Below are 115,343 nucleotides of genomic sequence, written 5' to 3'. Positions count from 1 at the left end.
TCATACCGATAAAGGTATCCATTACCCCAGGTAGTGCGCCTTGCTCCTCGGTGACAGTCATTAAGTTCGCGCTATTTTGAGTGCTAAAATCTATGCCTGCGCCAGGTTGAAATAAATTACCCAATATCAGTGCTAAGGCCACGGCCGCTGCAGAGGTAAGAATGAAAAAGGCAAAGGTACCTATGCCAATTTTCCCCGCTTTAGGGCTGTCTCCTAAGCTGGCTGCTCCGGCGATAATTGAGACAAGTACCAGCGGGATCACCAACATCTTAATCAGGTGAATAAAGATGGTGCCCAAGGGAGCAAAAATACTGGCGTCTTCTCCCATCATAAAGCCTACGGCAGCACCGATAAGCATGGCGATAACGACTTGAACGCCAATATTGCGCATCAATTTGTTGGATTTGTTTGTCACTGGGACCTCGTCTTATTATTTGTTTAGTGGAGACCTGAGCCAATGCGGTCGAACTCGGGCAGTTGTCAGTATAGCGACATATTTAAGGGCTAATGCTAGCATCCGTCGCGAGCAGAGACTGTGATAGGTTCAAGCTTAGCCATCAATCACTTAAACCTGAATTGTCTAGATAAAAAAAGCAAACATTTCTGCTAACAAAGTTTTTTGGGAAAGTCATTTAGAGGAGAGTTATACCAATCAAAGTAAATGAGTGATCAGCCCGTTTGTCACAGAAAAGGGCACAGGAAAAATTGTCGAGAACAAGGCGTAAATTGCATATTTTAATTACAAAATCCACAACACGGTTGCGATTTTAACTAGCAAGAATGATCAGATAATGACTGCGATTGGTATTGTTTCATCTACAGTGAAATGCTGTGGAGAATAATCAGCTCGACAGCGATAACACTGCCGAGCTGGAGACTAGGGTTGTTAATCTAAAGTGATTAAGCCGATAGCGATTAAGATTGAGATGATTAACTTAGGCTTTGGGACCCGCCTGTTTAATCGCCTCTGACACATCATACTTTTCAAAGTTAGCGGCAAACTCTAGCGCCAATTGCTGGGCATATTTGTCGTACTCTGCCTTATCGGCCCATGTATTGACCGGATTTAACAGCTTGCTATCGACACCGGTGACAGCCACTGGCACATTAAGGTTAAGTTTGTCGATATGCAGGGTTTCAACCTCTTTTAGCTCGCCACTAACAATCGCGTCGATGATGGCGCGGGTCGTTGGAATATCAAAACGCTTACCGACACCATGAGGCCCCCCCGTCCAGCCAGTATTGACTAGATATACCTGACTGCCAAACGACTCGATACGCTTGATCAGCAATTCGGCATAGACTCCGGCTGGACGTGGAAAGAAAGGTGCGCCGAAACAGGTCGAGAAAGTCGATTGAATCGCCGAAGTAGAACCCATTTCAGTAGAACCTACCTTAGCGGTATAACCCGACAAGAAATGGTACGCGGCTTGTTCTTTGCTGAGTTTAGATACTGGTGGTAGTACGCCAGATACGTCACAGGTTAAGAACACCACGGCTTGGGGTTCAGCGCCGCAGTTTTCCGCTTTACGCTGGGCGATATGCTCCAATGGATAAGCGGCGCGGCTGTTTTCTGTTAGCTGAGTATTGCTGTAATCTGGCACTCGATGTTCATCTAAGGTGACGTTTTCCAGCACAGTACCAAAACGGATGGCATCCCAAATCACCGGCTCATTTTTCTGGCTGAGATCGATACATTTAGCGTAGCAACCGCCTTCGATATTAAACACTCCGCCAGCAGCCCAACCATGTTCATCATCACCGATAAGAAAACGTTTAGGATCGGCAGATAAGGTGGTTTTTCCTGTGCCAGATAGGCCGAAGAATAAAGTGGTGTCTCCCTCTGCGCCGACGTTTGCAGAGCAGTGCATCGGTAATACGTCTTTGGCTGGTAATAAGAAGTTTTGTACCGAGAACATCGACTTCTTCATTTCGCCTGCGTATTTTAGGCCAGCAAGCAGCACTTTACGGTCGGCAAAGTTGATGATCACTGCGGCATCTGAGTGAGTTCCATCACGGCTAGGTTCACAGACAAAACCGGGGGCATTGATGATCTGCCACACGGGTTTATCGGCGGCATTAAATTGCTCTGGTACGATAAACAAGTTTCGGGCAAACAACTGATGCCAGGCCGTTTCTGTAGTGACTTGCAGTGGTTGATAGTGGTCAGTATCGGCACCGACTTCTAATTCAGATACAAAGGTTTCTTTATCGGCGAGATAATTAGTAACTCGTTGCCAAAGTGCGTCAAAGGCATTCATTTCGAAAGGCTTGTTGATGGCACCCCAATCGATCTCATTTTCACTGCTGGCTTCTTTAACGATAAAACGGTCGTTAGGTGAACGTCCGGTTCTTTCGCCGGTTTTGGCAACTAAAGCACCATTTGCCGTAAGCTCTCCTTCGCCACGGGCTAGTGCAAGTTCTATCAGCTGGGCTGTCGAGGGGTTTCTGTGCACACGTTTAGTTCCATCTTGCATCTATTAAGGTCTCCATCATTAGGTCATTTTAATTTGCTGGTCTATGCCAGTTTGATTTATATGCTCTGCGTATTGGCTCGCAGTTTTTCGATTGTAACTTAAGCCATAACTAAAGTGTGAACTGGATCGATGAATGTTGAAATAAAAAAGGGTGCCTGGAGGCACCCTTATTGTAGTGAATCTTAGCGGCGGAAGTGCCGCATGCCGATCACTGTGGTGTATCGGTCGAGCTGGCGTTTTTAAACAGCGCAGCAATGTCGATAGAGTCGAAGCTGTAATTGCTATTACAGTATTCGCAGCCCATATCAATCTTGCCTTGCTCGGCTAAGATAGCTTCCAGTTCTTCCTGAGGAATGGTGCGCAAGGCCTGTAAACTGCGCTCGCGAGAACAAGTGCAGTTAAAGGTGACTTCGATAGGATCGAATAGACGCACAGCTTCTTGGTGGTATAAACGGTGTAATACTTCGGTCGCCTCAAGTTTAAACAGTTCTTCAGCCTTGATGGTGACAGTAAGCTGCTCGAGATGCTCGTAAGCGTCATTTTGTTCATTTTCACCCGGTAGTACTTGTAGCAAGATGCCGGCAGCTTGTTGGCCATTAGCGAATAGACGAATAGTTGTCGGCAGCTGTTCTGACTGAATGAAATACTGCTCTAAACACTCGGCGAGTGTAGGCTTGTCTAATTCAACAACACCTTGATAACGTTCACCATTTGTTGGTGTTAGCGTGATTACCATGTAACCTTTACCCATTAGGCTTGCAAGGTCAGCATCGGCAGCAATGTCACCTTCCCAACGAGAAACGCCGCGAAGCTGTTGCAGGTTATTTCCATTAATGACGGCGAGGGAAACCGGACCGTTACCTTGTACCTGAACGCTGATGTCACCGTCGAATTTGAGGGTTGCAGTGAGTAGTGACGTTGCCGCCATCAACTCTCCTAGAAGGCGTTGGATAGCCACAGGGTAAGAGTGGGCAGATAGCACATCTTGGTAGCTTTTCTCCAGTTGCACGACTTGACCACGCACATCGGCGTTATCAAACAGGTAGCGGTTTAATATATCTTTACTCATTTCAATCTCACGGTTAGCTTTCTTTAAAGCGCATTAATTGGCGGCGCTGCTTTTTGTCTGGTTTAGTGTCGGGAGCCGGATTATTGAGCACATTTAAGCGTCTCGCTTCGGCATAAGTTTCCCTTTTAGCAATACTTTCAGGGGTTTCTTGGTACAAGGTTTGTGCGACCAAGGCTTTCTGACGTTGCTCAGATAATTTTGTAATGACGACCTCTTTCTCGTCATATCCCTGTCTTATTCTTAATAACGCACCAATTTCCGCATTTTTACTCGATTTTGTGCGTTGTCCATTGTAGTGTACTTTGCCACCGTTGATCATCTCTTTGGCGATGGCGCGAGTCTTATAAAATCTCGCTGCCCATAGCCATTTGTCGAGCCGGACTGAAATAAGTTGTTCAGATACCATGATAAATGCTTCTCCAGTTGCGGCGATAAAGCGGGGTAAGTTCACAAGCTTGACAATAAGTGGCAACTTGAACGGTGTGATGAGGTCATAATAGAGACTGAGTTCACACCCTTTTTAGGCGCGTAAAGTTAGCATATTTCGCGATTATAGGCCAACTCGTAACTGTTATGGGCTTGTTGCAAATAGCTGTCTAGGTTAGCATGAGCTATATCTTGCTAGTATTAAGAAAATTAAATTAGAGACCTATTCGAGGGTCCATATCATATGGATATATTAGATAAAGTTATTTCTGCGGCGAAAGGGGTGCCTCATAAGCCTCTAAGTAATGCGACCTTCTGGGTGGGTCTGCTGGTTGCGCTTTATTTATCTGCGCAAATTTCGTGGAAATTAGTCCCTTTAAATCAGCCGGTTGCCAATTGGACCCCGACACCAGTCTCTGGTAGCGGTGGCTCTTCTGTGGTCAATCTCTCTAGCTTGGAAGGCTTGTCTTTGTTTGGTAAGCCTGATCCCAATGCCGATAAGCCTAAAGCGGCTCCTGTCGAAGACATCATTACTGATGCGCCTAAAACATCTCTCTCAATTCAATTAACGGGTGTGGTCGCTTCGACTGCGCAGCAGAAAGGTTTGGCGGTTATTGAGTCTGGTGGTAGCCAAAATACCTATAGTTTGGGTGATAAAATTAAAGGCACCTCTGCTTCATTAAAAGAGGTGTATGCCGATCGTATTATTATTTCCAATAGTGGTCGCTATGAGACCTTGATGCTCGATGGTTTGAAATATGAAACTCAAGGTCAGGCTAATGAGCAGTTACAACAAGCGAAACGCGATAATGTACGTAAGGTCGATCGCCGTAATCAGGAAATCTCCGAAGAGCTAGAGCAGTCTCGTGAAGAGCTGTTAAGTGACCCCAGCAAAATCACAGATTATCTTGCAATCTCACCAGTGAACCGAGATGGGGAAGTACAGGGTTATCGTTTAAATCCTGGAAAAGACAGAGAATTATTTGAACAAGCCGGTTTAAAGGCCAACGATTTAGCAAAATCAATCAACGGCTATGATCTAACTGATATGAGCCAGGCATTGGAAGTGATGGCGCAGTTGCCAGAGATGACCGAAATCTCTTTGATGGTTGAAAGAGAAGGTCAGCTGGTTGAGATCATGTTTAGTTTGCCGCAATAAAAAGGGTTTAGGGGAAGTTATTAAATGAACAAACAGAAAGTTCGCCGCAATCTTATCGCGGGAGTTGTTATCGGCGCATCATTGCTAGCGCCATCGCTCGCGTGGGCAGAGCAGTATGCGGCTAATTTTAGAGGCACAGATATTCAAGAATTTATCAATATCGTTGGTAAAAACTTGAACCGTACTATCATCGTCGATCCTACCGTGCGCGGCAAAATCAACGTGCGCAGTTACGATCTGCTAACCGATGAACAATATTATCAATTTTTCCTAAACGTATTGCAGGTGTATGGTTATGCCGTCGTTGAGATGGATAACAATATTATCAAGGTGATTAAGGATAAGGATGCCAAAACCTCGGCCATCCGTGTTGCCGATGATAATAGTCCTGGCCTTGGCGATGAGATGGTCACCCGTATTGTTGCGCTATATAACACAGAGGCTAAACAGCTTGCGCCACTTCTTCGTCAGCTAAACGATAATGCCGGCGGCGGTAACGTGGTCAACTACGACCCTTCAAATGTATTGATGATTTCAGGCCGCGCGGCAGTGGTTAACAAGTTGGTTGAAATTGTTCGCCGCGTCGATAAGCAAGGTGATACCGAAGTTCAAGTGGTGCCTTTGCAGTATGCTTCTGCTGGTGAAATTGTCCGTATTATCGAAACTCTTTATCGTGCATCGGCAAACCAAGCACAAATGCCCGGTCAGGCACCTAAAGTGGTGGCTGATGAGCGTACCAACGCCGTGGTGGTGAGTGGTGATGAGAAGAGCCGTCAACGTGTTGTCGCCTTGATTAAAACGTTAGATGCCGAGCAGGCGTCGACGGGCAATACCAAAGTACGTTACTTACGTTATGCCAAAGCTGAAGAGCTGGTTGAGGTGTTAACCGGCTTTGCTGAAAAACTCGATAGTGATCAACAAGCTGCATCTGGAGGTCAATCTCAAGGCGGCCGTAGTCAACGTCGAAGCGGCATCAACATCATGGCTCATGCGGATACCAATGCCTTGGTGATCAGCGCTGAACCGGATCAAATGCGTACCATAGAAAGTGTGATTAATCAGCTCGATGTGCGTCGTGCACAAGTATTAGTGGAAGCCATTATTGTTGAAGTGGCCGAAGGTGATGATGTTGGTTTTGGTGTGCAGTGGGCAACCAAAGCTGGCGGTGGTACTCAGTTTAATAACTTAGGCCCAACCATTGGTGAAGTGGGAGCCGGTATTTGGCAGGCTCAATCTGAGGACGCGAATACCGTAACCACTATCGACAGTAATGGTAATCCTGTGACCACCACTAACCCTGAAGTGCGTGGCGATATTACTTTGCTGGCTCAAGCCTTAGGTAAAGTGAATGGCATGGCATGGGGCGTCGCAATGGGCGATTTCGGTGCGCTGATCCAAGCGGTGTCGAGTGATACTAAATCCAACGTGCTGGCAACGCCTTCAATTACTACCCTAGATAACCAAGAAGCTTCGTTTATTGTTGGTGATGAAGTGCCAATCTTAACCGGCAGCCAAAACTCCAGTAATGGCAACAGCAATCCATTCCAGACCGTTGAGCGTAAAGAGGTTGGGGTTAAGCTGAAAGTGGTACCACAGATAAACGAAGGCTCTTCAGTTAAACTGACTATCGAGCAAGAAGTTTCCGGTATTAATGGTAAAACCGGTGTCGATGTGACCTTTGCGACTCGTCGTTTAACCACGACTGTGATGGCAGATTCAGGTCAGATTGTAGTGTTAGGTGGTTTGATTAATGAAGAAGTTCAGGAAAGTGTGCAAAAGGTACCTTTCTTAGGTGATATTCCTATTATCGGTCATCTATTTAAGTCTTCTTCGAGCGGTAAGAAAAAGAAAAACCTGATGGTATTTATTAAGCCGACCATTATTCGTGACGGTATCACCATGGAAGGCATTGCGGGTCGCAAGTATAACTATTTCCGAGCGCTGCAACTTGAACAGCAAGAGCGTGGGGTTAACTTGATGCCAAACACTGATGTTCCCGTGTTGGAAGAGTGGAATCAAGCTGAGCAGTTACCGCCTGAGGTCAATGAAGTATTACAGCGTTATAAAGATCGCCAAGGGCTAGCTACACCGATGCGCGAGTCTGACTCGACGCTGAAAACGATTTCTGACAACAAAACCCAAGATGAAAAAACCGATGAGTGAGCAACAAGCCGCGCAAAGCGATGAGTTAGCCCAAGTATCGAGTGAGCTGGGGTTAGCACAAGAAACCGAATCGGACGAAGTATTTCACTCAAGCAGTCGTGAGCGTTTGCCTTTTGCCTTCGCCCATCGCTTTCAACTGGTGTTAGAGAAAAGTGAGCAGGGTCAATTGACCCTGTTTCATACAGAGACTACGCCGATTGAAGCCATGCTTGAGGTCAGACGTTACACAGGGCAACAACTGGCCTTAGCCGTGCTTGCGCCTACGGTGTTTGAAGCTAAATTGACGCAGGTTTATCAGGCAAACTCTTCAGAAGCGCAGCAGCTGATGCAAGACATTGGTAATGAAATGGACTTGTTTACCCTTGCCGAAGAACTGCCGCAAACGGAAGATCTGCTTGAAGGTGACGATGATGCGCCAATCATTAAGTTGATTAACGCGCTATTGTCTGAAGCTATCAAAGAAGAAGCCTCTGATATTCATATCGAAACTTACGAGAAGCAGCTGGTAGTGCGTTTTCGCGTCGACGGCGTGCTGAAAGAGGTATTAAAGCCTAACCGTAAGTTATCGTCTTTGTTGGTATCGCGTATCAAGGTCATGGCACGTCTGGATATCGCCGAAAAGCGTGTGCCTCAAGATGGTCGTATCTCGCTTCGGATCGCCGGTCGCGCTGTGGATGTGCGTGTATCAACCATGCCATCGAGCCATGGCGAGCGCGTGGTATTGCGTCTGTTAGATAAAAATGCCGGTAATTTGGATCTACAACAACTGGGTATGACGGAAATGATCCGTCACCAGTTTGATGAGCTGATCCGCAAACCGCACGGTATTATTTTGGTGACCGGTCCAACAGGCTCGGGTAAGAGTACCACGCTATATGCGGGCTTAACCGAGATTAACTCGGTCGATACTAATATTCTGACCGTCGAAGATCCAATCGAGTATGAACTGGCTGGAATCGGTCAGACGCAAGTTAACACAAAAGTGGATATGACCTTTGCCCGTGGTTTAAGAGCTATTTTGCGTCAAGATCCAGATGTGGTGATGATTGGTGAGATCCGCGACTTGGAAACCGCGCAAATTGCGGTGCAGGCATCGTTAACGGGTCACTTGGTTATTTCGACTTTGCATACCAATACGGCGTCTGGCGCGATTACTCGTTTGCAAGATATGGGGGTAGAACCTTTCCTTGTGTCTTCGAGTTTGTTGGGTGTGTTAGCCCAGCGTCTTATCCGTACCTTGTGTAAAGAGTGTAAGACTGAGCATGTGCCGGATCAGCGTGAGCGAGAACTGCTGGGCATTAGTGCCGATGATCCTCGCAGTATTTATCGTGCCAACGGTTGTCCTGCCTGTGGGCATAATGGCTATCGTGGTCGTACCGGTATTCATGAACTCTTGCTGGTGGACGATAATATCCGCGAACTGATCCATACCGGACGCGGTGAACTGGCCATCGAGAAACATATTCGTAAGTCTGTGCCGAGTATCCGTCATGACGGGATGAGTAAAGTGCTTGCTGGGGTCACTACCCTTGAAGAAGTGCTGCGCGTCACTCGCGAGGAGTAAACGATGCCAGCATATGAGTACAAGGCGCTAGATGCCAAGGGCAAACAGCAGAAAGGGGTTGTGGAAGCAGATACTGCACGCCATGCCCGTGGTCAGCTACGTGAACAGCGTTTGATGCCGCTTGAGATCACTGCGGTCGTTGAGAAAGAGTCAAAAGCTAGCCGTGGTGGTTTGAGCTTTAAGCGCGGTATCTCGGTTGCCGAATTGGCGATGATCACTCGTCAAATTGCGACCTTGGTGGCGTCGGGTCTCCCCATCGAAGAATCACTAAAAGCCGTGGGTCAGCAGTGTGAAAAAGATCGTCTTGCCAGTATGGTCATGGCGGTTCGCTCTCGGGTAGTCGAAGGTTACAGCTTGGCCGATTCCATGGCTGAATTCCCGCATATTTTTGACGATCTCTATCGTGCCATGGTGGCATCGGGGGAGAAATCGGGTCACCTCGAAGTGGTACTGAATCGACTCGCCGATTACACCGAGCGTCGTCAACAGCTTAAGAGCAAGATGACTCAGGCAATGATCTACCCCATAGTGCTAACTGTGGTGGCGATCAGTGTGATTGCTATTTTACTAGCGGCGGTGGTACCGCAAGTGGTGGGTCAGTTCGAACATATGGGGCAACAATTGCCTTGGACCACACAACTGCTTATCGCATCATCAGACTTTATTCGTGATTATGGTGTGATCGTATTGCTGGTATTGGTTGGGGCGTTTGTCGGCTTCAAGCAATTTCTTAAAAAAAGTGCCAATCGGATGTGGTTCGACACTTTACTGTTAAAAATGCCGGTGATTGGTCGCGTTAGTAAAGGGCTTAATACGGCGCGATTTGCGCGAACATTAAGTATTTTGACTGCCAGTTCAGTACCGCTTCTCGATGCGATGCGGATTGCCAGTGAAGTATTAATGAATGCGCGGGTAAGGGTTGCGGTTGAAGATGCTACTGCTCGTGTGCGAGAGGGCACAAGTTTAGGGGCTGCTTTGGCCAATACTAAACTTTTTCCACCTATGATGCTCTATATGATCACCTCAGGTGAAAAAAGTGGTCAACTTGAGCAAATGCTTGAACGGGCAGCGGATAACCAAGATCGTGAGTTTGAATCAAACGTCAATATCGCCCTTGGGGTATTCGAGCCGTTACTGGTGGTCAGTATGGCTGCCGTGGTGTTGTTTATCGTTCTAGCGATTTTGCAACCCATCTTAGAACTGAATAACATGATTAGTGGTTGATGCCATTAGGCATCACCATGGTATTAGCGTACTAACGATTAAGCGTTAGGCACTTAAAAGAGGATGTAGTAATGCAAGCAAGAAACAAGCAAAAAGGTTTTACCCTATTAGAAGTGATGGTGGTTATCGTAATTTTAGGGATCCTTGCTTCTTTGGTTGTACCTAACTTGATGGGTAATAAAGACAAGGCTGATATGCAAAAAGCGGTATCTGATATCGTGGCATTAGAAAATGCTTTGGATATGTACCGCCTAGATAACAGTATTTATCCAACTACGGATCAGGGCCTTGAAGCGTTAGTGCAAAAACCAACGGTTTCACCAGAGCCACGTAACTATCGTAGCGATGGTTATGTGAAACGTCTGCCACAAGATCCTTGGAGAAATAACTACCTGCTATTGAGCCCAGGCGAACAAGGTAAGATCGATATTTTCAGTGCCGGTCCAGATGGTCAACCAGGTACCGAAGATGATATCGGTAACTGGAATTTACAAGACTTTCAGTAAGCCGAGATTGACTTAATGCGAGTGTCGCGCCAATCAGGTTTTACCCTGATGGAAGTGTTGTTAGTGGTGTTGATCATGGGATTAACGGCTGCGGCAGTGACATACACGACAGGTGGTGCTGACAAACAACAGACGCTGGAACGTGTGGCACGACAGTTTATGGTTTCAACTGAGTTAGTACTTGATGAAACCGTACTCAGTGGCCAGTTTATTGGTATCGTAATCGATAAAACTAAATATAAGTTTGTCTATTACGACCAAGGTAAATGGCAGCCATTAGAACACGATAGGTTACTGGCTGAGCGCGAAATGGAGTATGGGGTTGAGATGCACTTAGTGCTAGATGGTTTACCCCTAGTTCAGGAAGATGAAGAGGACAATGAGTCGTGGTTCGATGAACCTCTTATTGAGCAGAGTGAAGAAGATAAAAAGAAGTTTCCTGTGCCGCAAGTCTTGTTATTCCCTAGCGGTGAAATGAGCTCATTTGAGCTGACTTTTGTCAGTAAAGATGAGATGGGCAACGACATAGAAGCATTGGTTGTAGGTGATGCTTTAGGCCGTTTAACTCTGGGGAGAGACGATGGATTTAATGATTAATCGATTGTATGTAAATGGCTTAAGTCTCTCTATTGCTATCTCTCGCTGGGAGTCTTGTGGTGCATCGTAAGCAGTACGGCATGACTTTACTTGAAGTGATTGTTGCCTTAGCCGTGTTTTCTATTGCGGCGGTATCAATCACTAAGAGCTTGGGCGATCAGATAGCCAACCTACCCATTTTAGAAGAGCGTACTTTTGCTCAATGGGTGGCTAGTAATCAGATGGTTGATGCTCGACTGGAGAAAGCATTTCCGGAATTAGGAAAGAAAGAAGGACGAGTCGAACTGGCGGGAAAAGAGTGGTATTGGCGTAAAGAAGTGGTGAAAACCACAGATGACACCTTCCGCATGATCCGAATCAGTGTCAGTGACGATTCTCGTTATGAGCGAATTATTGCTCAGGTAAGTAGTTATGTGTTCAAGGAAAGTTAAATCCTTACAGGGTTTTACCCTGTTAGAAATGCTGATAGCTATCGCCATTTTCGCCATGTTGGGTTTAGCGGCCAATGCCGTACTGCATACCGTGATGAAAAATGATATCGCTACCGAAGAGTTTGCTAATAAACTGAAATCATTACAGCAAGGCTTCGGCGCATTAGAGCGAGATTTTGGCCAAATGGTGGCGCGTACACCAAGGTTACTCGAAGGTGGTCGCGGCAGTACGGTATTACAAACTGGTTCAGATCTGTTTGATTCAGAGTCTGAAGCCATAGTGTTTTACCGTATAGGTTGGTTAAATCCCGATGGGGTTTTACCCCGAGGCAGTTTGCAGTCGGTGGCCTATGTTGTACAAAACCATAATTTAGAGCGTTGGCATTTTCCTTATCCCGAGCCTGAATTTGGTGCTGAGCCGATTAAGACCATAGTGATTAAAGATGTGTTGTCGGTGGAATATTCGTTTTTTGTCAACGATAGTTGGCAACGTAAGATAGATGCAACTGAACTACCCAAGGCGATAGCGATGGAGATTGAAGTCGAAGATCTGGGTAGGGTTCAGCGTAAGTTTTTATTACCTTTAGGTGCGCAGCTCGTTCCAAGTGATGATGAAGAGCAGCAAGGTGATGACACTGAGTCGGAAGACGATACCGACACTAATGGCGATGGCACCGAGACTGAAGAAGAGGAAACGGGAGAGAACAATGGTTAATCTCCCGAGAAAACAGCGTGGAGTCGCGCTAATTGTCGTACTGTTGATTGTGGCGATGATTGCCATTATTGCCACTAATATCAATGGCCGTAATCAGATTTCGGTGCGTCGTACTATTAATATGGCGCAGTATGATCAGGCTTATTGGTATGCGCTGTCTGCCGAAGAGCTGGCGAAGAAAGTATTAGAGCAAGATTTAAAAGATGCTGACGATGGCAAGATCCATCTACAACAATATTGGGCTCAGGCCAATGTGGTGTTTCCTACAGAATTGGGTGAAATTGCAGGTAAGATCAGCGATATGCAGTCTTGTTTTAATATCAATGCGCTGTCGATGAAAACCACAGAAGTGGAAAATGGTCAGCCAAAGCTGCCTTTGCCTGCCACACAATTTAAAGGCCTGTTAGTGGCCTTGGGGATGGATGACTTTTCCGCCGAGCGGCTGACCCATACCCTAAAAGATTATATTGATGAAGATAGCGTGGCGAGTACGTATGGCGCCGAAGATGCGGATTATGAGTCTCGAAGTGTGCCATACCGAGCGGCAAATACCCTGATGAATCACCGTAGTGAGTTACGTGCGGTGTTAGGGTTTAGTCAGGATATTTATCAAAAGATAGCGCCTTATGTGTGTGCGATACCGGGTTATGACCGACAGGTATTGAATGTTAATACGCTAGAGGTTGAACATGCCGCACTGCTGGCCGGAATGTTTGATAATAAGATCAGCGTTGGTGAAGCCGAGAACATTATTAATCAGAGGCCTGCAGATGGTTATGACTCAATTGATGATTTTTGGGCTAATAACTCGATCACGGGGCTTAAAAGTGAAAAAAACTTAGCCTCAAGTTTTAGCCTTAAGAGTAGTTATTTTTTACTCGAGGCGGGCGCCAAAGTGGATAGCGCAACGTTTCGTTTAGAAAGCGTGTTGCGTGTAGCGGGTAAAACCAAATTAGAAGTCTTGACGCGCCAATATGGCGGGCAGAAATAATCAGCCTAGTCAGAGAGAATGACAGGCTAAGTAGAATAAACAAGTTGCTCGAGCCAGACTTGATAAGACTTGTGGAGAAAGACATTGAGTGAACGATTATTTATCCGTTTAGGAAGAAGCATAGATCAAAGCTGTTCGTGGCTGGTTTGGTCTGAGCAAGAGCAAGAGATCATCGCCTCGGGTGAACTCGCGGATGCTAACGCTTTGTCGACACTGACTGAGCGTGCGGGTAACCGTCCGGTTGATATCTTAGTGCCGGCATCGGCGATTACGCTGACCTCGGTTGCGTTACCTGAAAAGGGTCAACGTCAGGCGGTTAAAGCGCTGCCTTTTATGCTTGAAGAGAATCTTGCCGAAAATGTAGATGAACTGCATTTCGTTACCGGTCCGCGTGATGGTGAATCATTGAGTGTTGCTGTGGTAGCACATGAGCAGATGCAGAGCTGGTTAGAATGGTTAACCGAGGCTGGTATTCGCGCTCGTCAAATTGTACCTGATTGCTTGGCGCTGCCACTACAAGATTGTCAGTGGGCGGCGATGAAGTTTGGCCAGGACTATTTATTGCGTACCAGTAATGGTGCAGGTGTCAGTTTAGATGCGACTTGGTTTGCAGCGGCTTTACCTAAGTTAGCTAATGCCGAGCAATCTGAGCCTACAACGTTAGCAAGCTACAGCGAGTTGGATATCGATGGCGTTGAAGTGAAGCAGCAGCCATTAGATCTGCCTATGCTGGTGCTGGCCAAAGGCATTTTGAATGCGCCGCTGAATCTATTATCGGGTATCTATACGCCGAAGCGCGAGTATGGCAAACACCTGATGTTGTGGCGCAACAGCGCGATAGTGCTCTTAGTGGCATTGGTATTAGCCTTGGTGAATAAAGGACTTAACATTCATCAAATGAACAGTCAGAGCGAACAACTACAGCAGCAGAGTGCGGCGATTTTTAAACAGGTTGTTGGTAGCTCAAGGGTCGTTAATGTTCGCTCGCAAATGGACAGTACCTTACGTAGCCTTCAAGGCTCAGGTGGTGGTGCGGCTTTCTTCACTATGTTGGATGATTTGAAAGATGCCTTTATTAAGGTACCGGATTTAAAACCCACTAGCTTACGTTTTGAAGGTACCCGCAACGAATTACGGATGCAGATCACGGCGAAGAGTTATGCGCAAATCGAGCAGTTTACTCAGCTAATTTCAGATCGATTCGACGTGGATGCAGGTGCGATGAATAGCGGTGAAGATCAGGTTACTAGTACCTTAACCCTGAGGAGCAAGTAAGATGGACAACATTAAAACTTGGTGGAATGGGTTAATTCTGCGTGAACAACAGTTAGTTGCAGCCTGTGGTGTTATGCTGGTGGTTGGTATCTTCTATTGGGGGATCTGGACGCCGATCAGTAACACCGAGGCGGATGCAGAGCGTTCATTGCAGTCACAACAAAATACCCTCAACTACGTTAAGCAAACGGCAAATAAAATTGTTGGACTGAAACAAAGTGGCGGCGCGAAGGCATTTTCGGGGAGTTTGAGCACGGCAGCGACTCAAGGTGCAAAAAGCTTTGGTCTTGAGATCACGCGTATGCAGCCACAAGGCAATAAACTGCAAGTGTGGATGGATGAAGTTCCCTTCGACTCGTTACTAGGGTATTTAAGTGATCTGGTACAGCAAAAAGGGCTGTCGTTAGACAGTATCGACTTAGCACAATCGGACACCCCAGGTTTTGTTAAAGTACGTCGAATTCAATTATCACAGTAATTAATGGCTTAAGGTGTAGTTGTGAGTTTAGTGAAAAAAATCATTATTGGTGTCGCCGTTTATTTACTGTTTCTAATCGTATTATTTCCGGCTAGCGTGGCGGTGAGCCTAGCGCCGTTACCTAATAATATTAAGGTTTCGGGTGTTTCAGGAACACTGTGGTCGGGTAATGCCGAACTGATTGCTATCGGGCCGCGTCAGTTAGAGCGAGTGCATTGGCAGCTGAGTCCTTGGGGATTATTTCTAGGCAAAGCCAATTTGGATCTAGTGATCGGTAATCGTGCCAATGTGGTGAATGGCAAAGGCTCGGTATCCTTGTCACTTTCCAGCATCAATGTTGAGCAATTACGTTTTGATGCGCCAAGCGAGTTTATTCTTGGCTCCGCACGTTTACCCTTTAGAACTAATGTTGAAGGTCACTTTAGTTTGATTGTGCAGCAGTTCGATCAAGGTCAGCCTTGGTGTGAGCAACTCAACGGCAAGTTATTCGCGCAGCAGCTACAAGTCAACAACCAGTTTGGCCAATATCCGCTGGGCAACATCGAAGTGGGATTAAGCTGTGAAGATGGCAACATTAAAGTGGCGACCAATGAGAATATGAATGCACTTGGTTTAGACGGTAATGCATTACTGAAAGCCGATAAGCTGTTTCAAGTCAGCGCAAAAATTAAAGAGACCGATGCACAGCCGAAAGATCTTAAACAAGCATTGGGCTTCTTAGGTAAAAAAGACAGCCAAGGCTATTACCCTATTACTTACCAAGGTCAGGTGCCGGGTCTCTAGTTTGATACTCTTAACCTATTTGATTCATTGATAATAAAAAGCACCTTTAAAGGTGCTTTTTTACTGCTGGCTTATCTATCACTGCAGGCTTATCTATGCTGATTTACCGTTAGCGAGGATCTGCTGCCGATAGGCTAACAGGCTAAAAACACCAAACAGTAGCACAGATAGGTAGTCGGTTTTACGGATCGTCATTAATGATTTAAACAAGGTGTGAAATATTAATACCTGCACGCAATGCATCAATAGCGTCACCGCAAAAAGCATATTTAGCAGGATGCCAATATTGCCTTCAATTGGCATAAAGAGGTTATAAATCATCACAATCCAAGCGAATAAGGTGACGACTTTGCCGCCGAGAATAAAGATTTTCATGGTGAACCTATGGCCTTACTGCTGAGGTTGATATTGGTATAGACGGTAGATCACCTGACCGGCCTTTTTCTCTTTTAGCTGTACCCAATCGCTTGGTACCTCTATTTGAGCTAATTCGCTTTCGGTCTCTACGTAGATTTGTGCATTATCGTTGAGCCAATGTTGCTGGCTTAATAATCTGATGCTTTGCTCGGCCAGCCCTTTGCGAAATGGAGGATCGATAAAGACCACATCGAATCCTTGCTCAGGTGCCTGTGCCAATAAGGTTAAGCTATCGCCTTGTATCACATCGGCACAATCACATTTAAGAGTGACAAGATTCTGTTGCAGTTGTTTCGCGGCGCTGGTTTGCAGTTCGAAGACTTTAGCGTAACGGGCATAACGAGATAAGGCTTCTAACGCTAGAGCACCACTACCACCAAAACAGTCGAGCACTCTTGCTCCTGCCAAGTCGCCCGCCAGCCAATTAAATAGGGTTTCTCTTACTCTATCTGTCGTGGGGCGCAGACCTTCAAGATCGTGAATCGGTAAGCGTCTGGAGCGCCATTGCCCGGCAATAATTCTTACTTGCCCGCTTGCTGGACGATTTTTAGCCATCTTATACCTGTATATTGCTGGATAAATTTAGCACTAATTTGGTCTGACTTGAGAAAGTGATAGACTGTTGCGCTAAATTGAAGTGACTATTTTAACCCAAAGCATCAAAAAAGGGTGCTTCGATGTTTGATTTCGCGAAAAAATGGCTGTTTTACCTGCATATTTGAGCAGGCTATCTGGTTATAATGACGAGAACAAATTGACTTCAAGCGAACTTTAAATCAGTTAGTCGAGTACTGGTATTTCACATGGCAAAAAAAGGTTTTTTTTCTTGGTTCCGTAAAGAGGCTCCTAAACAGGATGTCGAGCAACCAGAAGTAGAAGATGCATCTCTAACTGAGCAGCCTCAGGCGGAGCAAGCCGAGCAGGCAGAACAAGAACGTCTGGCAGCGGAGCAAGCTGAGCAGGAGCGTTTGGCAGCGGAGCAAGCCGAACAAGAGCGTCTGGCTGCAGAGCAAGTAGAGCAGGAACGTTTGGCTGCAGAGCAAGCCGAGCAGGAACGTCTGGCTGCAGAGCAAGCTGAGCAAGAGCGTTTGGCAGCGGAGCAAGCTGAGCAGGAGCGTTTGGCAGCAGAGCAAGCCGAGCAAGAGCGTCTGGCAGCAGAGCAAGCCGAGCAGAAACGTCTGGCAGCAAAGCAAGCCGAACAAGAGCGTTTGGCAGCGGAGCAAGCCGAGCAGGAACGTTTGGCAGCAGAGCAAGCCGAGCAAGAGCGTTTGGCAGCAGAGCAAGCCGAGCAAGAGCGTTTGGCTGCGGAGCAAGCCGAGCAGGAACGTCTGGCTGCGGAGCAAGCCGAGCAGGAACGTCTGGCTACTGAACAAGCTGAGCAAGAGCAGCCTGAGCCACAGGCTAAGCCAACGAAGGAAGGCTTCTTTGCACGTTTGAAGCGTGGCTTAAAGCGCACCAGCGAAAATATCGGTAGCGGTTTTGTCGGTCTGTTTAAGGGCAAGAAGATCGATGATGATCTATTCGAAGAGCTAGAAGAGCAGTTATTAATTGCCGATGTTGGTGTCGAAACTACCACTAAATTGATAGGTAGTTTAACCGAGCAGGCGAGCCGTAGGCAGCTTAAAGATGGTGAAGCGCTCTATGAGCTGTTGCGTGAAGAGATGCAAAAGACCCTTGAGCCGGTCAGTATTCCATTAGTACCTGAAAATGCCGATGGCCCTTTCGTGATCTTGATGGTGGGCGTGAATGGTGTTGGTAAAACCACCACCATAGGTAAGTTAGCCAAGCAATATCAGAAGCAGGGTAAATCTGTGATGTTGGCGGCGGGTGATACCTTCCGTGCCGCGGCGGTAGAGCAATTACAAGTTTGGGGTCAGCGCAATGATATTCCTGTAGTTGCCCAACATACTGGCGCCGATAGTGCCTCGGTACTGTTTGATGCCCTGCAAGCGGCACGAGCGCGCAAAATTGATGTATTGATTGCCGATACTGCCGGTCGTCTGCAGAACAAAGCCCATTTGATGGATGAATTGAAGAAAGTCGTTCGGGTGATGAAAAAACAGGATGAGACCGCGCCTCATGAGGTCATGTTGACCTTAGATGCAAGCACTGGCCAAAACGCTGTCAGCCAAGCTCAACTATTCAAAGAGGCGGTAGGCGTTACCGGGATCACCATTAGCAAGCTCGATGGCACAGCAAAAGGTGGCGTTATCTTTGCGATTGCTGATAAGTTTGGTATTCCTATTCGTCATATTGGCGTTGGTGAGCAGATTGATGATCTGCGTCCGTTTGAGGCCAAAGAGTTTATCGACGCACTATTTAGTCATGAAGGTGAAGAGCAGTAATCAGACTAGCAGGTCAAGCTGTTGGCCTGCATAACACTTTTCATAGGCTGGCAAACGATTCTAATAATTAAGCTAGGGCATTTATGATTCGATTTGAGCAAGTCAGTAAAATTTATCCCGGTGGCCAGAAGGCGCTGACGGACGTCAGTTTTCATCTACAACGTGGAGAAATGGCATTTCTAACCGGCCATTCTGGTGCGGGTAAGAGTACCTTGCTCAAACTGATCACTGTGATTGAACGTGCCAACGCTGGTCGAGTGTCGATCAACGGCCATGATATTGCCAATATTCGTGCTAAAGACGTGCCTTTTTTGCGCCGAGATATCGGCATGATTTTTCAAAATCACCATCTATTGATGGACCGCAGTGTGTTTGACAACATCGCCTTGCCTTTGGTTATCGAAGGTTTTTCATTGCATGAGATTAAAAAGCGTGTGCTCGCGGCACTCGATATGGTGGGTTTGTACGGTAAAGAACGTCATTATCCCATCATGTTATCTGGTGGTGAGCAGCAGCGAGTCGGCATCGCCAGAGCCATTGTGAATAAACCTCCTTTACTGTTGGCCGATGAACCAACGGGTAACTTAGATCCTAAATTGTCGATGGATATCTTGCGCCTGTTTGAAACCTTTAATGATTCGGGCACCACGGTATTGATTGCGACCCATGATTTAGGTCTTATCGCGCGAATGAAGTATCGTACGTTAACATTGAAGCAAGGTCGGGTGCTCGGTGGTAATGAGCTATCGACAGCGCCTGTATTTAGCCAATAATTGAGGAAGATACCATGAGTCAACAACCTCAATTAGTCCGCAGCAAATTACCCTTTACCGGCCGTATTGTGATGTTTTTTATTCGTCATATCCAACATGCGATGGGCAGCATGGGCGAATTATGGCGCAATCCTATTTCATCTGTGATGACCATGGCGGTATTAGGGGTGAGTTTGAGCTTGCCTGCCGCGCTACAAGTGTTAGTTAAAAATGCCGAGACCATTACCCAGTCATGGAACAACGCCGCCGAAATCTCACTGTTTATCGATAAGGATCGCAGCGAGCGTACGATACAGAGCTTGTTAACCCGTGTGAGCGCCTATCCTGAGGTCAGCGCGGTTAGTTATATCAATCGCGATCAGGCACTGGCAGAGTTTCAGAAGCTCTCAGGTTTTGGCGAGGCTTTGGATTATCTGGATGATAACCCGCTGCCAGCGGTGATTACCGTGACGCCTAGCCTTAAATATGCCAGTCCAAATGGAGCCCGGGAGCTGTTAAAGAAACTTGAGTTGGAGCCCGAAGTCAGCTTTGGCCGCTTAGATATAGAGTGGCTTGAGCGCCTGCAAGCTGTGGTTAAGCTGCTAGAGCGAACCGTGTTAGCCATCGCTTTGCTGTTGGTATTAGCCGTGGTATTAGTGATTGGCAATACCATACGCTTAGCGATTATGAATCGTCGCACCGAAATTGAAGTGATGAAGTTAGTCGGCGCTACAGAAAGCTTTATCCAGCGCCCCTTCCTGTATACCGGGATCTGGTTTGGGGTGATTGGTGGCGTGTTAGCTTGGCTGATCATCAATGTGCTGGTGTGGTATCTCGATGGGGCTTTAGCCGAGCTGTTAGGGCTCTATGGCAGCGATCTTGAGATGCAGTCACTCACCTTAGTCGAGCTTGCCGAATTGATGCTGTTAGCCTCATTTTTAGGTTGGTTAGGCTCCTATCTTTCGGTACGTCAACACCTTAGAGCCATCGAGCCTTCATAGGCTGTTTGGCGTAGGATTTATGAACTAATTGACTCCCGTGTGGTCTATAGATTGGGTGAAAAAACAGCGGTCGTAGATAGGTTGTTGACATAGCCTGTGAGATCGTTGATAGTTCATCAGCCTATCCTTGTGTAAAACTGCTATTCATTGAATAAAGTGACAAGGCAGCTCGGTCCAAGACCGTTAAGCGTTAAATTTTTTGCAAGATAAGAAGTAGGAGCGTTAATGACAAATCAAACGCAATCAATGGCACTCATGGTACCTCAAAGCAGTGGTAGCTTAGAGGCTTATATTCATTCTGCGCACAGCATTAGCATGTTGGAGCCACAGGAAGAGTATGAGCTGGCGAAGCGTCTGCAAGAGACCGGTGACATTCAGGCTGCGAAGCAGTTGATTATGTCTCATCTTCGTTTCGTAGTTCATATCGCCAAAGGTTACTCAGGATATGGCTTGCCACAGGCTGACCTTATTCAAGAGGGTAATATTGGTCTGATGAAAGCGGTAAAACGTTTTGATCCTGATGTGGGCGTGCGTCTTGTCTCATTTGCTGTTCATTGGATCAAAGCTGAAATTCATGAATATGTATTAAAGAACTGGCGTATCGTTAAAGTGGCGACCACTAAGGCGCAACGTAAGTTGTTCTTCAACCTGCGTAAGGCGAAGAAACGTCTTGGCTGGTTTAGTGATGAAGAAGTCACTATGGTTGCTGAAAATCTAGGTGTATCGAAAGCCGATGTTACCGAGATGGAATCACGTATGGCGGCACAAGATCCTGCATTTGATCTTGCCAGCGATAACGATGATGACCAAGATTATTCACCTGTGCACTACCTCGAAGATCACTCTTCAGATTTGGCGCAGCAGGTTGAAAATGACAATTTCGAATCTGACAATCAAACTCGTCTGTTAGCGGCCATCAAGACTCTTGATGAGCGTAGCCAACACATCTTACAAGCGCGTTGGTTGAACGAAGAGAAAACGACATTGCAAGATCTGGCCGCTACTTACCAAGTCTCTGCCGAGCGAATTAGGCAGCTTGAAAAGAACGCTATGAACAAGCTTAAAGGGCGGATGGAAGTCTAACCCAGCTGACGCTCAATAAAATAAAAACCTGCTTTGTAGCAGGTTTTTTTATGGCTGAATTATAGGAACAGCAGCTGCTAGCGATGAATATCAATAGGGATTGAGTACGGCGGCAATCACCTGTTGCCGCGCCACTTTAAGGCTAGTGGATTGCACCTCAGGCCAGGGATAATAATATCTTGGCCGTTTAAAGCGAGCGATATACTGACAGACAAACTGGTCTAATTGCTGTTGATCGCTAATGGTGCCGTTGATAATTGCTGCGGGAAGATAGCCAAACTCTTGGTCTTCGATGGGAAAAACAATGGCATCGTGGATATCTGGGTGTCGCTTGAGCGCGGCTTCAACTTCTTCAGGCTGGATATTCTCACCGCCACAGATAAACATATTATCGGCGCGGCCAAGAATGATTAAATCTCCCTCATCATCCCAATCTCCTAAATCTTTGGTGGCAAACCAGCCGTCATCATCACGCATGCTATTCAGTGACTGACCGCCGTCCGCGCTGAGATAGCCCATAAACAAAGTATCACCTTTAACATAAATCTGCCGATCGATAATTTTAAGCTGACGATAGGGGAGTAACTTGCCACTACTGCCTTTGTCGCTTGCTAGGCCGGTGGTGATCTGCGAGCCCATCTCCGTCATGCCATAGCTGGTGTAGGCTTTAATCCCTAAGTGGCGAAGTTGCGCCAGCAAAGAGGATGCGATGTCCCCACCGCCAAGCAGCAAGGCTTTAATGCCAATTAGGCTGTTAGGGTCTTGCTCAAGCACCCGGGCTAATTGAGTTGCGACTAGCGATAGATGAGTCAAGGGCAAGGCTTGTAGCTGCTCTGCTAGAGAATACTCTGGTGCAGGTAGAGTCATAGCTGCCTTGGCTAACGCGCAGCGGTTTACTATGGCTAAGCCACCGATATGAAACAGCGGTAGTGACAGTAGCCAATTATCTTCTTGTTGAATCGAAATCAACTGGCTTGAGCCTTTGGCATTGGCGATATGATTGGCTAAGTTGTGCTGCGCTGCTTTAGGTTGGCCGCTGCTGCCTGAAGTCAGAATTAGGTTACAGGCACGCTGGGTATCACATGCTGTTGTAGGGCGATCAGCAATGGCGCTGAATTTGATTTCAAGGCTAGCACTGGGCAGTAGATGTTGAAATGAAGCCGATGCCCAGAAGAGATTAAAGCCGTAATCTTGAGCAAGCTGAGCAATTTGTGCTTTAGGAAAACGTGGTGATAACGGACAGAAAACCGCGCCGATATCGATACAGGCCCAATAGAGGATCACTAATGCGAGTGAGTTATTGTCGATGCAGGCGATCCGTGTTCCTTGGTTTGCTCCTGCTTGTTTGAGCTGGTCAGCACAAGCTGCAACCCTTTGCTGAAGCTGTTGATAGCTGATGCCTTGATAGCCTGTTGTTTGCCATTGGTAAAATGCAATCAGCTCTGGGGCGGCAATAGCCGCACTCGCAAGTGGAGACATCATGCTTGTCGGTATAGTTTGGCTCATTCTGGCTTTAACCTAGTTGTTTGAGAAGGGTTAACTGCTCCACTGTTAGGCATTGGGGCTTGCCGGTAGAGACTAAAAGATCACAACTGAACGCATTTAGCGTATCCAGACCGGGGATCTCATTTGGGGTACATTCAGCGCTGATGGCGGCTAGTGCTGCAATACCTAGACTGGCTTCAAGACTTGAGCTAATAACGCTTTTAACGCCATCGGCATTGGCCTGTTCTATCAATGTTTGCAAACGGTTTAGGTGACCGATCAACATAGGTTTGAGTACTAGGGCTTTGAGCCCTGGCTGCATTATAAAATCATAGCCGGGATCGTTAAGGCTTTCGTCGAGCGCATAAGCAATACCCAGCGCCTTATACAGCTGTGGATTATCTCCACTGTGGATACAAGGCTCTTCGATATAGTCGATGGCATCAAGGGGCAAGCAGGCACAAAAGTCGATGGCTTGTTGTAGGGTGAAGGCACGATTTGCATCGAGACGGAGTTTTAGGTCGGGACGTACCCCCAAAATTTGATGGATCAGTTGGATCTCATCTTCAATAGAGGTTTGACCCACTTTCACTTTTACGGTGTGAACATGCACGCTAAGGCTATCGACACGGCGTTGCAGTGTGGCCAAGTCTTCATCCTGACGGCGATAGATTAACGGCACCACTTGAGGTGTACTTCTTGGCGACGGCAGAGTGCCCGATAGCTTGGCATGTATTAGGCTGAGACCGAAAGCCAACGAGGGCAGAGCAGTCTTGTCTGCGGCATCGAGTAAAGCATCGATTTTGGCCCCCTGTAAATCAGGTAACAGGTTAATTAACGCTTGGCTGACCTCTGTGAGTGTTTCTCGGCTAAAACCATGCAGTGGATGACCGTCAATATCGACTCCCGAAAGCGGAGCGATTTCCACCTGTTGCTGCGTGGTATCTGTGTCAATTTGCAGCACTAGCCCTTCACGTTGGTCTATACGTTGATTGCCAACCGGCAGCAGTTTATCTAGCGGGATCTGGTAACGATAAAGGCTAAGGCTACGCAATATCATGAGTCTTCCTTTAACAGGCTGTTAATCAAGGTATGGCAAAAGGCGTCGGAGCATGCAAGGTGAACATTGTGTCCGGCGTCAGCAAAGTAGTGAATTGCAATGCTGGCTTGTTGCTGCCAGCGCTCGGCTAAGGCAGAAAATTTACCGTCTTGTTGACCGACAAAATAGTGCCACGGCACAGGGCTTTGATTCGGCAACTGATGCAGGTCCTGCTGCAGGGCTAATGAGGTCGGCAGATAAATCGACTGCAATCCCGTGGTGCGATTATGACGACGGCGAGTGATTAAGGCACTGCGCTTTTGCTGTGAGAGTTCGGCAAATACGCCTTGCTGGTACCAAAGAGCCAAAAAGGCTTCGATAGAGAGGCTACTCAGTTGCTGATTCCAGTGCTGATCATTAAGTTGTCGTTGCCGCTTGAGTGTCTCATCGGTGAGGCCAGGATGACAGGATTCCAGTGTGACGCTAAGGATTTTCTGCGGCATTAATTGGCTAAGATGCAGGGCGATACGGCCACCGAGGGAATAGCCTAACAGATGAAAAGTGTTTATCTGCAGTACAGCTAAGGTTTGCGCTATCTGCTGGGCGGCAAGCATAAAGCCACTAGTTTTAGCTCCACTGTCGATTACTGGCTTGAGATCTGGGCTGTCACCATGACCGGGCAGATCGAGGCAAACACAGTAAAAATGCTGGCTTAGTAGAGGCATTAAGTCTTGCCAGTCGTGCTTGTCTCCCAGAAAACCATGTAACAACACTAAGGCTGGCTTGTTAGTGTCACCAAAGCAGCTTGAGGCTAGCATTAGCTTTGTTTTATCCAAGTTGCTATTTGGGCTATCTGATTGCTGGCCTGATCTTGGGCGACGCAGACTTCGATAATGGAAGGACCATCGAAGCTAATCGCGTCACGGTAGATCTCGTTAAAACCAACAATGTCGTCACAGCGGTTGTAGGTAATACCAAACATTGCGGCGGCATAACCAAATTCAAAACCATGGGCGAGACGATAGTAGTTGCTACGCAGCTTTTCATCGGGCACGGGTAAGAGGTTAAAGATATTGCCGCCATCATTATTGAGGATCACTATCACCATTGGGCCGCTACTCTTGGCGGCAATAGCTAATGAGTTCAGATCATGCAACTGGGAAATATCACCAATCACTAAGGTGGTGGGCAGTTTCTTGTGAGCGGCAATACCGCAAGCCGTGGCGAGTAAGCCATCGATGCCAGAAGCGCCGCGATTAGTAAAAATGCTTGCCGAGTTAGCCGTAATGGGCGCAAACATATCGTACAACCTCACGGGCAAACTGTTACCTATAAACAGTTGTTGATCGGTTTGATAGGCGATTGAACGCAGCACTTGGGCTTCGCCAAATTCGCCCTGATCGATCTGTTGTTCAAATAGCAGAGCCAGTTTATCGTTTTGTTCAATTAACGCCGTTGCCCAGTTAGCTTCGGAGGAGCGAGGCCAAGGCAAGGCTGCAAAGGTGCTTAATGAGCTGAGCCAAACTTGTTTAGCCGAGTGGCTGGGGTCGAGCCGTTGCTGATGAGGTAACACTTGCCAGTAGCTTTTCCATCTCTGCTCTGCAAGAAAACTAATCAAACGTTTAGATAGCAAGCGACCACCGAAAACTAGGACTTTTTCCGCCTGACTCAGCAGTGCAATCGCCTTAGGCTGGTGCAGCAGTTGGTCGATATTATTGATCGCGCCGCCATGTTGTCTTAGTTGAGACTGGGCATCGGTTAATACGGGCCAACCAAGTTTCTGTGCCAGTTCGATAATCAGTTCTGGTTGTTCATGCGGGCTTAATGTACCGACCACTATGACGCCCTTGCCATGGACGAACCTAGCTAAAGCATCTGTGGTGGGCGCACTTTCAACATGAGCCTTGGCATATTGGCAGTATGGATGAGCAGTATGTTGCCAGTTGCCCAGTGAGCTCAAATATTCACTGAAATCACTGCTCATACAGCTAGGGTAAAGTGGTTCACGGTACATACAATTGATATGTACGGGCTGAATTTGATTACTGACAGCATCATCCAGAGTGGTGAGCAACGCTTCTGGGCGCAGATTCAGATCCGGAGTGGGGAGATTTATCTGTTTGGCGTAATTGGCAAACATGGCGGGTTGAACGATAGCTTGATTCGCGCCGCAGTCGAGCAGTTCTGGTGGTCGATCGCCAGACAGCACAATTAAGGGAACATGAGTTAACCAAGCCTCGACAATAGCCGGATATAAATTGGCGACCGCAGTGCCTGAGGTGGTGATGATAGCCACAGGCGCTTGGCTGGCTTTCGCTAATCCCAAGGCCAAAAAGCCCAGACCACGTTCATCGAAATGCAGATGCTGTTTGAGTTTACTCTGTTTGGCTGCGGCTAAGGTCAGCGGTGTGGAGCGTGAGCCCGGAGCCATACAGACATGTTGCACTCCAAGACGAGCCAGTTCCTCAAGTATCAGAGAACCCCACAACAGGTTCAGTTCGGCGGTTTTTTCGATCTGCATAAATTGCTCGGCCAACCCAATGATTTGTTTTAGTTTATCTTGAACTGAATATTAAGGGAAATGCAGATAAGAAACTGTTAATGAACGCTAGTTTAGTGGCGTATTTACCAGCAAAATAGCGGAGCTAAGTAGAAAACTAAAGATGATGCCGAGTGCTAGTCGGTTTAAGTCGCAGATTCAGTTAAGATAGCCGCTATTAATGAGCAGTACGCCTCAGGCGGATGACAAGTCGAGCAGAGATGAACCAAATTCAAGGCAGTATTGGGCGCTGGCAAGGTGCAGGATTGATGGCGACAACCCTGTTGGGCACTGGGGTGTTTATTTTGCCGCAAATGACCATCACATTGGCAGGTAGCGGTGCCTTAGTGGCTTGGATTGTGCTGACCTTAGCGATTCTCCCGGTCGCTTTGGTGTTTGGGCGTCTGGCGAGTGTATTACCCCATGCCGCAGGTCCAGCTTACTTTGTTGAAAAAGCCTTTGGTCGCACTGCGGGGCGCACCATAGGACTAATCTTTTTATTGGTGATCCCTCTTGGTGCTCCGGCGGCGATTTTGATGACCTTTCAGTTTATCAATGAACTGGTCGTGCTATCGGGCTGGATGCAAGTGTTAACCGAACTTGGGCTATTACTCTTATTATTGCTGCTCAATTTTCAGGGCATACAAGTGTCCGCCAAGCTGCAGTTTGCGTTGACGCTGGCCATTGTTTCTGTAGTGGTGCTGATGTTTGGTGCTGGTGGCGGGAATTTAGCACAGTTGGAGTTTGCCGCTGAAAATACCCCGCTTGATGTCAGCTTAATCATGGCCGCAGCGGGTATCGCGTTTTGGAGTTTTCTGGGTATCGAGGCAATGACCCATCTGGCTAATGACTTTAAAGACCCTCGCAAAGATATGTTGGCCTCGATGATGATTGGCACCGTATTGGTGGGCATGGTTTATATCGCTTGCACCTTGTTATTACTGTTTGTTCCAGCGACAGATGGTTTAGCTATGGTGGCGGCATTCGATACCTTACTCGGCGGCCATGGCGCACAAGTGATAGGCATTTTGGGTATTGCTGGTGGCTTATCTACCGTTAATGTTTATACCGCCAGTGTGGCAAGGTTGATTTGGAGTTTCAGCCGAGAAGGAGTGTTACCGCGCTACTTTGATAAACTGAACCAGCATCATGTTCCCGTTAGAGCCCTAGTGGTGGTATTGCTGTCGATGGCATTGGTTATCGTGTTGACCTATCTCTCGGGTCAGCAGTTGGAACACCTTATAGCCTGGACTAATGGGGTGTTTGTATTGATTTATCTTGCCGCCATGTTGGCCGCCGCCAAGCTGTTAGGTAAGCGTTATTGGGGATTAGTTGCTTGTGGCGTACTGTTTTGTGCCATGATGGCGGTAGGCCTTGGCTGGAGCATGTTATATGCCATTAGCCTAGTATTACTTGTCGCGCCTATGTTGGCTTGGCAGCAATATTATTTGCAAAAAAAGGCGTTATTGGCCGAAGGTGAAATGCTTTAATCGAGCCGTTTAACTAGAGATTGCGGCATTACGCATTTGGATCAGTTCACTGTGTTTGAGGTACAAGAGTTCGGCCGTACGGCGAATGATTTGGTCTTCATAGCGGCAGAGTTGACCATCGGCATAAGCCAGTTTCCACATAGCTAATATCAGCTGTTGTTTTTGTTCAACATTAAACTGTGCGTTGATCTCATTAGTGAATTCATACAGAGAGGTGGATTGCCTCTGGGCGTTTTTCGCCTCTTCGATTAAGGCTGACGCCTCATTTGCATCGATATTCAGTTCAGAGGTGATCACGCTCGGCAATAGTTGGGCTTCAGCATCATCTAAGGTTTCATCGGCATAAACGACTTCGATAAGCAGACTTATTGCGGCGAGGTGCAGTTGCCTTTCTTGTTCTTCAGGTGAGATGGTTTGAGTCTGAGAGGTCAAAAATTGTTTTAATTGTGCCAGCATAGCTCATCCTTATTTGTCATTATTGATAATAGTTAGAGCCAGCTGGCTAACAAGAGTTCACCTAGTTTAAATGAACTCTTGTTCATCAATCGCTTACATTATTGCGCCAAGCCCTTGCATCAACAGGTCTGTGGTGCCGTCACCAGCATGAGTATCTAAATAACCTTTGACTATATCTACCATAGGTTGGGCTAGTTCTTTTGAGATGCCAAGCTTTTCAAAAGAATCGTATACCTGAGCGCCACCTTGAAGTGATGAGCCTAAGTCACCGGCCTTAGATAATAGCCCTGACATACCAGAACTCGAATCAGTCGCCGGAGCCGCACTCAATAAGCTGTCCATACCAGGAACCGCGTCGGCGATAGGGGCAAAGCTGTCATTGCCTAACGTCGATTTTGCCAGGGTAAACAGGCTGCCTAATCCACCTTCGGCTTGGGTTTCATTTAATCCTAATTGTGACATCACAGAACTCACCAAGTCGCTGCTTTGGTTGTCTGAAGCTGTAGCTGTTGCCTTGGTTTCTGTGGTGGTTTTATCTGTGATTGCGTCGAGCCAGCCTGCAGAAGCGGGAGCGATATTGAGCAATAATGTTGCCAATACAGCAGGAATAACAGTGGATAATTTCATCTTGTTCCATCCTATGGTTAATTTGTCCAAATCTAACGCCTATATTAGCGTAAGTCGTACAAGATTTTGTATCTATTTTTAGACATCAGTTGTGCATTGAAATTGAAATTTCGGTATCCTGTCTGACTTACTGGTTGGTTTATAATTATCTAATGGAAAGACCTATGTCATTATCTGCGATTTTGACCGAAGCATATAACTTCTTTCGCAATCATATTAGTCAGTTAGCTATTTTGACTGTACCGCTTTTGTTTATTCAAGTTGGTATTCAGTTGTGGCTTGGGATGGAGATCCGTAACGCCGATCTCGAAAACCCGCAATTTGGCGCCTCACACATGGTCGCCATGATGGCATTACTATTGGTGTTTTCGCTGTTGATCGCGGCCTTAACACTGTTTATGGAAGTTCGCTCTCATGGGCACGAGCCTTCAACAGGCATGCTATTAAAAACCAGCCTAAATTTTGTTCCTGGCTTATTACTGGCTGGTGTATTTTCGGGAATGGCGATCATCGCGCCAACCATGATATTAGGTACCTTAGGGCCGCTATTATTGGTCGGAATGGCTATCAGTATCTATCTGTTTTCTCGCTTGGCCTACGTTAACTTTATGGTGGTAGTTGAGCGCCTAACACCGCTTCAGGCGATTAAAGGTAGCTTTACATTCAGTCGTCCTATCGCCTTTAAAACCTTGATGGTGCTACTACTCTATATTCCATTGTCTTTGGTGGGCGGTAGCTTATCTGCGTTAGCACAGAATGTTGGCTTGCCAGTTGTGCTGATTGTAGAGGTGTTAGTGGCGTTCTTTGGCTTGTTTATTAATGTCGCTTTATTTCGTCTTTATATGGTCACTCGTTCAAAAGTTGAAGAGCGCGCATAAGCTAAGTTGTTGTTAATTGGTTTCTAAGGCGTTTGTGGAGTCGAAATAGTGTTAACAGATACTCAGTTGGTAACACAGTTTTCGCCAGAGCTTGGTGAAGATTATCGTGTAGCTAAGAGCTATGTACGTGATGTTCCGACACAAGCGCTTTTACATATCCGTAGTTTTACCCATAAGCTCACCGAGCGGTTGGCTAAATCACAACATGTGATTTTCGACAGCCCTAATCTGTATGATCGTATCGAGACCCTTAATCGCGAAAAGGTGATTAATGTGCGTATCACCCGGGCTTTGCATCGACTTCGTGGCGATGGCAATCGTGGCGCACATCCCGAAAAATATCACCTAACCGCAGAGGCGTTGCAAGATTTAGCCGAACGTTCTATCGAGCGTTTATCTAAGCTGGTTGCCGATCTTTTCCCTACTTTGCATCAGCTTGATGTGCCGGATTATCAATTTGAGCCGTTCGATTCTATTGCCGGACGCGATCTCTGTTATCGCGCGGTGATGGACAATGATCATCAGGCGCAATATTTGGTGGGGATGTCACTCAAGACGCGGGCGTTAATGCAGCGAGAGCAAGAGCAAGCCCTTGCCGATGACGTTAATGAGCAGCAAACCGTCGTTAATCAAAGTGATGAGAGCTTTAAACAGGCTGCGCATTGGTTTGCTCAGGCAGCGCCTTTCTCTGCCGATGCCATGCATGAACACGGCGTGAGTCTATTGCACGGCTATAGCGGTGAGAGTGACAGAACCGCGGGTGAAAATGCGATAATCAGCGCCGCCAAGGCCGGAGTCGCGAATGCGATGGCGCTGCTGGGTTATTTCTACCTGGTCGGTGGCGAGCATATCGAAGTCAGCCAACGCGATGCACTGCATTACTTGCAGGCCGCGGCAGCATTAGAGCAATCTGAGGCGATGGCGAACCTTGGCGTGTTGTTTTATCAGCAGGCCGATTATGTTCAGGCTTATCATTATATTTCTTCTGCGGCTCAGGCTGGGTTCCCCCATGCGCAATATCATTTGGCGTTGATGTTGGCGCGTGGCGAAGGCTGTAAAGCCGATCCTTTAGCCAGCGAACAATGGATGGCTGAGGCGGCAGAACAAGGCCAGCTGGATGCCATGCTCAATCGCGCCCAATATATGCTTAATAATGAAAATGCTTTAGGTAATGACTTTACCGTGGCTGAGCATTATCTGCGTGAAGTGGTTAAGTATGGTCATAGTGTCCCAGCGATGATTGAGCTGAGTATTGCCTTAGCTGACGGTATCTTGGGTCGTATCGATGTGGTGGGTTCGGCAGCATTATTAAAAATGGCGCGTCAGCGAGGCAATGAGCGTGAGCTAGAAGTCATTGCACCCTTGTGGCAATCCTTGGTGTTACAGATAGAGAAGGTGCTTGAGGTTACCGACAACCCTGATGAAATCACCGCATTGAATCGCGCCCAAGAGCTATTGGCAGAACCGATTTAATACCAATCAAAGTAAATTAGTGAACAGCCCGTTTGTAACAGAAAAGGGCGCAGGAAAAATTGTCGAGAATAAGGCGTAAATTGCAGTAAATATTCTAATTGCAAAATTTACAACACGGTTATTGGCGATATTAACTAGCCAGAATGATCAGGTAATGACTGCGATTGGTATAAGACAGAATGAATTAAAAAAGGCCTTACATCGTAAGGCCTTTTTTGTGCTTAATGTTTAGTGCCGCTTAGGCGTTGGGATCATGCTCGAAGGTGCGTCCCTGACGGGGAGCCGACTGGCGTGCAAAAGGCGTATCGTTAAAAAAACGATTCGCCTGTTTATGGCTTGGCTGAGGCTGGAACTCTTGTTGTGCTTGAGTTTGCTGACGGAATTTTGCCAGCTGACGCTTCAAGAATACGCGTCCAAATAGGCTCAAACAGATAAAACTAATTGCACCAAAAAGAATAACAAAGGGAAGCGCTAGCAAGGCCAATGTCATCACAAGTAATCCAATAGCAAATGTCAGCCAACCTCTACCACCCGAAAAACGACTCTGAAATGGGCGCTGTTGAAATTGATGATAAATCATAATGTCTCCTGTACTTGCTAAGACTCGATTCTGCCTAAAAAATAGCAATAATTCACGTTAATTCGGCTTAATCTTTACCATGACTTATAAATCGATTTATCGGTCATCATAATAACTGACTCTAAACTGAATCGAGTCGCTCTGTACGGTCGAAGGCTTGGGCAACACTCTTACAGATGGTTTCCCTAATCCATTTATGTCCCGGTTCGTCGTGATTACGTTCATGCCATAGCAGCACATAGGCTAGAGTAGAAAAGGGGATCGGCATGGGCAGTTCGACTAAGGAATACAGTTTCTGCGCGTGACTAGCGAAGCTCGATGGCAAGGTGAAAATCAGGTCGCTATGGGCGCATACGCTGGCGGCGCCGTAGAAGTCAGGCACTGTGGTACTCAAGTGACGTCGATGCCCCAAGTTTGCCAGATGATAATCCAACGCCCACCATTCGTTGCCTTCGCAGCGCACCTGCACATGAGACATGCTCAGATAGAGCTCAAGATCCCAATGTCCCGCTTGGATATGGTCAAGCAATGGATGTTGCTGGCGAACCAAGCAGACTTGATGATCGGTAAATAGAGTTTGATGCGCTATACCTTCGGGCAGACGGTCGATGATCAAATCAGATTGTGGATGCATATCACGGCCAGTGATGCCGAAATCTATCTGCCCTTGTTGCAAGCCTGCAATAGAGGCCTCGGTCCACAGATAGGAGTCTAGCCGCAGATTAGGTGCGTTATCAAGCAGCGGGCCGATGAAGTAGGGAATGAGGGTTTCGTAGGCACTTTCCACCATGGCGAATGAGAACTGTCTGTGGCTTTCGGCTGGTATAAACTGTGGTGGCTGCGTTAGCTGATAAAGTCCCTGCAACATGCTAGGTAACTGCTGCCCTAATTGCGCCGCATGAGCAGTGGGTTTTAAGCCATGAGCAGTACGGATAAATAAGGGATCGCCCAAGGTGTCCCGTAGACGATTAAGGCTCTTACTCAGTGCCGATTGGCTGAGGTGCAGACGGTTGGCGGCACGGGTTACGCTACACTCTTCTAATAGCACTTGTAATATCACCAGCAGGTTTAGATCGATGCGAGCCAGATTGTCTAGATTCATAAGATATTCCTCAGGGGAAATTCGCTTTTGAAATTATACCATTTCTGTTCATAACATTGCTTATCTAAAATAAGCCTACTGCTGTTAGTTTAATTAATGAATTTAAAAGAGAACTCATGCGTCGCAATTTGTTACCTATCCTGATGTTGATGGTGGTGCTTAGCCCATTGGCAATCGATATTTACCTGCCTTCTCTGCCAACTATGGCAGCCGAATTTGCCGTGTCATCTAGCCAGGTGCAATCGACATTAGTGTTGTTCTTGTTTGCCATGGGGGTTGGTCAGATCTTAATTGGTCCACTTGCCGACCGTTATGGCCGTCGTCCCGTGGCGTTGGGTGGTGTATTGCTCTATATCGCCAGCAGCTTAATGGCGGCAGTGGCAATGGAGTTTCAATGGCTACAGTTTGCCAGAGTGTTGCAAGGCCTCGCGGCTTGCTCGACCTCTATTGTGGTGTTTAGCGCGGTGCGCGACTGCTTCACCCCTAAAGAAGGTGCGCGTTACTACAGTTATCTTAATGGCGTGATCTGTGTGATCCCTGCACTGGCACCGACATTAGGTGGTTTGTTAGCCCTACAGTTTGGTTGGCGTTCTACCTTTATTTTTATGATGTTCTACGCCGTAGTGATCATGCTGATTGTTGGCTATCGTCTACCCGAGACACGTCCTCAGAACACAGTGACTTCAGGGCCGCTTTATCGCTGGGCGCGTTACAAGCCAGTATTAACTGAGCCGCACTTTATGTTCTATGCCATCGCCTGTATGTCAGGCATGGCTGCGATACTCTGTTATGTTTCCTATTCTCCGGTTTGGCTTATTGATCGAATTGGTGTGTCTGAGCTGGCTTTTAGTGGCCTGTTTGGGCTTAATGCCGTGGTCAATATTATCGCTTGTTTTGCTGCGCCGGTAGTGATCAACCGCTTAGGTAATCGTCCAACGGTGATTTTGGCGTTAGGTGCCTTGTTAGTGTCGGCTTTATTGCAAGTCTTGGTGCAATGGCTTGGGCCACAAAACGGATTAGCCGCCGCCTTTAGCTTTATGTTACCCATGATGCTGCTGTGTATTGGCTTTGCCTTGTTATTAGGCCCTGCAACCAGCATGGCATTATCTGCCTTTGGTGAACGTGCCGGAACCGCAACCGCAATGCTGGGCTTTATTCAGATGAGTGGCGCTTCATTAATCGCTGCGTTAGTGCAGCAAACTGACCTGTTAGCGCCAGATGCAGTGGCATTGGTGATGGGCGGTTTAGCCACGCTGTTACTGTTAATTATGATGCTGAGCCGTTTCGATCATTGGCATCAAGAGCAGCACGCTCATTAAATCAAATTTGATCCACCCTTTGCCTGTATTAATTGACCTTAATGCAGGCTTTTTTGTTTATGGACTGCAATGCAACTGTCACATTAGTTGCCAAAAAACAGGCTGAGTAGATCACTTTCTTATGCTGATTGGTATTAGAGGGTAAAGCGGGAATTGGTGTACAATAGTCGATAATCCACTCACTTTTTGAGCCATGTTTTGAGTCGTCCAATTTGTCCTAAATGCCATTATCCGCAAACGGCCTGCCTGTGTGCTCAGCTACGGCCGCTGGCAACTCGAGTCGAATTGATCGTGTTGCAAGACCCCAGTGAAGTTAAACAGGCAAAAAACAGCGTTAAGTTGATGCAAGCGGTGTGCGATAAGTTACAGGTGGTGGTTGGCGAAACCCCAGCGGATTTTACCCAGTTGCAAGCCTACTTAAAACGGCAAAGTAAACCCATTTTGCTCTTGTACCCCAGTGAACAAAGCCAGAATATCAATGAGTTGCCATTGCCTGCAGAAGTGATTGTATTACTGCTTGATGGTACCTGGCGCAAAGCCTATAAATTGCTACAACTTAATCCTTGGTTATTAGAATATCAGGCGGTACATCTGAATGTAGATGCACCTTCGAATTACACCATACGCAAGGCCAAGCGTGCAGATAGTTTATCGACTCTCGAAGCGGCCGCGATGGCGATAAAAGCACTCGAACCCAATAGCGATGTGTCACCTTTAACTGATGCATTATCCGCCTTGGTTGAACAGCATTTAACCGCTATGCCCAGCGTAGTAAGGCAACGATATTTAAGCCAAAAATAGTTTTATAAAACTTGTGACCTATATCAGTAGTGGAAGATCAGTGTAGGGGCTAGATCACGATATTGGCGATCAAAATGGGGTCTAATATGGCCGTCACTTGGGCACAAGTGATCTGGTAGTTGTGCCAGTGTACTGTCCTTGCAGGGAGTCAGTACCGCTGTGAGCAAGCTGGCACTGCTATCGGTTCTGCTTTAATTTATCTTTCCTCTTCGGCTCTAACTCGTTTTCTTCCTCTGTTATTTGCACCGCAGTGATTTTTCAGTGATGCTAGTATTTGATCACAAGCCGTTTGTATTGCTATTGCCGAACATGAGAGGGAACCATGAATCGCAAATTTTATCGACTTAGCCTGTTACTGAGTGGGCTAGTTTGTAGTCTGTTAACCTTTAGTAGCGGCGCGAAAGAACATAAAACCTTGTTGCAAAAGGCCGATGCCGCCGAAGCTATCTCGCAAAAGACCGAGCAAGAGCAATTAGAAAAAGCGCGTCAGGCGGCACAGGCGACCGAGAGTCGAGATCAGGAACTTCTGAAGCAGCAGACTTCGGGCTGGGAAGAGGAGCAACTTAAAAAGGCGCAGCAGCAATTTAACCAGCGCGAGAGCCGTGAAGAGAAATACTTACGTGAGGCAAAAGAAGCGGCAGCCAAAGAACGTAAAATCCCTAAACCTTAAAACTGTGGGCGATGATTGTGGATTTTTGGCGATGATAACGCTAGTGTGGCAGCCCAATCGAGCCTGAGTTAATCATAGGAAGCCTTTTGAACTCCTGTCCTTTATGTCGTAGCCAACAGCTGTCACCGTTTCATCAAGATGAACAGCGTGCCTATCTGATTTGTGGCCAATGTAAGTTAGTGTCGGTGCCTGATGAATATCTGCTTAGTGCTGCCGACGAAAAAGCCTTCTACGATCATCATCAAAACAACAGCGAAGATATGGGCTATCGTCGTTTCTTAGGCCGTACCTGGTTACCATTGTCAGAACGTTTAACACCTGAAATGCAGGGGTTAGATTTTGGTTGTGGCCCCGGACCGACCATCAGTGTGATGGCGGCAGAGCAGGGGCTGAAAATGGATAATTACGATCTGTATTACTTCCATCGTCCAGCGTTATTGCAGCGACAGTATGACTTTATCACTATGACAGAAGTGATTGAGCATGTGGGCGATGCACAATCGCTATTGCAACAGTTACATGGCATGCTGAAACCCCAAGGTGTGTTGGCCATAATGACCAAAAGAGTGCTCGATGAGGCCGCTTTTGCTCGCTGGCATTATAAGAGTGACCAGACCCATATCCGTTTTTACAGTATCGACACTTTTCAATGGATAGCCGATCATTTTCAGTGGCAGCTTGAAGTGATCGACAAGGATGTGGTGTTTTTTACCCGCACCTAGGCCTCTCTATTCCTCACCTTGGCAATCCTGGCATTTTCCCAGTGATGCCGATTTAGCGTTGATCGTCTAGCGTTCATTGCAATCGGTTACAATTATGCTGAGGTTAAATTGGCATAATCCACTTGATCTTTATGGTGAATTCCCCTCTTATAGTCTGGTTTAGGTGGCTTTGTTGACGGTTAACTCAGCTAATTAATGCCACTATTTATATCTGCTCACTAAGAGGGAACGACGGATGATGCGCAAGATAATCGCACTGTGTTTGTCGACGGGAGTGTTATTAACCTCCATGACGGCACAGGCTACTCAGGCGGAAGATATTAATAGCTTTACGCTTGATAATGGTATGAAGATCATGGTGTTGGAGGACTCATCTATCCCCAACGCCAATATGTATCTGTTTTGGAAAGTGGGTTCACGTAACGAAGTTCCGGGCATTACAGGGATCTCACATTTCTTCGAACACATGATGTTTAATGGCTCGAAAAAATACGGCCCTAAGATGTTCGACCGCACCATGGAAGCCGCTGGTGGCGCAAACAATGCCTATACCACCGAAAACGTGACTGTATATACCGACTGGTTCCCTGCTAATGCGCTGGAAACCATGTTTGATCTAGAAGCCGACCGAATTGCCCATCTCGATATTAACGCCAAAATGGTTGAGAGTGAGCGTGGTGTGGTCGCATCAGAGCGTACTACCGGGCTTGAAAACTCAAACTGGCGCACGCTTCAAGAAGAGATTAAAGGGGCGGCCTTTAGAGCACACCCTTATAGCTGGTCAGTGATAGGTCATGAGTCAGATATTGCCGCTTGGACCTTAGATGATTTAGTGCAATATCATAAGACCTATTATGCGCCGAACAACGCCGTGGTGGTGATTGCGGGCGATGTTAAAGTTAGCCAAGTGAAAGCGCTTGCTAACAAGTATTTTGCGCCTATCCCTGCTCAGGCCCCACCGCGTGAAGTGAAAACCGTAGAGCCGCTGCAAAAGGGCGAACGTCGAGTCTATGTTCAAAAAGCATCGGTCAGCACGCCGAATGTGATGCTGGCTTATCATGTGCCAGCGACTTCAAATGATGATTATTACGCGCTGGATCTGTTGTCATCGATCCTTAGTACTGGTAATAGCTCACGTTTATACCAAGGCTTAGTCGAAAAGCAGGTCGCGATTAATGTCGAAACCTATATGCCAATGAGCTTTGATCCTAATTTGTTTTATATCATGGGGGTGGCTAATCCTGGTATTACTGCGGTTGAACTTGAAAAAGGCATGATTGCCGAAGTCAATCGTATTGCCCGCGAAGGAGTAAGCCAGCAAGAGCTGGAAAAAGTGAAAAACTTTAAGCTAATGAGTTTCTATCGCACCATGGAAACCATCAATGGCAAGGCCAATACCATAGGTACTTACGAACTCTATTTTGGTAGCTATGACAAGTTGTTTAATGCACCCGAAGCTTATAACAAGGTGACAGCTGAAGATATTCAGCGGGTCGCGCAAACCTATTTACGTCGCGCCAATCGCACCGTTGCAGTTCTGGCGGCTACAGAGGAGAGTGACGAATGAAGCAGTTATTAATTCGAACCCCAAGAACTTGGACTAAGTTGGCCTCGGTTGTGTTAATGAGTACGGCAGCCTTATTGTCAGGTTGTGCTCAAACTCAGAAAGCTACTAGTGTCGATACCGGCAGTTTTAAGGTCCCTGGTTACGAGCATTATCAGCTTGCTAATGGGCTTAATGTGTACTTGATGCCACAAAAAGAAGTGCCGCTGATCACGGTTAATGCAGTGGTGCGTGCCGGTGCCGTTAACGATACCACTGCGGGTGTCGCGTCGATGACAGCACAAGGTCTGCTACTGGGGGCTAACGGTAAAACTAAGTCTGATATTGAGCAGATGGTTGACTTCCTCGGCGCTTCGATTCAAGCCGATGCGGGTAAAGAGGGTAGCTATGTGGGCGCCGACTTTATGGCGAAAGATGTCGATAAGATGCTGCCACTGGTTCGCGATTTATTGGTCTCTCCCGATTTCGATGCCGCCGAATTTGATAAGTTACGGCAGCGTGAAATGGCGGGATTAGCTCAAGCGAAAGAAAGCCCACGTAATGTGATTGGCCGTTATTTTGATAAGCTGGTTTTTGGTCAGCATCCCTACGGCAATCCTAGCTCGGGAACTCGTAGCTCATTAGAAGAGATGACTAACTCGCAGCTACGTGCCTTCCATAAGAGCTTTTATCAGCCTAATAACAGTTCGATCTCCATAGTGGGGGATTTCGACTCCGGACAGATGAAAGCCAAGCTAGAGCAGCTATTTGCTGGCTGGAAAAACAGTGAGGAGATTCAAGGCTTAGCCCTAGATAAAGAACAGCCTGAGCTGAGTCGCAGTCGAGTGCTATTGGTCAATAAAGGTGACGCTATCGAAACCACCTTTTTGATTGGTGGTAAGGGGATTGCACGTGATAACCCTGACTATGTGGGTTTACAAGTGGTGAATACTATTTTAGGCGGTCGTTTTACCTCTTGGCTGAATGACGAACTCAGAGTCAATGCGGGTCTGACTTACGGTGCGCGTTCTGGTTTTAGTGCTTATTCTCAAGGTGGTGTATTTAGGATCAGTACCTTTACCAAGAGTGACACCACGAAAGAAGCGATTGATCTGGCATTAAAAACTTATGGTCGATTGTTTGAAAAGGGCATAGATCAGGCAACGCTGAATTCGGCCAAAGCCTATGTCAAAGGCCAGTTCCCTCCTAAGTTTGAAACTAATGGTCAGCTAGCCGAGTTGTTATCTGATATGTATCTATATGGTTTCGATGACAGCTTTATTAATAACTTTCAGTCTCAAGTTGACGGTTTAACCTTGGCCGATACTCAGCGCTTAATTAGCAGTTACTTCCCGAAAGATAACCTGCAATATGTGTTGATTGGTAATGCCGCCAAGATAGGTGATATTGCTGCGCAATACGGAGAAGTGAAACAAGTTGAAATCGAGGCCGTTGGTTTCGGTCAGTAATAGGCTCGATTAATTAAAAGGCCGCTGCAAGCGAATGTTTGCAGCGGCCTTTTTGTTTTTATCGCCTAAGCAAGAAGGGTCATAAAGCTCCTTGGTAGCCAATTTGGCGCCAGGCTTCATAGCTTATAATTGCCACCGCATTTGACAGGTTGAGGCTACGGCTACTTTCAGCCATAGGAATACGCAGGCGCTGGCTGGTGGGGAGGGATTCGATAATTTCTATCGGTAGTCCACGAGTCTCAGGGCCAAATAACAACACATCATCTTTAGCAAAGCTCAATTCGCTATGGGGACGACTGCCCTTAGTGGTGCAGGCCATGATGCGTTTGCCTTGCATAGCTTCGAGGAAGCTGGGAAAGTCCTTATGACGTGTCACCCTTGTCAGGTCGGCATAGTCGAGTCCGGCACGGCGCAATTTTTTCTCTTCCAGATCAAACCCTAGTGGCTCAATAAGATGTAACTGACAGCCGTTGTTGGCACATAAACGAATAATGTTACCTGTATTTGGAGCGATTTCGGGTTCATAAAGGGCGATATGGAACATGCTGACGTACCTTGAAAAAATGAGCTGGAATTATAGCGGGTATTGCCCACTGCTGAAAGGTTAGTGATCCGCTTTACCGCCGAGTACACGCAGAGGTAGTGCGGAGCTTGGCTGGGTTATCAATAGTCTAAAATTACTTAGTGATGTAACTTTATTATAGGTATGACTGAAACCTTATTTGTTTGGCAATATTACTGAAATTGCTGATTTTATAGCGGTAGACTAGTTTGATATAAATAGATATCTAATTATTTGTTTTGTTGTGATAATTTGCACTTGATCGCAAAATAGCACCTAGATTCCCCCTCTTAATTGCTGTGCCAAATCCTAGGTCGCATAATATGTTGCTGCTAGGTTGCAGTGTTTATGTTTTCTCTTACTTTCCATGACAGACGTTATACAGAGATGTGTACTGCTGTGAACGTCAATGTTGATTTTAAGAGAAAAACGCAGTTTTAGACTAATCTTATTAACTTAGGTTTGGATTTCTGCCTAAGTGTTAAAGTCGCTGTAAAACTGTCCATCAAGAGCCTAATGGCTTAATGCACTTATGTTGCAACTCCTGTTTACGTGCTTTTTTACAATGTTAAAAAACTGCGCTGAATTGATTTAGCTCGGCTTAATATCCCGATGTAAATCAACAAATTCTTCGATATAGATGTCAATCTATACTCAACAAAAATTGGTTGTATGATGAAAATTTTTAAAATTCTTCCCTTGGTTCTATTAGCGCCGACTTCGCTAGTTACATCTTTTGCTCAGGCAGAAGCTAGTGAAGATGGTATCGATATCTCTGGTACTCTCAGAGTCAATTATGGTTACAAAGACTATGATGAAGCCTCGAAAGATAAGTTGGGTGATTTCACTTTCGATATGGCGGCGATTAAGTTCAACGGTAAGCTGGGTGATTGGGGTATCGCCAGTGAGTATCGCTTCTTAGATGGTTGGAACATGCTGCGTTATGGTTATGGTTACTATGATGTGAACCCTGAGTGGCAAATTCAACTGGGTGTGACTCAAGTGCCATTCGGTAATCCAGGTTTTGCATCAAACAGCTACTGGTTTGGTGTGCCTTACTATCTTGGTTTTGAAGATGATTATGACTTGGGTGTCAAAGGTGTCTATTCCAGCGGCGCTTGGGGCACAGAAATAGCGGTATTTAAGAATGCCGAATACGGTGCATCACGCAACGAACGTTACGCGACAGATATTTATAGTGGTAATGTCAATGGTACCGACTATTACAACGAAGAAACCAACTCATTCAATATTCGCCAAACCTATGAATTGACCTATGAAGGCGGCCGAACTCTATTTGGTGCATCGGCTATGGTGGGTCAGATCTATAACAGCAATACCGGCAATAATGGTGACCGTTACGGTGTGGCGCTGAGTATGGATAGCACCTATGAAGGTTGGGGGCTGCAATTGCAGGTGATGCAATACGAATATGACGCTGCAGATGCTATCGATAGTAACAAGATTGCCATGTCTGTGTATGCTTGGCAGTATGAGATTGCTTCAAAAGCGCAGGCTTACAGCGTTAACTTGACTAAAACGGTGGATTTCACCTGGGGCAATATCAAATTCTATAATGATTTAGGGATTGTAACGCCAGATGTTGATGATGAAAGCTTCGACACCAGTTATCAAAATATCACTGGCGCGGCTATCTCATCTGGTCCTATGTACACCATGGTTGATTTCATCATGGGTAAGAACATGTATGCATCTACCCGCTCGACCAATCATGTGGGACTGCCTGAAGTTTATGATGGTTGGGATAAACGCGTGAATATTAACTTCGGTTACTATTTCTAGCCCAGCGTTCAAACTTCGCAGTAGCTCGCGATTTTATCGCCCAATAAAAATGCCAACCTCAGGTTGGCATTTTTGTATTTGCTCAGCTGATTTTGAGCTAGAAGGGCAGTTTAATCGACACCTTAAGTCCGTGAGGCTTGACGTTACTTGCCTCAATAGTGCCATAGTGAGAATCAATCGCGGCTTTGGCTATGGCTAATCCTAATCCCCAACCACCAGATTCACGTTCCCTCGCCGTTTGTGGGCGATAAAACGGATTGAAGATATCTTCCAGGTCACTTTCGTTTTCGATACCCGGACCATCGTCGGTCACTTCAATCAGTAAGTGGTCACTCATCATCTGTGCACGAATGCAGATATGTTGCTTTGCATAGCGGATCGCATTACGTAGTAAATTTTCGATGGCTCTGGCTAAGGGTCTCGGTGCCAGTGGGAAGCTGAGTTGTTCATCGATATCTATGATTAACTGCTTTTGCATCTGTTCGGCTTCAAACTCGGCGTCATCGAGCACTTGGCCCAAGGTTTCGCTAACAGACAGTGTATGTTTGACTTCATGTAGATGCAGCTTAGAGCGAGATAACTCCAATAGCTCGCTGATCATCGTTTCTAATTGCTCGGCTTCGTAACCGATTCGCTCCATTTCGGTGGAACTTTGCCCCTTCTTACGTGCTAGCGCGAGCGATAATTGTAGCCGCGTCAGCGGTGTTCTCAGTTCGTGAGACACACCACTGATCAATCGCTGCTGGTTGCAGACCATAGATTCAATTGAGTCGGCCATGGCATTGAAGGCAATCGCCAGTTGACCAATTTCATCTTTGCGCTCTGTGGTGTATCGATCGGCACGGTGATTAAGTTCACCGCGGGCAACCGCTTCTACGCTGCGCTTTAATGAATACAAAGGCTTACCCAAATGCCAAGCGAGAATACCGCATAACAACCCTGACAAGATAATCGCAAAGACGAGGGTCAGTACGATATTTTCGGCAAAGAAAAAGAACCAAGGTTTAGGATGCATCTCACCAAGACGGCCATAAAGGCTGTATTTTTTGCCTTGAACCTCAAATTCGTGGGGACCAAACAAGATCTCATGTCTAAAATGATGACTGATAGGATGGCCTGCATCCTCTGCCAGCAGCATGAAGCGCCTCATGGGGCGTGCGATACGGTCAGTATTGAGCACTTCACCTTTATCATTGAGCAGATAGAAGCGCACTGGCTTATTTTCCATATCTTTGAGGCGGTGAAATTGCTGACGATTAGGGTTGTACTCGACTAGCTCTGGTCGCTGTTGGATATATACCGCTGCCTGCTCCAACACCTTAAGTAGTTGCGGTTCTATTTTGGCGTTGTCATGGTGTTCTTGCAGTATCGGCAAAATACCGACAATGGCGATAATTAAACTACTGCAGAGCCAAAAGCTGAGCAGTAATTTAATAAAAATACGATTAGGAAGACTACTGAGTTTCATTAGGTTAACCAGATATAGCCTTTGCCACGCAGGGTTTTGACTCGTGGACGGCCATCGATCCGCTCTGGCAGTTTTTTACGTAGGTTGGATAAATGCATGTCTAAGCTGCGATCGAAAGGCATCAGCTTTTTACCTAGTACATTTTCGCTAAGGCTATCTTTACTGAGTACTTCGCCGCTGTGTTGAAGCATGTAATAAAGCAGGCCGAATTCGGTGCCAGTTAGAATAAGTAGCTGATCTTGGCAGATCACCTCTTGGCGACTAGGGTCGAGTTTTATGTCTGCAAATTCGATAATGCCAGGCTGCTGCTCATCGTTGTGCTGACCGGTACGGCGAATGATTGCCTTGATACGCGCCACTAATTCGCGATCGTTAAAAGGCTTAGGCAGATAATCGTCGGCACCAATTTCAAGACCAACGACACGGTCAATCTCGTCACCACGGGCAGTAAGCATCAACACAGGCGTTTGCTTCTTATTACGCAGTGCTTTTAACACTTCGAAACCGTTGAGCTTAGGCAGCATCACATCGAGTAAGATCAGATTGAAATCTTTTTCGAGAGCCAAGTTAAGGCCTGTTTGCCCATCATGCGCCAAGGTTAAGTTGAATCCTTCCAGCTCAAGTAACTGTGCTAGCAACTCTGCTAGTCCTAAGTCATCGTCGATTAACAGTATTTGATTCATTTTGTGCCTTTAATGCTTCTGTAACTGCTTGAGTATACCTGTTTCGATGTCAATTGCAGTCTATGAGTGTAAGTCTACGTAAAGCCTATCTCAAAGGCTAGCTTGACGATGTATGTGCAAACTTTACAGAGGTTTACCTAGCCATCACTCAGGATTACGTTGCAGGGTATAAACTGAATATCAACTTGAGGCTCAACTGAAGAGCTAACCGTTACCGACGACTAGCTAATAGCGAAAGAGGCATATTATGAATAAGACAAGGTTAAAATCAGGATTACTGGCTTTAGTCACTTCAGCCGCATTAATGGCACCAGCCGTTTATGCTTGTGAGCATGGTGATGGATTTCATGGCAAGGCGAAACACGGTGAGCAACGTGGCGCTCCAGGTCATATGCGTCATATGTTCCGTGACTTAGAACTGACGGAGAAACAGCAAGCGGATATCAAAGCCTTGATGGAACAACACCGTGAAGCCCGTAAAGATCAGCGTCCATCGAAAGAAGACCGCCAGGCGCGTAAAGCGCAAATGCTTGAGTATGTGACCGCTGATAAGTTCGATGAAGCAAAAGCAAAGCAAGCGATGCAACAACGACAAGCTAAGCGTGAGCAAGGTGCTCTTGAGATGATCAAGGTCCATCGTGAGATCTACAAGCTGTTGACCCCAGAGCAGCAAGCTAAGTTTAAAGAGAACTTTGGCAAGCGTGAAAAGCGTGGAGAACGTAAAGGAGATCGCCCATAAGATTCAACTGAGTTACAATTAGGGTCATATTTCTTCCCCTACTTTTATTAGTAGTAATATGGCCTTATGACAAACACTTCCCGATATGATTTTTGGGTGAAATTGGCCAGCCGCGCCGCAGTGGCTACCGCATTTACCCTGATCGCCATCAAACTGGCGGCCTGGATGTATTCCGGTTCCGCCAGTATGTTGGCTTCGCTCACAGACTCCTTCGCCGATGCCTTAGCCTCAGTGGTTAATTTTATTGCGATTCGTTATGCCATAGTACCAGCGGATCATGATCATCGTTATGGTCATGGCAAGGCTGAACCGCTAGCCGCCTTGGCGCAGTCGGCATTTATTATGGGCTCCGCCTTCTTGCTGCTATTTCATGGCGGAGATCGGTTAATCAATCCTACCCCGGTTAACCATGCCATGGTAGGCGTGATTGTTTCTGCCATAGCCATCGTGTTGACCTTTGCATTAGTCATGCTGCAAAAGCGGGCGTTAGCAGAAACCTCTAGTACAGTGGTTGAAGCCGATTCACTGCACTATAAATCCGACTTACTTCTAAATGCCGCGGTGTTGTTAGCTCTGCTATTGTCGCAATATGGCTGGTGGTGGGCCGATGGCTTATTTGCTGTGCTTATTGCGTTGTTTATTGGTCAGCAGGCTATCGATTTAGGTTATCGTTCGGTGCAGTCCCTGCTCGATAGAGAGCTAGACGCCAATACCAAACTAAAAATTGTCGAGGCCTTAGAACAAGATCCTCGTATTAACGGTTTTCATGATCTGCGAACCCGAGAATCGGGCAAGACCACTTTCGTGCAGTGTCATTTAGAGCTCGATGGACGATTACCCTTAGTCGAAGCCCACGCCATTGCCGATGCCGCAGAAGCACGAGTCCGGGCACTGTTTGAACACGTGGAAGTGATAGTCCATCAAGACCCGGTTTAGCCTGCTTATTCAGGTATAGGTTTGGCTTTCTTGGCTGAGTAACACTAGCGCGTTTGCCGCTGGGGTTAGCGGTAGGTCTTTACGCCAGATCAGCGCCAAGTCCCAGGTCAAGCTTGGCTCTACGGGTTTAAAAATTAGTTTGCTGCTTGAGAGTCGCTGACAAATTGGCTCCGGCAGCAGTGCCACGCCCATATTAGCTTCGACCATGGTCGCGAGAAAGTCCCACTGGCCACTGCGAAAGGCAATATTGAGTTTAACTCCAGCGGCTTCACTGCTTCGACTAATGAGCTTGTTCAGTGAAAATTGCTGGTTATATAAGATAAATGGGAAGGGCTCAAAATCTTGCCAACTGATTTGAGAATGATCACAGAGTGGGTGACCTTCGGGTAAACAGGCCATTAAGGGATAACGGGTCAAATCATAATGAGTTAATTCGTTATCGTGGCTAACGGGCAGTGCGGTAAAACCGATATCCAGACTGTTGCTTAATAACGCCTGCTCACAGCTTAGGCCGCCACCATATTCTTGCATTTGTAGCTCGACTCCCGGATAACGTTGGCGAAACTCGGTCAGCATGCCGATCAACAAACTGCTCATCATGGGGCAAACGCCCAAGCGCAATCGCCCTGATTTTAAGCCACTTAAATTATTTATCTCTTCTTGCAATCTATGCCATTGGCCGACGATTTCTCGTGCGCTTTGTTCCAGCAATTGTCCCGCTTGAGTTAACTCCACTTTTTGATTATTTCTGTGCAGTAATTTCTCACCTAAATTATCTTCAAGTCGTTGAATAATTTTGCTTAAAGTTGGTTGAGTTATGAAGCTCTTTTCGGCGGCCTTAGTGAAATTAGCACTCTCCACTAAGGTGAGAAAGTATTGTAGATTCTTAATTGAAATGTTCATTCCTAAAAGGCATCCATTTGATAGTATTTATTCATTTTACTAATTATTCACCATGGAATACTTTGAATTTGTTAACACAAAGGAGATGATGATGAGTCAGAGTCAAAGTTTATGGGTGGGCGCTTTATGGCAAGCGGCCATGCCAGTTAAAAAAGCCGAAGAGCAAAGTGCTGCGACCCCAACGGCACAAGCTTCAGGCAAATAAAAAACAACCCAGCTTAGGCTGGGTTATTTTTTGACTGCAATTTAGGATGGTTTAATCCATCTCTAGCTCTTTGAGTTTACGCGTCAGAGTATTACGGCCCCAGCCAAGACGCTTAGCCGCTTCCTGCTTATGGCCGTTGGTGTGTTTCAATGCGGTTTGTAGCAAGATACGCTCGAAGGCAGGTTGGACTTCGGTCAGCAGGTTGCTTTCACCGTCGCTAAGGCGTTTATCAATCCATTGGGTCAGGGCTTGTTGCCATGAGCCAGATTCGCTTTCGGCGCTGTTATTGTTATTCACCGTTGGCGTTAGCAATTCTGCCGGTAGATCTTGTGGCAAAATCTCTTGCCCAGAGGCCATGACCATCAACCAACGGCAAGTGTTCTCTAACTGGCGTACGTTCCCCGGCCAAGGTAGGCTGGCTAATATCTCCGCCGTGGCTTTAGTAAGGATTTTCGGCTCAACGCTGATCTCTTTGGCAGCGGTCGCCAAGAAGTGACGCGCGAGCTGCGGAATATCTTCACGGCGCTGTGATAGCGGTGGTAAGTGCACTCGAATCACGTTAAGGCGGTGAAATAGATCTTCACGGAACTCGCCTTTGCTTACCAGCGATTCTAAGTTTTGGTGGGTTGCGGCGATAATACGCACATCCACTTTTACTGGTGAATGACCACCAATGCGATAAAACTCACCATCGGCTAATACCCGTAATAAACGGGTTTGCACATCCAGTGGCATATCACCTATCTCATCGAGAAATAGCGTTCCGCCATCGGCCTGTTCGAATCGTCCCTGACGCACATTTGCTGCACCAGTAAAGGCACCTTTTTCATGACCAAATAGCTCAGATTCGATTAATTCTTTAGGAATGGCTGCCATATTCAGCGCAATAAACGATTTCTCTTTACGTGGGCTGTGTTTATGAAGCGCGCCAGCGACTAACTCTTTACCGGTCCCCGATTGACCATTGATCAACACGCTGATGGATGAGCGAGACAGACGACCAATGGCACGAAACACTTCTTGCATGGCAGGCGCTTCACCTATGATCTCTGGTGCTTTGACGTCGGGTTCACTCTTACGTTTAGGGGTTTGTTCTTTGGCGTGGCTTATGGCTCGTTCGACTAAACTTATGGCTTCGTCGATATCAAATGGCTTAGGTAAGTATTCGAATGCACCAGCTTGATAGGCGCTAACAGCACTATCGAGATCTGAGTGTGCTGTCATTATGATGACCGGAATATGGGGATAATGAAGCTGTAATCGGTCGAGCAAAGTGAGCCCATCGGTGCCAGGCATTCTAATATCGGAAATAATTACTTGAGGCTGGCTGAGCTCGAGGGCCTGCCACAATGACTCGGCAGCGGCAAAACTGGCGCAACTGATCTTTGCCCCTTTAAGCGCTCTTTCTACGACCCAGCGTATAGAGCTATCATCATCGAGAACCCAAACTTTTTCTGTCATACGCATACTCTCTTAAGTTGAATGCTCACTAGTTGGTTACCTACTTAGCTTTTCACGGGCAATAAAATGGTGAATTCGGTTTGCCCTACTACCGAGGTGCAGTCGATGCGGCCTCCATGTAAACGGGCAAAGTTATGGGCGATGGAAAGTCCCAGCCCTGAACCTTGTTCACGCCCGGTTACCATGGGATAAAACAGGGTGTCCATTAATTCGGGTTTAATCCCCGGACCATCGTCAATAATCGACAACGCCAATACCAGTTTATGTCGCTCGGAACCGAGAGTGACTTGGTGTTGGGTTCGGGTTTTAATGCGGATCTCGCCGCCATCTTCTAAGGCTTGAATCGCGTTTTGTACGATATTGAGTACCGCCTGTTGAAGCTGCTCTTGGTCCATTTCGATATCAGGGATTGAGGGATCATAATCTTGAATCAGCGCAATATTTTTTGGCAGTGTTACCTGCACCAATTTGATCACCTTCTGGATCACTTCATGAATATTATGAATGCTGTGTTGCGAAGGCTTCTGCGGTCCCAGTAGGCGGTCGACGAGATTACGTAGGCGATCCGCTTGTTCAATAATGAGGTCGGTAAATTCTCTTTGCTCATCATTTTCTAACTCCCTGGCTAACAGCTGCGCTGCCCCTCGTAAGCCGCCAAGCGGATTTTTAATCTCATGAGCTAAGTTACGCACCAGATACTGTGCCGCCTGCTGTTGAGCATCTATGGTGAGCTGTTGCAAAATGCGTCGTTGCTGATCCACTTGGCGCAGCTCTAATAAGCCTTGAACCTCATCACCGCCAATTTCTATAGGTGTTAAGGTGACATCGACCGTATGTTGTTGACCATCAAGAGTAATGATGGTTGCCGCGTTAACTGTGAGCCCTTGATGTTCGTTAATGGCTGCGGTGAGAAGATCCGATTCGACACTTAACTCTTGATAGCAATCATCAAAATTGTGTTCGGTTAGCCGATGGCTGCCCAATCCCAATAATTGCTCGGCTGCGCTGTTGGCGTAGCGCAGTTTGAGATCACCATTAATGACAATGACGGCTGTCACTAGATGATTGAGCAATGGGTCTGTGTTCATTTACGACTCCAAGGAATAAGCTGCACCAATATGGTGCACCAATTTGGTGCGTGGTGCAAGCGAACTTCATCGAAGCGAAAAGAAATGCACTCTTTGTAACCCTTTAAAAAACAATAGTATTTGTTTTTTATTGACCGGTAACGGCTGGCCTGGTGGCTGAGTTTATAATTGCTCGATGAAGAAATACGGTTCTTGGAGGAGTAGATGCAAGTTGTTTGCCGTTTTGTGCGATTGCGTGTATTTCAAAAACATGCTCGCCACGATCGACATTTTCTAACTTAAATATAGCGTTAGACTGGGGAACACCGACGCGCTTGCCATCCATGAGTAGCACGAGTTTATGACGGGTGGCGAGTTCGGGTTCAATGCTGGCGGTAATGGTAATTTCACCGTTATTGTCGCGCAGGGTTTCCTCTTCATAGGGGCTGGTGATCGAAATCTGGTAAGGCGCTTGTTCATCTTGAGGTTGACCCTTGGGAGAATTGGGCAAGACTACAGGAGGTGGAAGCTTGATGTTGTTTTCAGTACTGCTTTTAAATTCAACAGTTTGAGAGTTTTCTACTGGGGTATCTGAATAGTGAACTTTGCCGTCTTTATCAACCCATTTGTAGACGGTCGCCGATGCAGACGCAGTTAGCAGCATGATAGTGATGAGTAGCAGCGTGCGCATAAATAGTTCCTTTTACTTGAGCCCTTTTATCAGATTAGCTGCATTTGAGTGAAAAATCATGCTTAAAATAGTTGGGCTAATGACAGCATACTATCACTGAGTATTCATTTTTATGGCTTAACCTCGGCCGAGCTCAATGAAACAGAAGTGAGCTATCAATTCTCTGGTGAACGAGTAGCGAATATTTCCGCTTTGAGACTACAAAATTACAACAGAGTTAGTATTAAATCTGAGGTGTACTCTTTGTGCTAATTTAGCGCATGCTGCAGTGCAGCTGCGCTAAGGTGTGGCGAATTAGCTATTTTCGAGGGTTAGTTCAACGAAACGTTTCATTACTGCGGCATTGGCCATGATACGTTGATCGAGACCTTGTAATGCTGGGGTTTCGCTGCACACGCCAACACTGGCGCCGAGACGTACTAGAAACGCTTCGAACGAAGTATCGAAGTGGTTAAAAATAATGCCATCTTCAATAGGGCAATCGTCAATCAAGCCATTTTCAGCGATAGGGAAATAATGGCCTAAGGCGTCGCGTAGGTTACGGCTAAACTTCCCCGGTGTTTGATTGGCTTCGAAAGAATAGATGTAGGTGTGTTTTTGAAGCACATCTTCATGGCAGGTCAGGATACCGTTTTTACTGGCGGCTTGTAGTAACTGTGAGTGTTCAATTAACAGCTTGCCTTCGGTAGAAGCATCATCGGTTTTACCGCGGCCATTTTCGAGCACAAAACCACGATTCGGGTTTTGACCCGATTTATTGAAACGATGTCCCTTCTTAAAGCCCGTAGGGTTAACTAACGGCAATAGGCTGAGGTTAAGTTGACTAAATAGTTCGGGCTCAAGTTCATTGAGGAAATACAGCATCCCCCAAGGGCCAGCGGCTTCTTCACCATGGAAACCTGCACTAATTAAGATGGAAGGTTGCCCCGACTTCTGCGCTGGTGACTGATAGAAGTTAATGGGGTAATCGCCAGTTTCTCCAAGCTTTCTTTCCTGTAATCCGAGTCTTGAAACCTGTTCAGCTAAACGCTCATAAAAGGTATCAATATCATTACTTTCACAACTAAAAACATCACTTTTCCAAGTGAAACATTCGAAAGGATTACGGTTCGACATAATGGATTCTACTGTAGATTAACGGCTCATCCATGATAGCAGTTTGTCATTAAAGATAAATCATTTTAAATGCGCTAAATAGCAAAAATTAGGCTAAAAACAGGCTGGTACATCTGTTTGCTAATAACAAGCACTGGCCGTTTGATGGGTGAGTATTTATGGCTGCCTGATAAGAATTGTCAGACATAAAAAAACCGCCAATTAAGGCGGTTTTTGCTAATCAACTTGAAGATTACAAGCTGTAGTAAAGTTCAAACTCAAGTGGATGAGTCGTGCGAGATACTTTCTCAGACTCAGCCGTTTTCAGTGCAATATAAGACTCGATGAAGTCTGTGCTGAATACGCCGCCTTTAGTTAGGAACTCATGATCAGCAGCTAGATTTTCTAGTGCGTTTTCTAGAGACGTCGCAACTTGTGGGATCTCTGCTGCTTCTTCGGCAGGTAGATCATACAAGTCTTTATCCATTGCTTCGCCTGGGTGGATCTTGTTTTGGATACCGTCAAGACCTGCCATCAATAGTGCAGCAAATGCTAAATATGGGTTAGCCGTTGGATCTGGGAAGCGAGTTTCAATACGACGCGCTTTAGGGCTTGGTACCACTGGGATACGGATTGAAGCAGAGCGGTTACGTGCAGAGTATGCAAGCATTACTGGCGCTTCGAAGTGTGGAACCAAACGCTTGTAAGAGTTAGTGCTTGGGTTCGTGAAAGCGTTAAGCGCGCGAGCGTGCTTGATGATACCACCGATGTAGTAAAGCGCAGTTTCACTTAGACCTGCATACTTGTCACCAGAGAATAAGTTAACACCGTCTTTAGCTAGAGATTGGTGAACGTGCATTCCGCTACCGTTGTCACCAACGATTGGCTTAGGCATGAAAGTTGCTGTCTTACCGTAAGCGTGTGCCGTGTTGTGAACCACATACTTAAGGATTTGAATTTCATCAGCCTTGTTAGTTAGGGTGTTGAAACGAGTTGCGATTTCGTTTTGACCTGCAGTCGCCACTTCGTGGTGATGTGCTTCAACAACTTGACCCATCTCTTCAAGGATAAGACACATAGCGCTACGTAGGTCTTGTGAAGAGTCAACCGGTGCAACTGGGAAGTAACCGCCTTTAACGAATGGACGGTGACCTGTGTTGCCATCTTCATAAGAAGTACCTGAGTTCCAAGCTGCTTCTTTAGCATCGATTTTAACGAAACAACCTGACATGTCAGTACCAAAGCGTACGTCGTCAAATAGGAAAAATTCTGGCTCTGGACCGATAAGCACTGTATCAGCAATACCCGTAGAGATAAGATATTCTTCAGCTTTCTTAGCTATAGAGCGTGGGTCACGATCGTAGCCTGTCATAGTGGCAGGTTCTAGGATATCGCAACGAATCAGTGCTGTAGTTTCTTCAGTGAAAGGATCTAAAAGGAATGAAGATGGGTCTGGCATCAGTACCATGTCAGATTCGTTAATGCCTTTCCAGCCAGCAATAGAAGAACCATCGAACATTTTACCGTCTTCGAAGAAATCGGCATCAACTTGATGAGACGGAATAGAAACGTGCTGCTCTTTACCTTTAGTATCGGTAAAACGTAAATCAACAAACTTAACTTCAAACTCTTCTAGTTGTTGTAAAACAGATTCAACTGACATGCTTAATTCTCCAAGTAGGTAGAGGGGATGCCCTTCTTACTATAATTCAAGGTTGCGCCTAAGGCTGTTCTGCACAGAGATAAGCCAGAGTCATGCCAAAGTTTTAACTCCTTGATTATTGGTGTTTTGAGAAAGAGGGGACTGAGCGGGATGCGCACATTTGCACCGTAATGGTGCGGTGATTGCTTTTTAATGGTGCATTCACCATTGTGGTGCGCACCAAGATAAACATAGCGATTCATTGCTGACTAAAAAATAATCCTGTGCGAGAGCCCTCGGCTAGAGTAGAATGGCACGTTTTTTATTGCAATAGCTATTATTAAGGCTATGGGCAATATCCTATTTTTTTGATGGTATAGAGGTTTATCCGTGTTAGAGAATTTACGTAACATCGCCATTATTGCACACGTTGACCATGGTAAAACGACCCTGGTTGATAAGTTGCTGGCACAGTCTGGAACCCTTGAGACTCGAGGAGAGGCCGCTGAGCGGGTGATGGATTCCAACGATCTTGAAAAGGAACGTGGGATCACGATTCTTGCAAAGAATACTGCCATCAAGTGGAATGATTACCGTATTAACATCGTTGATACCCCTGGCCACGCTGACTTCGGTGGTGAAGTTGAACGTGTTCTTTCTATGGTTGACTGCGTATTACTATTGGTTGATGCGGTTGATGGTCCAATGCCGCAAACGCGTTTCGTAACTAAAAAAGCGTTTGCTCAAGGCCTTAAGCCAATCGTTGTGATTAACAAGATTGACCGTCCAGGTGCTCGTCCAGATTGGGTTATAGACCAAGTGTTTGATCTATTCGATAACTTAGGTGCAACCGATGAGCAGCTAGATTTCCCTATCGTTTATGCTTCTGCATTAAACGGTTACGCTACATTAGATCCAGAAGAAACTGGTGTTGATATGACACCATTATTTGAAACTATCGTTGAGAAAGTGTCTTTTCCTGATGCCGATGCAGAAGGTGATTTCCAGATGCAGATCTCACAGCTTGATTACAACTCATATGTGGGTGTTATCGGTGTAGGCCGTATCAAGCGTGGTAGCGTTAAGACCAATCAACAAGTGACAATCGTCGGTGCTGACGGCAAAACTCGTAACGGTAAAATGGGTCAAGTATTAGGTTACATGGGTCTAGAGCGTACCGAAGTTGAAGTGGCTAACGCGGGCGATATCGTTGCTATTACTGGTCTTGGTGAGCTTAAAATTTCTGATACTGTTTGTGCCACAACTGCTGTTGAAGCATTGCCGCCACTTTCTGTTGATGAGCCGACTCTGACGATGACCTTCCAGGTCAACACTTCTCCATTTGCAGGTAAAGAAGGTAAATACGTTACTTCACGTAACATCCTTGAGCGTCTAGAGCAGGAATTAGTTCATAACGTTGCATTACGTGTTGAAGAAACTGACAGTCCAGATCGTTTCCGTGTATCGGGTCGTGGTGAACTTCACCTTTCTATCTTGATTGAAAACATGCGTCGTGAAGGTTACGAACTGGCCGTATCTCGTCCTGAAGTGATCATGAAAGAGATCGATGGCGAAACATGTGAGCCATACGAAACGGTAACCGTTGATGTTGAAGAAGAGCACCAAGGTACCGTTATCGAGAAGCTGGGAACTCGTAAGGCTGAAATGAAAGATATGCAGCTTGATGGTAAAGGTCGTGTGCGTATCGATTTCATTATCCCAAGCCGTGGTCTAATCGGTTTCCAAACTGAATTCTTAACTGCAACTTCAGGTACAGGTCTGATTTACCACACCTTCGATCATTATGGTCCAGTTAAGGGCGGTGATATCGGTCAACGTGCTAACGGTGTATTGATTTCTAACGCTACGGGTAAGGCATTGACCTTCGCTCTATTTGGTTTACAAGACCGTGGTCGTTTGTTTATTGGTCATGCGGTAGAAGTTTATGAAGGCCAAGTTGTTGGTATTCATTCTCGTTCGAATGACCTAACAGTGAACTGTTTGAAAGGTAAGCAGCTAACTAACATGCGTGCATCAGGTACTGATGAAGCGCAAGTACTGACTCCGCCAATCAACTTAACGCTAGAACAAGCGCTTGAATTTATCGATGATGACGAGTTAGTCGAAGTGACACCACTGAGCATTCGTGTTCGTAAGCGTCACTTAACTGAGAATGATCGTAAGCGTCATAACCGCGCGGCGAAAGACGCATAATTTATCCGCTCTATTTAGGTGCGATAAATCGTCTGCCTTAAGTAGACATGAAAAAGCCCCGAACATGAAAATGTTCGGGGCTTTTTTATACATGGGCGAATATATCCCCGGTGGGCAGGGCCAAAACACGCCTAAAAGGCAAGTTTTAGGATTTTTGATGCAGTGTTAACGAGTCTGACAGTAAAACAACTATGCCCTCCACTCCTTGCCTCTTAAGCGCTAAATTCTTGCTGAGCGATCACGTCTTTATACTGCTTGCTATAAGGCAATTACTTGCGCAGATGTGCTTGGCGCCATTGTCTCGGGGATTGCCCAAACCAACTACGGAAATGACGACTAAATACAGCGACTTCGGCATAACCTAGTTGCAGGGCGATTTCGGTAATGGTTTGTGAATTACGGCTGAGTAGTTGTTGCGCTAGGTCTTGACGCACTTGTTGCAGTAATGAGCGATAACTTTGATGCTGCTGTTTTAAACGCGTCTGCAAGCTGCGTTGATGTAGATTCAAGGCCAACGCGACTTGTTCAATTCGACACTCTCCGGTGGGTAACAGATGGTTAATAAGGTCGCGGGTTTGGTCGACTAAATTGTCGGGATACTGGCTCTGTAAATAGCGTAGATGATTCTGCAAATGTAGACTCAGCGCTTCCTCATTTTGATGATTTTTGCTAGCAAGCTGAGTGTTTTTTAGCACTATGCCATTAAATTTTTCGTTAAAACGAATCGTGGGTAAACCGATTAAATCATCGCTGTTTAGCTGGAGTGGTTTCTGTTGGTTGAGGTGTAATATGAAACTGTGGGCGTCGATATTAAGTAGCCCTGCAGTAAATATTGCTAATTGGGCGATACTCATCTGCATTAATTGGTCACTTCCCAATGGTGAGTAAATATTGATATCTAGCACCAGACGGGTGTGTTCTTGCTGGCTCTGTAATTCGAGGGCAGCACCAGAAGCATGCAAGTACAAGTATTCATTTACCTTGCTCAGCGCATCGGCCACGGTTGCGGAGCGGGACACCAACATGGGGAGATCGCCCAACGCCTTAAGAGTTTGTTGTTGCGCTAGTTTGGCGCCAAATAGGGGCTGCTGACATTGCTGTGCTGCCAACTCTAATAGCTCGGCTAATCTTGGATAGGCAATATAAGTGTTGGGATCGCGCAATTGTGCCTGTGATAGTCCGGCTTGTAATAGGATTTTGATCGGGTTTTGTCCCATTTCCAATACCGTATTTTCAAACTGATCTACAGCGCCACTTCTTACCAAATACATAATTTTACTCTGGTGTAACCCACTTTAGACTTTCGTAATATATCAAGTTTTAATCGTAAGATGTCAAGTATCTGGCGGGTTTTTACACTAGGTTGGGCGGGATACTAATAATAAAGACGTGAGGTTGAAATGCGATTAACGGATAAAGTTGCAGTGGTCACTGGCGCAGGGGGCGGCATTGGTCAAGCAATTATTAATAAACTGATAGAAGAAGGCGCTAAGGTTTTGGCTGTGGATCTGAATGACAAAGCATTGGGATGCTTTGCCGATTTTGATCCTGAGCTTGTTCAGACGTTTGCTGCAGATGTCAGCGATTTTCAGCAAGTTGAAGCTATGGTCAATAGTGCTGTCATGCGTTTTGGTAAGCTGGATATCATGATCAATAACGCCGGTATTGGGGCCGCTAAGCCGTTACTTGAGCATGAGCCCAATGCCGATTTTGACCCCATCTCTAAGGTTAATCAAAACGGTGTTTACTATGGCATTTTGGCCGCTGGCCGACAGTTCCAAGCACAGGCGACTCCTGGAGTGATCCTTAACACTTCTTCTGTCTACGCCCAAATGGCAGCTGAAATGACCTTTAGCTATAACGTCAGCAAAGCCGCTGTTGACATGATGACTAAGTGTGCAGCACTAGAACTCGCGCCATTAGGGATTCGTGTTTGTGCTGTAGCGCCTGGACGAGTCGATACGCCTATGCTACGCCAATATGAAGCGATTGGATTATGGAACCATATCAGCAAAGAGCAGATGCGTAAGACCTTCACTCAGCCCAGTGAGATAGCCAATATTGTGGCATTTTTGGTGAGTGATGAAGCCAATTGTATTAACGGTTGTACCGTAAGCGCATCCGATGGTTTTGAGAATTTTAAATATCCCTTATTGGGCTAAACTTTTATAAAAATATAATTACAACAAGGATAGAAGTATGAATTTACCTGACGTAGTACTACACCAAGATTTATTGTTAACTCTCAATACCAATGAAGAGTCTTTGATTAAAGATGCCTTGCCCGGAGTTGATGTTTATCCGCTGTTTATCGATGCCGAAAATGGCACCTGGGTTATTCGCGCCATCTTTAAGCCTGGCGTTACCTTGCCGAAACATTTCCATACTGGCGCGGTGCATTTTTATACCTTAAGCGGCACATGGAACTATCTTGAATACCCAGATCAGCCACAAACCGCGGGTAGCTACTTATATGAGCCAGGTGGCTCGATCCATACTTTTCATTGCCCAGAAGACTCGGGCGGAGCCGATGGCTTTATGGTGATTTCTGGTGCCAATATTAACTTCGATGCTGACGGTAACTTCATGAATATCATGGATGCTGGCTGGATTGAGCAAACTATTGTTGCAGTGGCTAAAGCTAAAGGTATCGTGCCTCGTTATATTAAACCCGGTGGATTATCGACGATGAGTGATAAGCTTAAGGGGTAAACCATGAGCCAAATGAAAGCAATTGTCATGCAAGATGGCACCGTTAGCCTGACGCAAGTGGCAAGACCGCAGCCCAGTGATGGTCAGGTTTTAGTTCGTAGCCTTGCCTGTGGCATCTGTGGATCTGACCTACATATTACCCGTCACTCAAATGAAGTCTTTGATTTTTATCGTAAGATAGGCGTGATGCCTGAGAGTATGGACGATCACACTGAGGTGATGCTTGGCCATGAGTTTTGTGCAGAAATCGTAGAATATGGGCCTAATACAGAGCAAAATTTAGCCATTGGTAGTCGAGTGACCTCAGTGCCGATTTTGATGAGCCAAAACGGTGCAGGCATTGGAGTGACGCCCGGTTTAAACGGTGCCTATTCTGAGTATTTCATTTTAGATGAAGTCTTGATGCTAGCCGTACCAGACAATGTGCCTGCCGAGGCTGCTGCATTAACTGAACCGCTGGCGGTTGGACTGCATGCGGTCAATCGCAGTGACATTGCTGCTGGTGAAACGGCATTAGTTGTCGGTTGTGGACCAATAGGGTTAGCGGTTATCGCAGCGCTGAAATTGCGTGGTATCACCAATATCGTTGCTGCGGATCTGCAAGCTGAGAAACTGCAAAAAGCCGAAGTACTCGGCGCCAGTTTAACGGTTAATCCTAGCAAACAAGATGAAGTGACTGCTGCCGCTGAGCATGGCGCTAATAGTCGATTAGTGATCTTTGAATGTGTCGGCATTCATACCTTAATCGATGGCTTTATTCGCCGTGCACCGGCCAATTCGACCATAGTGGTAACCGGGATACATACTGCTACTGCTTCAGTAAATTATGCTTACGCCACGGTGAAAGAGTTAGATCTGCGCTTCTCTTATTATTATCAGCCGCAGGAGTTTACCGAATGTCTTAATGCGATCGCCGAAGGAAAAATTCCTTGGCAGCAGATGTTAACCGGTAAAGTCGGCATCGATGGTGTAGAGCAGGCATTTGAGCAGTTGTTGTCGCCTAATGACCACATCAAGGTAGTGATTGAGCCTTGGCGTAATGGTGCCTTACAAGAGGTTGAATAATTCGCTTACTCACTGCAAACACAATGCCCTAAGCCTACCAGTTTAGGGCATTTTTATTTGGTGGGATGATCCAAACCTGTAGTGATTCAATCGTTGTAGATCAATTCCTTATACTGATTGATATTGCACACTTTCAAATAAAAGATGAGGCGACTAACAAAACAGAGCTGGGGCGTGAGTATGGGGTATCAGCTGTTTAAAATGCGTTAATTCATGCAAGGCAGGATCAACTACTTAAAATGCGTTAATTCATGCAAGGCAGGATCAACTACTTTGGCATCGCTAACGCTTACTAAGGGTGTGACGCCAATTATATTAGAGTGACCATTGGATTCGCCGTCGAGTGCGTATGTGACTGTGGGTTATATGCAGCGGTGTCAATGGCGAAAGCCACGGACTAAGGTGCAAAACTTATTTAAACTAGGAGTTAAAACACAAGCCGCTGTTGCTTGTGGGGTCACAAGTAAAGACCCATGGCAAATAACTCCCTGTTTAACAGCCCGTTCGGCATCATGCATCTCGCTTTCGAGCGCGAAGCTTCGCTTCACTCACAGTGCCAAAAGAGTGCTTGCACATAAGCCTGCCGCAGGCAATTTACAACATTGAAGGTCAATGTTAACGCAAGCCCGCGGCAAGCCATTCAAGGTATTGAACCCTAATGCCCAATCGAATTTAAATGCTGAATCAAATACATCCGAATATCAGTTGGGGTTTCGCTAACCCAAAAACCACAAACATACGCCAGTAAGGGCAACATAAATAGTAGGCTCAGTAGCATGATGGTTAGTCCGCGAGCCGAGAGTTTGATGCCGTTGCGGGTACTGAAATGCAGAGCCTCTTTCTTTGGACAAGCCGAGACGCAGCGCATACAGGCTTGGCATTCATCGGAGCGAATGACCCCTTGGTCGTGCACCTTAATATTGGCAGGGCAGGCACGGGTACATTTGTCGCAGTTCATTCCTTTGGACTCGATAAGACAGTGTTTGCTGCTACGACGGATCTTAAATGGGCTGGCAAAACTGACGATGCCCAGTAGGCCGCCATAAGGACAGATATAACGGCAGAATCCTTGGCGTCGCCATGCGGCAAGAAACAGAATAAAGCCGAAGCAGGCTAAGGTGATAAGCCCAGGAGTAACAAAGAACAGCGCCATTTTTAGGTCGGCAATCTTATGATAATTACCGCTTAGGTAATGGGGGATCGCTGCCGATGGCATAGTTAAGATGATAAACAGCAACCCAGCTAATATTAGATACTTCACCATACGTAGCGGCCAATCGAGCCAAGCGGGTGGCGCAAACTCTTGCTTGATCACACGCTTTCTGAGCTTATAAAGATATTCACCCGCGAGCCCCAAAGGGCAAGCCCAGCCGCAAAAGGCGCGTTTACAAAGCAGTCCGGTGAGTAAAACAACCGTTAACATTACTGCCGCAGCAGGATGGGTTTGATCCCAAATACCTAAGCTGATGATGGCTTTAAGTTCGATACCGCCAGCAATGGGTAGAAAGGCATCGCCCACATCGGGACGCATCAGCCAAGGTGTCTTGCCCATGTAGAGCATGGCGCTGTTGGCGGCAAATTGAATGCCGACCAGTAACATAGATAGTGCAAGGGTATGCTGAATCAGTTCTCGTAGCGGGTTGGCCCTGACTTCGGCTTGTGCTAATTCAGGTTGACGTTTTTTCAGGATAAACAGCGTGATGCTGGCCAAGATAAGCCCAATTAACAGCGGCCAATAAAGTGTGATAGCAAATGCGGCGCACAGTAGACCAGCGCTGATCGCTGCGCCCCATTTTTTCCCGCTCCAATAGAGTAAGCTGGTGCTATAAACCAGCGCTAACATCAGAGTTAAAGTTTCTACAATTGTCATAATCAACAAACGGCTGAGAGGTGGGTATAACTCTCAGAGCCTGTATCGTGCAGGAAAGTTCTTACAGCGGATGGATAGTGAGGCATAGCTCTCGAAATCGGCGAAAATGGTGTTTATTTTGTGATGCTTATCGACATTTCAATCACTAGCAGTTAATCGTTAATGGGATGGACAGAGATAAGAAAGACAGATAAAAAAGCAGACGCTGATGGCCTGCTTTAGTCATTTTAATCTAGCCGAAATGTTGGCTGATTTAATTAGCCCCCTTCGATGGAGGAGATAAATTTATTAGACTCGGCGATAGAGCGATTCATCTCATTGATGAGATCGGAGATATCGGTTTTTAAGTTGCTGAACTCACCTTTAATCGCGCCAATAGCTTGCGCATTAAGGTTGTGTTTGAGATAGAGCATATTGTCTTTCATGGCGGTTAGGATCGGCGGCATCTTACTTTCGGCGCGGCGCATCGATTGCATCAATTGATTGTAAGAGCGTTTGGTCTCGCGCAATTTGCTCTCGCTGCTGCGACGCAGACTGGCCTTACTGATCTCCGCTATTTCCATCTGCCACTCATCGAACAGTGCCTCGGCGACATCTTCGACCTTGTCGATGCGTTCACTGACATCATCGGCGGCTTCCTGAGAAGATTCATATTCATCTTTCGCCTTGTTGTAGGCTTTTTCGAGATCGCCACCATCATGATTAAGCAGCGCCTGCATCTCTTCTAATGCCGAACTGAACTGCTCTTGGGCTTCTTCTTGTGATTCTTTGGCGGCTGTCACGCGGTCGACCATAATGTCGCGCTTGTGGTAGCCCACTTTTTCCATGGCGCCGTAATAGGCACTCTGGCAACCACTGAGTAATAACATAGCGGCGATAAGTATTGGGCTGAGAAGATATTTCATCCTGATTAATCCTTTGATAAATCCATTTAAATAATGGGCTTAAATGGTATTGACCTTAAATGCTGTCTGCCTTGAATTTGGCCGCATCGATAATGCTCCATAGGTGTGCGATACCGCCAATAATGGCTGGAACGATAAGCCACCAAAGTGCATAACCTACGACGGTGATAACAAAAAACAGCAGTGCAGCTAAAATGCGCCCTTGTACTAATTGCCCCAATCCGGGGAAGAAAAAACTCGCAATAGCGGCAATGACATTGCCTGCAGAACCTTGTTGTGACATCTATTTGTTCCCTACACTTGTATCTAACATCTTTTAACTTGTAATCTAGATTACGTAGTTAATACCACTTGAATCAAGAGAATATAGTGATAAACAGAATCGATGTTAGCTTATTTCGCTCCATTTTTCTCGGTATCTGGGAGTTTTTGATCCACCTCAAGCAGCGCTTGGCTGAAGATCAAATCAATATGCGTGCCGGTCACTTGGCCTATGTTACCTTGCTGTCGCTGGTGCCCATGATCGCCGTTACCATGTCTATGTTATCGGCATTCCCTATTTTTAAAGGGATCCGTGGTCACATAGAGCGCTTTATCTATGAGAACTTTATCCCTTCGGCGGGGGATAGCGTGCAGGTTTATATTAACGAATTTGTTGCGAATGCCTCTAAAGGTACGGCAGTGGGTATCGGTGCACTTGTTGTTGTGGCTATCTTGCTGATCTCTAATATTGATAAATCTTTAAATGGCATCTGGCGCACATCTGAGAAGCGCTCCTTGGTGGTGTCTTTTTCTATGTATTGGATGGTGTTGACCTTAGGACCTGTGTTGATGGGCGGCAGCCTAGTGGCGAGCTCTTATGTAGTGTCACTGAAACTCTTTAGCGGTACTGACCTTAATGGGGTTGTGCCATTAGTGGTTGAACGCTTGCCGATGATTTTCTCGGCAGCGACCTTCTTACTGATTTATATGATAGTGCCTAATACCAAAGTTAAGTTTTTTCATGCCCTTCTCGGTGCTATTGCCGCCGCCGTTTTGTTTGAATTTGGTAAGAAAGGTTTTGCACTCTATCTGACCGAATTTCCCACCTATCAAGCGATTTATGGCGCACTGGCGACGATTCCTATCTTGTTCGTTTGGGTATATCTGTCGTGGATGATCGTTTTAATTGGCGCCGAGATCACCGCAGCCATGCCGGAATATCTCGATAAACGTTTGTTATCTATCGAAGAAGATGACGAAGTTGGAGATGTTCAAGCGGAAGCCGCATCTAATAGTCAAGCTAAAGATGCAGTTGAAACAGGCTCGAAAACAGAAGATAAGTCGGTAATGCAAGAGAAGGCTAAGTGAGCGTTCACCCCTTAATTCGTCATGATTGGTTAGAGGTGGGGGATGGTCATCAACTGTTTTTGGCGCAATATGGCGATCCTCAAGGCATTCCAGTGTTGTATCTTCATGGCGGCCCGGGCGAAGGTTGTAGTGGCGATGAAATTAGCCTATTTATCGACAGCGGGTTTCATATCTATATGTTAGATCAGCGCGCGGCGGGGCGTTCACGTTCCAGCGGCGTGTTAGCCAGTAATGACTTGTTGAGTTTGCTGCAAGATATTGAAAAGGTGCGTAATTGGGCCGAAGTGGAGCGTTGGTGCTTACTGGGTGGCTCTTTCGGTGCCAGCTTGGGGTATCTTTATAGTTGTATCTATCCTGGGCGTGTGGTTTCTCAAGTCTATTGGAGCATGTTCATTCCTTCTGTTGCTGGTGCCCAATGGTTATATGGCCTCAAGGGGGCAGCCAAGCAGTTTCCTCTTAAATACTTAGAGTTTAATCCCGAAGGGATTGAAGATTTAAGTCTGTTATTTCAGCATTTTACTGAGGGTTTTCATCATCCATCGAGTGACGTCAGAGACGAATTTATACGTCGCTGGTTGGCGTGGGAGCTTGCTTTGGCTGTCCCATCAATTGATTCCCAGACGCTCAATATCGATAATGCACGTTCGTTGGCTCGGCTAGAGCTGCATTATGCTAAGCATGATTATTTTGGTGCATATTCCTTATTGCAGCGTGTCGGAGCCGACCTCATGTCGCCGACCGTGATCCTTCAAGGGGAGTTTGATTGGGTGTGTCCACAAACCTTAGTGGATGAATTTTTACAGCAATTTGGCCCAGAGCGTTTGACGTCACGTCGCGTCAGAGATGGTGAGCATACTTTTGCCAATGAGGCGATGTGCAATGCTATTGCCGAAGCTGTGCAGCAGATGGCGCGCTATGTGAAAAGCCTCTAGCCTTGTGACGAGTGGCTAAATATTTAATCAATTGAGCTGTTGTGCTGCCGTGTGTATTCAGTTTAAAACTGCGCAACAGCAAGTGTGGATCTAGGAGATAAGTTGTCGTGATTGGGTTAATTCAGCGGGTTAAACAAGCCAGAGTCGATGTTGCAGCCGAAACCGTTGGCGCCATAGACCAAGGCTTGCTGGTGTTACTGGGAGTTGAAAAGGATGACGATCTAGTCAAGATGGAAAAATTGGCACACAAGGTAATGAACTACCGCGTATTCAATGATGATAATGGCAAGATGAATCTGAATGTGCAGCAGGTGGGGGGCAGCTTATTGGTGGTGTCACAGTTTACCCTAGCCGCTGATACCTCAAGAGGATTACGTCCCAGTTTCGCCGAACGCGCCGCGGCACCCGAGAAGGCGTTAGCCTTATACCAAGCCTTTGTCGAGCATTGTAAGAACCAAGGCATAAGGGTCGCTACGGGGCAATTTGCTGCCGATATGCAAGTTAGTTTGGTCAACGATGGCCCTGTCACCTTTAACTTGCAGGTGTAGTAATGACCCCCTCTATTGCTGAGTTATTAACTGAGCTAAAGCAAACTTGGCACTGCACGATTCCGGTAAGTGAATTTATGCAAATTTGCCCAGAATCTTATATTGAGCAGCAATTTTCGGTGAATGCCCCGTTAGCGCCCAATATTAATCTACACCACACCATGTTTGCCGGCAGTATCTATACCTTGATGACGTTAACGGGCTGGGGAGCGGTTTGGTTGAATCAACAGCTGGCTCAAGTGCAAGGTGATATCGTGCTGGCGAAGGCCGATATTCGCTATTTGGCCCCAATTACTCAATCACCAGTCGCGAAGGTGACTTGGCCGCAAGTCGATATGAGTGTGTTGAAACAAGGTCGTCGAGTGAAAGTCACATTGACGGTTAAGCTATATTGCGATGATAACTGCTGCGCCGAGTTTGAAGGCACTTATGTGAGTCTGCCTTTGACTTAGTGTTGGCTTTCAGGAATAAAAAAACCTCACAGGATAGTGAGGTTTTTTCGTTTTGAAAGCTTAAGTTGCGCTCAGGCTTTTATCCTTTTGGATAAGGGTGAGCGACACCTTTGTGACAATCTACGCAAGTCTTACGCTTGTCAGCATCTTTTTTGAAGTTGTTTTCGTGCATTCTCTTAGCCATCTTCTTCATGGTTTCAGGCTGGTTCTCGTAGATACGAGTGTGACAGTGTTGGCAGTTAGCGCTGTCGGTTGAACGGAAATACTTAAGTGCAAGATCCGCTTGCTCTTTACGGTTTTCATCTAACCATTCTTGAGTGTTGAAACCATCGATAGTTAGGAAACCATATAGATCTTTAGATACGATGATTTTCTTGATTAGGTAGTCAACTGGGCCATGTGGAAGGTGACAGTCTTGACATTGTACTGTAACACCTGCGCGTCCACCGCCGTGAGCAGAAGCTAACACTTCATCTTTTAATGAGTGATTGCTGTGGCAAGACATACAGAAAGCATCTGTACTGGTTGCATGTAAAGTTTGTTGTGTAGCGAAATAGCCCACAACACCGACAACAATACCGACCACAAGAAGGGCTAATATTGAATATTTCGCGCTTGGTTTAAATAGTGCACGCCAGTTCATCACTCAATCTCCAAAATATAATTTTGTATTTAGTTGTAATTACTTCATCTCTGTAATTACGAGTATAACCAGAACATGGATAAGGGTCTGGCTTTAAAACCGTAAAATGAGAGCTAGCTCTAACTCTATTTCATATAAGCAAAAAATTTCTTATTGCTTAATATATATGCGTAAATACTAAAGCTAATCCATAGTGAGCGATATGGCAAGTTGAACTGTTAGCCAAACAAGGTGTCATAGTGCTTAGCTTGCATAAACAGGCTAATCGCTTGTTATAAAATGTGAACTTAATCAGGGTTATTTCACTTTTTAGTGATAGACTTTACCTATCTCATTATCAGGAAGTGTCATGCGTAAAATGCTGCGTCACCAAACCTTAGTTGTTTTTACCTTGCTCGCTATGTTGGGTCAGGTAATGCTATCTAATGGTTTTGCTATGGTGTCTTATGCACAAGCGGATGAGATGCCGGTAATGCAGATGGCTGATAGTAGTAACTGCCATGAAACCCAAACCGAGAAGACATCTCACTGCTGCGATACTGAGGAAAATGTGCTTCCCGCGACTCAGCATTGTTGTGAAGGCAATGGATTTTGTAAGGGAGATTGTAATCACTGTTTGGTGATTTCGGTGACAGGAACACTATTTAGCGTGAAGTCTTGGTCGGGCTTTCGCGGTTCAGAGTCAATAATGGCCATTCAAATGCCTCATTTCCACTCCATCACTTTGGGCTCCGCCCTACGTCCTCCGATTGCATAACAGATCTCTATTCTGTTGTTTGTTAGTCAATTCGATTTATTTGTAACGTTATTGGGTTAATGCCGAGTATTGCTGTGCTATGCCTTATCTGGCTTAAGTTCAGCCGTCTCTTAAGGCGACATTTTGATTGCCAATATGAGCAATAACCCAAGTATCAGTTAGTTGTTATTTAGTCTTTACTTGTATTTATCTGTGAGTAAGTCAAAGTAGCAATATGGCGATTTTTGATGGAGTTAATCAATGAAAACCTTTATTAGTCTTGTGGTTACACTATTTTTGTTTGTTTCAACTGCGCCTATGGTTCAAGCGGGGGATCATGCTCATAGTGAACATGCAGCGCAGACTTACCACTGTCCAATGCACCCTGAAGTTGTCGGCGAGAAAGGTGATACTTGTCCAAAATGCGGGATGAATTTAGAGCTAGTTAAGGCTGCGGGTCATCATGACGGCAAAGCCTGTGAAAACTGTCCTAAACATCAACATAAGAAACATCAAGCGGCCTATCACTGCCCAATGCATCCAGAGGTTGTGGGTGACAAAGGCGATACTTGTCCTAAATGCGGTATGAATTTAGAGGCGATGAAGGCCGAGAAAGCGGGTGAAAATTGTAAAAATTGCCCTAAGCATAAGCAGCAAATGCAAACTGCAGATTATCACTGTCCTATGCATCCAGAGGTTGTGGGTGACAAAGGTGATACTTGCCCTAAGTGCGGTATGAACCTTGAAAAAGTGAGTAACAGTAAGAGCAATAGCAAGAGTGCTAATGCGCATAACATGCAACATCAGCACTAATCGATGAGTGGAAGTGAGGCATTATGAACCGTTTTAATATCAAAAAAGGGCGAAATAACATTGCTTATTTGCTCAGTTTTATCTTGATTGGTGCCCCTCATTTGGCTCATGGTCAATTGAGTGCGACGCTAAATGCTGAGCAGCAGGTGCATCAACATGATGCTAGCGAACAGAAAACTTATGCTTGCCCTATGCACCCAGAAGAAACCAGCCATGAAGCGGGCAGTCGTTGTCCTAAGTGCAATATGTTTCTGGTTGAGGTTAAGGAAGCTGAAGCTGGGGCAGACGAACATCAGCACCATGCTGTAGGTGAGCAGAAAACCTATGCTTGCCCTATGCACCCAGAAGAAACCAGCCACGAAGCGGGCAGTCGTTGTCCTAAGTGCAATATGTTTTTGGTTGAAGTGGAAGAGGAAGAAGAGCGTGGCGATGCCTTAGATAAGACTAATCAAGTCGATCATAGTCAGCATTCCGTCTTGGATCAGGCTAAACCCGCTCCGCTGAATTCGGAACCGTCGATAAAATATGTTTGTCCTATGCACGCTCATATTATCAGCGATGTTCCGGGGACTTGCCCTATTTGCGGTATGAATCTTGAGAAGGTCGAAGTGGGTGGCAGCCAGCATGAGATCCAAGTGGATGTATCTGGTGGCATGCAGCAAGCATTGGCGCTTAAAGTGGTTAAGGCTGACCGAGAAACCCTTTGGAAGTTTGTTCGCACCGTGGGACAGGTAGGTTATGACGAGAGTCAGATTATTCATCTGCATGCTCGTGTTAATGGTTGGATTGAGAAGCTGGCTGTCGATACTGTGGGCGATCCGGTGAAAAAGGGTCAGCTGTTATATGAGATCTACTCGCCTGACTTGATTAACGCTCAAGACGATTACCTATTAGCGCTAGGTAGCCTGCAAAGTTCGGCTAATAAAGATTATCAGGATTTGGTGAGACGTGCGGGGTTGCGTTTAGAGCTGCTAGGCATGACACAGTGGCAAATTGATCAACTAGCCAAAACCAAGAAGACTCAGTATCGCGTGCCTTTTTATGCCAAAACTGATGGTATCGTAAAACAACTTTCAGTCAGAGAGGGGATGTATATTCAGCCCGCGACCGAAGTGCTGTCGTTAGTGGATCTTTCAAAAGTTTGGGTGATTGCCGATGTGTTCGAAAACGAGCAGAGTTGGCTGGAAGTCGGTCAACAGACTGAAGTATCTGTACCTGCCATGGGGCTGAAAGGCATCGAAGGTGAAATCGATTATATCTATCCTGAACTTGACCCCGTTACCCGTAGCTTGCGAGTGCGTATTGTGCTGCAAAATCCCGATATTACTCTGCGTCCTAACACCTTAGCGAAAGTGGAAATCTTCGGTGGTGCCAAGCGTAAAAGCTTAGTGGTGCCGCAAGAGGCGCTGATTCAAACCGGTCAGAATAACCGAGTTATCGTCAAACAGAGTGACAACACTTTTGTGGCGCGAGAGGTCAACGTTGGCATGATGTCTCAGGGTAAAGCGGAGATCCTTAGCGGTATTGAAGAGGGTGAACAAGTCGTGATCTCGGGCCAATTCTTATTGGATTCAGAAGCCAGCCTTAAGGGCAGCTTGATGCGTCTTAGCAGTGGTCATCAGCACTAGGAGGCGACATGTTAAAACATATTATTCAAGCCTCCATTCGTCAGCGATTCATGGTGTTGATTGTCACCCTGATGATCACCCTTTGGGGAGTACAGGAGCTAAGAAACACCCCGCTAGACGCCTTACCTGATTTATCCGATGTTCAGGTGATCATTAAGACGCCTTATCCGGGGCAGGCACCTAAGCTGGTGGAAGAGCAGGTCACTTATCCTTTATCGACCGCTATGTTAGCGGTTCCCGGAGCAAAAACGGTTCGAGGTTACTCCTTCTTCGGCGACTCTTATGTGTATGTCATCTTCGAAGATGGCACCGACATCTATTGGGCGCGATCTCGGGTACTGGAGTATTTAAGCCAGGTGAGCAGTCGTTTACCTCAAGGATTGCAACCTTCATTAGGCCCAGATGCATCTGGTGTGGGCTGGATTTTCGAGTACGCCTTGGTGGATCGCTCTGGCAGCTTAGATTTGTCTCAACTCAAGAGCCTGCAAGATTGGTATTTAAAGCTTGAATTGCAGAGCGTTGCCGGTGTGTCTGAAGTGGCAACCGTGGGCGGTATGGAGCAAACCTATCAGGTGGTGGTCGAGCCGGATAAGCTAGCTCTGTATCAGCTTGATCTTGCTTCGATAAAAAATGCCATAACTAAGTCGAACACCGAAGCCGGTGGCTCGGTGATTGAGATGGCCGAAGCCGAATATATGGTGCGCGCCAAGGGGTATCGCCAAACGTTGGACGATTTTCGTGAGATCCCATTAGGGATCACCAGTCCATCGGGTACGCCGTTACTGCTAAAAGATGTGGCCACCATACGTAAAGGTCCGGCTTCTCGCCGTGGTATTGCTGAACTCGATGGAGAAGGTGAAGTAGTCGGCGGCATTATCGTCATGCGTTATGGTGAAAATGCATTGGCCACCATTGAGGCGGTTAAGGCCAAACTAGAGCAGTTAAAAGCGGGTTTACCACAAGGGGTCGAAATTGTTCCGACCTACGATAGATCGCACCTCATAGAAAACTCGGTGGATAATCTATTTCACAAGGTGATCGAAGAGATGGTGGTGGTCACTATCGTGTGCCTATTGTTCCTACTGCATGCTCGCTCGACGCTGGTGGCGGTCATCACCTTGCCATTGTCTATCTTGATGGCCTTTATTGTGATGAACAAAATGGGAGTGAATGCCAACATCATGAGCCTAGGCGGCATCGCTATTGCGATTGGTGCCGTGGTGGATGGTGCCATCGTGATGATCGAAAATATGCACAAGCACTTGGAGCATTTCAGGGAGGAGCAACAGCGCGCGCCAGACAATAAGGAGCATTGGCAGATTGTGGCTAAGGCTTCGGTTGAAGTGGGGCCAGCGCTGTTTTTCTCGCTATTGATCATCACCCTTAGTTTTGTGCCTGTGTTCTCATTAGAAGCGCAAGAAGGACGATTGTTTAGCCCCTTGGCTTACACTAAAACTTTCGCGATGGCGGCGGCAGCGATATTGTCGATCACCATTGTGCCGATTCTGATGGGTTTCTTTATTCGCGGTAAGATCCCCAAAGAAACCAGCAATCCGATTAGTCGAGTGTTAATCGCACTATATAAACCGGCGTTAAATGCGGTGTTGCGTTTCCCTAAATTCACCATAGTGTTAGCGTTGGTGGCATTAGCTAGTGCCTGGTATCCGGTGTCGCACATGGGCAGCGAGTTTATGCCAGACCTGGAAGAGGGTGACTTGTTGTATATGCCAACCGCTTTGCCGGGGATCAGCGCGAGTAAAGCCGCTGAGGTATTACAGCAGACGGATCGATTGATCAAAACCGTGCCAGAGGTGAAGCGGGTCTTTGGTAAGGTGGGCCGCGCTGAAACCGCAACCGATCCTGCACCCTTAACCATGCTGGAAACCACCATCATGCTTAAACCTCGCGAGGAATGGCGTGATGGCGTTGAGCTGAAGGACATTATCGAACAGTTACAACAAACGGTAAAAGTGCCGGGATTAACCAATGCTTGGGTACAACCTATCAAGACGCGTATCGATATGTTGTCTACCGGAATCAAGACGCCTGTGGGCATTAAGATCACCGGCGCCGATGTCAACGAGCTACAAACTGTTGGTGCGGATATCGAGGCGATTCTCAGCCAGCTGCCTAATACCAAATCGGCTTATGCCGAGCGTGTGGGCGGTGGTCGCTATATCGATATTACGCCGAAGTTGGATGTGGCTTCGCGCTACGGCATGACCTTGACTGATATTCAAGATGTGGTGCGTTATGCCATTGGGGGGATGGAAATTGGTGAGTCGGTGCAAGGTGCCGAGCGTTATCCGATCAACCTGCGTTATCCTCGTGCTCTGCGTGACAACATAGAGAAACTGCGAGAACTACCGGTGATCACTAAATCGGGACATTATCTGCCCTTGCGTAATTTAGCGGATATCGAGATCACCGATGGTGCGCCTATGCTTAAGAGCGAAAATGGCCGTCTGATCTCTTGGGTGTTTGTCGATATCGATAATATCTCTATCGGTGAATATATAGAGCAAGCCAAGGCTGCCTTGGATGAACAATTAACCGTGCCGCCGCGTTATAGCTACAACTTTGCGGGTCAGTATGAATATATGCAGCGTGTAGATGCCAAGCTGCAAAAGGTGATCCCTATGGCACTTGGGGTGATCTTTATTCTGCTGATGATGACTTTTGGCTCAACCATGCAGGCCTCGATCATCATGTTGAGTCTGCCGTTTGCCTTAGTCGGAAGCACTTGGTTGCTGTTCCTGCTCGACTTTAATATGTCGGTTGCTGTGGCAGTGGGTATGATTGCCTTGGCTGGGGTTGCCGCCGAGTTTGGGGTGGTGATGTTGGTGTATCTCAATAACGCCATTAAACACCGTAGCGAACAGGGTCAATACCATGGTGAGAGCGATCTCAAAGATGCCTTGATCGAAGGTGCTGTGATGCGTATTCGTCCTAAGGCGATGACAGTTGCCACCATCTTCTTTGGCCTGTTACCTATCATGTGGGGCGCCGGTTCGGGTAACGATGTGATGCAGAAGATTGCAGCGCCTATGGTGGGTGGCATGATAACGGCTCCCTTGTTGTCGTTATTCGTGTTACCAGCGCTTTATTTGTTGATTTATCGTCGAGGTCTAAAAGCATCTAAATAACCTGAGCTCTGGATAAGCAGAGCCGCTGAATAGGCATCTTTGTGTGCCTCTCTGCGTTGCTCTGCCTAACCATAGTTCGCTATGGTGTACGACAGAGCGCCCTTGATATGCTCAAAAATCTGCGCATTCAGTTAGAAAATAGACTTTCCTTTTCGAATTAATCCTTTATAGCATTGAATTAGCTTGTTAAATTTAGATTTTCCGATACTCGTTATCCCGAGTTCAGGTTAAATAAACTGTGCTTAATGAAAGCGCGCCGGAGGAGTCCTCTTGGCGCGCTTTTTTATTATAAGATAAAAGGTTATACCGATTGGTATTACTCATCCAGTAGCGTGATCACGGAGAAAAACCCTTCTTGGGGATCATTTAAAACGGCGAAGCGTCCGACCTTAGGAATATCTGTGGGTGGAACACAGACCTTGCCACCAATCTCTGCCGCTTTTGCTGCAATGGCATCGCAATGACTGACCATGACATACGGCATCCAGTGCGAGGGCATGTCGCCCCACTCCTCTGTCATCTCCATCATGCCGCCAATGGCAGTATCGCCGACCAGCCACTCACAATAATCAAAATCTTCCATTAAGGAGATACGCGGTACCCAGCCCAATACTTTTGAATAGAAAGCCTTGGCTTCATCGGGTTTACGACAGGCGAGTTCTGCCCAGCAAAAAGTATTGGGTTCATCTTTACGCATCGCGCCTATGTGTTGCCCTGCCTGCCACAAGGAAAAGCTGCTGCCTTCGGGATCTTGGCATTGGGCCATGCGTCCAGCTTCTCCAACGTTATGAGGACCCACGACCACTTTGCCGCCATGTTTTTTGACCAATTCTAAAGTGGTATCAAGGTCATTAACGGCAAAATAGATGCCCCAGTGGCTGGGGACGTGTGCGTCTATCATGGTTTGCGGGAGTTGATAGGCAGCGGCGATATCATCATCTTCAATGGCAAACATGATATAGCTGCCGTCGGGCGTAGGCATCTCTTTTAGTTGCCAATCAAACAGGGCGCTGTAGAAATGTTTGCCTGAAGTGACATCTTTACTGGCAAGTTCAACCCAACAGGGCATACCTTGCTGATAATGTGCGATTTTCATTTGGACATCCTGTACAGGTAAAAGTCTAAGTTTAGTAAAGCTGGTTTTTGCTTTGCTGTACAGATAATAAAAAAGGTGCCGTACTGGCACCTTTCATATCGATTTTTATTTACCGTAAACTGGCAGGAGCTCGGCCATCATTAACAAGTGGCAGGTTGCGGTAAGCAGTCCGTAAGCGATAACGATACCAATAACCAGTGTGCCACCGGGCACCTTAAAGCCTTGGCTATTTGGGTATAATTGTCGTGCCTTATGGGCCATTAATGCAGGCACTATCGCGGCCCAAATGGTGGCTGCCAGAGCAGCAAATCCAATGGCGATCAGGAAGCCATTGGGAAACAGTAACCCCAATAAGGTGGGGGGCAAGAAGGTGACTGCTGCGGTTTTAAGACGACCTGTGCGAGTCTCATCGAAACCGAACAGATCCGCCAGATAATCAAATAAGCCTAAGGTGACCCCCAGAAACGAGGACGCGACGGCTAGATTAGCAAACAGAGTGAGCATAGTGGTGAGCCAATCACTGGCCATCACATCCGACAATGCCGCTACCAATATGCCCATATTACCGCCTTTTGCGACAATATCGACGAACTCGCTACGAGCAATATTGCCCATGGTGGCCATTAACCAACACAGGTAGATCACAAAGGCGATTAGCGTGCCTAAGGTGATTGCTTTGACGATGGTTTTCGGATCTTTGCCATAGTATTTGACTAGGCTGGGGACGTTACCATGGTAGCCGAAGCTCACTAAACCAAATGGAATTGCCGCCAAAAGATAAGGCAAGTAACTGGCTTCGCCATTGGGAGCAAAGAGCTTAACCGGCTCAATCTCAATCAGTAGATTACCAATCGCGAGGAAGAAGGTAATAATCATCCCGCCGAGCATTATGGTAGTAATGCGATCGACTGCCTTGGTACTGATAAAGACGATTATGGCTAAGCCGATGGCAAAGATTAATCCGGCAAGGCTCTGAGGCAGTGCGATACCTAGACCTTGCAAGCTGTGATTGACGATGGAACCGCCGCCACTGATATAGGCATAAGCTAGAATATACAGCACAAAAGCGATAGATAAGCCATTGACGATACGCCAAAAGTTACCCAGAGTATCGCGGGTTAGGGTATCGAAACTGGCTCCGGGTTCAAAGTGTAAATTCGTCTCTAGCAAGAGTAGGCCTGAAACCAACATGCAAAACCACACGCCCAGCATCATCACAACCGAATAGCTGAACCACATCCCTGCGCCAACGACTGGCAGAGAAAACATGCCCGCTCCGACCGCAGTTCCCGCGATAATCATCGCACCGCCCAACACAGATTTGCCAGAAGCTTTATGCTTGGCAGCATTCATATGGTTGGCCATTAAGCGTGATGCTCCGCGTGCACACTATCGACTATGGTTTGTTTTACCGATGAGCGTAGTAACTGGTTCGCGCGGTTACGAATGCGCTCAATCTGTTGCAGATTGGCGTTATCAGACAGATAACCAAGCTCTTTTAGTTTAACGCTAAGAGTGCCGTACAGTTTTTTGTCGTAGAACTCTGGCGCAGTAATGCCATGTAGGGCGCCAAGACGCTGAGCTAACTGATGGCTGTCACTTTCGAGACTTGAGCGTTCGATATCAGGGGTGGTGGCCAAAATATTGAAAATAATGGCATAGCGCTGCATGGTTTCACTAACAGTGCCTGCCAGTAACAGCAGTTGGTTTTCCTTCTCAGGATTAACCTTAAAGCCGTTAGATTCGACCACAAGTTGCTGCTCAATAAACAGGTCTAGCATCTGTGATACATAACCCGGAATATCTTCGACTCCCATAAACAGTTCGGCCTGCAACAGAGGATAGAAATCTTCCACTGTGCTGATAATCGTTTCGCGGCTGCAGTTGTCTTGCTGAGTCAGGCAGTTAGCGATAAGCGATGGCAGTACCATTAAGTGAATGATGTTATTGCGATAATAGGTCATGGCAACCGCAATGCTGTCATCGATAGAGATAATATCACCAAGAGGATCGCTATCGAGCTGCAGTTTTTTCAGCTCTAAACCTTGGGCGATAAGGGTTGCGCCATCATCTTCGACGACTGAGGCAAACTCGGTGTAAGGCAACTGCTTTAACAAGGTGAGGTACAGGTTCAGTTGCTTTTCAAGCAGCGAACGTTCAAGCGCGTTTTGCTCAGATGCCAATAACACTAAGCTGGTTAGCGTGACCGAGCTGACCGCTGCGGCATCATTGATGCGAGTCATCACGCGATTGGCCAAGGTGTTAACCACAGGCGTTAACCAAGTAGGTTTCTGTTCGGGATCTTTAGCCAGTTCTTCGCGCCAAGTAGGCACTTGCTCGGTTAGGTAATTGTGTAGTGTGATGGGCTCACCAAAGTTCACATAACCTTGACCGAAATTTCCGAGTTTACGAATAGCACCGAAGACCTGCCATACTGATTCTTTCTTCTTTTTCTTACCGCTCAATTCTTTATGATAAGTGGCCACTTCCATCACATGGTCGTAGCCCAGATACACTGGCACTAATGTCACAGGTCGCTCAACGCCGCGAAGTACACTGTTGAGTGTCATGGCGATCATGCCTGTCTTAGGCGCTAATAAACGGCCTGTACGCGAGCGCCCCCCTTCGGTGAAATACTCGACCGAATAGCCTTTGGTAAACAGTTGATCTAAATATTCACGGAATACCGCGGTATAGAGTTTATTGCCACGGAAGCTACGACGAATAAAGAAGGCGCCACCACGACGGAACATTGGTCCTGCTGGCCAGAAGTTCAGGTTGATACCGGCAGCAATATGCGGGGGTACCATGCCTTGATAGTAGAGAATATAAGACAGTAACAGGTAGTCCATGTGGCTACGATGACAAGGCACATAGACAATTTCATGGCCGTCATGATGTAGCTTACGGATCTGTTCAGCGCCCTTGATATTGATGCCTTTATAGAGCTTGTTCCAAAGCCAGGTAAGGAAACGCTCAGCGATGCGCACTAGGCTATCTGAGTAGTCGGCTGCAATTTCATCTAAGTATTGCATCGCGGTTTCGCGGGCTTTTTCTTCAGAAACTTTCTTGCTTTGGGCTTCTTCCTGAATCGCCTTTTGCATCGATTCAGACTTAAGCAATGCATGGAATAAGTTTTGTCGGTTCGGCAATACCGGACCAGTCATCACCTTGCGTTGACGACGGAAATGCACTCGGGCAACTCGAGCCAACTTTTGCGCGATACGCTTATCGGTGCCATGTTCGTCGGCCATGTATCGCACTGACATCGCATTAGAGAACTGTACGAAATTATGACGACCGAGGAATAAAATCATCAAACACTTACGCAGCCAAGTTGGGCTTTCACGCTCCAACACTGCCGCTTTCATTGTGTCGTCTTCTTTACCTGGAGTGCGTCCCCAATAGAGGCTAACGGGCACCAGTTGCACATCCAGCTCAGGGTTTTGCTTATGGCTAGTGAGCAGTTGGGTAAAGGTATCGAGGTAATATTCATTATCTTCGCGTTGACCGAACAATGGCTTAGCGCCACCGAGACACACGACTCTTGGGGTGCGTCTGCCATTAACCTCAAGTGAGGCATAAGGGCTAGGTAAGCCAAGTTTGTCAGTGATTTCGCTGAGAGCTGCAATATCGCTGACGGATTCTGTTTTCATCACGTAGACCAAGGGTCTACTGGAGTCTAAATTGAGATCGTCAAAGGGATCCTGAGGTACCACAATAGTGTGCACCAATTTTTTTTGGATCCAACGTAATGATTTAAACCAAAAAGAGTCTTGTTTTGACATTATTCGTTATGTATAGATTCATGGTTAATAGCTGTAAAGAATACCAGAAAACAATCAGTAAACCCTAATTTGACATCACGCTTCAATCAAATATTTACCGACTTTAACTGACGCAATGTCATCCTTATCTGACATGATGTTTCTATTTCTTGCATCTATTTGTCGCATTTTATGCGCTTTAAATTCATTAAATCGATATATAAAATGACTTCATTGTTTATTAATTATCTCGTTTGGAGCAGTTTATGTCGAAGGTATTGGTTTTAAAATCGAGCATTTTGGGTGATTACTCTCAGTCGGCCAAGTTAATTGACCATCTACAGCAGCAGCTGCAAACTCGCGGCGCAGAAATCACAATACGTGATTTAGTGGAACAACCACTGCCTATGTTAGATGGTGAAATTGCAACCGCACTTCGCGGTGCTGATGAGTTATCAGACAAGCAACAGCAAGCGCTAGCACTTTCTAATGAGCTAGTTGCCGAGCTTAAGGCTCACGATACGATTGTTATCGCTGCGCCTATGTATAACTTTAGTATTCCAACTCAGTTGAAAAACTGGATTGACCTTATTGCACGAGCTGGTGTGACCTTTAACTATACCGAAACTGGCCCAGTGGGCTTAGTAACAGGCAAAAAAGCCATGTTAGTGACCACTCGTGGTGGCGTACATAAGGATTCGGTAACCGACCACGTTGTGCCTTACTTGAAAACGGTACTTGGTTTTGTCGGTATCGATAACGTTGAAGTCGTATACGGTGAAGCGTTAAATATGGGGCCTGAAGCCAATGAGCAAGGTATCCATACTGCTAAGGAAAGCATAGATCAGCTAGTCGCATAATGATCTAACTGTCTTGATGTCGGCGCTTTTATTTACGCTTTGATAAAAAGACCCATGATGCTGTCATGGGTCTTTTTTTATATTTTTTCTTGGCCTTATATTTATACTGATTGGTTTTATAGGGTACGTGTCATAAAGATACTGTTGGGATCGGGCCGATATTGAGCAAAAGGCTGGCAGTGATGGAAACCAAATTTTTGATACAAACTTCTCGCTGGAGTGAAGAAGTTCATCGAACCAGTTTCCAAGCTAAGTCGAGTGATCCCAAGTTGTGCGGCATCTGCAATCAAATGGTGCAGCATCAAGCTACCTAAGCCCCGCTGGCGGTACGCATGAGTGGTACGCATCGACTTGATTTCAGCGTGATATTTATCCAGGCGTTTAATCGCCCCACAGCCGGCGAGATGATCCCCGTCCCAGAGAGTCCAAAAGCGAATATCAGGCTGTGAAAGTGATTGTAAATCAAGAGTATGAACACTTTCTGCTGGAGAGATAGCGTACATTTCTTCGCTGTGCTGTTTTAACAGCCATACTACGTTGGCTTGAGTAACTAAACCTAGAACAAACTGCATAGATAGCTCCATTACTTCGCAGGGGACCTAATGGAGAAATAGCAAAGCTTATGCCAAAAAAAGAGAAAGCCATATTATTCAACACCCCTAAAAATATGGCTTTATATTAATGCTTGTTGCGGTTTCAGTTTGAATCAGCGTGATAACGATAGAGCCTAGTCACGCCACCTTTTAAAGATCAGTGAGGTATTGATACCGCCGAAGGCGAAGTTATTACTCATCACGTAATCGGTTTCCAGTTGACGCACTTCATCTTTGATGTAATCGAGCTTGCCACAGGCAGGATCAATATTGTTGAGGTTAAGAGTCGGCGCAAACCAGCCCTCATTCATCATCTCAATAGTGACCCAAGCTTCCAAGGCGCCACAGGCACCTAAGGTGTGGCCAGTATAGCTTTTCAGTGAAGAGATAGGCATCTGCTGACCAAATACGGCTTCGGTGGCCTGAGTTTCGGCGATATCGCCTCTGTCGGTCGCCGTACCGTGAGCATTCACATAGCCGATAGCATCGGGACTGAGTTTGGCGTCTTTAAGTGCTAAACGGATCGCCTTTTCCATGGTCTCTGCATTAGGTTGCGTCACATGCAGACCATCAGAGTTGGTGCCAAAACCGATCAGCTCGGCATAGATTTTAGCCCCGCGAGCCTTAGCATGTTCTAGCTCTTCAAGTACCAAGGTACAAGCCCCCTCACCAATGACTAAACCATCGCGGTCACGATCGAATGGACTCGGAGTCTGACTTGGATTGCTGTTCTTAGTACTGGTCGCGAACAGGGTGTCAAATACGACGGCTTCGGTCGGACAAAGTTCTTCGCCGCCACCGGCTAACATCAGATCTTGCTGACCATATTTAATGGCTTCGTAGGCGTAGCCAATACCTTGGCTACCGGAAGTACAGGCGCTGCTGGTGGTATGAATACGTCCCTTAAGGCCAAAAAAGACTCCGACGTTAACGGCGGTGGTATGGGCCATCATGCGGATATAGCTGGTGGCGGTAACACCTGACATATCGCCATTTTTCAGCATATCACCGAAGGCGATGATGGGATCGGTACTGCCGGTGGAAGAGCCATAGGCAATGCCCATCGCGCCGGAGGTGACAACTTCAGAACCCAGTAGGTCGGCGTCCATTAACGCTTTCTCGCTGGCCCAAGCGGCCATAATAGAAACTGGCCCCATGGAACGAATCTTCTTGCGCGAATAATGGGCCGGTTTCTCAAAGTCGGTAATGGGCGCCGCGAGGCGAGTATTAAGCCCCTCGAACTTGTCCCATTCTGGCATAGTCGTGACACAGTTTTTCTGTGCTTTTAAGCTGCTGGCAATGGCTGGCCAATCGTGACCTAGGGCGGTAACACCACCGACGCCGGTAACCACAACGCGTCTGATTGTGTCTGACATTAGATCATTCCCCCATTCACTGAGATCACCTGACGAGTAATGTAAGCGGCATCGTCTGACATTAAGAAGTTGGCTAGTCCGGCGATCTCTTCAGGTTTACCCATGCGGCGCATTGGCACGAGTTCATTGACCATATCTTTAGGAATATCCGCAACCATATCGGTTTCGATTAATCCCGGTGCGATACAGTTAACGGTAATTTTGCGTTTAGCCAGCTCTAAGCTCAGGGCTTTAGTTGCACCAATAATGCCCGCTTTAGAGGCGCTATAGTTAACTTGGCCGCGATTACCCGCGATACCTGATACCGAGGCCATGGTGATAATGCGGCCGCCTTGGCGACCCTGAATCATCGGCATGGTACAGGGTTGGATGACGTTATAAAAACCATCCAAATTGGTGTGTACGACGCTGTCCCACTCATCATCTGTCATGGCGGGGAAGGCAGTGTCACGGTTGATGCCCGCATTCAGAATAACGCCGTAATAGGCACCGTGTTGCTCAATATCGGCTTCGATAGCGGCTCTAACGCCGACGCGATCGGCAACATCAAATTGCAGGCAACTGACATTAATGTCAAAGGATTGCAGTTCGGCTTGGGTGTTTGCCGCTGCGGTGGCATTACTGTGAAAATGCAGCGCGATATCATAGCCACTTTGGGCAAGCTTGAGTGCGATGGCCTTGCCGATACCTCGGCTGGAACCTGTGACGAGTATACGTTTGTTGCTCATGAAGGAATGTCCTCGCTTCCTTGGATACTTTCTGAGATATAGGCATCGGTATCTTGTGGCTGAAACACATTGATATTGGCTTCAGCCACTATTTGATCATGATGTAATATTTGGCAGTCAAAAACCGCTAAGCCGCTTTCTTCCTGATACAAACGGCTCACGCGGGTCTGATAACTTTCTCCCAGCGCAAAAGCCGGGATATGCAGCTTAAGTTTACGGCTACCCAGCAGGAAACCAATTTTAATCGCTTGTTGTTTGGCAATGGCTTCGACGCCGGCTAAGGCGGCGATGCTCTGGGCCATATATTCGATACCCACATAGTTAGGTACCGACTGAGACTGAGCGTCGAAATAGGCGCTGCTGGTCGAAATGTGGGTTTCGGTCAGCAAGGTATCGGTTTGATGTGCTAGCAGTCTGTCGATCAGTATCATCGGCGCTCGATGTGGGATCACCTCAGCGACGTCAAGTGCCGTGACATTCAGCGCAGCATTATCGCAATTGGCTTGGGTTGAGTCTGTTATACATTGATTCATAGATTTAGCTCTCGCCTCGGCAAAAAATCACGCTGGCATTACTGCCGCCGAAGGCAAAGGAATTGCTCATGACATAATTTAATTGAGTTTGCATATTGTTATCGGCAAAGGGGAGTGATGGGTTGGTTTCATCCCATTGCCGATCGCCCATCTGTGGCGGAATACCATGATTTGTATTGTCCTTAGACAATAACAGGAAACAGAATGCGGCTTCGATGGCGCCTGCTGCGCCAAGAGCGTGGCCGGTCATCGGCTTAGTCGAACTGACGGCAGGCAACTGCTCGCCAAACACTTCAACTAATGCGCGGCTTTCCATGGCATCATTTTTCACCGTCGCTGTGCCATGCAGATTGATGTAATCGATCTGCTCTGGAGCAATATTAGCATTAGCTAGCGCCATATTGATGGCAGCGATAGCCCCTTTACCTTCAGGATGCGGCGCCGAAATATGATGGGAATCGCTGGACTCACCTACGCCCGCTAACATGACTTCGCCTTGTCCACGAGTAAGAGTAAATAACGCTGCCCCTTCACCGATATTGATCCCATCACGGTTACGACTGAAGGGTTGGCAATGGCCTTTAGATACCGACTCGAGAGAGTGAAACCCATTAAGGGTCAACTTACACAGACTATCTGAACCACCGACAATCACCATGTCGCATAATCCCGCGTTGAGTAATCGTCTCGCGCTGGCAAACACCTTGGCACTAGATGAACAGGCGGTGGAGACGGTATAACAAGGACCGCGGAGTTCAAAATAGTGCTGCAAGAATTCACTGCTATTACCGAGCTCTTGTTTTGAGTACAGGTAATCTTCAGGCAGGTGGCCGTGTTCGGCGCGATAGGCGAGGGCTTGTTCACCTTTGGCGATTCCCGATGTGCTAGTGCCAAGAATAATGCCGACACGTTGACTACCAAATTCCGCTTTTGCCTCCATGACTGCTTGCTCGATCTGCTGTGCAGCGACCAATAGCAGTTGATTGTTGCGGCAGCGAAAGCGTTGTAAATGACTTGGGATTGCAGGCAGATCACACTGTACTTGACCGACTACTACAGCGGTTTCGGGGATAAGATCATCGCGCCACAGCATCCCTTGGGTATTGCCCTCAAGCAGATGTTGCAATACCTGCTCATGGGTCTGACCCAACGGTGTACATAATCCTAAATGGCTGATTGCTATTTGTGTCATAGATCCATTCTTTTTTACAGACGAGTTAGCCAATAGGCGTTATTTTTAGGGTTAATTTAGCCTGAGCTATTGTGAGTATAATCTGTGCCTGCCACTTCGATGATTGACTGTAACGGATCTCAATGATCGCTGTGGTGTTATCGCTAGCATATAATGTTCGACACAAAGCTGCATCACAAGTCTGGCGAGTGAGTTGTCCACCCTGTAAATTGCGATTTACGTCCTCTATCGGCCAGTAGATCAGCTGCAATAAGCCCAATAAATACTCGCCTCTAAACTCATCACCGAGCAAGATACTTTGCTGACTATCGAGGTGCTCGCCATCATAGGTTAAGGTAAATAGGGCTTGTCCCAAAGGCGCTAAGCCCACTAAGGTCAATTGCTCTGGGGTCAACTCAAGCTGGCTCATCAATTGGTGGCGCTTATCGTCGACCTCAAGGTTCACTTGTTGGGTTTGGCTCAAATGATTCTTGAGTAACGGCGCCAAACAGTAGTCGACCTCACTAGCTAGGCTCATACAAGTTTGCCGGGTTAACTGTTGAGCACAGCCACTCAGGGCGACTATGCTCAGGATTAACAGGGCTTTTAGCAGCAGGTTTTTGCTCATCGGCATAACTCGACAATCATATTGAGACGTCGCTCAGCTTCAGAGACAAACGGGTTGCTTTCGTCCCAAGCATAACCCGCTAAAATCGAACAGATCATCTGTTTAATCTTAGGGTTAGGCGTCTCATAAAAAATCACATCCTGGAAGCGACCATCATACCAAGCTTCGACATAGGTTCTAAAGGTATCGACGCCGCGCATTAACGGGGTAGCGTAGTCTTGTTGCCAATCGACCCGTTCTCCATCCAGTTGTTTACCCAAACAGTCGACGGCCATCGAGGCTGATTGCATGGCAATGGTGACACCCGATGAAAATACCGGATCGAGAAACTCACCAGCGTTACCCAGCAGGGCAAATTTGTCCGTCGCTAAGGTGCTGACATTGGCCGAATAGCCTTGCAGCTTAGCGCAGTCGCGCACAATTTTGGATTTAGAAAGCAGCTGTTTCAGTCTGGGCTCTTCGGCTACTAAACGCAGTAAGTTAGCCTCAAGATCCTTATCAACATCGCCTAAAAGATGGGGTTCTGCTACCACACCTAAAGAGCAGCGACCATTACTGAATGGGATCAGCCAATACCAAATATCTTGATTGTCAGGATGGACACTGATCAGGATCTTATTGCGGTCGAACTGATAATTGCCCATATCCACCTGCTCGATATTATCTTCGATATGAGTGAAGATCGCGCTGCGGGTCGGCAAATTCGACGGACGCTCTAAATCGAGTAATCGGGGAAGCACTCGGCCAAAGCCGCTGGCATCTAAAATAAATTTAGCGCTTACTTGGTAGTTTTCACCTTCATCATTGGTAACAGACAATTGTGGCTTATCGTCGAGTTCTACCGCTGTGACCGTCTGCTTGTAGCGTATTTCAACCCCTTGCTGGCTGGCGCTGTCGGCCAGCAGTTTATCAAACTCACCACGCTGAACTTGGAAGGTCGTGCCGGGGCCTGCAGTATATTTATCGGTGAAATCGAACAGGGTGGCACGGCCATTTGCATTAAAAGCCGCGCCATTTTTGAACTGGAAACCCGCTTGATTAACCGCCGTAATCATATTGGCTTGTTCTAAAATCTGCATGCAACAAGGCAGCAGGCTTTCACCAATCGAGAAGCGCGGGAACTGCTGTTTTTCCAGCACTAACACTCGTCTACCTTGTTGCTGTAACAAGCTAGCGGCAACACTGCCTGATGGGCCTGCGCCGATAATTACCACATCATAATCTTGCTCAGCATGGGAAGAGGCGGTCACTTGTCATTCCTTGTATAAGTGTAAATCAGTGGCGATAGCAAAAAGGTTAATGCGATGCCAAGTAATAGGGTTAAACCGAAATAGTGGATAGCTGGGGTGTGACTGAAGGCCAGTAAACCAAAGGCCATTAGTGTCGAGCAGGCAGACATAAATACCGCCATCATCACACCGCGTCCTTGCTGGCTCTCGGCGAAAAACAGACTGTAATCTACGCCAATGCCAAAGACTAAGATCAAGGCTAAGGCGTGAAACAATGTCAGTGGTGAGCCAAACCATCCGAGCAAGGCTAAGGTCAGCACGGCGGCGATGGCAGGTACGGCAGTAACCAATGCTGCGAGCTTGATACCAAAACGAACGGAGAAAATTGCCGCCGCAATGGCTAAGGCTAGGGCCAGTAATGTGAGCGTCAGTTGCCGATATTGCGCCATGACACTGGAGATGTCGGCGACCTTATCGACCAATTGGATATTCGTTAGCGGGTCTAGCTCGGCTTGTAGCTGCGGCAAATCCTTGATACCGCCTAATAGCACGATAGCACCATATTGCTGCTGGTTGGCTGAGCTATCAGGGGTAAGCCAGAGAGGCGCAAACATTTGACCCGCTGGTGAGGCGAAAAAGTCGCTCGCTTCGATGAACTGCGATTGCGCCTGCTGATATTGCCGCTGCAGTGCTGGCGCCAAAGTCGAGTCTAACCCCAGTTGTTGAAGTTGCTCGGTCATATTTTGATAGATTTTGCCTTGCAATTGATAGGCACGCTGCTGTGTTTCATGGCTAGGAATATAACTGGCAAGGTTTACCGCATTACCTATCACGCCAGCCTGTTGCAGTTTGGTGAGCGGCGCCTTTAAAGATTCGAGGCGTTGCAATAACTGTTGCGGGTTATCGCCTTGCACCAAGATAAATTGGTTATCGGTGCCGCCGCTCAGAAGTTGTCGCAACTGCTGTTCCTGCTTGACTATCTCTGCGGGGCTTTTTTGCAGAATACGAATATCATCGTTGGCCGTGAGTTTGAACAATCCCATGCTGCCCACAAGTAATAACAGGATGGCCAGCGCTAATAACACGCTGGGTTTGACTGATTTGAGTTTGGCCAGTTGATTCAGATAATGGCTGGCTAGGCTCAGTGGTTGTGGCCTTGGGCGGAGCGAGCTGTTGGCCAGTTTGGGATAGGCCAAGATTAAAGTTAAATAGGCACCGATTAATCCAGACCCGCAGAAAATCGCAACTTGTTGCATGCCGGGAAAAGGCGTGAGCCCAATAGCAAAATAGGCTAAAACCGTCGTTAGCAGTGCCAGCGAGGCGGCAGCAAAGATACGCGTTACGGTTTCGTTGGCATCGGCCTTTGGATGGTTAAGGCGCTCACAATAAAAGTGAAAGCTGTAATCAATGGCGATGCCAATCAAGCTGGTACCAAAGACCAGAGTTAACAAATGCAGCTCACCACAGATAAGTAGGGTACTGACCACGGCGAATAATAAGCTGGTGGCTATGGTGAGTCCGGCGATAAATAGCGGCAAGATGGAGCGAAAGGCCAACCATACCAGCAGCACCACACCGATAAACGAGGCTAAACCGAGACGTGAGACTTCCTGTTTTGCCTGATTTGTGGCGGCGCTGGCATGAAATAGGGCGCCAGCTTTTAAGATCTCAAGTTGTGCCTGTTCGCCTAAATCTTGTTTAATTTGCTTTAAGGCGCTGTCGATAATTTGATTTTGCTGAGTTTGTTCCTTGGGACTGAAGGCGCTGCCGATGCCTTTCGCCATCACAATCGCGACGGTTTTACTCTGTCCTTGGTTGTTATCAATTGTAGTGAGCAGGACTCCTTGTTCACTATGCAGCTTTTGGTTCGGCGCTAAGGCTTTGAGATTGTCGGGGTAAAGCAGTAGTGGATCTTGACTCAGCAGGTCACTGCTGGCGTAACCAAAGGCGTTGTAGAGCTGGTTTAAGGCATTGGCTTGTAACGCCGCGATATTATCATTTTCAAGCCGACTCGCTTGCTCTTGGGTCAGTAATTTAAATCTATGTGGAAAATAGAAGCGATTAAACTGTGCGGCGCTGTCGCTATTGGCGCTAGTCACCTGGGTAAAGGTATTGGGATGAGCCTGTAGTTGCTCCATAAGCTGTTGTGCAGCCTTAATCGCCTGCGCCTTAGTTTGAGTTTCAAGGGCAAAATAGAGGCGATCGGCCAGTTGCTGCTCGACGCGGTCGATGGCCTGTTGTGTCAGCGGTGCCTCGCTGATCTTAGGCAGCATGGCCAAGATATTACTCTGGATTTTTGCGCCTTGTTGTAACTGTAAGGTGCCAAGCGTGATAACGGTGAGCAGTAGTAACAACCACAGGTACAGCTTGCCCTGACTAGGAAGGCGGTCGAGATATTGTCTCAGTAGGGCGATCATGGTGCCCTTGCCGGTTCGGCTGATGTGGCAAAGTAATCTAGCTGGGTTTGAGTCAAAGGTGCGCTGCTGATCTGCTCAAAGGTGATCAGGCTGCGATCACCGTTGTGATTCAGCAAGGTTAACGAGTTAAGTTGTTGTTCGCCTTCAAGCACTATGGCTTGCATCGCCTTAGCCAGTAGGGGATCTAATGGGACTAGCCCTAGCTGCCAAGTCTGCTGTTGTTTAATCAGATGCAGACTAAATTGTTCCGCCAAGGGTGCGAGCTGTCCTTGAAGCAGTGCGCTCATCAGCCCTGGCATCATCTGCGCGACTCCGCTTGCTTGTTGGTTATCGCTGGCGTGGCTGATCTGTCGTTGGCCTTCGCTATCAATTTGAACCAGAGTACCTTGTGTTAATACTAGGCCACTTTCGAATGGTGTCTGCTGTAACCAAGCTAATCCGACTTCAGCCTTGAAGAAAAATGTCCCTTGGCTGACCAGCGGCTTCTGCAACACCTTCAGGTAGCGCGCCTGGGTAAATTGGCCTTGAGCGTTAGTGCCCATATCCAGCTGCTCGGCTAACTGTTGCAGTTGTGCCGTGTCAGCCGGTGCGGCAAGTAGGGCATCAAAATTTGCTGGCGTCTGGCTATGGCTAATTGGGCTGAATAAGCATAAACAGCAAAATAGCCAAGTGTTAAAACTTATAGTGTTGAACAAGCCAGCCAGTTTCATCGATTACGCCTCTTGCTCTGGAATAAGATGCGCGATTTTTTGTCTAAAACAATCGGGCGTTATGAAACAAAGTTCTTGATTGTCCATCTTAACCGCAGCCTGAATAGAGTAGCCTTTGGTGAGGCGCTTATTGGTTGCCACATCACGAACTTCATAATTAATACGGATGCGGTTTTCCCATTCGACTAAGGAGGCTTTGACCTTGATTTTCTGCTCAAAGGTACTCGATTGCACATATTTTATCTGCACATCGACGATAGGCCAGGCATAGCCCGACGCTTCCATCTGCCGATAGCCATAGTTGATTTCATCCAGCAGTTGGCAGCGTGCCACTTCGAAGTAGCGCAGGTAGTTACCATGCCAAGTTATCCCCATCATATCGGCATCGAAGAAGGGAATGGTCATTTCTATTTCGGTGGTGAGTATTGACTTCATAGCCCCTCCGTTAGTGGCACACTTCCCAGAGGCCTTGCTGTATCTTGTCTACAGTCTGGCGCAACACGCTTTCCAGTGGGCGGTCTTCGATTAGTAATTCAAAGTCTTCGCTGACCTGCTGTAACGTTTTAGCGACCGATGGTGTGAGTGATGCCAGACATAATTCCTCTTGGCTAATGCGTAAGTGAATCCCCTGGGTCATGGCGAGTAAAGCGGCAGCGGCTACCTGTTCGGTGAGCTGCAAGACACGCATACAGTCACGGGCGGCAATGGTGCCCATGCTGACCTTATCTTGGTTATGGCACTCAGTTGAGCGTGAGAATACGCTGGCTGGCATAGTATTTTTTAGTGCTTCGGCTGTCCACGCCGACACGCCAATTTGCACCGCTTTAAAGCCGTGGTTGATGGCGCGGCGATTACCCGTTGCCGCCGATAAGTTAGCCGGCAGGCCATTATTAAATTTAGGATCCATCACTAATGCCATTTGACGATCGATAAGATCGGCAATGTTGGCTACGGCATTTTTGAGCGAATCCATGACGAAGGCGATATGGCCGCCATAGAAGTGGCCGCCATGCAGAATATGCTCGCCTTCACCATCGACGATAGGGTTATCGTTCGCGCTATTAAGCTCAGTCTCGATAAATTGGCGCATAAAGGGCAGTGCATCTTGCAGTACACCTATGATGTGCGGTGCACAGCGGATCGAGTATCTGTCTTGTAAACGATCAGAGTTACGTGGATGTTCGTGGTGATTTAGGTCTTCACGGATCCATGCGGCAATCTGGTTTTGTCCTGGATGCGGCTTAGCGGCAAACAAGATATCGTCAAAATGGTTTGAGTTGCCCTTAAGGGTCAATGACGCCATCGCGGTAATACGACTCGATAATCTGGCTAAATAGCTGGCTCTATCATAAGCAAGGCAGGCCAGTGCGGTCATTACCGCGGTGCCGTTCATCAAGGCTAAGCCTTCTTTGGGACGTAATTTTAGCGGGGTGATATTCAGTTTGGCGTACACATCTGCAGTGTTTTGACGCTCACCTTGATAGATCACCTCGCGCTCGCCAATTAAGACAGCGGCTAGGTACGACAGTGGGGTTAAATCGCCACTGGCACCCACAGAACCCTCTTCAGGAATAACCGGCACTATGTTGAGATTTAGCAAGGTTTCGATACGCTGTAGCAGTTCATAGCTCACGCCAGATTTACCTATGGCCAGTGAGTTGAGGCGACAGGCCATCACGGCACGAGACTGCATTGGCGATAAGATCTCACCTAAACCACAACCGTGAAAACGTGATAAATGCAGTGGTAACTCATGAACAAGATCTAAGCCAACGGTCACCGTGCATGAGTCACCGTAACCTGTGGTTACTCCATAAACGACGCCTTCTTCATCGAGTAAACTGTCGATAAAGCGGGCGCCTTTTTGGATATATTCTTGGTAGTCAGCCTGTTGATTAAGCTGAACCTTGGCGCCTTTGGCAACCGCAACGACCTGTTCGAGCGTCAGCGAACGTTGTCCGAACTCGATTGGGGTTGCAGATGCGGAAGTGTGTGTCGTGGCTGTCATCTATTTATCTGTCCTATCAGAAGTTTGAGGTCGACGGCTTGTGGTCGCCTCGCGCTGGAGTTCTTCATCCTTGCGCCAAAAATCGAAAAAGTTAAACCACTGTAGTGGTTCACGTTTAGCGTAATGTTCTAATCTTTCACTGTAACTGACTATCGCCTGTTGTAAACGCTCGCTGCGACCCGCACGTGGGCCTTTTAAGGTATCGGCAAAATGCTCCAAATGCACTCGATAGCGTCCCTGTTCTCGCAGACAAAACATCAAATACACTGGGCAGTCGAGTAAACCGGCCAAGATAAAAGGACCTTGGGGAAACGGTGCGGGCTTATCCATAAAGGGAGCGTAGACCACGCGGCCTTCACTATTAGATGAAGTACGATCGCCGGCAATCACTACCAACTCACCTTGTTGAATCTTCTCATGCAGTAGCATAGAGGTGCTGGGGCCTAATTCGGTGACCTGAATAAGATTAAGGTCGCTATCTGGGTTGAGCTGCTTAAGCACGCGGTTAAAGTTTTCTGCGTTTTGGGTCAACACCATGACATTGACTTTGACCTTGCGCTGGTGGATTGAAATGGCTCGGCACAGTTCAAGATTACCTAAGTGCGAGACCAGCAGCACGGCGCCATTGCCTTGTTCCAACTGGCTGGCGAGGATCTCTCGGTCGGGAAAGTCCACCTGACTTAATTGAATACGGTCACACCAGGCATCGATACGATCGAGCGCGGCATTACCGAAAGCCAAGAAATGATTAAGGCTGTGGCGCCAGTTAATTTCACCCTGCAGCTGTGGATGATTGGGTTCGACCTTTTGTACTTGGCGAAGGAAGTCTAGCGATGCTGCACGGGCGTTTTTGCCACTTAAAAAGAAGTAACAGATCACCGGGTACATGATGGCGCGACAAAGCCAGTGACCACCAATTTTGTAACTGCTGGCCAGTAGCTTTATGCCCCAGTAACTGCCGCGTTCACCAATACTCGACCAATGTTGTGGCTGATGTGGTCGACGTCCAAGCAGGGTTGGAAGACGCTTTAGCATGCCAAAAAACAACTTAGTGTGCATCATTGAGATGCGCAGATTATCTTTAAAACCTTGGAAATGGCTGCTGCCATCCTCAGGGTAGATCACCCTTGTTGGCAGATGAATAGTCTGTACCCCTTGCCAATAGAGCTTCACTAGAATTTCGATATCGAAATCCATGCGCTCGCCCAAGGTATGCGTCATAAACAGCTTTTCGGTAGCGGCCAAGGGATATACCCTAAAACCACACATAGAGTCTTTTATTTCAAGACTTAAGGTTTCGACCCAAACCCAGAAGTGGGTGATATAGCGGCCATACAAGCGTCCTTTGGGAACCGACTCATCATATTGTGGCAAGCCTGAAATCAAGGCCTGTGGATGCTGAGTCGCTGCGGCAATCATGGCGGGAATATCGTCGAGATCGTGCTGACCATCAGCGTCCACTTGTAATGCGTGGCTATAACCGTCGGCAAAGGCGGCACGCAGTCCCGTGGTTACCGCTGCACCTTTACCACGATTAAAAGGATGATGGATCAAGGTGACCCAATCATATTGCTGCTCAAGTTCAACCAAGAGGTGGCGAGTTTCATCGTCGCTGCCATCATTAATCAAATAGCAGGGCAAATTAAGCTCGGCCAGATTTTCCAGTGTCAGCTTAATTGCCTGGCGATGATTGTAATTGGGGATCACTAACGCCAAACGCATTAGTTGTTTTCCTCAAGCATGCGGCCAGTTAAGACAATGCGGCCTGAACCAAAACGCTTGTCGCCGTCATAATAGGCGAATGTTAGCTTGTGCTTGCTGCGATTAACCGAGACTTTGAGTCTAATTTGACTGCCAGGCAAAATGAGTTGCTGAAACTTGAGCACTTCCAAGGTTTCCACTTGAGCGTGATAGCCAAATTCAGTGGCACCGAGCTGGGTCGCCCAGTCAAGTTGAGTGACACCCGGAAGCACCGCTTGCTCTGGAAAGTGTCCCGAAAAATAGGGTAGGTCGGCTGGAATATCCAATTGCCATTCGACTCCATCATCGAGCAAGGTTTTGCCAAGGATTGGCGGTAAATTCGACTTAATCATGATTAAATAACTCGATTAGCTCTCCGTGTAATCGTTTGCCTTGGCTGTTGAGGCTAAGAGTTGCTGGGTAACGCCAGCGACGGGGTAGTGTCACCCGCTCAAACTGAGTTAACAGGTGACTCTTCAGTAAGTTGTTAACCGCTAATTTGCCTTCGTCTTGTAACAGTTGCAGCCCTTGTTCCGATAGTACAATTGCCGCGCCCAGTTGAACTCTGGGGCTCTCTAGTACTAGCAGTGCCGCCTGTGCGACCAGCGGATGGCTTTCCAGTAGCGTTTCCATCTGTACTAGGCAGATACGTTTTTCTTCAATTTTAACGATGCGATCTAAGCGGCCTAATAATTGGAACTCCCCTTCTTTAATCAGCTTGATTTTATCGTCGCACTTTAACCACTCGTGGCTTTCTAAGTAGGGAGATTTAAGCAACAGGGCGCCGTCTTGTTCATCTTGCTCAATTTGATGGCTGCTAAAGGCGCACCAAGGTTCGTTATCGCTGTATTGGCGTCGGTAGGCAATGCCGCCGGTTTCAGTGCTACCAAACACTTCGATGGGGGGCTTGCCATAACAACGAGCCACATCGGTTGCCGCTTGATGGCTCAATGGACCGCCTGAGCTAAATACTAAACTGGGTGAGCGAAATTGTGGCTCATGATCTAAGGCTTCTGGCAGACGCGACAGCTGTGCCGGACTGCTGATTAAGCATAAATTCGGAAATAGGTTAGTGTAATAGGTCAGGGTTTCTGGGTATTCCACTTGATCGCTTAAAAATGGCCGACTGGCAGCGAGCGGCCACAAAATTTTAAACAGCAGACCGTAGATATGCTGGTGCGATACCGTGGAGATCACACTACATTGTGGTAAATGGGCGGCAAAGGTTTGCTCTAGTACACTGACTTCGGCATCCAGTTGCTCAAGGGTTTTCGTGATCGCCTTAGGTTGGCCACTACTGCCGGAAGTAAATAGGATTAACTCGCCAATAGCCGGACTCTCTGGCCAGCTTACCTCACCAACGGCAACCTCTTTTTTCAACGGCAGGAAGATTTTGCCTTCACATAAGCAGGTGTCAGATAAGATGCCATCAAATTCATGCGTCAGTTCACTGAGGGTACCTGTTTGAGTATTGGCTGGTAATATCAGTTGTTTACCTGCCAGCAGTCCGGCACAAAGGCCAACAGCAAATAGATCGCTATTGTCACAGGCGAGTAACCAGCGTTTGGTCGGCTCGTTTGCTAAGGCTTGGTACAGCGCCGAAACCTGGGCAGTAAAGGCATTACCCGTCACTATGTCATGGTGATTGAAGCTGATAAGTTGTTGGCTCGATGGGCCGCGAGACAACCAGGTTTTAAGTAACTTTGTCATGACTTTTTTAACCACAATGTTCGATATAGCCACTCTCCACCAAGCAAAGATCCGATGAGCAGATATGCGATGAAGCCGTTATAAAGTGTCCAGAACTCAAGGCTAGTAAAACGCGCCGTGTAAAAGGCGACTGTGCCATTCAATACAAACAGGCCGCACCAGAGTAGTGTGACTTTTTTCAAGTAGGGTATTGCTTCGTCAGGCAAGTCAGGCTGTTTTAATCTCGCGAGACGCTCAATCATGCTAGGTCCCTGTTTTAGCGAGTAGGCAAACAGGAATAGCATACTGAGATTGATCACCACAGGGTAATACAGCAGCCAGTCGTTACGTTTGGCAATAAAGCTGCCTGCGGTAAGTCCTATGCCGACCAATACTGGTATCAACATCGCCTTAACTTGCTGTTTGAGTATTGCTAACCTGAGTAGCAATATCAAACACAACACCAGTGCGATGATGCCCGGTGGCAAATAGTTCAGGCCAAAATAAACGGCTACTGGATAGCCGATTAACAGTAAGCCTGTGACCAGTTGCAGCAACAGGCGCATTACTGATTAACGAGTCCTTCGATTGCATCGACAACGTCGTTAACGGTTCTTACCGCTTTGAACTCGTCAGGCTGGATTTTTTTGCCTGTTAGCTGCTGTAGTTTGATGACTAAATCCACCGCATCGATACTGTCCAAGTCGAGCTCTTTGTATAAAGAGGCTTCTGGGGTGATATCGTCAGCGTCGATTTCAAACTCATCCACCAAAATTTTGGTGAGCATAGCTAGGATTTGTTCACGATTTTGCATCTTGCCCCCTAAGCTCGCTGAGATTCGATAAAGCTAGCCAAGCTGGCCACACTGTAAAAATGGGCTTTTGTGGCTTCTGAGTTGGCTTCAATTTTTACATCAAACTGTTTTTTGATGGCCAAACCAAGCTCGAGAGCGTCAATTGAATCTAACCCCAGACCTTCACCAAACAGAGGTGCATCTGTTTCAATATCATCGATGCTGACATCTTCAAGATCTAAGCAATCAATGATTAGTTGTTTAATTTCATTTTGTAAGTTCATAATTAATATCAAGTTGTTGTTTATAGTAATTTTCAAGATCTCGGGTCAGTTGGCGAGCCATTTTGGCATCACCACCTGTTTCAGCATGATAACTGATATGGTTAATAGTTTCGCCTACTTCGACATTCATGCCAATGGTTTGCCGTGGTATCTGATACCAAGGTTCCTGTTTTGTGAGGCCAACGGCATTGGTTCGCAGCACTACAGGTATCAAATCGGTTTTAGTTCGCAGGGCGATATTCGCCGCGCCACGGGCGAAGCTATTAATTATGGCATCAATATGAGTGCGTGTGCCTTCAGGGAAAATGATCATATTGGTGCCTTGGCTTAATACACTGTCGCAATCGCTGAGTAGCAGCTCGGCACCGCGATTAGGAATATAGCCCGCACAGGAAACTACGCCTCGTAAAAATGGGTTACGCCATAAGCCCTGTTTCACAATACAGCCGACATTTGGCATCAAGCTAATTAATACCACCACATCCACCAAGGTTGGGTGATTGGCGATGATAATTTTTCCTTTCGCTTGAGCTAAGCGCTGTAGATCTTGAGTGGTGACCTTAATCACTCCTGCCCAAGTGAGCATGCCAACGAAGCCGCGAAACATAATATGAACGGCTCTTTGTACCCGAGCGATACGCGCCTGTTGGCTCCCAGGCCAAAAACGTAGCAGGGGCAAGATGGTCAACGAGCTAAGCAGTCCACCTAAGCCAAATACGATGTAACAGCTGACTCCGCCGAGCCAGCGGGGGATATAGGCAAGACCAGTCAGGCGTTTGGCGACGACCTGCTTAGGCATAGGTTAACCGCCAAAGACATTGGTTGAGTCGACCATCGAGTGCTTGCTTGTTGGCTAGAGCGTGTAGAACCTCACCATAACTGATATGTGGCGCACAGGCATATTGCTGTTCAGTGGGCTCAGTTTCTAGGGTTAAGGTGATGGCTGCTGGATTATTTTCTGGACGACCGAGCAAAAAAGCCAGTGCCAGAGGCAGCTCAGGTTCGTCAGTAAACTCTTGATAAATATCGGCCACGGGCTCATCGCCATAGACTAATAACAGTTCGCTTTCATCTTCATGTAATTGACCATAGGCCTCGATAAGTGCTTGTTCTAAAGTCTGTTCGGCTGCAGCTATCGAGGTCGATGCCGAGCAGTTGCCGGTTAGAATACTAAAGATGCCGCTGGCGGTGTTATGTACTGATTGGCTAAAACCTATGGGCGAAATAGGCTGTTGCTGCACAATATCTTGCAGTAGTTCGACGGTGCGATTGAGCTCACCATGGCGTGAGGCGAAAATGGTACGGCAATTTGCTGGAGCGTTACATTGAAAGGCCACATCGAGCAGCATTTTAGTTAATTTGCTGTAGCGTCTACGCTGCATCGCGGGGACTTGTGGTAGCTTTGGGGCAGCGGTAGGCAGGCTGTCATCAGACAGCGGCGGTGTTGGCCATTGTTGCCAATCCGTCATCTGTTGAAAATATGGGGACCAAGCACCCGAAGTTCGAATGCCAAAGTTTAACTGCATTACTTTGCCTCTAATTACGGCTGTGTGCCGTGGTTTTCCGTAACGTTAACCCAATACCTAAATTTATGGTATCCGCTGTGGTTATTGTACACCTAAGATTGGAACTAAAGCACGTTTTTCATGTGCAGATGTTCGCCAAATAGATGTATACATTAGGAAATAAAAAACCGCCATCGAGGGCGGTTTTTTGTGAGTTAAGCGGGCAAACCCCATTAAGGTTGTTGCTGCAATTGTTGCTTGAGTTTTCGCATGGCAGCTTTCACTTTTTTGCTGTTTTCGGGTCCCATGCGGATCATCAATTTTTGCGCATTAGGTAGGGCTTCCAATTCGGGATCGACGAACTTGTAGTTTACGCTCACACTGCTGAGTTCTATGGGCTGCTCGATGATAGGTGCAGCTAGCATGAGGTTAATCGCTTCGATCATACGCTGATTAAAACTCATATCTTGGTAGCCTAACTCTTCAAACGCTTCATTGAGTAGCGGAGTGAGTTTGTCATAGGTCTGCATTAGTTGCTGTTCATTTAAGTTACTAACGAAGTCGGCATATAGATCGTATCTATGGTAACTATCTGGATTAAGATACGTTTTATTGGTGACATCTGACACGGTAAAGTTGGTATTGGGCGCCTTGAGTGGGCTGACTTTACGTGCCAATTCCCCTTGGGCAATGTTATCGACGAAAACCACAAAATGGCGCACGATATCTTTTTCTACCAGAACCGGGTCAATTTTCATACCGTTAGCGACTTCCAGCGTTTTTTCGGTGACATAATGATCGCTGTCAGCAAGTGCTGGTAGTGGCTCCTCTGCGGGTGCCGGTTCCTCTACAGGCTCAATTACTTCAGGTTCAACTGTGGCTTCTGGTTCAGGCAGCTGTGCATCGGTAACCAAAGGCTGTTCAGGTACTACTTCTGGTTGAGTGATTGGCGCAGGGAGTTCGGGTTCGGTTTGACGCTCTTCACTGTCTAAAAAGTAGTAGGCCGCGCCCACCACAATTATTAAAATGACAATGATGGCAATTGTTAACGCACTAGCACCGCCTCGTTTTTCTTGAGGGGTAATTCTATCTTCTTGATTAACCTGCATGAAAGTTCCTTGAAGTCGCTAGAGGTGGATGGGTCTTACGCTTTATGACCTCACACCATTGTGCAAAATTAGTCGGTTTTGTCTAGGGTATCTCAACCGAAATAAACAATAATTAACCTAATAAATATAGTGTATTAAGTATGGACTAGGCTTGAACATATTGCTGGCGTTCACCTAACCAACGTAAGATGATGGCATCGACGTTGTCAGGGACTTGTTGCATCACATGTTGCGCCAAATTTTGGGTATGCGGAATAAGACCTTGGTCGCGAATAAGATCGGCAATTTTCATATCAACTATGCCGGTTTGTTTCGTACCTAAAACCTCTCCTGGACCGCGTATCTCCAAATCTTTCTGGGCGATAACGAAACCGTCATTGCTGTCTCTGAGCACCCCTAAACGCTGAGTTGCGGTGTGGGACAGCGGCGCTTTATACATCAATACACAGTGACTGGCGACTGCGCCACGACCAACGCGGCCTCGTAGCTGATGTAACTGGGCTAAGCCTAAACGCTCAGGGTTTTCGATGATCATCAGGCTGGCATTAGGAACATCAACACCCACTTCGATCACTGTGGTGGCGACCAGTAAATTGATTTCTCCGGCCTTGAATTTGGCCATGATCTCTTGTTTCTCTGTCGGCTTCAATCGTCCATGAACTAAGCCTATGTTCAGTTCTGGTAGTTGTTGCTGTAATTCGGCCGCGGTATCTTCCGCCGCTTGGCACTCTAATACTTCAGACTCTTCTATTAAAGTGCAGACCCAATAGGCTTGTCGGCCGCCTTCTAATGCGGCTTGACGCACGCGGTCTATGACTTCAGCGCGGCGATTATCCGATACAGCGACTGTGGTCACCGGGGTTCTACCCGGGGGGAGCTCGTCGATAATCGATGTGTCGAGATCGGCATAGGCGGTCATAGCTAAAGTTCTTGGGATCGGTGTTGCCGTCATGATCAGCTGATGTGGGTGGAAACCTTGGTTGATGCCTTTTTCCCGCAAACCTAAACGTTGATGTACCCCAAACCTATGTTGTTCATCGATGATGATCAGTGCCAGCTTGTTAAACTCGACTTGCTCCTGAAAAATTGCATGGGTACCAATAACAATTTGGGCCTCACCGCTTTTTATCTGCTCCAGTGAGTGGCTGCGGGCCTTGCCTTTAAGCTTGCCTGCTAACCAGCCGACAGTGAGCCCAAGAGGCTCAAACCAAGCATTAAAGTTGTTGGCGTGTTGCTCGGCCAGCAGTTCGGTAGGAGCCATCATGGCAACCTGATAACCGCTTTCGATGGCTTGTAATGCCGCTAAGGCAGCGACCAAAGTCTTGCCGGAACCGACATCACCTTGCACCAAGCGCATCATAGGATGTTGCTGCTGAAGATCGGTATCTATCTCGGCTACAACGCGCTGTTGGGCCCCTGTGGGTTTAAAGGGCAGAGAGGCTAAGAACGGATTAAGTAGTTGCCCATTGGCTTGCATTGATACTGCGGCGTCACGATGGCTTCGTTGCCTGAGTTTTAACATACTGAGGTTGTGAGCCAGTAACTCTTCTTGGATCAATCGCTGCTGCGCAGGGTGACAACCTTGGTCTAATTCATCCAAGGCGACGCCTGTTGGGGGACGATGTAGTAGCTTGAGTGCATCGATAAGCGACATTCGATTGGGACGCAGTGATTCGGGCAGTAATTCGCTTAGTTCACTTTCGTTTAGCAGGGCTAAGGCTTGGTCTGTGAGTTTTATCCAACTCGTCTGCTTGAGCCCCTCTGTAGTGGGATAGATAGGTGTCAGTGTTTCACTTAATGCGGCGTTATCCCCGGGTCTGAGCACTTGATATTCAGGGTGAATGATTTCACGGTTTAGCTTGCCGCGACGCACTTCACCATAGGCGCGAATGGTGGCGCCGTTTTCTAAGCCATTACGTTGAGCGACAGAAAAATTAAAAAATCTGAGGGTCATAATGCCGCTGTCATCGGTCACGGTACAGGTTAGCATGCGTTTGCGTCCCTGTATGATCTGTGACGATTGGATAGTGGCTTCTATGGTGCCGTAGCAGCCAGGGTAGAGCGACTCGATTGCATAGATTTGGGTGCGATCTTCATAACGCAGTGGCAGATGAAATAGTAGATCTTGAACGGTTTTTATGCCGAGTTTTTCCAGCCGTTGCGCCATTTTTGCCGCTACGCCTTTTAACTCAGTCACTGGCATCAGATCGAGTCTACCCACGCGCTATACCCATTTGATTAATTGAGCCATTTAATTCATTTACGACTCAATCACTGTAAATATATACATATACTATCAGAGTTTTGTATGAACGCAATAATGGCAGTGATTCGCTATCGTTGGTCATAAAAAAGCACGCTAGTGCGTGCTTCGATTTAAATTAACTGACAGATTAAATTTCATCTTCCCAGCAGACTTTACCGCCGCGCAGCCCGTCAACTTTTTCACTGAATCGACTCTCTAATACATGACGCTTGATTTTCAGTGTTGGTGTGAGCACATCGTTTTCAACATCCCAAGCTTCGCTGACAACCACGATAGCATCGACGGTTTCGTGAGATTCCAAATTAGGATTGATGCTGTCGAGGGTCGCTTTAAGCGAGCTGCGAACCTCTTCTCGTGCTTGCAGTGCTGCACCTTCTGAAAGCTGCACTAAAGCAACGGGATGAGGCAAACCTGAACCAATAATGCAGATTAACTCTACATGTGGGTCTTGAGCCAATTTACGCTCAATAGGAACTGGCGCGACATATTTGCCTTTTGAAGTTTTAAAGTTGTCTTTGACTCGCCCAGTGATGGTGACATAGCCATCGGCATCGATATTACACAGATCGCCAGTGTGGAAGTAACCTTCTTGATCGAAACAGCTTTCAGTTGCTTCTGGCTGTTTGTAATAGCCGCTCATCAAGCCGGGGCTTCTCACCAACAATTCACCTGATTCGGCTTGTTTAATGCTGCAACCTTCAACCGGACGACCGACGCTGCCAATCTTGCTGGCTTCGAAGGGGTGGTTGATGATCGAATATGCGCTGTTTTCTGTCATTCCCCAGGCTTCACAGATATTAAGGCCAATCTTGTGATACCAAGCGATAAGAGAAGGCGGAATAGGCGCCGAACCTGAGCCTAATAGGTTGCAATGTTCTAAGCCTAAACCTTGGTGAATTTTCTTCTTCACAATGCCGCTGACAATAGGCACCTTGAGTAAGAAGTTAAGTTTGGCGTAGCCAATTTTGTCGATGATATTCTTCTGGAACAGGCTCCATAAACGTGGTACCGAGAAGAACACTGTCGGTCTTGCGCGCTGCACGTCTGCAACGAAACTGTCGAGACTTTCGACGAAGGCGACGCAGCTGCCTGAGTAGAATGAAGAACCTTCGATGGCCACACGTTCGGTGATATGCGCCAATGGAAGGTAGGACAATAAGCGATCTTCTACATCAGTTTTAAGATCGCGAACGACAGCTTTACAGGTCCACTCGAAGCTGGCAAACGTTTGGATAGCACCCTTAGGTTTGCCGGTTGATCCTGAGGTATAAATCAAGGTCATGATCTGCTCTGGGGTGATCGCGGGAGCATCCACCAGAGGTTGTCCCATTTTCAGCAAGGTATCCCATTGATATTGTGCTGGCATAGTGTCATAGGGCATTGCCATACGCAGCAAGTCACCGCCAACGCCGGCTTCTTGATCGGCCCAATAATCCAGCTTACCGATAAATATTGCCTTCGATTCACTGTGCTCTAATACATAACGAATGGTGTCGGCATTGGCCGTCGGATAAATGGGTACGCTGATATAGCCGCCGTGCATCAAGGCAAGATCAGTAATAAACCATTCGGCGCAGTTTTTCGATAACACAGCAACCTTGTCACCAGGTTGTAAGCCTAAATGACGTAGTGCACCGGCGATCTGCTGCATTTTTTGCTGTACTTCACGCCAGCTGAAATCAACATATTGGCCGTTGATTGGCTGTCTTAGGTAGATGTTATCTCCGTATCGTTCTACCCAGTGTTGTAGCATGTCGACGGGAGATTTAAATAATGAGTCCATTTGCAATTCCATAATTATTCTTCTGTTTTAAAGGCGCATGGTCTTGTTAGTTAGCCAGTTATTCTAAGGCGAATAGAATGACCTAGCTCCAGCGGCAAAACTCGATTAACCCCCATCAATCAGTTGAGACTGGTTTGTTATGCGTAAAAGTGAGTATGGCTAATATAACCGCGAATGACAATTGCTTTGCCTGAATAATCAGTGGGATGTCAAATATTTGAAAATTAGCTCACGCCCAGGTAGGGCGCGGCTTAGAGGTCAGTCCAGTGCTAGATTTGGCACTCGGTTTGTATTAGATTTTGTATTAAATGTCGGCGTCAGGATCGGGGGCGCGCATTCTTTGCCACCAAGTGTCATCGGCGACAATCTGTCCCTGCTCATCGATAGCGGGGTAGGGGATCTTCTTGCGACGACATGCCTTGGCGTAAATAGGATGCCCTTGCTCAAAAAGCATGGTTTGGCAGTAAGCTTCATCTAAGGTTCTACGACCATAAAGGCCGGCCTGAGCACGCTGTCGCTGAGCTTCATACATAATCAGCGCTGAGGCCACCGACACGTTAAGTGACTGCACCATACCAATCATGGGAATAATAATATGTTGATCGGCAATCGCCAGGCCTTCATCGCTGACGCCATCGCGTTCATTCCCCATGATCACAACCGTTGGCTTGGTGTAATCGATGTCGCGAAAATCCACTGCAGTTTCAGAGAAGTTAGTCGCCAGAATCTGCATATTTTGTGCTTTAAACTGCGTCGCCGCTTCATCCATGTGGTAATGCTTGATGGTCTTTACCCACTGCTGACTGCCTGATGCCGTATTACCCGACACGCGCATTTCGATATCAGGCCATACCGCATGAATTTGATGAATACCTACAGCATCTGCGGTACGAATTACGGCGGCAATATTATTGGTTTTATGGACTTTATCGAGACAAACAGTGAGGTCGGTTTGGCGATTATCAAGCATCTGGTTAATGCGGGCGAAACGTTCGGGGCTCATGGCGTATCAGTTGTATCAGAGGGAAAAATAACAAGGGCGCAATGGCGCCCTTAATCAAGTGAGCCTTACAGCTCCATGATGCCATCCATCTCTACCAAAGCATCTTTTGGCAGTTGCTTAACACCAATGGCGGCGCGGGCTGGATAAGGCTGGGTGAAGTAACGACCCATGATTTCGTTAACCGTGGCAAAGTTGCTTAGGTCGGTCATGAAGATATTCAGTTTAACGATATCTTTTAATGAACCACCTGCCGCTTCACAAACTGCGGTGAGGTTGTCAAAAACTTGCACCACTTGGGCTTCAAATTCTTCGCTTACCATTTGCATGGTTTCTGGATTCAATGGGATCTGGCCTGAAAGATAAACTGTGCCGCCCACTTTTACTGCTTGAGAATAGGTGCCAATTGCCTGAGGGGCCTTATCGGTCGCGATGATAATCTTCTCTGCCATAATGTTCTCACTTATTAATTGTTGTTATTACAGGTTTAAGATATTGGTATCCGGATACACGGAATCGTTCAGATTAACGGTTACGTGATGTACGCAAAACTTCAGGAAGTACTCGAATGCGGCGCATCACGTTGGCCAAGTGGATTCGATCTTTAACCGAGATCCGTAAGTTAATCAAGAAAACACGTCCATCACGTTCTTCGGTGCTGAGGTTATGAATGTTGGAACCTTCGGCTGCGACAATTGAGGTGATTTTTGCCAGTGCACCGTGATGGTTAACGATTTCAATGCGCAGGTTGGCTTGGAACTCAACCCCTTCGGCATTATCCCAATGCACAGGAATATACTTATCTGGCTCGCCCTGATAACCACGAATATTGGCGCAGCTTTCCATGTGAACCACCAGACCTTTACCCGGACTCACGTGGGCAATAACCGCGTCACCCGGGATGGGACGACAGCAGTTGGCAAAAGAAACCAGCATACCTTCGGCACCACGGATCGGCATCATGTTGGAGTCTTTGTGCTCATGAGGCTCGACCTGATCGCCCTTGAGACGCTGAGCGATCACTATGCTCATTGCGTTGCCAAGGCCAATATCGGCCAACAGCGAATCTAAATCTTTATGCTTGGTTTCTTTAACAATTTTGGCAATTTGCTCGGCAGTAATATCGTTTAATTTGACATTGCCTAGAGCGTGATTGAGCAAGCGTTGACCCAATACCACGGCGTCATCGGCCTTGAGGCTTTTAAGAATCTGGCGAATTTTAGCGCGAGCCTTACCTGTGACCACAAAGTTGAGCCAAGCAGCATTTGGGCGTGCGCCTTTGGCTGTGATGATTTCGATGGTTTGCCCTGAAATCAGTGGCTGGCTCAGCGGATAAGCCTGACGGTTAACTCGTGCGCCAACACAGGTATTACCTACGTCGGTATGTACTTCATAGGCAAAGTCGACCGCGGTTGCGCCAACGGGCAGCTCTAGGATACGACCTTCTGGCGTAAAGACATAAATCTCTTCAGGGAACAGTTCGGTCTTGAAGTTTTCTACAAATTCGAATGAGGTGCTGGCACTCTGTTGCAGTTCCAGTAAGCTTTGCATCCACTTGCGCGCGCGTACCTGAGTCGTTGTACCTTGCTGTTGATCGCCGCCCTTGTACATCCAGTGCGCCGCGACCCCTTTATCAGCCATCTGATCCATATCTTCGGTACGAATTTGGATCTCAACCGGCACGGCATGAGGGCCAAATAACGAAGTATGTAGAGATTGATAGCCGTTAGCCTTAGGGATGGCAATATAATCTTTAAAGCGTCCGGGACGCGGTTTGTATAAACCGTGCATGGCGCCCATAACGCGGTAACAAGTATCGATGGAATCGACGATCACCCTAAAGGCGTAAATATCCATGACTTCTTGAAATTGCAGCTCTTTATTTCGCATCTTGTTGTAGATGGAATAAAGGTTCTTCTCGCGACCTTTAACCGTGCCATTCAGCCCTGTGTCTTCCAGACGCGTTTTGATTGCCGCTTCGATGCTCAGAATAAGCTCTTTGCGATTACCACGAGCGGCTTTAACCACTTCTTTAAGCACGCGATAGCGCATTGGATAATAGGCATGAAAACCTAAATCCTCTAACTCAGTTTTGATATTATGAATACCTAAACGGTTAGCAATTGGCGCATAAATTTCTAAGGTTTCCCGGGCGATACGGCGACGTTTGTCGGGACGCAATGCGCCTAAGGTTCGCATGTTGTGAGTGCGGTCGGCCAGCTTGATCAGGATAACCCGAATATCTTGGGTCATCGCCATCATCATTTTGCGGAAGTTTTCTGCCTGGGCTTCTTTCTTATCGCGAAATTTGAGCTTATCGAGCTTTGATACCCCTTCGACCAATTCAGCGACAGATTTGCCAAACAGTTCGGCAAGCTCTTCTTTGGTGACGGGAGTGTCTTCGATGGTATCGTGCAGCAGGGCAGCCATAAGCGTCTCATGGTCGAGACGCATATCGGCAAGGATGCGGGCAACCGCAACCGGATGGGTTATATAAGGTTCGCCACTTGTGCGCATTTGGCCTTCATGGGCATCACGCGCGACCTGATAGGCCTGCTTGAGTAATTCTACTTGCGCCGGTTCTAAATAACTGGACGCAGACTCATTGAGACCTTCAAACAGATACAAGTGGCAACACTCCTATAAAACGTTGCGGCCTTCTGCGATGGCAGCAACAGAAGCGATTTCAGCCGCTTCGCGTTCGCGAGCAGTTTGACGCTCATCGGCATCAAGGGTATCGGCAGTGACTAAGCCTAATTCGATTTCGCGTAAAGCGATAACCGTTGGCTTGTCGTTCTCTTCTTCAACCATAGGGTCTTTGCCCTGCACAGCGATTTGGCGAGCACGACGCGCTGCAACCAGGATCATATCAAAACGGTTGCCGATTTGGTTTACGGCGTCTTCTACAGTTACGCGAGCCATGTATTGAAACTCCAGTTTATGGGTGAAAAAATGACGCAAAATTGTACACGATGACAGTTAGTCTGCCAACAGATCATTAAGCATATCATTTTGAGCATGAATTTGACCAGCGCGAGTGAGGCGTTGGCTGCGAATAATTGCTTTTAAATCGACCTGAGCTTGCTCAAAGTCATCATTTACTATGATGAAGTCATATTCATCATAGTGGGAAATCTCAGAAGTAGCTTGTGCCATGCGCCCGGCGATAACATCTTCGCTGTCTTGACCACGTCCTGTTAAGCGGCGTTCAAGCTCGGCTTTCGATGGCGGCAGAATAAATACCCCTATCGCTTCAGGCATCATCTTCTTCACTTGCTGAGCACCTTGCCAGTCGATATCGAGAAACACATCGATACCTTGATTTAGCATGACTTCGATGGCCTCACGAGAAGTACCATAGTAATTACCAAAGACTTCAGCCCATTCGAAGAAGGCTTGTTTTTCGATTAGCGCTTTGAATTCGTCAACAGAAACAAAATGATAGTGCTCACCATTGCGCTCCCCAACTCTAGGTTGGCGAGTGGTATGTGAAACTGACACCTTCATATCGGCGGGTTTATCCTGCAAAATAGCAGAAAGCAGAGAAGATTTGCCGGCACCACTAGGCGCTGAAATGATAAAGAGGTTTCCGCGAGCGGTCATGTATTTGCTATCCAAAGGCTAATCGTTTTTAGGTAGCCGGACATTATACAACCTAGCAGTAAATTAAGGCTAGTGCTTTCATAATGAACTGTTAACCCTGTAGGCTTCGGTTTTATGATCTCAGTTGAATTTAGATTAATTTCAACATAAAGATTGGCCTGAGAGGTTAATGCAATAACTCGCGGTGTTAAGCTGGGACTCAGGCAAGTCGGTTTATGCTTATAAAAGCGGTTTTAATCATGATTTTTAGGGATATGGCGTTATGCAGTTAAACACCTTTTTTTGTCGTCGAGGCGTGGACAGTAATATTCGATTTGCCTTGATCAATATCGGCGCTTTGTTGTTGGTGTCTTTATTTGACGTATTACTAGGCAGCCATGGTCTATTACTGGTTATTTCTTTGCTATTTGCTGTGGTAGTCGGGCTTAGTACGCTACGCCGTTTGCAAGGGCAACGCTCGCCACTGATTATCTTGCCAACGATGGCGCTATTGATGATGAGCATAGGTCTGATTTATCAATGGCACATTTTAAGCGCCATTTGTGTCTGTTTACAGATTGTCAGTGTGGTGGTAATTGGTCTACGCCCATTACCAGGCAGTATCTATAAAGCCGATGGTTTTGGTTACAGCGGCCCTTTGGCTGTGACATCAAACGGTAGAAGACGCGTCGAACCGACTTTGGCGACCGGAGGTCAACAGCCTCATTTCGCTACAGTCGACGATGTTGAAAATAGCTCAGTTGGTCATCAAACTCTGGCAAATGATTCCGCTGAGAACCGCGTCGGTGCAGACAATTTTGCTGCAACAGATTCGGTGCAGCATTATGCTTCATATCAAGCTGAAATCGCTTCTGAAGGTGTAGATGGTTATCGGGTCGAAGGCGCTCACCAACAGCGTTATCGTGAAGAGCATCAGGATGATACCTATTCAGACAATATGAGCGGCTCTTTCAGCCAGATGATGTCAGATATCTTGAGCGCTTCGACTAAGGCTGCTCAAGTTGTTGTGCACAATATCAAAGCTTTTCCCAAAGTGGTGGGTATCTCTTTTGTGGCCGTTTTAAGCTTGGGGCTAGTGTGGATCTTGTGGCCTGCTGCAGGGATGGAATCTGATACCGAGCAGACGGTTAAGTCGTCGAGTGGTTCGCAAACCGAATCGCAAGGCGCTGATAATGTATCGTTTAAAACGGCACAGATGCCAGATGGTTTTAGCGTGTTGCTCGATGGTGATGCCCTGTTGCTCAAGTGGCTAGGCGAGCGGGGTGATCCGGGCCTTATCTGGTCATTGAAAACCGCTAAAGGCGATAGTAGCTGCCAAAATGTCACTTTTAATAATGGCACTCAATATCGTCCAGTAGAAGTGAACTTAATGAAGGATACGTCGACGGTCGCGCGCTTTTCTCCATTGGATACTAAAGCGATTATTCAAGATATTGCCATGCGCGGAAATCTGACGATGTGTGGCTATCAATTTAGTCTTAAAGGCAGTCAGGCGGCATTGGCAAAAGAGGTCGCATTTCGCCCTTATCTCTAGTGTGTATTCACTATGTAAATTAACCTGAGCTCTGTCGTACACCACCGCTCGCTATGGTGTACGACAGAGCGCCTTGATATGCCCAAAAATCTGCGCATTCAGTCAGAAAATAGACTTTTCTTTTCGAACTAATCCTTTATAGCATTGAATTAGCTTGTTAAATTTAGATTTTCCGACACTCATAAACCCGAGTTCAGGTTAAATTACTGCAATCGCCAGTACACCTCTGGTGTAATACCAATCGCAGTTATTATCTGATCATTCTTGCTGGTTAAAATCACCGACAACCGTGTTGAAATTTTTTAATTAGAATAACTGGTTACTGTAATTTACGCCTTGTTATCGACAATTTTTCCTGCGCCCTTTTCTGTTACAAACGGGCTGATCACTAATTTACTTTAATTAATGGTATAAATTAATTTTACTGTTTAGACTCATGGGTCAATTTTTCTTTCAAGGCATTTAAGGTTTAGTTTGAGTGCCTGTTTGGCGACCATGACAACTTCTCTATCATTTTCTGAAAATAGCGCTAAACAAGACATCACTTTAGTGGTGATGGCCGCAGGACTCGGTAGCCGTTTCGGCGGCGACAAACAGTTAGCCAAATTGGGCCCCCAAGGCGAAACCATGCTGGAGCTGTCTATTGCTAGCGCTATTAAAGCTGGTTTTTCCGCTGCGGTAATTGTGACCCGCTCTGAATTGATCGAACCGCTAACCGAATTATTACGCGACTTACCTCAGGGGTTTAGCCTGAGCTTCTGCGTGCAGCAGATGCTGGATCTACCCGCCGAGTGTTTAACCATTGTTGGTGATGGCCATTATCGGACTAAGCCTTGGGGAACAGCTCATGCGCTGTGGAGTGCCCGTCATCAGGTTAATACGCCTATGGTGGTGATAAATGCCGATGATTTTTATGGTGATCAGGCTTTCAAATTATTGGCCGCTGGTTTTCAACAACAACCTGAACGTTGGCAGCTAGTGGCTTATCGCTTACAGGAAACCCTATCGGATAATGGTGGGGTCAATCGAGGAATATGTTTGGTGGATGGCGACTATTTGACCTCGGTTGAGGAGTGGCTAGATATCGCTTGGCAACGGGATGAACTGCTGGGACGAAATGGTGTCGATGTTGCTAAATTAGACCCACAGAGTTTAGTATCGATGACCTGTTGGGGATTTACTCCGCAAATTTTTACTGTGTTAGGGCATTCTTTAAGCGAATTTGTTAAGGTGTTCGGTCTGCAAGCTGATAGCGAATGTTACTTACCTGCAGTTGTGCAACAGTGTTTACCGTCTCAATACGCTGAGCCTAACGCAAATATAGCCAAAGATGTTTATGTCAATACAACTGACCAAACTTGGTTAGGGGTTACCTATCCCGAAGATACAGCGTGGGTGAAACAAAAATTATTGGAGTTAATGGGTGATTGATCTTATTCGGCAACAGGTGTTGCCTCACTTTGGCATTACTGAATCAGCCAAAGTTGTTCCACTGGGTAATGGCCATATTAATGATACCTTTTTGGTGCGTTGGCCAGCCGGTGAAATGGTGCTACAGAGAATCAATACCCAAGTTTTTAAACTGCCTAATGTGTTAGTGAACAACGCGCAGACAATTGCCCAACATCTGAATTCCAAACTGCAGAGTGGTGATTATCAATTAAAAGTGGTTGAACCGGTATTAACTCAAGACCAAGCGCTGTTTGTTGAGCTCGATGACGGTGGATTTTGGCGCGCCATTAATTATCTGCCCCATAGTCATAGCATCGAAGTGGTATCTGATGAGCAGCAAGCGGAGTCAGCGGCTAAAGCTTTTGGGCATTTCTCCTGTGCGTTAAGTGATTTAGATGCACAAGCCATCGAAGATGTTATTCCTCAGTTTCACCACCTCCCCGGACGTATTGAGCAATTAAAAGCCGCGGTCGAGCAAGATGTTGTCGGACGTTTAGGTCAGTGTCAGAGCTGGGTCGATATGGCGTTATCTCAGTCAGGTTTACTGCAAGAATTGGCGCGAGTTTCAGATCAACTGCCACTGCGAATTTGTCATAACGATACTAAGATCAATAACATGCTTTACGATAAGCGTGATATGACAAGTTTGGCGATTATCGATCTCGATACCTGTATGAAAGGGCATCTAATGTATGATTTTGGCGATATGGTGCGGACTTTTACTTCGCCAGAAGAGGAAGATTCGACTCATTTGGACAAAGTTAACGTACGTGAGTCGATATTTGCTGCCATTTGTCGTGGTTATTTAAGTGAGCTTGGTCATGTACTGAGTGAACAAGAGAAGCAAAGCTTATGGTTGGGTGCGCGTGTGATCTGCTTAATGATAGGGGTGCGTTTCTTAACCGATTATCTTAATGGTGATGTTTATTTCCATGTGCACCGAGATAATCATAATCTTGAGCGTGCGGCCAATCAGTTTACTCTGTATCAAAGCTTATTGAGCCAACAAGATACGTTAAAACAGCACCTGCAATAGATAAACTTTTTGGGTGATAAATAGCGGAAATGTGCCTCGGTCATTTCCGTTTTTTTACGACCGATGCTGCTTAATTGAAGACAATATTTGCTCAAGATCAACTTAATCGTAACTCCTCAAGTCAAATCCTGTTAAAGCGATCACTTACGCCATACACTGCAATCATAATAATAAGATGCAGGAATATTAGATGGCACCAACAGTCTGTAACACCGCCTTAGAAGCAGTCTCTATTATCGAAAGTGGCGAGACACTCTGGACCCATTCCATGGGCGCTACGCCCAAGGTATTACTCGATGCCTTGGCGCAACACGCGTTGACCAAGCAAGACCTGACTTTACTGCAACTGCATACCGAATGCGCCGAATCACTGAGTGACCCACGCCTTAAAGGTCATTTGCGTCATCGTTGTTTTTTTGGTGGATTGCCCACACGAGAGCTATTGCAGCAAGGTGACGCCGACTATGTGCCTATTTTCTTGTCTGAAGTGCCTAAGTTGTTTCGGTCGGGCGAGCAACGTATCGACACTGCAATTATTCAAGTTTCACCACCAGACAAACATGGTATCTGTTCTCTGGGGATCTCGGTCGAAGCCAGCTTAGCTGCCTGTCAGGTTGCTAGAAAAATTATTGCTCATATTAATCCGCAGATGCCACGAACTCATGGTGATGGATTTATTCATTATGATAAGTTCGCCGCAGTTTACACCCAGAGTGAACCTCTACCACAACACCCTTTAGCGGCAAGCGATCCTATCAGTCTGGCGATCGGTAAAAATGTGGCAAAACTGGTACGCGACGGTGACTGTTTGCAAATGGGCATTGGTGCGATCCCCGATGCGGTATTGTCTTGTTTAACCGAACATCAAAACCTTGGGGTACATACCGAGCTGTTTTCCGATGGCGTGCTTAACTTAGTCGAACTCGGGGTGATCAACAACAAGTGTAAGCAGGTGCATCCCGGTAAAACGGTAACGGGATTTGCCCTCGGCAGCCAGCGGTTGTATGACTATGTCGATGATAATCCGTCTGTAGTATTTATGGATATCGAGCAAGTGAACGACACATCTATTATTCGTAAAAACCCCAATGTAATGGCAATAAACTCGGCGCTACAGGTGGATATTTCAGGGCAAATTTGTGCTGACTCTCTGGGGACCAAAATCTATTCGGGTGTCGGTGGTCAGATGGACTTTATTCGCGGTGCAGGCTTGTCTGAAGGTGGCCGCTCTGTGATCGCATTACCTAGCACTGCTGCGCGTGGCAGCGTGTCCCGCATCAGTACCGTACTGTCACCAGGTGCTGGCGTAGTCACCACTCGCGCACATGTGCATTACATCGTCACCGAATACGGTATTGCCAATCTACGTGGTAAATCTCTGCGTGAACGCGCCAGAGCACTTATCGATATCGCTCACCCTGATTTTAGAGAACAGCTTGCCAAAGAAGCCTTCGATGTTTGGGGGCTTAAGGTTTAACCTTAGCAGTATCTTAAAATGAAAAAAGCCTCAATATGAGGCTTTTTTACTAACTAAACCATTCGGAAGTTCCGGATGGTTTGATTCGCTGCTAACTCGTCAGCCATCTGAGAATCGATTTAGGCAGGAAAGTTAACGCCTTGTACTTGCAATGACTTTTTCTAATAAGCACAAGGCATTTAAGACACTATTGGACGGGGATAGGCTATTCCACGTTCAGATTCAGCTCATTGAGTAGCGGCCTAGACCCTAACAAACTCAATGAGTTATCGAAAAGAAACCGTTCAAAAATGCCTGTTTGCCCACCAAACTGCCCACCACTTGCCTATGGCTTTTACTAAATCTTAGTGGTTAGCAATGGAAAAACAGTGCCGTTTTTATGCTGCTGTTAGAGCTAAAACATAGCAGTTTTGAAGGGCTTTATCGAGCACGATTTCCGTCAACATAGCTTTGCCATTCTTTACTGGTTCTACGCGATAGTAATGAGTCAGCAGAAAACTCATCCAGTCTGAAATGGATATTATGGTGTCCATTTTAATAGAAATAAGCTAGATGTGGATACTATGGCATCCAATAGAGATAAGGCTGAGTGTCGAATGGTAGGCATCAGGTCTACAAATTGTTATCCCTAAGGTAACTTTGTCTAGACCTCGGGGCTAAGCAACGCGCCTTTACCATCTCTGAGGTAAATACTGCGTGAAATACAAAGGCATCACTATATTGGTTTGTTCTAACGCTGAAGAGCCTTGTGTACCCGTTAACTTAAAGGTTTTACTTGGAGTACATTTTTCAACGTAGGATGCCAACGATTTTGCTCTTGTACGTTTACCACTTTTGACTTCAACAGGGACGATATCGCCTTCATCGGTCGCCAAAATAAATTCGATTTCGGCGCGGGCGTCATTCCATGAATAGCTTGGGTCAACGCCAATAGCAGTGAGCTCTTGTTGCACAAAGTTTTCAGCCACATAGCCTTTGTATTCATAGTTTTGTTGCTTAATCTCTTTATAACTGCTGCCCAGCATATGATTGAGCAGGCCCACATCAAACAGAAACAGTTTCACCATATTTTCTTTTTTATAGGCCGCCAACGGAGATTTCGGCAATCCTTCAATAGGGTAGTTTGGCAAAGCTAAGCGGCAGCAGTTAAGCCAATGGATCGCGGTTTCAAAATCGCTATAACGAGATTTACGCTCATGCACATGCTTAAATTTAAAGCGTTTAACCGACTCATCGCTGACAAGTGATATCTGCGCTGGAATGCTATTAAATACCGATTCAATCAGTGTGGCATCGACCTTGCCCGCGTACTTACCGAAATCGCGGCGATAACCTTCAACTAAATCGGCATGAATTTTTGTGACTTTTTCAACACGCTCTAGAATGCTTGAATCCTTAAACTGATACCAAGCAGAAACGGCTTCCGGCATACCACCGGTAAAAAAATAGTCGGTTAGTTTATCCATCAATTTAGTGTGTACTGCCGGTGTGCTTGCTTGACTATCAAATGCTTTTATCAGTGCTTGCTCGTTGGATGCATAAATAAATTCTTGGAAGGTCAGTGGTCGTAAATTATATTGTTCTACCTTGCCAACAGGGAAGGTGTTGAGCAAACCAATGTTCGAACCGCTGGCTGCGACAAAGTAGGACGGTGCTTTTTCAGCAAAATACTTAAGCGAAGTAACGGCACGTTCGCATTCGCCAATTTCATCTAATATCAGCAAGTCGGTTTCTGGGTTGAATGCTTGGTTGGTTAACAACTCAATGTTCATTACTAGCTCGTCAGGTGACAATGAGCCATCGAAAGCCTCTTTGTAAGCAGGGTTTTCAAGGAAGTCGATACGAAGGATGTTGGCAAAGGTGTTCCCAAACAACTCTTGCAGCAGATAGGTTTTACCTGTTTGTCTTGCACCATCGATCAATAATGGCTTGCGCACAGGTTGATTTTTCCATGCTATTAGGGCGTTGAGTAAGTTGCGCTGCATTGTCATTTCCCGCCAATTAAGACTGTTAACTGCCAGTAGTATAACTTAGTCTACATTTTTTTGCGCAGAAAAGTGCGTAATTTTACATTTTTATGCGCATAAAAGTGTTTTGGCGTTCTAGTTGAGCAAGGCTTTCCCTTTTGAGATGGCTTTGGGCACTTACCTCTTGGGCAACTAGGGCAGTTTGGGCAAAGCCTTAATTCACGCTATTTAGCCACACACCAACCCTGCCCACTCGGTATTTATCACTTGGGGCATTATGTAAATACTGGGGCAAGTAGCTACCTGCACCCTCAGAAAGCGGCATGATCTGGGCATTTATCTGCCTACTGCGTCCGTTTAACTCTTTAATACAAGTGGGGGCAAACTCCTAACTGAACTTAACAGATCAGTGAGGAAGCAAACGATGAACCCAACTACACAATCACCCACAAACCGGTTACAGCAGCCAAGTACGTCAACGAGCAGGCTGGATAGATACCAGTGGTCCACAAACCCTCTATCTGTTTTACCCAACCGGCTGGCGTGAAGCCACTGAAGGCCTAAGCCCAGATCGCGCCGCCAAAGCGCTGATGGCCGCAGGCTACCTAGTCCCCGATGGCAACCGGCCACAGCGAAAAGTCAGCCTGCCCGACAACACCCGCCCGCGAATGTACTGCGTGAAAGGCAGTATTTTGGATGACGAACTAGGTGGTGAATCCTATGTGAGCTTGTCGCTTTGCAGTGTATCGCCAGTAAACCTAAGGGCTGGGCGAGGATTAAAAGCTAAGGCGGACAAGACTGCTAGCGTACTGGTTGTGCACCTACTGTGGTCAGTGATTGTCATTGCACTGAATGATGGAAAATAATCTTGTGCCATTATCAGTAGTTGATAACATGAGTGGATTATGTACACGCGTACAGTCTTTTTTATTGGCCAAGCGCTTTTTATCTACTTGCTGGGAACTTAGTGAGCAAACGATTTGAGTAAAGCAATGAAAAACGCAAGACAATCGCGCTGTGTCATTGGCATTAAAGGGCAAACGCCCGATCCCGATTACCCCGTTGATATCTGGTTCGATTCGCTGAAATCGATGGCTAATGTGCTGTCGAAAGAAAACCAGCAGTTGTTAAAAGTGATTTCCGAGCAACAGCCGCAATCAGTGACTGAGCTGGCAACACTTACAGGCCGAGCGGTCAGCAATGTATCGAGAACACTGAAAACATGAGAAATGTGAGTATCGTTCAGTTGGTGAAATCGAGTAACAGTACACCATCAAAGAGTATTTCTCTAATACACGCTAATTTTTTAGTGCTGGTTTGAATTTAAGGATAGTTATGAATCTCAAAGAGAAGTTAAGCAAGTTCGTTAATGGTTGGGTGCAAGCAACAAAAGAGCAATTTACTGGGCATCCTATTGCAAATCTTTTTCGCCAAGATTTAAAAAATGAAATCGAACAATTAGTAAAACAAGACTTCGATTTATTTGAGATTAAAGCAAGTGTTGGGGCTGGAAATTGGGCAAATGTCCCTTGGCTATCGATTCTTAATCCAAAGATCACTACAACCACGCAAGATGGAATTTATCCGGTTTATCTGTTCAATGCAGATGGTTCAGGTTTTTACCTTTCGTTGAACCAAGGAACAACCATTCCTACCAAAAACTTAGGAAAGAAAAGATCGGAAAAAAGAGCAGAGGATATAAAGAGGGTATTGTTATCTCAATTTCCTAGATTAAAAACTTGGGGTGTACAGGAAATCGATTTGAAGGCAGAAACATCGCTTGGAAAGTCATATGAAAAGCCGAATATTTCAGCGAAATTTTATAGCAGCGATCGTCTTCCTGAAAGCGATGAATTAATAACAGATCTTCAAGAATTATTACAAATATACAAGAGCATAGAAGAATTTAAATTTGAACATTTATTAGAGGAAGAGGATTTTAGCCAGAGTAAGTCAAAAGAGCTTTTTACTATTCAGGGGGTCTCGCTATCCAAACCCTTCCTCCTTCTCGCTGGCATCTCCGGCACAGGTAAAACCCGCTTTGTGCGTGAACAAGCAAAAACATCACAGCAGTTTGCTGAAACCTATTGTTTAACCTCGGTGCGCCCTGACTGGCATGAGCCGAGCGATTTACTCGGATATATTTCACGCCTCGCAAAAGACGGCGAAGCCGAATACATCACTACCGATGTATTGCAGTTTATCGCTAAAGCTTGGCGTGCCATTGCTGATAGCGGCTTAACCGTTGAAGTGCAAGAAAGCGAAGATCTAGGTAAACGCTTAGTGGTATCAGGTGAGCGTGCTGTACTTGAACAGGTATTACCTTACTGGTTGTGTTTGGATGAAATGAACCTTGCCCCTGTTGAACAGTATTTTGCCGATTACTTGTCCGTATTGGAAACCCGCGAATGGTGTTGGACGGGTGATAGCTTTACCTACAGCTGCGATGCGCTATTGAAACCCGCCACCATTAAAGAAGTTGCGGACAAAGAAAAGCTACGCAAAGCGCTAGGTTTTGATGACGCGCAATACGATGAGCTGTGGGCAGATATTTGCCAATATGGTTTAGGTATTCCGTTTAACCTGCTTGTTGCGGGCACGGTGAATATGGATGAAACCACTCACGGCTTTTCGCGCAAAGTGATTGACCGAGCGCTGAGCTTTGATTTTGGCGCGTTTTTCCCTAACGACTATCACGACTTTTTCACCCCAACCAGCTGCAATAAACGCCTTAGCTATCCTATTTGGTCACACGCCAGCAAAGCAGACTTAGTCAATACCTTTGATGCTGATGGTACCAAAACCGTTGCGTTTTTATCGGCCGTTAATGCAGTGCTAAAAAATACACCGTTTGAGTTGGCATTTCGTGCGCTCAATGAACTGCTGCTTGCGGTTGCTAGCAGCCAACCACAAGATGATCTGACCCTAAAAGCCGTATGGGACGACTTTATGATGTGTAAGGTTCTGCCGCGTATCGAAGGCGATACCGACAAGCTGACTACATCAAATCGCAAGGATTTGCTGGAAGAGCTTAGCGTTGTGCTTTCAGACCAGTTAGCCCCTATTTGGCA

The 115,343-nt window shown here is 46.7% G+C and carries 105 protein-coding genes and 2 pseudogenes (2 of these 107 cut by a window edge); 48 read left to right on the top strand and 59 right to left on the bottom strand.

The window, feature by feature from the left end; genetic code table 11:
• The 4 genes from L1D21_RS13310 to hslR form a co-directional block, all read right to left on the bottom strand.
• Positions 1-391: the 5' portion of a dicarboxylate/amino acid:cation symporter gene (locus L1D21_RS13310; protein WP_239845840.1), read on the bottom strand. 821 nt of this gene lie to the left of the window's left edge; only the first 391 of its 1,212 coding nucleotides appear in the window; the start codon lies at positions 389-391; its stop codon lies off the left edge, out of view.
• 544 nt (positions 392-935) lie between these two features.
• The gene (locus L1D21_RS13305; RefSeq protein ID WP_239845756.1) at positions 936-2,477 is read right to left on the bottom strand and encodes a phosphoenolpyruvate carboxykinase; all 1,542 of its coding nucleotides are present in this window, start codon (positions 2,475-2,477) and stop codon (positions 936-938) included.
• Positions 2,478-2,685: 208 nt separating this feature from the next.
• Positions 2,686-3,546, bottom strand: a complete 861-nt coding sequence (hslO, locus tag L1D21_RS13300; RefSeq protein ID WP_239845755.1) for an Hsp33 family molecular chaperone HslO — start codon at positions 3,544-3,546, stop codon at positions 2,686-2,688.
• 13 nt (positions 3,547-3,559) lie between these two features.
• The gene (gene hslR, locus L1D21_RS13295) at positions 3,560-3,952 is read right to left on the bottom strand and encodes a ribosome-associated heat shock protein Hsp15 (RefSeq protein ID WP_239845839.1); all 393 of its coding nucleotides are present in this window, start codon (positions 3,950-3,952) and stop codon (positions 3,560-3,562) included.
• A 264-nt stretch (positions 3,953-4,216) separates the two neighbouring features.
• Here hslR and gspC point away from each other — a divergent pair, with 264 nt between their 5' ends.
• From gspC to L1D21_RS13235, 12 genes are all read left to right on the top strand, one after another.
• Positions 4,217-5,131, top strand: a complete 915-nt coding sequence (gspC, locus tag L1D21_RS13290) for a type II secretion system protein GspC (RefSeq protein WP_239845754.1) — start codon at positions 4,217-4,219, stop codon at positions 5,129-5,131.
• Between the two features lie 24 nt (positions 5,132-5,155).
• Positions 5,156-7,294: a type II secretion system secretin GspD gene (gspD, locus tag L1D21_RS13285; RefSeq protein WP_239845753.1), complete on the top strand. Its 2,139-nt coding sequence runs from the start codon at positions 5,156-5,158 to the stop codon at positions 7,292-7,294.
• Positions 7,287-8,858: a type II secretion system ATPase GspE gene (gene gspE / locus L1D21_RS13280; protein ID WP_239845752.1), complete on the top strand. Its 1,572-nt coding sequence runs from the start codon at positions 7,287-7,289 to the stop codon at positions 8,856-8,858. Before gspD ends, gspE begins: the two co-directional genes overlap by 8 nt.
• A gap of 3 nt (positions 8,859-8,861) precedes the next feature.
• On the top strand, positions 8,862-10,082 hold the full coding sequence (gene gspF, locus L1D21_RS13275) for a type II secretion system inner membrane protein GspF (protein ID WP_239845751.1): 1,221 nt from the start codon (positions 8,862-8,864) through the stop codon (positions 10,080-10,082).
• A 71-nt stretch (positions 10,083-10,153) separates the two neighbouring features.
• Positions 10,154-10,588: a type II secretion system major pseudopilin GspG gene (gene gspG, locus L1D21_RS13270; RefSeq protein ID WP_239845750.1), complete on the top strand. Its 435-nt coding sequence runs from the start codon at positions 10,154-10,156 to the stop codon at positions 10,586-10,588.
• A gap of 15 nt (positions 10,589-10,603) precedes the next feature.
• A complete protein-coding gene (gene gspH, locus L1D21_RS13265) occupies positions 10,604-11,185 on the top strand; it encodes a type II secretion system minor pseudopilin GspH (protein WP_239845749.1) in 582 nt (193 codons plus the stop codon).
• 80 nt (positions 11,186-11,265) lie between these two features.
• Positions 11,266-11,616, top strand: a complete 351-nt coding sequence (gene gspI / locus L1D21_RS13260; protein WP_239845838.1) for a type II secretion system minor pseudopilin GspI — start codon at positions 11,266-11,268, stop codon at positions 11,614-11,616.
• Complete coding sequence (gspJ, locus tag L1D21_RS13255; RefSeq protein WP_239845748.1) at positions 11,597-12,331, top strand: type II secretion system minor pseudopilin GspJ; 735 nt, start codon at positions 11,597-11,599, stop codon at positions 12,329-12,331. The genes gspI and gspJ overlap by 20 nt, the downstream gene beginning before the upstream one ends.
• Positions 12,324-13,322 (top strand): type II secretion system minor pseudopilin GspK, encoded by a 999-nt coding sequence (gene gspK, locus L1D21_RS13250; protein WP_239845747.1) that lies wholly within the window; start codon positions 12,324-12,326, stop codon positions 13,320-13,322. The genes gspJ and gspK overlap by 8 nt, the downstream gene beginning before the upstream one ends.
• Before the next feature lie 84 nt (positions 13,323-13,406).
• Positions 13,407-14,597: a type II secretion system protein GspL gene (gene gspL / locus L1D21_RS13245; RefSeq protein WP_239845746.1), complete on the top strand. Its 1,191-nt coding sequence runs from the start codon at positions 13,407-13,409 to the stop codon at positions 14,595-14,597.
• A 1-nt stretch (position 14,598) separates the two neighbouring features.
• Positions 14,599-15,075: a type II secretion system protein M gene (locus L1D21_RS13240; RefSeq protein ID WP_239845745.1), complete on the top strand. Its 477-nt coding sequence runs from the start codon at positions 14,599-14,601 to the stop codon at positions 15,073-15,075.
• Between the two features lie 21 nt (positions 15,076-15,096).
• Positions 15,097-15,858 (top strand): type II secretion system protein N, encoded by a 762-nt coding sequence (locus L1D21_RS13235; RefSeq protein WP_239845744.1) that lies wholly within the window; start codon positions 15,097-15,099, stop codon positions 15,856-15,858.
• A 93-nt stretch (positions 15,859-15,951) separates the two neighbouring features.
• Here L1D21_RS13235 and L1D21_RS13230 read toward each other — a convergent pair whose 3' ends face one another.
• A complete protein-coding gene (locus tag L1D21_RS13230; RefSeq protein WP_239845743.1) occupies positions 15,952-16,233 on the bottom strand; it encodes a DUF1145 domain-containing protein in 282 nt (93 codons plus the stop codon).
• A gap of 15 nt (positions 16,234-16,248) precedes the next feature.
• Entirely contained in the window at positions 16,249-16,830 is a 582-nt protein-coding gene (gene rsmD, locus L1D21_RS13225; protein ID WP_239845742.1) for a 16S rRNA (guanine(966)-N(2))-methyltransferase RsmD, read from the bottom strand.
• Between the two features lie 248 nt (positions 16,831-17,078).
• On the opposite strand from rsmD, the gene ftsY reads away from it, so the two are divergent.
• From ftsY to rpoH, 4 genes are all read left to right on the top strand, one after another.
• A complete protein-coding gene (ftsY, locus tag L1D21_RS13220; RefSeq protein WP_239845741.1) occupies positions 17,079-18,620 on the top strand; it encodes a signal recognition particle-docking protein FtsY in 1,542 nt (513 codons plus the stop codon).
• Positions 18,621-18,703: 83 nt separating this feature from the next.
• The gene (gene ftsE / locus L1D21_RS13215; protein WP_239845740.1) at positions 18,704-19,393 is read left to right on the top strand and encodes a cell division ATP-binding protein FtsE; all 690 of its coding nucleotides are present in this window, start codon (positions 18,704-18,706) and stop codon (positions 19,391-19,393) included.
• Between the two features lie 14 nt (positions 19,394-19,407).
• Positions 19,408-20,373, top strand: a complete 966-nt coding sequence (gene ftsX / locus L1D21_RS13210; protein ID WP_239845739.1) for a permease-like cell division protein FtsX — start codon at positions 19,408-19,410, stop codon at positions 20,371-20,373.
• A gap of 225 nt (positions 20,374-20,598) precedes the next feature.
• Entirely contained in the window at positions 20,599-21,456 is an 858-nt protein-coding gene (rpoH, locus tag L1D21_RS13205; protein ID WP_239845738.1) for an RNA polymerase sigma factor RpoH, read from the top strand.
• Between the two features lie 90 nt (positions 21,457-21,546).
• On the opposite strand, the gene menE is transcribed toward rpoH, so the two are convergent.
• The 4 genes from menE to menD are packed head-to-tail and all read right to left on the bottom strand — an operon-like array spanning position 21,547 to position 26,501.
• Complete coding sequence (gene menE / locus L1D21_RS13200) at positions 21,547-22,962, bottom strand: o-succinylbenzoate--CoA ligase (RefSeq protein WP_239845737.1); 1,416 nt, start codon at positions 22,960-22,962, stop codon at positions 21,547-21,549.
• Positions 22,963-22,969: 7 nt separating this feature from the next.
• Positions 22,970-24,001 carry an o-succinylbenzoate synthase gene (gene menC / locus L1D21_RS13195; protein WP_239845736.1) on the bottom strand — a complete coding sequence of 344 codons (1,032 nt, stop codon included), beginning with the start codon at positions 23,999-24,001 and terminating at the stop codon, positions 22,970-22,972.
• On the bottom strand, positions 23,998-24,798 hold the full coding sequence (gene menH, locus L1D21_RS13190) for a 2-succinyl-6-hydroxy-2,4-cyclohexadiene-1-carboxylate synthase (protein ID WP_239845735.1): 801 nt from the start codon (positions 24,796-24,798) through the stop codon (positions 23,998-24,000). Before menH ends, menC begins: the two co-directional genes overlap by 4 nt.
• Positions 24,798-26,501 carry a 2-succinyl-5-enolpyruvyl-6-hydroxy-3-cyclohexene-1-carboxylic-acid synthase gene (gene menD, locus L1D21_RS13185; RefSeq protein WP_239845734.1) on the bottom strand — a complete coding sequence of 568 codons (1,704 nt, stop codon included), beginning with the start codon at positions 26,499-26,501 and terminating at the stop codon, positions 24,798-24,800. The genes menH and menD overlap by 1 nt, the downstream gene beginning before the upstream one ends.
• Positions 26,502-26,740: 239 nt before the next feature.
• Here menD and yjeH point away from each other — a divergent pair, with 239 nt between their 5' ends.
• Complete coding sequence (gene yjeH / locus L1D21_RS13180; protein WP_239845733.1) at positions 26,741-28,009, top strand: L-methionine/branched-chain amino acid transporter; 1,269 nt, start codon at positions 26,741-26,743, stop codon at positions 28,007-28,009.
• A gap of 9 nt (positions 28,010-28,018) precedes the next feature.
• Here the strand turns inward: yjeH and L1D21_RS13175 are convergent, their stop codons facing one another.
• Together L1D21_RS13175 and L1D21_RS13170 are read right to left on the bottom strand one after the other, a co-directional pair.
• The gene (locus L1D21_RS13175) at positions 28,019-28,465 is read right to left on the bottom strand and encodes a TerB family tellurite resistance protein (protein ID WP_239845732.1); all 447 of its coding nucleotides are present in this window, start codon (positions 28,463-28,465) and stop codon (positions 28,019-28,021) included.
• 93 nt (positions 28,466-28,558) lie between these two features.
• On the bottom strand, positions 28,559-29,092 hold the full coding sequence (locus L1D21_RS13170) for a DUF2780 domain-containing protein (RefSeq protein ID WP_239845731.1): 534 nt from the start codon (positions 29,090-29,092) through the stop codon (positions 28,559-28,561).
• Between the two features lie 164 nt (positions 29,093-29,256).
• Here L1D21_RS13170 and L1D21_RS13165 point away from each other — a divergent pair, with 164 nt between their 5' ends.
• Positions 29,257-29,970 (top strand): hypothetical protein, encoded by a 714-nt coding sequence (locus L1D21_RS13165; RefSeq protein ID WP_239845730.1) that lies wholly within the window; start codon positions 29,257-29,259, stop codon positions 29,968-29,970.
• 48 nt (positions 29,971-30,018) lie between these two features.
• Positions 30,019-31,443 carry a DUF4145 domain-containing protein gene (locus L1D21_RS13160; protein WP_239845729.1) on the top strand — a complete coding sequence of 475 codons (1,425 nt, stop codon included), beginning with the start codon at positions 30,019-30,021 and terminating at the stop codon, positions 31,441-31,443.
• A 238-nt stretch (positions 31,444-31,681) separates the two neighbouring features.
• Here L1D21_RS13160 and L1D21_RS13155 read toward each other — a convergent pair whose 3' ends face one another.
• A complete protein-coding gene (locus tag L1D21_RS13155; protein WP_239845728.1) occupies positions 31,682-32,023 on the bottom strand; it encodes a hypothetical protein in 342 nt (113 codons plus the stop codon).
• A 121-nt stretch (positions 32,024-32,144) separates the two neighbouring features.
• Positions 32,145-33,125 (bottom strand): LysR family transcriptional regulator, encoded by a 981-nt coding sequence (locus L1D21_RS13150; protein ID WP_239845727.1) that lies wholly within the window; start codon positions 33,123-33,125, stop codon positions 32,145-32,147.
• Positions 33,126-33,241: 116 nt separating this feature from the next.
• Here L1D21_RS13150 and L1D21_RS13145 point away from each other — a divergent pair, with 116 nt between their 5' ends.
• The 6 genes from L1D21_RS13145 to L1D21_RS13120 all read left to right on the top strand — a co-directional run bounded on the left by L1D21_RS13145 (position 33,242) and on the right by L1D21_RS13120 (position 39,649).
• On the top strand, positions 33,242-34,444 hold the full coding sequence (locus L1D21_RS13145) for a multidrug effflux MFS transporter (RefSeq protein ID WP_239845726.1): 1,203 nt from the start codon (positions 33,242-33,244) through the stop codon (positions 34,442-34,444).
• A gap of 198 nt (positions 34,445-34,642) precedes the next feature.
• Positions 34,643-35,245: a tRNA-uridine aminocarboxypropyltransferase gene (locus L1D21_RS13140; RefSeq protein WP_239845725.1), complete on the top strand. Its 603-nt coding sequence runs from the start codon at positions 34,643-34,645 to the stop codon at positions 35,243-35,245.
• Positions 35,246-35,567: 322 nt separating this feature from the next.
• Positions 35,568-35,915 carry a hypothetical protein gene (locus L1D21_RS13135; protein ID WP_239845724.1) on the top strand — a complete coding sequence of 116 codons (348 nt, stop codon included), beginning with the start codon at positions 35,568-35,570 and terminating at the stop codon, positions 35,913-35,915.
• 86 nt (positions 35,916-36,001) lie between these two features.
• Positions 36,002-36,637: a class I SAM-dependent methyltransferase gene (locus L1D21_RS13130; RefSeq protein ID WP_239845723.1), complete on the top strand. Its 636-nt coding sequence runs from the start codon at positions 36,002-36,004 to the stop codon at positions 36,635-36,637.
• Between the two features lie 235 nt (positions 36,638-36,872).
• On the top strand, positions 36,873-38,204 hold the full coding sequence (locus tag L1D21_RS13125) for a pitrilysin family protein (protein WP_239845722.1): 1,332 nt from the start codon (positions 36,873-36,875) through the stop codon (positions 38,202-38,204).
• Positions 38,201-39,649 (top strand): pitrilysin family protein, encoded by a 1,449-nt coding sequence (locus tag L1D21_RS13120; protein WP_239845721.1) that lies wholly within the window; start codon positions 38,201-38,203, stop codon positions 39,647-39,649. Before L1D21_RS13125 ends, L1D21_RS13120 begins: the two co-directional genes overlap by 4 nt.
• A gap of 79 nt (positions 39,650-39,728) precedes the next feature.
• On the opposite strand, the gene trmL is transcribed toward L1D21_RS13120, so the two are convergent.
• On the bottom strand, positions 39,729-40,193 hold the full coding sequence (gene trmL / locus L1D21_RS13115; protein ID WP_239845720.1) for a tRNA (uridine(34)/cytosine(34)/5-carboxymethylaminomethyluridine(34)-2'-O)-methyltransferase TrmL: 465 nt from the start codon (positions 40,191-40,193) through the stop codon (positions 39,729-39,731).
• A 693-nt stretch (positions 40,194-40,886) separates the two neighbouring features.
• Here trmL and L1D21_RS13110 point away from each other — a divergent pair.
• On the top strand, positions 40,887-42,014 hold the full coding sequence (locus tag L1D21_RS13110; protein ID WP_239845719.1) for a hypothetical protein: 1,128 nt from the start codon (positions 40,887-40,889) through the stop codon (positions 42,012-42,014).
• A gap of 97 nt (positions 42,015-42,111) precedes the next feature.
• Here L1D21_RS13110 and L1D21_RS13105 read toward each other — a convergent pair whose 3' ends face one another.
• The gene (locus L1D21_RS13105) at positions 42,112-43,482 is read right to left on the bottom strand and encodes an ATP-binding protein (RefSeq protein ID WP_239845718.1); all 1,371 of its coding nucleotides are present in this window, start codon (positions 43,480-43,482) and stop codon (positions 42,112-42,114) included.
• Positions 43,482-44,165 (bottom strand): response regulator, encoded by a 684-nt coding sequence (locus L1D21_RS13100; RefSeq protein WP_239845717.1) that lies wholly within the window; start codon positions 44,163-44,165, stop codon positions 43,482-43,484. The genes L1D21_RS13105 and L1D21_RS13100 overlap by 1 nt, the downstream gene beginning before the upstream one ends.
• A gap of 247 nt (positions 44,166-44,412) precedes the next feature.
• On the opposite strand from L1D21_RS13100, the gene L1D21_RS13095 reads away from it, so the two are divergent.
• On the top strand, positions 44,413-44,904 hold the full coding sequence (locus tag L1D21_RS13095; protein ID WP_239845716.1) for a Spy/CpxP family protein refolding chaperone: 492 nt from the start codon (positions 44,413-44,415) through the stop codon (positions 44,902-44,904).
• Between the two features lie 66 nt (positions 44,905-44,970).
• Positions 44,971-45,840 carry a cation diffusion facilitator family transporter gene (locus L1D21_RS13090; protein WP_239845715.1) on the top strand — a complete coding sequence of 290 codons (870 nt, stop codon included), beginning with the start codon at positions 44,971-44,973 and terminating at the stop codon, positions 45,838-45,840.
• 9 nt (positions 45,841-45,849) lie between these two features.
• On the opposite strand, the gene L1D21_RS13085 is transcribed toward L1D21_RS13090, so the two are convergent.
• The 6 genes from L1D21_RS13085 to glnA all read right to left on the bottom strand — a co-directional run bounded on the left by L1D21_RS13085 (position 45,850) and on the right by glnA (position 52,925).
• Positions 45,850-46,743: a LysR family transcriptional regulator gene (locus L1D21_RS13085; RefSeq protein ID WP_239845714.1), complete on the bottom strand. Its 894-nt coding sequence runs from the start codon at positions 46,741-46,743 to the stop codon at positions 45,850-45,852.
• A gap of 256 nt (positions 46,744-46,999) precedes the next feature.
• Positions 47,000-48,415: a nitrogen regulation protein NR(I) gene (gene glnG, locus L1D21_RS13080; RefSeq protein ID WP_239845713.1), complete on the bottom strand. Its 1,416-nt coding sequence runs from the start codon at positions 48,413-48,415 to the stop codon at positions 47,000-47,002.
• 38 nt (positions 48,416-48,453) lie between these two features.
• Positions 48,454-49,497 carry a nitrogen regulation protein NR(II) gene (gene glnL / locus L1D21_RS13075; RefSeq protein ID WP_239845712.1) on the bottom strand — a complete coding sequence of 348 codons (1,044 nt, stop codon included), beginning with the start codon at positions 49,495-49,497 and terminating at the stop codon, positions 48,454-48,456.
• Between the two features lie 127 nt (positions 49,498-49,624).
• Positions 49,625-50,167 (bottom strand): DUF4124 domain-containing protein, encoded by a 543-nt coding sequence (locus tag L1D21_RS13070; RefSeq protein ID WP_239845711.1) that lies wholly within the window; start codon positions 50,165-50,167, stop codon positions 49,625-49,627.
• Between the two features lie 294 nt (positions 50,168-50,461).
• Positions 50,462-51,283: a M14 family metallocarboxypeptidase gene (locus L1D21_RS13065; protein ID WP_239845710.1), complete on the bottom strand. Its 822-nt coding sequence runs from the start codon at positions 51,281-51,283 to the stop codon at positions 50,462-50,464.
• A 232-nt stretch (positions 51,284-51,515) separates the two neighbouring features.
• Positions 51,516-52,925, bottom strand: a complete 1,410-nt coding sequence (glnA, locus tag L1D21_RS13060; protein WP_239845709.1) for a glutamate--ammonia ligase — start codon at positions 52,923-52,925, stop codon at positions 51,516-51,518.
• A gap of 369 nt (positions 52,926-53,294) precedes the next feature.
• Between glnA and typA the strand changes: the two genes are divergently transcribed.
• On the top strand, positions 53,295-55,118 hold the full coding sequence (gene typA, locus L1D21_RS13055) for a translational GTPase TypA (protein WP_239845708.1): 1,824 nt from the start codon (positions 53,295-53,297) through the stop codon (positions 55,116-55,118).
• A gap of 269 nt (positions 55,119-55,387) precedes the next feature.
• Here typA and L1D21_RS13050 read toward each other — a convergent pair whose 3' ends face one another.
• On the bottom strand, positions 55,388-56,389 hold the full coding sequence (locus L1D21_RS13050) for an AraC family transcriptional regulator (protein WP_239845707.1): 1,002 nt from the start codon (positions 56,387-56,389) through the stop codon (positions 55,388-55,390).
• Positions 56,390-56,518: 129 nt separating this feature from the next.
• Between L1D21_RS13050 and L1D21_RS13045 the strand changes: the two genes are divergently transcribed.
• Genes L1D21_RS13045 through L1D21_RS13035 form a run of 3 tightly spaced genes read left to right on the top strand, consistent with a single transcriptional unit; the run spans position 56,519 to position 58,895 of the window.
• Positions 56,519-57,280, top strand: coding sequence for an SDR family oxidoreductase (locus L1D21_RS13045; RefSeq protein ID WP_239845706.1), 762 nt, complete (start codon positions 56,519-56,521; stop codon positions 57,278-57,280).
• A gap of 37 nt (positions 57,281-57,317) precedes the next feature.
• Positions 57,318-57,830, top strand: a complete 513-nt coding sequence (locus L1D21_RS13040) for a 2,4'-dihydroxyacetophenone dioxygenase family protein (RefSeq protein WP_239845705.1) — start codon at positions 57,318-57,320, stop codon at positions 57,828-57,830.
• Between the two features lie 3 nt (positions 57,831-57,833).
• Complete coding sequence (locus tag L1D21_RS13035) at positions 57,834-58,895, top strand: zinc-binding dehydrogenase (RefSeq protein ID WP_239845704.1); 1,062 nt, start codon at positions 57,834-57,836, stop codon at positions 58,893-58,895.
• Positions 58,896-59,550: 655 nt separating this feature from the next.
• Here L1D21_RS13035 and L1D21_RS13030 read toward each other — a convergent pair.
• The 3 genes from L1D21_RS13030 to L1D21_RS13020 all read right to left on the bottom strand — a co-directional run bounded on the left by L1D21_RS13030 (position 59,551) and on the right by L1D21_RS13020 (position 61,953).
• Positions 59,551-60,765 (bottom strand): 4Fe-4S binding protein, encoded by a 1,215-nt coding sequence (locus L1D21_RS13030; protein WP_239845703.1) that lies wholly within the window; start codon positions 60,763-60,765, stop codon positions 59,551-59,553.
• A 257-nt stretch (positions 60,766-61,022) separates the two neighbouring features.
• Positions 61,023-61,670, bottom strand: a complete 648-nt coding sequence (locus L1D21_RS13025) for a DUF2959 domain-containing protein (protein ID WP_239845702.1) — start codon at positions 61,668-61,670, stop codon at positions 61,023-61,025.
• A gap of 55 nt (positions 61,671-61,725) precedes the next feature.
• Positions 61,726-61,953, bottom strand: a complete 228-nt coding sequence (locus L1D21_RS13020; protein WP_239845701.1) for a hypothetical protein — start codon at positions 61,951-61,953, stop codon at positions 61,726-61,728.
• A gap of 86 nt (positions 61,954-62,039) precedes the next feature.
• Between L1D21_RS13020 and L1D21_RS13015 the strand changes: the two genes are divergently transcribed.
• The 4 genes from L1D21_RS13015 (at position 62,040) to L1D21_RS13000 (ending at position 64,952) form a co-directional block, all read left to right on the top strand.
• Positions 62,040-63,020: a virulence factor BrkB family protein gene (locus tag L1D21_RS13015; RefSeq protein WP_239845700.1), complete on the top strand. Its 981-nt coding sequence runs from the start codon at positions 62,040-62,042 to the stop codon at positions 63,018-63,020.
• Positions 63,017-63,952: an alpha/beta fold hydrolase gene (locus L1D21_RS13010; protein ID WP_239845699.1), complete on the top strand. Its 936-nt coding sequence runs from the start codon at positions 63,017-63,019 to the stop codon at positions 63,950-63,952. Before L1D21_RS13015 ends, L1D21_RS13010 begins: the two co-directional genes overlap by 4 nt.
• A gap of 107 nt (positions 63,953-64,059) precedes the next feature.
• Positions 64,060-64,500, top strand: a complete 441-nt coding sequence (gene dtd, locus L1D21_RS13005) for a D-aminoacyl-tRNA deacylase (RefSeq protein WP_239845698.1) — start codon at positions 64,060-64,062, stop codon at positions 64,498-64,500.
• A gap of 2 nt (positions 64,501-64,502) precedes the next feature.
• On the top strand, positions 64,503-64,952 hold the full coding sequence (locus L1D21_RS13000; RefSeq protein ID WP_239845697.1) for a thioesterase domain-containing protein: 450 nt from the start codon (positions 64,503-64,505) through the stop codon (positions 64,950-64,952).
• Positions 64,953-65,031: 79 nt separating this feature from the next.
• Here the strand turns inward: L1D21_RS13000 and L1D21_RS12995 are convergent, their stop codons facing one another.
• On the bottom strand, positions 65,032-65,595 hold the full coding sequence (locus L1D21_RS12995) for a NapC/NirT family cytochrome c (RefSeq protein ID WP_239845837.1): 564 nt from the start codon (positions 65,593-65,595) through the stop codon (positions 65,032-65,034).
• Between the two features lie 349 nt (positions 65,596-65,944).
• On the opposite strand from L1D21_RS12995, the gene L1D21_RS12990 reads away from it, so the two are divergent.
• The 4 genes and pseudogenes from L1D21_RS12990 to L1D21_RS12975 all read left to right on the top strand — a co-directional run bounded on the left by L1D21_RS12990 (position 65,945) and on the right by L1D21_RS12975 (position 71,918).
• The gene (locus L1D21_RS12990; RefSeq protein ID WP_239845696.1) at positions 65,945-66,352 is read left to right on the top strand and encodes a hypothetical protein; all 408 of its coding nucleotides are present in this window, start codon (positions 65,945-65,947) and stop codon (positions 66,350-66,352) included.
• Positions 66,353-67,003: 651 nt separating this feature from the next.
• Positions 67,004-67,144: pseudogene (locus tag L1D21_RS16570) on the top strand (heavy metal-binding domain-containing protein); the annotation flags it as partial.
• 23 nt (positions 67,145-67,167) lie between these two features.
• Positions 67,168-68,772 carry an efflux RND transporter periplasmic adaptor subunit gene (locus L1D21_RS12980; protein ID WP_239845694.1) on the top strand — a complete coding sequence of 535 codons (1,605 nt, stop codon included), beginning with the start codon at positions 67,168-67,170 and terminating at the stop codon, positions 68,770-68,772.
• An 8-nt stretch (positions 68,773-68,780) separates the two neighbouring features.
• Positions 68,781-71,918: an efflux RND transporter permease subunit gene (locus L1D21_RS12975; RefSeq protein WP_239845693.1), complete on the top strand. Its 3,138-nt coding sequence runs from the start codon at positions 68,781-68,783 to the stop codon at positions 71,916-71,918.
• Between the two features lie 316 nt (positions 71,919-72,234).
• Here L1D21_RS12975 and L1D21_RS12970 read toward each other — a convergent pair whose 3' ends face one another.
• From L1D21_RS12970 to plsB, 3 genes are all read right to left on the bottom strand, one after another.
• Complete coding sequence (locus L1D21_RS12970) at positions 72,235-73,014, bottom strand: VOC family protein (RefSeq protein ID WP_239845692.1); 780 nt, start codon at positions 73,012-73,014, stop codon at positions 72,235-72,237.
• A 105-nt stretch (positions 73,015-73,119) separates the two neighbouring features.
• Positions 73,120-74,379, bottom strand: coding sequence for a tryptophan permease (gene mtr / locus L1D21_RS12965; RefSeq protein WP_239845691.1), 1,260 nt, complete (start codon positions 74,377-74,379; stop codon positions 73,120-73,122).
• The gene (gene plsB / locus L1D21_RS12960) at positions 74,379-76,802 is read right to left on the bottom strand and encodes a glycerol-3-phosphate 1-O-acyltransferase PlsB (RefSeq protein WP_239845690.1); all 2,424 of its coding nucleotides are present in this window, start codon (positions 76,800-76,802) and stop codon (positions 74,379-74,381) included. Before plsB ends, mtr begins: the two co-directional genes overlap by 1 nt.
• Positions 76,803-77,047: 245 nt before the next feature.
• Here plsB and L1D21_RS12955 point away from each other — a divergent pair, with 245 nt between their 5' ends.
• A complete protein-coding gene (locus L1D21_RS12955; RefSeq protein WP_239845689.1) occupies positions 77,048-77,641 on the top strand; it encodes an FMN-dependent NADH-azoreductase in 594 nt (197 codons plus the stop codon).
• Positions 77,642-77,757: 116 nt separating this feature from the next.
• On the opposite strand, the gene L1D21_RS12950 is transcribed toward L1D21_RS12955, so the two are convergent.
• The 27 genes from L1D21_RS12950 to gmk all read right to left on the bottom strand — a co-directional run bounded on the left by L1D21_RS12950 (position 77,758) and on the right by gmk (position 104,806).
• Positions 77,758-78,213, bottom strand: coding sequence for a GNAT family N-acetyltransferase (locus L1D21_RS12950; protein WP_239845688.1), 456 nt, complete (start codon positions 78,211-78,213; stop codon positions 77,758-77,760).
• Positions 78,214-78,368: 155 nt separating this feature from the next.
• Positions 78,369-79,610: a beta-ketoacyl-ACP synthase gene (locus tag L1D21_RS12945; RefSeq protein WP_239845687.1), complete on the bottom strand. Its 1,242-nt coding sequence runs from the start codon at positions 79,608-79,610 to the stop codon at positions 78,369-78,371.
• Complete coding sequence (locus L1D21_RS12940; protein ID WP_239845686.1) at positions 79,610-80,338, bottom strand: 3-ketoacyl-ACP reductase FabG2; 729 nt, start codon at positions 80,336-80,338, stop codon at positions 79,610-79,612. The genes L1D21_RS12945 and L1D21_RS12940 overlap by 1 nt, the downstream gene beginning before the upstream one ends.
• On the bottom strand, positions 80,335-80,871 hold the full coding sequence (locus tag L1D21_RS12935; RefSeq protein ID WP_239845685.1) for a hotdog family protein: 537 nt from the start codon (positions 80,869-80,871) through the stop codon (positions 80,335-80,337). Before L1D21_RS12935 ends, L1D21_RS12940 begins: the two co-directional genes overlap by 4 nt.
• Before the next feature lie 4 nt (positions 80,872-80,875).
• On the bottom strand, positions 80,876-82,063 hold the full coding sequence (locus L1D21_RS12930) for a beta-ketoacyl-[acyl-carrier-protein] synthase family protein (RefSeq protein WP_239845684.1): 1,188 nt from the start codon (positions 82,061-82,063) through the stop codon (positions 80,876-80,878).
• Positions 82,064-82,088: 25 nt separating this feature from the next.
• A complete protein-coding gene (locus L1D21_RS12925) occupies positions 82,089-82,670 on the bottom strand; it encodes a DUF3261 domain-containing protein (protein ID WP_345773520.1) in 582 nt (193 codons plus the stop codon).
• Positions 82,667-83,920, bottom strand: a complete 1,254-nt coding sequence (locus L1D21_RS12920; RefSeq protein ID WP_239845682.1) for an NAD(P)/FAD-dependent oxidoreductase — start codon at positions 83,918-83,920, stop codon at positions 82,667-82,669. The genes L1D21_RS12925 and L1D21_RS12920 overlap by 4 nt, the downstream gene beginning before the upstream one ends.
• On the bottom strand, positions 83,917-86,316 hold the full coding sequence (locus L1D21_RS12915; RefSeq protein WP_239845681.1) for a transporter permease: 2,400 nt from the start codon (positions 86,314-86,316) through the stop codon (positions 83,917-83,919). Before L1D21_RS12915 ends, L1D21_RS12920 begins: the two co-directional genes overlap by 4 nt.
• The gene (locus tag L1D21_RS12910; protein ID WP_239845680.1) at positions 86,313-87,026 is read right to left on the bottom strand and encodes an outer membrane lipoprotein carrier protein LolA; all 714 of its coding nucleotides are present in this window, start codon (positions 87,024-87,026) and stop codon (positions 86,313-86,315) included. The genes L1D21_RS12915 and L1D21_RS12910 overlap by 4 nt, the downstream gene beginning before the upstream one ends.
• Before the next feature lie 3 nt (positions 87,027-87,029).
• A complete protein-coding gene (locus tag L1D21_RS12905) occupies positions 87,030-87,461 on the bottom strand; it encodes an acyl-CoA thioesterase (RefSeq protein WP_239845679.1) in 432 nt (143 codons plus the stop codon).
• Positions 87,462-87,471: 10 nt separating this feature from the next.
• Positions 87,472-89,034: an aromatic amino acid ammonia-lyase gene (locus L1D21_RS12900; RefSeq protein WP_239845678.1), complete on the bottom strand. Its 1,563-nt coding sequence runs from the start codon at positions 89,032-89,034 to the stop codon at positions 87,472-87,474.
• Positions 89,035-90,756: a glycosyltransferase family 2 protein gene (locus L1D21_RS12895; RefSeq protein ID WP_239845677.1), complete on the bottom strand. Its 1,722-nt coding sequence runs from the start codon at positions 90,754-90,756 to the stop codon at positions 89,035-89,037.
• A complete protein-coding gene (locus tag L1D21_RS12890; protein ID WP_239845676.1) occupies positions 90,756-91,127 on the bottom strand; it encodes a thioester dehydrase in 372 nt (123 codons plus the stop codon). Before L1D21_RS12890 ends, L1D21_RS12895 begins: the two co-directional genes overlap by 1 nt.
• On the bottom strand, positions 91,120-92,484 hold the full coding sequence (locus L1D21_RS12885; protein WP_239845675.1) for an AMP-binding protein: 1,365 nt from the start codon (positions 92,482-92,484) through the stop codon (positions 91,120-91,122). The genes L1D21_RS12890 and L1D21_RS12885 overlap by 8 nt, the downstream gene beginning before the upstream one ends.
• Positions 92,481-93,029 (bottom strand): hypothetical protein, encoded by a 549-nt coding sequence (locus L1D21_RS12880; protein ID WP_239845674.1) that lies wholly within the window; start codon positions 93,027-93,029, stop codon positions 92,481-92,483. The genes L1D21_RS12885 and L1D21_RS12880 overlap by 4 nt, the downstream gene beginning before the upstream one ends.
• Positions 93,029-93,277 carry an acyl carrier protein gene (locus tag L1D21_RS12875; protein WP_239845673.1) on the bottom strand — a complete coding sequence of 83 codons (249 nt, stop codon included), beginning with the start codon at positions 93,275-93,277 and terminating at the stop codon, positions 93,029-93,031. Before L1D21_RS12875 ends, L1D21_RS12880 begins: the two co-directional genes overlap by 1 nt.
• An 8-nt stretch (positions 93,278-93,285) precedes the next feature.
• On the bottom strand, positions 93,286-93,540 hold the full coding sequence (locus L1D21_RS12870; RefSeq protein ID WP_239845672.1) for a phosphopantetheine-binding protein: 255 nt from the start codon (positions 93,538-93,540) through the stop codon (positions 93,286-93,288).
• Positions 93,524-94,339 (bottom strand): lysophospholipid acyltransferase family protein, encoded by an 816-nt coding sequence (locus L1D21_RS12865; protein WP_239845671.1) that lies wholly within the window; start codon positions 94,337-94,339, stop codon positions 93,524-93,526. Before L1D21_RS12865 ends, L1D21_RS12870 begins: the two co-directional genes overlap by 17 nt.
• Positions 94,332-95,066: a beta-ketoacyl synthase chain length factor gene (locus L1D21_RS12860; RefSeq protein WP_239845670.1), complete on the bottom strand. Its 735-nt coding sequence runs from the start codon at positions 95,064-95,066 to the stop codon at positions 94,332-94,334. The genes L1D21_RS12865 and L1D21_RS12860 overlap by 8 nt, the downstream gene beginning before the upstream one ends.
• 212 nt (positions 95,067-95,278) lie before the next feature.
• Positions 95,279-96,154 carry a DUF3014 domain-containing protein gene (locus L1D21_RS12855; RefSeq protein WP_239845669.1) on the bottom strand — a complete coding sequence of 292 codons (876 nt, stop codon included), beginning with the start codon at positions 96,152-96,154 and terminating at the stop codon, positions 95,279-95,281.
• A gap of 145 nt (positions 96,155-96,299) precedes the next feature.
• The gene (recG, locus tag L1D21_RS12850; RefSeq protein WP_239845668.1) at positions 96,300-98,375 is read right to left on the bottom strand and encodes an ATP-dependent DNA helicase RecG; all 2,076 of its coding nucleotides are present in this window, start codon (positions 98,373-98,375) and stop codon (positions 96,300-96,302) included.
• Between the two features lie 172 nt (positions 98,376-98,547).
• Entirely contained in the window at positions 98,548-100,203 is a 1,656-nt protein-coding gene (locus L1D21_RS12845; RefSeq protein ID WP_239845667.1) for an AMP-binding protein, read from the bottom strand.
• Positions 100,204-100,507: 304 nt separating this feature from the next.
• Positions 100,508-101,206: a tRNA (guanosine(18)-2'-O)-methyltransferase TrmH gene (gene trmH / locus L1D21_RS12840; protein ID WP_239845666.1), complete on the bottom strand. Its 699-nt coding sequence runs from the start codon at positions 101,204-101,206 to the stop codon at positions 100,508-100,510.
• A gap of 65 nt (positions 101,207-101,271) precedes the next feature.
• Positions 101,272-101,655, bottom strand: coding sequence for a RidA family protein (locus L1D21_RS12835; protein ID WP_239845665.1), 384 nt, complete (start codon positions 101,653-101,655; stop codon positions 101,272-101,274).
• A 73-nt stretch (positions 101,656-101,728) separates the two neighbouring features.
• Entirely contained in the window at positions 101,729-103,831 is a 2,103-nt protein-coding gene (gene spoT / locus L1D21_RS12830) for a bifunctional GTP diphosphokinase/guanosine-3',5'-bis pyrophosphate 3'-pyrophosphohydrolase (RefSeq protein ID WP_239845664.1), read from the bottom strand.
• A gap of 12 nt (positions 103,832-103,843) precedes the next feature.
• Positions 103,844-104,125, bottom strand: coding sequence for a DNA-directed RNA polymerase subunit omega (gene rpoZ / locus L1D21_RS12825; protein WP_239845663.1), 282 nt, complete (start codon positions 104,123-104,125; stop codon positions 103,844-103,846).
• Positions 104,126-104,182: 57 nt separating this feature from the next.
• Positions 104,183-104,806: a guanylate kinase gene (gene gmk, locus L1D21_RS12820; protein ID WP_239845662.1), complete on the bottom strand. Its 624-nt coding sequence runs from the start codon at positions 104,804-104,806 to the stop codon at positions 104,183-104,185.
• A 262-nt stretch (positions 104,807-105,068) separates the two neighbouring features.
• Here gmk and L1D21_RS12815 point away from each other — a divergent pair, with 262 nt between their 5' ends.
• The 4 genes from L1D21_RS12815 to L1D21_RS12800 all read left to right on the top strand — a co-directional run bounded on the left by L1D21_RS12815 (position 105,069) and on the right by L1D21_RS12800 (position 110,305).
• The gene (locus L1D21_RS12815; protein WP_239845661.1) at positions 105,069-106,340 is read left to right on the top strand and encodes a hypothetical protein; all 1,272 of its coding nucleotides are present in this window, start codon (positions 105,069-105,071) and stop codon (positions 106,338-106,340) included.
• A gap of 495 nt (positions 106,341-106,835) precedes the next feature.
• Positions 106,836-107,771, top strand: a complete 936-nt coding sequence (locus tag L1D21_RS12810) for an NTP transferase domain-containing protein (RefSeq protein ID WP_239845660.1) — start codon at positions 106,836-106,838, stop codon at positions 107,769-107,771.
• Positions 107,764-108,828, top strand: coding sequence for an aminoglycoside phosphotransferase family protein (locus tag L1D21_RS12805; protein ID WP_239845659.1), 1,065 nt, complete (start codon positions 107,764-107,766; stop codon positions 108,826-108,828). The genes L1D21_RS12810 and L1D21_RS12805 overlap by 8 nt, the downstream gene beginning before the upstream one ends.
• A 190-nt stretch (positions 108,829-109,018) precedes the next feature.
• On the top strand, positions 109,019-110,305 hold the full coding sequence (locus L1D21_RS12800) for an acetyl-CoA hydrolase/transferase C-terminal domain-containing protein (protein ID WP_239845658.1): 1,287 nt from the start codon (positions 109,019-109,021) through the stop codon (positions 110,303-110,305).
• A gap of 671 nt (positions 110,306-110,976) precedes the next feature.
• Here the strand turns inward: L1D21_RS12800 and L1D21_RS12795 are convergent.
• The gene (locus L1D21_RS12795; protein WP_239845657.1) at positions 110,977-112,290 is read right to left on the bottom strand and encodes an AAA family ATPase; all 1,314 of its coding nucleotides are present in this window, start codon (positions 112,288-112,290) and stop codon (positions 110,977-110,979) included.
• Between the two features lie 437 nt (positions 112,291-112,727).
• On the opposite strand from L1D21_RS12795, the pseudogene L1D21_RS16565 reads away from it, so the two are divergent.
• The 3 genes and pseudogenes from L1D21_RS16565 to L1D21_RS12780 all read left to right on the top strand — a co-directional run.
• A pseudogene (locus L1D21_RS16565) lies at positions 112,728-112,973 on the top strand (hypothetical protein); the annotation flags it as partial.
• A 291-nt stretch (positions 112,974-113,264) separates the two neighbouring features.
• Positions 113,265-113,498, top strand: coding sequence for a MarR family transcriptional regulator (locus tag L1D21_RS12785; protein ID WP_239845655.1), 234 nt, complete (start codon positions 113,265-113,267; stop codon positions 113,496-113,498).
• Between the two features lie 109 nt (positions 113,499-113,607).
• Positions 113,608-115,343, top strand: the 5' portion of a protein-coding gene (locus L1D21_RS12780; protein WP_239845654.1) for a DUF3578 domain-containing protein. Its footprint extends 172 nt past the window's final position; 1,736 of the gene's 1,908 nt are visible here — the first part of the coding sequence; the start codon lies at positions 113,608-113,610; its stop codon lies beyond the right edge, outside the window.

This window comes from Shewanella sp. Isolate11 (genome assembly GCF_022398315.1).
GTDB lineage: Bacteria > Pseudomonadota > Gammaproteobacteria > Enterobacterales > Shewanellaceae > Shewanella.
Note: the sequence above shows the minus strand (reverse complement) of the source record. Positions and strands in the feature narration are given on the sequence as shown.

What these genes read in the sequence shown, in the direction of transcription:
- L1D21_RS13000 (WP_239845697.1), top strand. Translation starts at nt 64,503, where the DNA reads ATGACCCCCTCTATTGCTGAGTTATTAACTGAGCTAAAGCAAACTTGG.
- L1D21_RS12855 (WP_239845669.1), bottom strand. Translation starts at nt 96,154, where the DNA reads ATGCAGGTTAATCAAGAAGATAGAATTACCCCTCAAGAAAAACGAGGC.
- L1D21_RS13240 (WP_239845745.1), top strand. Translation starts at nt 14,599, where the DNA reads ATGGACAACATTAAAACTTGGTGGAATGGGTTAATTCTGCGTGAACAA.
- glnG (WP_239845713.1), bottom strand. Translation starts at nt 48,415, where the DNA reads ATGCGTATGACAGAAAAAGTTTGGGTTCTCGATGATGATAGCTCTATA.
- L1D21_RS12900 (WP_239845678.1), bottom strand. Translation starts at nt 89,034, where the DNA reads ATGACAGCCACGACACACACTTCCGCATCTGCAACCCCAATCGAGTTC.
- rsmD (WP_239845742.1), bottom strand. Translation starts at nt 16,830, where the DNA reads ATGGCTAAAAATCGTCCAGCAAGCGGGCAAGTAAGAATTATTGCCGGG.
- gspG (WP_239845750.1), top strand. Translation starts at nt 10,154, where the DNA reads ATGCAAGCAAGAAACAAGCAAAAAGGTTTTACCCTATTAGAAGTGATG.
- L1D21_RS12795 (WP_239845657.1), bottom strand. Translation starts at nt 112,290, where the DNA reads ATGCAGCGCAACTTACTCAACGCCCTAATAGCATGGAAAAATCAACCT.
- hslO (WP_239845755.1), bottom strand. Translation starts at nt 3,546, where the DNA reads ATGAGTAAAGATATATTAAACCGCTACCTGTTTGATAACGCCGATGTG.
- glnL (WP_239845712.1), bottom strand. Translation starts at nt 49,497, where the DNA reads ATGAACACAGACCCATTGCTCAATCATCTAGTGACAGCCGTCATTGTC.
- menE (WP_239845737.1), bottom strand. Translation starts at nt 22,962, where the DNA reads ATGAGCCAAACTATACCGACAAGCATGATGTCTCCACTTGCGAGTGCG.
- L1D21_RS12870 (WP_239845672.1), bottom strand. Translation starts at nt 93,540, where the DNA reads ATGAACTTACAAAATGAAATTAAACAACTAATCATTGATTGCTTAGAT.
- L1D21_RS13025 (WP_239845702.1), bottom strand. Translation starts at nt 61,670, where the DNA reads ATGAAATATCTTCTCAGCCCAATACTTATCGCCGCTATGTTATTACTC.
- L1D21_RS13095 (WP_239845716.1), top strand. Translation starts at nt 44,413, where the DNA reads ATGAATAAGACAAGGTTAAAATCAGGATTACTGGCTTTAGTCACTTCA.
- rpoZ (WP_239845663.1), bottom strand. Translation starts at nt 104,125, where the DNA reads ATGGCTCGCGTAACTGTAGAAGACGCCGTAAACCAAATCGGCAACCGT.
- L1D21_RS12845 (WP_239845667.1), bottom strand. Translation starts at nt 100,203, where the DNA reads ATGGACTCATTATTTAAATCTCCCGTCGACATGCTACAACACTGGGTA.
- L1D21_RS13120 (WP_239845721.1), top strand. Translation starts at nt 38,201, where the DNA reads ATGAAGCAGTTATTAATTCGAACCCCAAGAACTTGGACTAAGTTGGCC.
- menH (WP_239845735.1), bottom strand. Translation starts at nt 24,798, where the DNA reads ATGCTAGCCTCAAGCTGCTTTGGTGACACTAACAAGCCAGCCTTAGTG.
- mtr (WP_239845691.1), bottom strand. Translation starts at nt 74,379, where the DNA reads ATGGCCAACCATATGAATGCTGCCAAGCATAAAGCTTCTGGCAAATCT.
- L1D21_RS13165 (WP_239845730.1), top strand. Translation starts at nt 29,257, where the DNA reads ATGTCATTATCTGCGATTTTGACCGAAGCATATAACTTCTTTCGCAAT.
- plsB (WP_239845690.1), bottom strand. Translation starts at nt 76,802, where the DNA reads ATGTCAAAACAAGACTCTTTTTGGTTTAAATCATTACGTTGGATCCAA.
- trmL (WP_239845720.1), bottom strand. Translation starts at nt 40,193, where the DNA reads ATGTTCCATATCGCCCTTTATGAACCCGAAATCGCTCCAAATACAGGT.
- L1D21_RS12810 (WP_239845660.1), top strand. Translation starts at nt 106,836, where the DNA reads ATGACAACTTCTCTATCATTTTCTGAAAATAGCGCTAAACAAGACATC.
- hslR (WP_239845839.1), bottom strand. Translation starts at nt 3,952, where the DNA reads ATGGTATCTGAACAACTTATTTCAGTCCGGCTCGACAAATGGCTATGG.
- L1D21_RS12815 (WP_239845661.1), top strand. Translation starts at nt 105,069, where the DNA reads ATGCAGTTAAACACCTTTTTTTGTCGTCGAGGCGTGGACAGTAATATT.
- L1D21_RS13135 (WP_239845724.1), top strand. Translation starts at nt 35,568, where the DNA reads ATGAATCGCAAATTTTATCGACTTAGCCTGTTACTGAGTGGGCTAGTT.
- L1D21_RS12905 (WP_239845679.1), bottom strand. Translation starts at nt 87,461, where the DNA reads ATGAAGTCAATACTCACCACCGAAATAGAAATGACCATTCCCTTCTTC.
- gspC (WP_239845754.1), top strand. Translation starts at nt 4,217, where the DNA reads ATGGATATATTAGATAAAGTTATTTCTGCGGCGAAAGGGGTGCCTCAT.
- L1D21_RS13145 (WP_239845726.1), top strand. Translation starts at nt 33,242, where the DNA reads ATGCGTCGCAATTTGTTACCTATCCTGATGTTGATGGTGGTGCTTAGC.
- L1D21_RS12925 (WP_345773520.1), bottom strand. Translation starts at nt 82,670, where the DNA reads ATGAGCAAAAACCTGCTGCTAAAAGCCCTGTTAATCCTGAGCATAGTC.
- gspJ (WP_239845748.1), top strand. Translation starts at nt 11,597, where the DNA reads ATGTGTTCAAGGAAAGTTAAATCCTTACAGGGTTTTACCCTGTTAGAA.
- menC (WP_239845736.1), bottom strand. Translation starts at nt 24,001, where the DNA reads ATGATATTGCGTAGCCTTAGCCTTTATCGTTACCAGATCCCGCTAGAT.
- L1D21_RS13305 (WP_239845756.1), bottom strand. Translation starts at nt 2,477, where the DNA reads ATGCAAGATGGAACTAAACGTGTGCACAGAAACCCCTCGACAGCCCAG.
- ftsE (WP_239845740.1), top strand. Translation starts at nt 18,704, where the DNA reads ATGATTCGATTTGAGCAAGTCAGTAAAATTTATCCCGGTGGCCAGAAG.
- L1D21_RS12885 (WP_239845675.1), bottom strand. Translation starts at nt 92,484, where the DNA reads ATGACAAAGTTACTTAAAACCTGGTTGTCTCGCGGCCCATCGAGCCAA.
- L1D21_RS12890 (WP_239845676.1), bottom strand. Translation starts at nt 91,127, where the DNA reads ATGATTAAGTCGAATTTACCGCCAATCCTTGGCAAAACCTTGCTCGAT.
- L1D21_RS12940 (WP_239845686.1), bottom strand. Translation starts at nt 80,338, where the DNA reads ATGAGCAACAAACGTATACTCGTCACAGGTTCCAGCCGAGGTATCGGC.
- gspI (WP_239845838.1), top strand. Translation starts at nt 11,266, where the DNA reads ATGACTTTACTTGAAGTGATTGTTGCCTTAGCCGTGTTTTCTATTGCG.
- L1D21_RS13045 (WP_239845706.1), top strand. Translation starts at nt 56,519, where the DNA reads ATGCGATTAACGGATAAAGTTGCAGTGGTCACTGGCGCAGGGGGCGGC.
- L1D21_RS12875 (WP_239845673.1), bottom strand. Translation starts at nt 93,277, where the DNA reads ATGCAAAATCGTGAACAAATCCTAGCTATGCTCACCAAAATTTTGGTG.
- L1D21_RS13170 (WP_239845731.1), bottom strand. Translation starts at nt 29,092, where the DNA reads ATGAAATTATCCACTGTTATTCCTGCTGTATTGGCAACATTATTGCTC.
- L1D21_RS12995 (WP_239845837.1), bottom strand. Translation starts at nt 65,595, where the DNA reads ATGAACTGGCGTGCACTATTTAAACCAAGCGCGAAATATTCAATATTA.
- L1D21_RS13035 (WP_239845704.1), top strand. Translation starts at nt 57,834, where the DNA reads ATGAGCCAAATGAAAGCAATTGTCATGCAAGATGGCACCGTTAGCCTG.
- L1D21_RS12935 (WP_239845685.1), bottom strand. Translation starts at nt 80,871, where the DNA reads ATGAATCAATGTATAACAGACTCAACCCAAGCCAATTGCGATAATGCT.
- L1D21_RS12895 (WP_239845677.1), bottom strand. Translation starts at nt 90,756, where the DNA reads ATGCGTTTGGCGTTAGTGATCCCCAATTACAATCATCGCCAGGCAATT.
- rpoH (WP_239845738.1), top strand. Translation starts at nt 20,599, where the DNA reads ATGACAAATCAAACGCAATCAATGGCACTCATGGTACCTCAAAGCAGT.
- L1D21_RS12785 (WP_239845655.1), top strand. Translation starts at nt 113,265, where the DNA reads ATGAAAAACGCAAGACAATCGCGCTGTGTCATTGGCATTAAAGGGCAA.
- L1D21_RS13020 (WP_239845701.1), bottom strand. Translation starts at nt 61,953, where the DNA reads ATGTCACAACAAGGTTCTGCAGGCAATGTCATTGCCGCTATTGCGAGT.
- yjeH (WP_239845733.1), top strand. Translation starts at nt 26,741, where the DNA reads ATGAACCAAATTCAAGGCAGTATTGGGCGCTGGCAAGGTGCAGGATTG.
- gspF (WP_239845751.1), top strand. Translation starts at nt 8,862, where the DNA reads ATGCCAGCATATGAGTACAAGGCGCTAGATGCCAAGGGCAAACAGCAG.
- gspD (WP_239845753.1), top strand. Translation starts at nt 5,156, where the DNA reads ATGAACAAACAGAAAGTTCGCCGCAATCTTATCGCGGGAGTTGTTATC.
- L1D21_RS12915 (WP_239845681.1), bottom strand. Translation starts at nt 86,316, where the DNA reads ATGATCGCCCTACTGAGACAATATCTCGACCGCCTTCCTAGTCAGGGC.
- L1D21_RS12930 (WP_239845684.1), bottom strand. Translation starts at nt 82,063, where the DNA reads ATGACACAAATAGCAATCAGCCATTTAGGATTATGTACACCGTTGGGT.
- gspK (WP_239845747.1), top strand. Translation starts at nt 12,324, where the DNA reads ATGGTTAATCTCCCGAGAAAACAGCGTGGAGTCGCGCTAATTGTCGTA.
- L1D21_RS12990 (WP_239845696.1), top strand. Translation starts at nt 65,945, where the DNA reads ATGCGTAAAATGCTGCGTCACCAAACCTTAGTTGTTTTTACCTTGCTC.
- ftsY (WP_239845741.1), top strand. Translation starts at nt 17,079, where the DNA reads ATGGCAAAAAAAGGTTTTTTTTCTTGGTTCCGTAAAGAGGCTCCTAAA.
- L1D21_RS13100 (WP_239845717.1), bottom strand. Translation starts at nt 44,165, where the DNA reads ATGAATCAAATACTGTTAATCGACGATGACTTAGGACTAGCAGAGTTG.
- L1D21_RS13155 (WP_239845728.1), bottom strand. Translation starts at nt 32,023, where the DNA reads ATGATTTATCATCAATTTCAACAGCGCCCATTTCAGAGTCGTTTTTCG.
- trmH (WP_239845666.1), bottom strand. Translation starts at nt 101,206, where the DNA reads ATGAGCCCCGAACGTTTCGCCCGCATTAACCAGATGCTTGATAATCGC.
- L1D21_RS13090 (WP_239845715.1), top strand. Translation starts at nt 44,971, where the DNA reads ATGACAAACACTTCCCGATATGATTTTTGGGTGAAATTGGCCAGCCGC.
- L1D21_RS13105 (WP_239845718.1), bottom strand. Translation starts at nt 43,482, where the DNA reads ATGAAACTCAGTAGTCTTCCTAATCGTATTTTTATTAAATTACTGCTC.
- L1D21_RS12880 (WP_239845674.1), bottom strand. Translation starts at nt 93,029, where the DNA reads ATGCGCCTGTTGCTGCAACTGGTCACAGGCTTACTGTTAATCGGCTAT.
- L1D21_RS13230 (WP_239845743.1), bottom strand. Translation starts at nt 16,233, where the DNA reads ATGAAAATCTTTATTCTCGGCGGCAAAGTCGTCACCTTATTCGCTTGG.
- ftsX (WP_239845739.1), top strand. Translation starts at nt 19,408, where the DNA reads ATGAGTCAACAACCTCAATTAGTCCGCAGCAAATTACCCTTTACCGGC.
- L1D21_RS12950 (WP_239845688.1), bottom strand. Translation starts at nt 78,213, where the DNA reads ATGCAGTTTGTTCTAGGTTTAGTTACTCAAGCCAACGTAGTATGGCTG.
- L1D21_RS13050 (WP_239845707.1), bottom strand. Translation starts at nt 56,389, where the DNA reads ATGTATTTGGTAAGAAGTGGCGCTGTAGATCAGTTTGAAAATACGGTA.
- L1D21_RS13150 (WP_239845727.1), bottom strand. Translation starts at nt 33,125, where the DNA reads ATGAATCTAGACAATCTGGCTCGCATCGATCTAAACCTGCTGGTGATA.
- L1D21_RS12835 (WP_239845665.1), bottom strand. Translation starts at nt 101,655, where the DNA reads ATGGCAGAGAAGATTATCATCGCGACCGATAAGGCCCCTCAGGCAATT.
- L1D21_RS13125 (WP_239845722.1), top strand. Translation starts at nt 36,873, where the DNA reads ATGATGCGCAAGATAATCGCACTGTGTTTGTCGACGGGAGTGTTATTA.
- menD (WP_239845734.1), bottom strand. Translation starts at nt 26,501, where the DNA reads ATGCAGATCGAAAAAACCGCCGAACTGAACCTGTTGTGGGGTTCTCTG.
- gspE (WP_239845752.1), top strand. Translation starts at nt 7,287, where the DNA reads ATGAGTGAGCAACAAGCCGCGCAAAGCGATGAGTTAGCCCAAGTATCG.
- L1D21_RS12970 (WP_239845692.1), bottom strand. Translation starts at nt 73,014, where the DNA reads ATGAAAATCGCACATTATCAGCAAGGTATGCCCTGTTGGGTTGAACTT.
- L1D21_RS12975 (WP_239845693.1), top strand. Translation starts at nt 68,781, where the DNA reads ATGTTAAAACATATTATTCAAGCCTCCATTCGTCAGCGATTCATGGTG.
- L1D21_RS12865 (WP_239845671.1), bottom strand. Translation starts at nt 94,339, where the DNA reads ATGCCTAAGCAGGTCGTCGCCAAACGCCTGACTGGTCTTGCCTATATC.
- L1D21_RS12910 (WP_239845680.1), bottom strand. Translation starts at nt 87,026, where the DNA reads ATGAAACTGGCTGGCTTGTTCAACACTATAAGTTTTAACACTTGGCTA.
- gmk (WP_239845662.1), bottom strand. Translation starts at nt 104,806, where the DNA reads ATGACCGCTCGCGGAAACCTCTTTATCATTTCAGCGCCTAGTGGTGCC.
- L1D21_RS13030 (WP_239845703.1), bottom strand. Translation starts at nt 60,765, where the DNA reads ATGACAATTGTAGAAACTTTAACTCTGATGTTAGCGCTGGTTTATAGC.
- L1D21_RS13070 (WP_239845711.1), bottom strand. Translation starts at nt 50,167, where the DNA reads ATGCGCACGCTGCTACTCATCACTATCATGCTGCTAACTGCGTCTGCA.
- L1D21_RS13040 (WP_239845705.1), top strand. Translation starts at nt 57,318, where the DNA reads ATGAATTTACCTGACGTAGTACTACACCAAGATTTATTGTTAACTCTC.
- L1D21_RS12980 (WP_239845694.1), top strand. Translation starts at nt 67,168, where the DNA reads ATGAACCGTTTTAATATCAAAAAAGGGCGAAATAACATTGCTTATTTG.
- gspH (WP_239845749.1), top strand. Translation starts at nt 10,604, where the DNA reads ATGCGAGTGTCGCGCCAATCAGGTTTTACCCTGATGGAAGTGTTGTTA.
- L1D21_RS12860 (WP_239845670.1), bottom strand. Translation starts at nt 95,066, where the DNA reads ATGCAGTTAAACTTTGGCATTCGAACTTCGGGTGCTTGGTCCCCATAT.
- glnA (WP_239845709.1), bottom strand. Translation starts at nt 52,925, where the DNA reads ATGTCAGTTGAATCTGTTTTACAACAACTAGAAGAGTTTGAAGTTAAG.
- L1D21_RS12800 (WP_239845658.1), top strand. Translation starts at nt 109,019, where the DNA reads ATGGCACCAACAGTCTGTAACACCGCCTTAGAAGCAGTCTCTATTATC.
- L1D21_RS13175 (WP_239845732.1), bottom strand. Translation starts at nt 28,465, where the DNA reads ATGCTGGCACAATTAAAACAATTTTTGACCTCTCAGACTCAAACCATC.
- L1D21_RS13110 (WP_239845719.1), top strand. Translation starts at nt 40,887, where the DNA reads ATGAAAATTTTTAAAATTCTTCCCTTGGTTCTATTAGCGCCGACTTCG.
- L1D21_RS12955 (WP_239845689.1), top strand. Translation starts at nt 77,048, where the DNA reads ATGTCGAAGGTATTGGTTTTAAAATCGAGCATTTTGGGTGATTACTCT.
- L1D21_RS13085 (WP_239845714.1), bottom strand. Translation starts at nt 46,743, where the DNA reads ATGAACATTTCAATTAAGAATCTACAATACTTTCTCACCTTAGTGGAG.
- L1D21_RS12945 (WP_239845687.1), bottom strand. Translation starts at nt 79,610, where the DNA reads ATGTCAGACACAATCAGACGCGTTGTGGTTACCGGCGTCGGTGGTGTT.
- L1D21_RS13065 (WP_239845710.1), bottom strand. Translation starts at nt 51,283, where the DNA reads ATGTCGAACCGTAATCCTTTCGAATGTTTCACTTGGAAAAGTGATGTT.